At 64.6% G+C, this 90,013-nt stretch carries 109 protein-coding genes and 5 tRNA genes; 82 read left to right on the top strand and 32 right to left on the bottom strand.

Annotated features, from left to right (window positions below):
- Positions 1-153 precede the first annotated feature (153 nt).
- From ACXIQ9_RS11020 to ACXIQ9_RS11010, 3 genes are read left to right on the top strand one after another with little or no spacing between them, the layout of a single operon-like run.
- Positions 154-1,005, top strand: coding sequence for a HEAT repeat domain-containing protein (locus ACXIQ9_RS11020; RefSeq protein ID WP_247476216.1), 852 nt, complete (start codon positions 154-156; stop codon positions 1,003-1,005).
- A gap of 7 nt (positions 1,006-1,012) precedes the next feature.
- Positions 1,013-1,684: a HEAT repeat domain-containing protein gene (locus ACXIQ9_RS11015; protein WP_424163578.1), complete on the top strand. Its 672-nt coding sequence runs from the start codon at positions 1,013-1,015 to the stop codon at positions 1,682-1,684.
- Positions 1,677-2,159 (top strand): low molecular weight protein-tyrosine-phosphatase, encoded by a 483-nt coding sequence (locus ACXIQ9_RS11010; protein WP_459016674.1) that lies wholly within the window; start codon positions 1,677-1,679, stop codon positions 2,157-2,159. Before ACXIQ9_RS11015 ends, ACXIQ9_RS11010 begins: the two co-directional genes overlap by 8 nt.
- Here ACXIQ9_RS11010 and ACXIQ9_RS11005 read toward each other — a convergent pair.
- Together ACXIQ9_RS11005 and ACXIQ9_RS11000 are read right to left on the bottom strand one after the other, a co-directional pair.
- Entirely contained in the window at positions 2,156-3,712 is a 1,557-nt protein-coding gene (locus ACXIQ9_RS11005) for a bifunctional pantoate--beta-alanine ligase/(d)CMP kinase (protein ID WP_459016673.1), read from the bottom strand. The two genes, ACXIQ9_RS11010 and ACXIQ9_RS11005, sit on opposite strands and share 4 nt — an antisense overlap.
- Positions 3,713-3,729: 17 nt before the next feature.
- Positions 3,730-4,230 carry a septal ring lytic transglycosylase RlpA family protein gene (locus tag ACXIQ9_RS11000; RefSeq protein WP_296416088.1) on the bottom strand — a complete coding sequence of 167 codons (501 nt, stop codon included), beginning with the start codon at positions 4,228-4,230 and terminating at the stop codon, positions 3,730-3,732.
- 386 nt (positions 4,231-4,616) lie between these two features.
- Between ACXIQ9_RS11000 and purM the strand changes: the two genes are divergently transcribed.
- Positions 4,617-5,651, top strand: a complete 1,035-nt coding sequence (gene purM / locus ACXIQ9_RS10995; protein WP_459016672.1) for a phosphoribosylformylglycinamidine cyclo-ligase — start codon at positions 4,617-4,619, stop codon at positions 5,649-5,651.
- Between the two features lie 176 nt (positions 5,652-5,827).
- Complete coding sequence (locus tag ACXIQ9_RS10990) at positions 5,828-6,520, top strand: 2-hydroxyacyl-CoA dehydratase (RefSeq protein WP_050778426.1); 693 nt, start codon at positions 5,828-5,830, stop codon at positions 6,518-6,520.
- A 3-nt stretch (positions 6,521-6,523) separates the two neighbouring features.
- Here the strand turns inward: ACXIQ9_RS10990 and ACXIQ9_RS10985 are convergent, their stop codons facing one another.
- Positions 6,524-7,492 (bottom strand): aldo/keto reductase, encoded by a 969-nt coding sequence (locus ACXIQ9_RS10985; protein ID WP_424163575.1) that lies wholly within the window; start codon positions 7,490-7,492, stop codon positions 6,524-6,526.
- Positions 7,493-7,517: 25 nt separating this feature from the next.
- Here ACXIQ9_RS10985 and ACXIQ9_RS10980 point away from each other — a divergent pair, with 25 nt between their 5' ends.
- Both ACXIQ9_RS10980 and ACXIQ9_RS10975 read left to right on the top strand, forming a co-directional pair.
- Complete coding sequence (locus ACXIQ9_RS10980) at positions 7,518-7,691, top strand: hypothetical protein (protein WP_247479684.1); 174 nt, start codon at positions 7,518-7,520, stop codon at positions 7,689-7,691.
- Positions 7,692-7,693: 2 nt separating this feature from the next.
- Complete coding sequence (locus tag ACXIQ9_RS10975; protein ID WP_424174631.1) at positions 7,694-8,182, top strand: hypothetical protein; 489 nt, start codon at positions 7,694-7,696, stop codon at positions 8,180-8,182.
- Positions 8,183-8,200: 18 nt separating this feature from the next.
- Here ACXIQ9_RS10975 and ACXIQ9_RS10970 read toward each other — a convergent pair.
- Positions 8,201-8,271, bottom strand: a tRNA-Cys gene (locus ACXIQ9_RS10970).
- A 43-nt stretch (positions 8,272-8,314) separates the two neighbouring features.
- On the opposite strand from ACXIQ9_RS10970, the gene ACXIQ9_RS10965 reads away from it, so the two are divergent.
- Both ACXIQ9_RS10965 and ACXIQ9_RS10960 read left to right on the top strand, forming a co-directional pair.
- Complete coding sequence (locus ACXIQ9_RS10965; protein ID WP_459016671.1) at positions 8,315-9,565, top strand: lipid-A-disaccharide synthase-related protein; 1,251 nt, start codon at positions 8,315-8,317, stop codon at positions 9,563-9,565.
- A gap of 36 nt (positions 9,566-9,601) precedes the next feature.
- Positions 9,602-9,859, top strand: coding sequence for a hypothetical protein (locus ACXIQ9_RS10960; protein ID WP_010314843.1), 258 nt, complete (start codon positions 9,602-9,604; stop codon positions 9,857-9,859).
- 9 nt (positions 9,860-9,868) lie between these two features.
- On the opposite strand, the gene ACXIQ9_RS10955 is transcribed toward ACXIQ9_RS10960, so the two are convergent.
- Positions 9,869-10,546: a ribonuclease D gene (locus ACXIQ9_RS10955; protein ID WP_459016670.1), complete on the bottom strand. Its 678-nt coding sequence runs from the start codon at positions 10,544-10,546 to the stop codon at positions 9,869-9,871.
- 140 nt (positions 10,547-10,686) lie between these two features.
- Between ACXIQ9_RS10955 and ACXIQ9_RS10950 the strand changes: the two genes are divergently transcribed.
- The 3 genes from ACXIQ9_RS10950 to ACXIQ9_RS10940 are packed head-to-tail and all read left to right on the top strand — an operon-like array spanning position 10,687 to position 12,453.
- Positions 10,687-11,145, top strand: a complete 459-nt coding sequence (locus tag ACXIQ9_RS10950; protein WP_363155080.1) for a Pex protein — start codon at positions 10,687-10,689, stop codon at positions 11,143-11,145.
- Positions 11,063-11,617 carry a cofactor assembly of complex C subunit B gene (locus ACXIQ9_RS10945; protein ID WP_010314849.1) on the top strand — a complete coding sequence of 185 codons (555 nt, stop codon included), beginning with the start codon at positions 11,063-11,065 and terminating at the stop codon, positions 11,615-11,617. The genes ACXIQ9_RS10950 and ACXIQ9_RS10945 overlap by 83 nt, the downstream gene beginning before the upstream one ends.
- 14 nt (positions 11,618-11,631) lie before the next feature.
- A complete protein-coding gene (locus ACXIQ9_RS10940) occupies positions 11,632-12,453 on the top strand; it encodes a dehydrogenase (protein ID WP_459016669.1) in 822 nt (273 codons plus the stop codon).
- Here ACXIQ9_RS10940 and hemF read toward each other — a convergent pair.
- Positions 12,412-13,389, bottom strand: coding sequence for an oxygen-dependent coproporphyrinogen oxidase (gene hemF / locus ACXIQ9_RS10935; RefSeq protein ID WP_247479779.1), 978 nt, complete (start codon positions 13,387-13,389; stop codon positions 12,412-12,414). The two genes, ACXIQ9_RS10940 and hemF, sit on opposite strands and share 42 nt — an antisense overlap.
- A 284-nt stretch (positions 13,390-13,673) precedes the next feature.
- Between hemF and ACXIQ9_RS10930 the strand changes: the two genes are divergently transcribed.
- The 8 genes from ACXIQ9_RS10930 (at position 13,674) to ACXIQ9_RS10895 (ending at position 24,232) form a co-directional block, all read left to right on the top strand.
- Positions 13,674-14,774, top strand: coding sequence for an Mrp/NBP35 family ATP-binding protein (locus tag ACXIQ9_RS10930; protein WP_459016668.1), 1,101 nt, complete (start codon positions 13,674-13,676; stop codon positions 14,772-14,774).
- The gene (gene rodA, locus ACXIQ9_RS10925; RefSeq protein ID WP_459016667.1) at positions 14,774-16,060 is read left to right on the top strand and encodes a rod shape-determining protein RodA; all 1,287 of its coding nucleotides are present in this window, start codon (positions 14,774-14,776) and stop codon (positions 16,058-16,060) included. The genes ACXIQ9_RS10930 and rodA overlap by 1 nt, the downstream gene beginning before the upstream one ends.
- Positions 16,060-17,412, top strand: a complete 1,353-nt coding sequence (locus ACXIQ9_RS10920) for a histidine kinase (RefSeq protein WP_459016666.1) — start codon at positions 16,060-16,062, stop codon at positions 17,410-17,412. The genes rodA and ACXIQ9_RS10920 overlap by 1 nt, the downstream gene beginning before the upstream one ends.
- 121 nt (positions 17,413-17,533) lie before the next feature.
- Complete coding sequence (gene psaD, locus ACXIQ9_RS10915) at positions 17,534-17,956, top strand: photosystem I reaction center subunit II PsaD (protein WP_185186211.1); 423 nt, start codon at positions 17,534-17,536, stop codon at positions 17,954-17,956.
- Positions 17,957-18,054: 98 nt separating this feature from the next.
- Positions 18,055-19,575, top strand: a complete 1,521-nt coding sequence (locus tag ACXIQ9_RS10910; RefSeq protein ID WP_459016665.1) for an anthranilate synthase component I family protein — start codon at positions 18,055-18,057, stop codon at positions 19,573-19,575.
- Entirely contained in the window at positions 19,572-20,729 is a 1,158-nt protein-coding gene (gene gshA / locus ACXIQ9_RS10905; RefSeq protein ID WP_296416096.1) for a glutamate--cysteine ligase, read from the top strand. Before ACXIQ9_RS10910 ends, gshA begins: the two co-directional genes overlap by 4 nt.
- A complete protein-coding gene (ppc, locus tag ACXIQ9_RS10900) occupies positions 20,726-23,752 on the top strand; it encodes a phosphoenolpyruvate carboxylase (RefSeq protein WP_459016664.1) in 3,027 nt (1,008 codons plus the stop codon). The genes gshA and ppc overlap by 4 nt, the downstream gene beginning before the upstream one ends.
- A gap of 12 nt (positions 23,753-23,764) precedes the next feature.
- Positions 23,765-24,232 carry an N-acetyltransferase gene (locus tag ACXIQ9_RS10895; protein ID WP_459016663.1) on the top strand — a complete coding sequence of 156 codons (468 nt, stop codon included), beginning with the start codon at positions 23,765-23,767 and terminating at the stop codon, positions 24,230-24,232.
- A gap of 59 nt (positions 24,233-24,291) precedes the next feature.
- Here the strand turns inward: ACXIQ9_RS10895 and ACXIQ9_RS10890 are convergent.
- A tRNA-Arg gene (locus ACXIQ9_RS10890) sits at positions 24,292-24,365 on the bottom strand.
- Positions 24,366-24,394: 29 nt separating this feature from the next.
- On the opposite strand from ACXIQ9_RS10890, the gene recF reads away from it, so the two are divergent.
- From recF to ACXIQ9_RS10875, 3 genes are all read left to right on the top strand, one after another.
- Complete coding sequence (gene recF, locus ACXIQ9_RS10885) at positions 24,395-25,573, top strand: DNA replication/repair protein RecF (RefSeq protein WP_459016662.1); 1,179 nt, start codon at positions 24,395-24,397, stop codon at positions 25,571-25,573.
- Between the two features lie 26 nt (positions 25,574-25,599).
- The gene (speD, locus tag ACXIQ9_RS10880) at positions 25,600-26,076 is read left to right on the top strand and encodes an adenosylmethionine decarboxylase (protein ID WP_010314867.1); all 477 of its coding nucleotides are present in this window, start codon (positions 25,600-25,602) and stop codon (positions 26,074-26,076) included.
- Positions 26,077-26,189: 113 nt separating this feature from the next.
- Positions 26,190-26,459, top strand: a complete 270-nt coding sequence (locus tag ACXIQ9_RS10875) for a Rho termination factor N-terminal domain-containing protein (RefSeq protein WP_010314868.1) — start codon at positions 26,190-26,192, stop codon at positions 26,457-26,459.
- Here the strand turns inward: ACXIQ9_RS10875 and larE are convergent.
- Positions 26,449-27,306 (bottom strand): ATP-dependent sacrificial sulfur transferase LarE, encoded by an 858-nt coding sequence (gene larE / locus ACXIQ9_RS10870; RefSeq protein WP_459016676.1) that lies wholly within the window; start codon positions 27,304-27,306, stop codon positions 26,449-26,451. The two genes, ACXIQ9_RS10875 and larE, sit on opposite strands and share 11 nt — an antisense overlap.
- Before the next feature lie 38 nt (positions 27,307-27,344).
- Here larE and ACXIQ9_RS10865 point away from each other — a divergent pair, with 38 nt between their 5' ends.
- Entirely contained in the window at positions 27,345-28,544 is a 1,200-nt protein-coding gene (locus ACXIQ9_RS10865) for a cob(I)yrinic acid a,c-diamide adenosyltransferase (protein WP_459016661.1), read from the top strand.
- A gap of 50 nt (positions 28,545-28,594) precedes the next feature.
- Here the strand turns inward: ACXIQ9_RS10865 and moeB are convergent, their stop codons facing one another.
- Complete coding sequence (moeB, locus tag ACXIQ9_RS10860) at positions 28,595-29,767, bottom strand: molybdopterin-synthase adenylyltransferase MoeB (protein ID WP_010314875.1); 1,173 nt, start codon at positions 29,765-29,767, stop codon at positions 28,595-28,597.
- 25 nt (positions 29,768-29,792) lie between these two features.
- Positions 29,793-30,269 carry a M67 family metallopeptidase gene (locus ACXIQ9_RS10855; RefSeq protein ID WP_296416097.1) on the bottom strand — a complete coding sequence of 159 codons (477 nt, stop codon included), beginning with the start codon at positions 30,267-30,269 and terminating at the stop codon, positions 29,793-29,795.
- Between the two features lie 42 nt (positions 30,270-30,311).
- Between ACXIQ9_RS10855 and ACXIQ9_RS10850 the strand changes: the two genes are divergently transcribed.
- Positions 30,312-30,677: a CAAD domain-containing protein gene (locus tag ACXIQ9_RS10850; RefSeq protein ID WP_010314878.1), complete on the top strand. Its 366-nt coding sequence runs from the start codon at positions 30,312-30,314 to the stop codon at positions 30,675-30,677.
- 9 nt (positions 30,678-30,686) lie between these two features.
- Here the strand turns inward: ACXIQ9_RS10850 and ACXIQ9_RS10845 are convergent, their stop codons facing one another.
- Positions 30,687-31,637, bottom strand: coding sequence for a fructosamine kinase family protein (locus ACXIQ9_RS10845; RefSeq protein WP_459016660.1), 951 nt, complete (start codon positions 31,635-31,637; stop codon positions 30,687-30,689).
- Between ACXIQ9_RS10845 and crtD the strand changes: the two genes are divergently transcribed.
- Entirely contained in the window at positions 31,630-33,132 is a 1,503-nt protein-coding gene (gene crtD, locus ACXIQ9_RS10840; RefSeq protein ID WP_459016659.1) for a C-3',4' desaturase CrtD, read from the top strand. The genes ACXIQ9_RS10845 and crtD overlap by 8 nt on opposite strands.
- On the opposite strand, the gene ACXIQ9_RS10835 is transcribed toward crtD, so the two are convergent.
- Complete coding sequence (locus ACXIQ9_RS10835) at positions 33,129-33,983, bottom strand: prephenate/arogenate dehydrogenase (RefSeq protein ID WP_459016658.1); 855 nt, start codon at positions 33,981-33,983, stop codon at positions 33,129-33,131. The two genes, crtD and ACXIQ9_RS10835, sit on opposite strands and share 4 nt — an antisense overlap.
- 41 nt (positions 33,984-34,024) lie before the next feature.
- Here ACXIQ9_RS10835 and ACXIQ9_RS10830 point away from each other — a divergent pair, with 41 nt between their 5' ends.
- The 3 genes from ACXIQ9_RS10830 (at position 34,025) to ACXIQ9_RS10820 (ending at position 36,171) form a co-directional block, all read left to right on the top strand.
- Entirely contained in the window at positions 34,025-35,461 is a 1,437-nt protein-coding gene (locus tag ACXIQ9_RS10830; RefSeq protein WP_296416101.1) for a helicase, read from the top strand.
- A 46-nt stretch (positions 35,462-35,507) separates the two neighbouring features.
- A complete protein-coding gene (locus ACXIQ9_RS10825; protein ID WP_459016657.1) occupies positions 35,508-35,750 on the top strand; it encodes a DUF2839 domain-containing protein in 243 nt (80 codons plus the stop codon).
- Between the two features lie 79 nt (positions 35,751-35,829).
- On the top strand, positions 35,830-36,171 hold the full coding sequence (locus tag ACXIQ9_RS10820; RefSeq protein WP_247479636.1) for a DUF1815 family protein: 342 nt from the start codon (positions 35,830-35,832) through the stop codon (positions 36,169-36,171).
- Between the two features lie 65 nt (positions 36,172-36,236).
- On the opposite strand, the gene recA is transcribed toward ACXIQ9_RS10820, so the two are convergent.
- The 6 genes from recA to ACXIQ9_RS10790 all read right to left on the bottom strand — a co-directional run bounded on the left by recA (position 36,237) and on the right by ACXIQ9_RS10790 (position 41,639).
- On the bottom strand, positions 36,237-37,349 hold the full coding sequence (gene recA / locus ACXIQ9_RS10815; RefSeq protein WP_459016656.1) for a recombinase RecA: 1,113 nt from the start codon (positions 37,347-37,349) through the stop codon (positions 36,237-36,239).
- 151 nt (positions 37,350-37,500) lie between these two features.
- A complete protein-coding gene (locus tag ACXIQ9_RS10810) occupies positions 37,501-38,250 on the bottom strand; it encodes an HAD family hydrolase (RefSeq protein WP_459016655.1) in 750 nt (249 codons plus the stop codon).
- Between the two features lie 40 nt (positions 38,251-38,290).
- Positions 38,291-38,362, bottom strand: a tRNA-Gln gene (locus ACXIQ9_RS10805).
- Positions 38,363-38,471: 109 nt separating this feature from the next.
- A complete protein-coding gene (locus ACXIQ9_RS10800; protein ID WP_459016654.1) occupies positions 38,472-40,142 on the bottom strand; it encodes an AAA family ATPase in 1,671 nt (556 codons plus the stop codon).
- 16 nt (positions 40,143-40,158) lie between these two features.
- Positions 40,159-41,211, bottom strand: coding sequence for a Light dependent period protein LdpA domain-containing protein (locus ACXIQ9_RS10795; RefSeq protein WP_459016653.1), 1,053 nt, complete (start codon positions 41,209-41,211; stop codon positions 40,159-40,161).
- The gene (locus tag ACXIQ9_RS10790) at positions 41,172-41,639 is read right to left on the bottom strand and encodes an NAD(P)H-quinone oxidoreductase subunit N (RefSeq protein WP_296420540.1); all 468 of its coding nucleotides are present in this window, start codon (positions 41,637-41,639) and stop codon (positions 41,172-41,174) included. Before ACXIQ9_RS10790 ends, ACXIQ9_RS10795 begins: the two co-directional genes overlap by 40 nt.
- Positions 41,640-42,031: 392 nt before the next feature.
- On the opposite strand from ACXIQ9_RS10790, the gene rplC reads away from it, so the two are divergent.
- The 30 genes from rplC (at position 42,032) to prfA (ending at position 58,792) form a co-directional block, all read left to right on the top strand.
- Positions 42,032-42,679, top strand: coding sequence for a 50S ribosomal protein L3 (gene rplC / locus ACXIQ9_RS10785; RefSeq protein ID WP_010314932.1), 648 nt, complete (start codon positions 42,032-42,034; stop codon positions 42,677-42,679).
- Between the two features lie 11 nt (positions 42,680-42,690).
- Complete coding sequence (rplD, locus tag ACXIQ9_RS10780; RefSeq protein ID WP_010314934.1) at positions 42,691-43,326, top strand: 50S ribosomal protein L4; 636 nt, start codon at positions 42,691-42,693, stop codon at positions 43,324-43,326.
- Positions 43,319-43,621 (top strand): 50S ribosomal protein L23, encoded by a 303-nt coding sequence (locus ACXIQ9_RS10775; protein ID WP_010314935.1) that lies wholly within the window; start codon positions 43,319-43,321, stop codon positions 43,619-43,621. Before rplD ends, ACXIQ9_RS10775 begins: the two co-directional genes overlap by 8 nt.
- Positions 43,622-43,636: 15 nt before the next feature.
- Complete coding sequence (gene rplB, locus ACXIQ9_RS10770; protein WP_010314938.1) at positions 43,637-44,500, top strand: 50S ribosomal protein L2; 864 nt, start codon at positions 43,637-43,639, stop codon at positions 44,498-44,500.
- 35 nt (positions 44,501-44,535) lie between these two features.
- Positions 44,536-44,811 carry a 30S ribosomal protein S19 gene (gene rpsS, locus ACXIQ9_RS10765; RefSeq protein ID WP_010311665.1) on the top strand — a complete coding sequence of 92 codons (276 nt, stop codon included), beginning with the start codon at positions 44,536-44,538 and terminating at the stop codon, positions 44,809-44,811.
- A gap of 4 nt (positions 44,812-44,815) precedes the next feature.
- Positions 44,816-45,169: a 50S ribosomal protein L22 gene (rplV, locus tag ACXIQ9_RS10760; protein WP_029626117.1), complete on the top strand. Its 354-nt coding sequence runs from the start codon at positions 44,816-44,818 to the stop codon at positions 45,167-45,169.
- Positions 45,170-45,188: 19 nt separating this feature from the next.
- Positions 45,189-45,917, top strand: coding sequence for a 30S ribosomal protein S3 (gene rpsC, locus ACXIQ9_RS10755; RefSeq protein ID WP_010314943.1), 729 nt, complete (start codon positions 45,189-45,191; stop codon positions 45,915-45,917).
- Positions 45,918-45,933: 16 nt separating this feature from the next.
- Positions 45,934-46,398: a 50S ribosomal protein L16 gene (gene rplP / locus ACXIQ9_RS10750; protein ID WP_424175058.1), complete on the top strand. Its 465-nt coding sequence runs from the start codon at positions 45,934-45,936 to the stop codon at positions 46,396-46,398.
- A 2-nt stretch (positions 46,399-46,400) separates the two neighbouring features.
- Positions 46,401-46,610 (top strand): 50S ribosomal protein L29, encoded by a 210-nt coding sequence (gene rpmC, locus ACXIQ9_RS10745; RefSeq protein WP_010314946.1) that lies wholly within the window; start codon positions 46,401-46,403, stop codon positions 46,608-46,610.
- 17 nt (positions 46,611-46,627) lie between these two features.
- Complete coding sequence (gene rpsQ / locus ACXIQ9_RS10740) at positions 46,628-46,879, top strand: 30S ribosomal protein S17 (RefSeq protein WP_185186182.1); 252 nt, start codon at positions 46,628-46,630, stop codon at positions 46,877-46,879.
- Positions 46,880-46,891: 12 nt separating this feature from the next.
- On the top strand, positions 46,892-47,257 hold the full coding sequence (rplN, locus tag ACXIQ9_RS10735; RefSeq protein WP_010314948.1) for a 50S ribosomal protein L14: 366 nt from the start codon (positions 46,892-46,894) through the stop codon (positions 47,255-47,257).
- 1 nt (position 47,258) lies between these two features.
- A complete protein-coding gene (gene rplX, locus ACXIQ9_RS10730) occupies positions 47,259-47,615 on the top strand; it encodes a 50S ribosomal protein L24 (RefSeq protein WP_010314950.1) in 357 nt (118 codons plus the stop codon).
- 64 nt (positions 47,616-47,679) lie between these two features.
- Positions 47,680-48,219, top strand: a complete 540-nt coding sequence (gene rplE, locus ACXIQ9_RS10725; RefSeq protein ID WP_010314952.1) for a 50S ribosomal protein L5 — start codon at positions 47,680-47,682, stop codon at positions 48,217-48,219.
- A gap of 20 nt (positions 48,220-48,239) precedes the next feature.
- A complete protein-coding gene (gene rpsH / locus ACXIQ9_RS10720) occupies positions 48,240-48,641 on the top strand; it encodes a 30S ribosomal protein S8 (RefSeq protein WP_010314954.1) in 402 nt (133 codons plus the stop codon).
- A gap of 16 nt (positions 48,642-48,657) precedes the next feature.
- On the top strand, positions 48,658-49,197 hold the full coding sequence (gene rplF, locus ACXIQ9_RS10715; RefSeq protein ID WP_010314956.1) for a 50S ribosomal protein L6: 540 nt from the start codon (positions 48,658-48,660) through the stop codon (positions 49,195-49,197).
- Positions 49,198-49,229: 32 nt separating this feature from the next.
- Entirely contained in the window at positions 49,230-49,595 is a 366-nt protein-coding gene (gene rplR / locus ACXIQ9_RS10710) for a 50S ribosomal protein L18 (protein ID WP_010314960.1), read from the top strand.
- A gap of 14 nt (positions 49,596-49,609) precedes the next feature.
- Positions 49,610-50,254 (top strand): 30S ribosomal protein S5, encoded by a 645-nt coding sequence (gene rpsE, locus ACXIQ9_RS10705; protein WP_459016652.1) that lies wholly within the window; start codon positions 49,610-49,612, stop codon positions 50,252-50,254.
- An 8-nt stretch (positions 50,255-50,262) separates the two neighbouring features.
- Positions 50,263-50,715 carry a 50S ribosomal protein L15 gene (rplO, locus tag ACXIQ9_RS10700; protein ID WP_459016651.1) on the top strand — a complete coding sequence of 151 codons (453 nt, stop codon included), beginning with the start codon at positions 50,263-50,265 and terminating at the stop codon, positions 50,713-50,715.
- Between the two features lie 90 nt (positions 50,716-50,805).
- Complete coding sequence (secY, locus tag ACXIQ9_RS10695) at positions 50,806-52,122, top strand: preprotein translocase subunit SecY (RefSeq protein ID WP_010314968.1); 1,317 nt, start codon at positions 50,806-50,808, stop codon at positions 52,120-52,122.
- A gap of 37 nt (positions 52,123-52,159) precedes the next feature.
- Positions 52,160-52,708, top strand: coding sequence for an adenylate kinase (locus ACXIQ9_RS10690; protein WP_296416107.1), 549 nt, complete (start codon positions 52,160-52,162; stop codon positions 52,706-52,708).
- 46 nt (positions 52,709-52,754) lie between these two features.
- On the top strand, positions 52,755-52,868 hold the full coding sequence (rpmJ, locus tag ACXIQ9_RS10685; RefSeq protein ID WP_006173336.1) for a 50S ribosomal protein L36: 114 nt from the start codon (positions 52,755-52,757) through the stop codon (positions 52,866-52,868).
- A 119-nt stretch (positions 52,869-52,987) separates the two neighbouring features.
- Positions 52,988-53,353 carry a 30S ribosomal protein S13 gene (rpsM, locus tag ACXIQ9_RS10680; protein ID WP_010314989.1) on the top strand — a complete coding sequence of 122 codons (366 nt, stop codon included), beginning with the start codon at positions 52,988-52,990 and terminating at the stop codon, positions 53,351-53,353.
- 123 nt (positions 53,354-53,476) lie between these two features.
- Positions 53,477-53,869: a 30S ribosomal protein S11 gene (gene rpsK / locus ACXIQ9_RS10675; RefSeq protein WP_010314991.1), complete on the top strand. Its 393-nt coding sequence runs from the start codon at positions 53,477-53,479 to the stop codon at positions 53,867-53,869.
- 56 nt (positions 53,870-53,925) lie between these two features.
- On the top strand, positions 53,926-54,864 hold the full coding sequence (locus tag ACXIQ9_RS10670) for a DNA-directed RNA polymerase subunit alpha (RefSeq protein WP_247479625.1): 939 nt from the start codon (positions 53,926-53,928) through the stop codon (positions 54,862-54,864).
- Positions 54,865-54,904: 40 nt separating this feature from the next.
- Positions 54,905-55,255: a 50S ribosomal protein L17 gene (gene rplQ, locus ACXIQ9_RS10665; RefSeq protein WP_010314995.1), complete on the top strand. Its 351-nt coding sequence runs from the start codon at positions 54,905-54,907 to the stop codon at positions 55,253-55,255.
- Positions 55,256-55,347: 92 nt separating this feature from the next.
- Positions 55,348-56,217: a tRNA pseudouridine(38-40) synthase TruA gene (truA, locus tag ACXIQ9_RS10660; RefSeq protein ID WP_459016650.1), complete on the top strand. Its 870-nt coding sequence runs from the start codon at positions 55,348-55,350 to the stop codon at positions 56,215-56,217.
- 239 nt (positions 56,218-56,456) lie between these two features.
- Positions 56,457-56,909, top strand: a complete 453-nt coding sequence (gene rplM, locus ACXIQ9_RS10655; RefSeq protein WP_010314998.1) for a 50S ribosomal protein L13 — start codon at positions 56,457-56,459, stop codon at positions 56,907-56,909.
- On the top strand, positions 56,906-57,307 hold the full coding sequence (gene rpsI, locus ACXIQ9_RS10650) for a 30S ribosomal protein S9 (protein WP_010314999.1): 402 nt from the start codon (positions 56,906-56,908) through the stop codon (positions 57,305-57,307). The genes rplM and rpsI overlap by 4 nt, the downstream gene beginning before the upstream one ends.
- Positions 57,308-57,339: 32 nt before the next feature.
- The gene (rpmE, locus tag ACXIQ9_RS10645; RefSeq protein ID WP_010315003.1) at positions 57,340-57,603 is read left to right on the top strand and encodes a 50S ribosomal protein L31; all 264 of its coding nucleotides are present in this window, start codon (positions 57,340-57,342) and stop codon (positions 57,601-57,603) included.
- An 85-nt stretch (positions 57,604-57,688) separates the two neighbouring features.
- On the top strand, positions 57,689-58,792 hold the full coding sequence (gene prfA, locus ACXIQ9_RS10640) for a peptide chain release factor 1 (RefSeq protein WP_247479622.1): 1,104 nt from the start codon (positions 57,689-57,691) through the stop codon (positions 58,790-58,792).
- On the opposite strand, the gene ACXIQ9_RS10635 is transcribed toward prfA, so the two are convergent.
- Complete coding sequence (locus ACXIQ9_RS10635) at positions 58,785-59,303, bottom strand: HNH endonuclease (protein WP_010315006.1); 519 nt, start codon at positions 59,301-59,303, stop codon at positions 58,785-58,787. The genes prfA and ACXIQ9_RS10635 overlap by 8 nt on opposite strands.
- Positions 59,304-59,377: 74 nt before the next feature.
- Between ACXIQ9_RS10635 and alr the strand changes: the two genes are divergently transcribed.
- The gene (gene alr, locus ACXIQ9_RS10630; RefSeq protein ID WP_459016649.1) at positions 59,378-60,595 is read left to right on the top strand and encodes an alanine racemase; all 1,218 of its coding nucleotides are present in this window, start codon (positions 59,378-59,380) and stop codon (positions 60,593-60,595) included.
- A gap of 18 nt (positions 60,596-60,613) precedes the next feature.
- Positions 60,614-60,702 (top strand) — tRNA-Ser (locus tag ACXIQ9_RS10625).
- Between the two features lie 60 nt (positions 60,703-60,762).
- Here ACXIQ9_RS10625 and ACXIQ9_RS10620 read toward each other — a convergent pair.
- Positions 60,763-61,656: a serine hydrolase gene (locus ACXIQ9_RS10620; protein ID WP_459016648.1), complete on the bottom strand. Its 894-nt coding sequence runs from the start codon at positions 61,654-61,656 to the stop codon at positions 60,763-60,765.
- Between the two features lie 17 nt (positions 61,657-61,673).
- Here ACXIQ9_RS10620 and ACXIQ9_RS10615 point away from each other — a divergent pair, with 17 nt between their 5' ends.
- Genes ACXIQ9_RS10615 through ACXIQ9_RS10605 form a run of 3 tightly spaced genes read left to right on the top strand, consistent with a single transcriptional unit; the run spans position 61,674 to position 64,522 of the window.
- Positions 61,674-62,426, top strand: coding sequence for a C40 family peptidase (locus ACXIQ9_RS10615; RefSeq protein ID WP_459016647.1), 753 nt, complete (start codon positions 61,674-61,676; stop codon positions 62,424-62,426).
- Positions 62,426-63,502: a DUF819 family protein gene (locus ACXIQ9_RS10610; protein ID WP_459016646.1), complete on the top strand. Its 1,077-nt coding sequence runs from the start codon at positions 62,426-62,428 to the stop codon at positions 63,500-63,502. The genes ACXIQ9_RS10615 and ACXIQ9_RS10610 overlap by 1 nt, the downstream gene beginning before the upstream one ends.
- A gap of 51 nt (positions 63,503-63,553) precedes the next feature.
- Positions 63,554-64,522, top strand: coding sequence for a glycosyltransferase family 2 protein (locus ACXIQ9_RS10605; protein ID WP_459016645.1), 969 nt, complete (start codon positions 63,554-63,556; stop codon positions 64,520-64,522).
- On the opposite strand, the gene ACXIQ9_RS10600 is transcribed toward ACXIQ9_RS10605, so the two are convergent.
- Positions 64,480-64,956: a HEAT repeat domain-containing protein gene (locus ACXIQ9_RS10600; RefSeq protein ID WP_459016644.1), complete on the bottom strand. Its 477-nt coding sequence runs from the start codon at positions 64,954-64,956 to the stop codon at positions 64,480-64,482. The two genes, ACXIQ9_RS10605 and ACXIQ9_RS10600, sit on opposite strands and share 43 nt — an antisense overlap.
- A gap of 107 nt (positions 64,957-65,063) precedes the next feature.
- Between ACXIQ9_RS10600 and ACXIQ9_RS10595 the strand changes: the two genes are divergently transcribed.
- From ACXIQ9_RS10595 to ACXIQ9_RS10545, 11 genes are all read left to right on the top strand, one after another.
- Entirely contained in the window at positions 65,064-65,180 is a 117-nt protein-coding gene (locus ACXIQ9_RS10595; RefSeq protein ID WP_010315023.1) for a photosystem I reaction center subunit VIII, read from the top strand.
- Between the two features lie 43 nt (positions 65,181-65,223).
- Entirely contained in the window at positions 65,224-65,715 is a 492-nt protein-coding gene (locus ACXIQ9_RS10590) for a photosystem I reaction center subunit XI (RefSeq protein ID WP_010315026.1), read from the top strand.
- A gap of 125 nt (positions 65,716-65,840) precedes the next feature.
- Entirely contained in the window at positions 65,841-66,062 is a 222-nt protein-coding gene (locus ACXIQ9_RS10585; protein WP_459016643.1) for a hypothetical protein, read from the top strand.
- A 108-nt stretch (positions 66,063-66,170) separates the two neighbouring features.
- A complete protein-coding gene (locus ACXIQ9_RS10580) occupies positions 66,171-66,338 on the top strand; it encodes a DUF4278 domain-containing protein (protein WP_459016642.1) in 168 nt (55 codons plus the stop codon).
- Positions 66,339-66,492: 154 nt separating this feature from the next.
- Positions 66,493-66,759 carry a hypothetical protein gene (locus ACXIQ9_RS10575; protein WP_459016640.1) on the top strand — a complete coding sequence of 89 codons (267 nt, stop codon included), beginning with the start codon at positions 66,493-66,495 and terminating at the stop codon, positions 66,757-66,759.
- Entirely contained in the window at positions 66,756-67,274 is a 519-nt protein-coding gene (locus tag ACXIQ9_RS10570; RefSeq protein ID WP_459016639.1) for a hypothetical protein, read from the top strand. The genes ACXIQ9_RS10575 and ACXIQ9_RS10570 overlap by 4 nt, the downstream gene beginning before the upstream one ends.
- On the top strand, positions 67,271-68,368 hold the full coding sequence (locus tag ACXIQ9_RS10565) for a Rieske 2Fe-2S domain-containing protein (RefSeq protein ID WP_459016638.1): 1,098 nt from the start codon (positions 67,271-67,273) through the stop codon (positions 68,366-68,368). The genes ACXIQ9_RS10570 and ACXIQ9_RS10565 overlap by 4 nt, the downstream gene beginning before the upstream one ends.
- A 3-nt stretch (positions 68,369-68,371) precedes the next feature.
- Positions 68,372-69,118, top strand: coding sequence for a hypothetical protein (locus ACXIQ9_RS10560; protein ID WP_296416115.1), 747 nt, complete (start codon positions 68,372-68,374; stop codon positions 69,116-69,118).
- A complete protein-coding gene (locus ACXIQ9_RS10555; protein ID WP_459016637.1) occupies positions 69,118-70,107 on the top strand; it encodes a DMT family transporter in 990 nt (329 codons plus the stop codon). The genes ACXIQ9_RS10560 and ACXIQ9_RS10555 overlap by 1 nt, the downstream gene beginning before the upstream one ends.
- Positions 70,104-71,624 (top strand): GNAT family N-acetyltransferase, encoded by a 1,521-nt coding sequence (locus ACXIQ9_RS10550; RefSeq protein ID WP_459016636.1) that lies wholly within the window; start codon positions 70,104-70,106, stop codon positions 71,622-71,624. Before ACXIQ9_RS10555 ends, ACXIQ9_RS10550 begins: the two co-directional genes overlap by 4 nt.
- Before the next feature lie 25 nt (positions 71,625-71,649).
- A complete protein-coding gene (locus ACXIQ9_RS10545) occupies positions 71,650-72,288 on the top strand; it encodes a cysteine dioxygenase (protein ID WP_459016635.1) in 639 nt (212 codons plus the stop codon).
- A 13-nt stretch (positions 72,289-72,301) separates the two neighbouring features.
- On the opposite strand, the gene ACXIQ9_RS10540 is transcribed toward ACXIQ9_RS10545, so the two are convergent.
- Positions 72,302-73,318, bottom strand: a complete 1,017-nt coding sequence (locus tag ACXIQ9_RS10540) for a phosphoribosyltransferase-like protein (protein ID WP_459016634.1) — start codon at positions 73,316-73,318, stop codon at positions 72,302-72,304.
- Positions 73,299-74,153, bottom strand: coding sequence for a hypothetical protein (locus ACXIQ9_RS10535; RefSeq protein WP_459016633.1), 855 nt, complete (start codon positions 74,151-74,153; stop codon positions 73,299-73,301). The genes ACXIQ9_RS10540 and ACXIQ9_RS10535 overlap by 20 nt, the downstream gene beginning before the upstream one ends.
- A gap of 118 nt (positions 74,154-74,271) precedes the next feature.
- Here ACXIQ9_RS10535 and ACXIQ9_RS10530 point away from each other — a divergent pair, with 118 nt between their 5' ends.
- Both ACXIQ9_RS10530 and ACXIQ9_RS10525 read left to right on the top strand, forming a co-directional pair.
- Entirely contained in the window at positions 74,272-75,537 is a 1,266-nt protein-coding gene (locus ACXIQ9_RS10530) for a beta-ketoacyl synthase N-terminal-like domain-containing protein (protein WP_459016632.1), read from the top strand.
- A gap of 2 nt (positions 75,538-75,539) precedes the next feature.
- Positions 75,540-77,636, top strand: coding sequence for an AMP-binding protein (locus ACXIQ9_RS10525; protein WP_459016675.1), 2,097 nt, complete (start codon positions 75,540-75,542; stop codon positions 77,634-77,636).
- Here the strand turns inward: ACXIQ9_RS10525 and katG are convergent.
- From katG to minD, 5 genes are all read right to left on the bottom strand, one after another.
- Positions 77,628-79,829: a catalase/peroxidase HPI gene (katG, locus tag ACXIQ9_RS10520; protein ID WP_459016631.1), complete on the bottom strand. Its 2,202-nt coding sequence runs from the start codon at positions 79,827-79,829 to the stop codon at positions 77,628-77,630. The two genes, ACXIQ9_RS10525 and katG, sit on opposite strands and share 9 nt — an antisense overlap.
- 126 nt (positions 79,830-79,955) lie before the next feature.
- A tRNA-Thr gene (locus ACXIQ9_RS10515) sits at positions 79,956-80,027 on the bottom strand.
- 26 nt (positions 80,028-80,053) lie between these two features.
- A complete protein-coding gene (locus tag ACXIQ9_RS10510) occupies positions 80,054-80,257 on the bottom strand; it encodes a response regulator transcription factor (RefSeq protein WP_459016630.1) in 204 nt (67 codons plus the stop codon).
- A 34-nt stretch (positions 80,258-80,291) separates the two neighbouring features.
- Positions 80,292-80,675 (bottom strand): cell division topological specificity factor MinE, encoded by a 384-nt coding sequence (minE, locus tag ACXIQ9_RS10505; RefSeq protein ID WP_010315047.1) that lies wholly within the window; start codon positions 80,673-80,675, stop codon positions 80,292-80,294.
- Positions 80,676-80,679: 4 nt separating this feature from the next.
- On the bottom strand, positions 80,680-81,495 hold the full coding sequence (gene minD / locus ACXIQ9_RS10500; RefSeq protein WP_010315049.1) for a septum site-determining protein MinD: 816 nt from the start codon (positions 81,493-81,495) through the stop codon (positions 80,680-80,682).
- Positions 81,496-81,574: 79 nt separating this feature from the next.
- Here minD and ACXIQ9_RS10495 point away from each other — a divergent pair, with 79 nt between their 5' ends.
- From ACXIQ9_RS10495 to ACXIQ9_RS10485, 3 genes are read left to right on the top strand one after another with little or no spacing between them, the layout of a single operon-like run.
- Positions 81,575-82,561, top strand: coding sequence for a phospholipase D-like domain-containing protein (locus ACXIQ9_RS10495; RefSeq protein ID WP_459016629.1), 987 nt, complete (start codon positions 81,575-81,577; stop codon positions 82,559-82,561).
- On the top strand, positions 82,561-83,094 hold the full coding sequence (locus ACXIQ9_RS10490) for a chromate transporter (protein ID WP_424174704.1): 534 nt from the start codon (positions 82,561-82,563) through the stop codon (positions 83,092-83,094). The genes ACXIQ9_RS10495 and ACXIQ9_RS10490 overlap by 1 nt, the downstream gene beginning before the upstream one ends.
- The gene (locus ACXIQ9_RS10485) at positions 83,091-83,687 is read left to right on the top strand and encodes a chromate transporter (protein ID WP_296416656.1); all 597 of its coding nucleotides are present in this window, start codon (positions 83,091-83,093) and stop codon (positions 83,685-83,687) included. Before ACXIQ9_RS10490 ends, ACXIQ9_RS10485 begins: the two co-directional genes overlap by 4 nt.
- Here ACXIQ9_RS10485 and ACXIQ9_RS10480 read toward each other — a convergent pair.
- From ACXIQ9_RS10480 to ctpZ, 3 genes are read right to left on the bottom strand one after another with little or no spacing between them, the layout of a single operon-like run.
- On the bottom strand, positions 83,684-84,337 hold the full coding sequence (locus tag ACXIQ9_RS10480; protein ID WP_459016628.1) for a septum site-determining protein MinC: 654 nt from the start codon (positions 84,335-84,337) through the stop codon (positions 83,684-83,686). The two genes, ACXIQ9_RS10485 and ACXIQ9_RS10480, sit on opposite strands and share 4 nt — an antisense overlap.
- Before the next feature lie 10 nt (positions 84,338-84,347).
- Positions 84,348-85,610 carry an HD domain-containing protein gene (locus ACXIQ9_RS10475; RefSeq protein ID WP_459016627.1) on the bottom strand — a complete coding sequence of 421 codons (1,263 nt, stop codon included), beginning with the start codon at positions 85,608-85,610 and terminating at the stop codon, positions 84,348-84,350.
- Positions 85,607-86,911: a carboxyl-terminal processing protease CtpZ gene (ctpZ, locus tag ACXIQ9_RS10470; RefSeq protein WP_459016626.1), complete on the bottom strand. Its 1,305-nt coding sequence runs from the start codon at positions 86,909-86,911 to the stop codon at positions 85,607-85,609. Before ctpZ ends, ACXIQ9_RS10475 begins: the two co-directional genes overlap by 4 nt.
- A gap of 17 nt (positions 86,912-86,928) precedes the next feature.
- On the opposite strand from ctpZ, the gene petB reads away from it, so the two are divergent.
- Positions 86,929-87,609 (top strand): cytochrome b6, encoded by a 681-nt coding sequence (gene petB, locus ACXIQ9_RS10465; protein WP_010315065.1) that lies wholly within the window; start codon positions 86,929-86,931, stop codon positions 87,607-87,609.
- Between the two features lie 125 nt (positions 87,610-87,734).
- Positions 87,735-88,217: a cytochrome b6-f complex subunit IV gene (petD, locus tag ACXIQ9_RS10460; protein ID WP_010315067.1), complete on the top strand. Its 483-nt coding sequence runs from the start codon at positions 87,735-87,737 to the stop codon at positions 88,215-88,217.
- Between the two features lie 64 nt (positions 88,218-88,281).
- Here petD and ACXIQ9_RS10455 read toward each other — a convergent pair whose 3' ends face one another.
- Positions 88,282-89,733: a glycoside hydrolase 100 family protein gene (locus tag ACXIQ9_RS10455; protein WP_247479771.1), complete on the bottom strand. Its 1,452-nt coding sequence runs from the start codon at positions 89,731-89,733 to the stop codon at positions 88,282-88,284.
- Positions 89,734-90,013: the final 280 nt, after the last annotated feature.

Below are 90,013 nucleotides of genomic sequence, written 5' to 3'. Positions count from 1 at the left end.
CGCTGCTCTGGTCTGATTTTCAGCCCCAAAGCAGAGACGGCAAAGTCTCGACGCGAGCCCCCCGAAAGGGGGGCTTTTTTGTTGCTGTTCGCTGCCCGGAAGCCCTGCGAAGGTCCCTGGCGGTGGCAGCATCGCCGCAACCTGTGGAAACCGATGGTTGCCGGCCCCGCCGACCCGCCGATCTCCGGGAACGGCGATCCGATCTCTGAGGAGGAGGCCCTGCGTCGTCTGCGCCTGAGCGATGACCCCTCCGCCCAGTACTACGCCGCCTGGTGGTTGGGCCGCAATCGCAGCAGCCATCCCGATGCGGTTCCGCTGCTGCAGGAGGCCCTGCGCCAACGCCGTCCCCGCGATGCCGGCGCCGGTGTGGAGGAGAACGCCGTGGCCCGAAATGCCGCCCGGGCCCTGGGGAAGCTGGGGGGGGCGGCCGAGGCCGCCATTGACGATCTGCTGGCGACCCTGGAGGACGAGGACGATGGTCTGCGGGAAGCCGCGGCCCGCTCCCTGGGCGAACTCAAAGCCCGGCGTGCTGTCCCTGCTTTGCAGCGGCGTCTGGCCAGTGGTCCTGCGGTCGCTGGCGCGCAGCGCAGCGGCACCCCCCGCTTGCAGGAACCCTGCGAAGCGCTCCTGGAGGCCCTCGGTGAGATCGGTGAGGGATCCGCTGAGGTGGTGGCCGTGATTGAACCCTTCGTGCAGCACGAGCGTCCCCTGATCCGCAGCGCCGCCTGCCGCGCCCTACTCCAACTCACCCAGGAGCCCCGCTGGGGAGAGCAGCTCCTGGCGCTGCTTCAACACCAGCAACTGCAGGTGCGCCGCGCGGCCCTGATGGATCTGGGGGGCGCGGGCTGGCGGCCAGCCCTGCCGGCCATTGCGGCGACCCTGGCGGAGAACAGCCTCAAGTTGATTGCCCTGCGCGGTTTAGTGGAAAACCAGGACGCTGGGGCTCCCTCCCAGTTGGATGCCTCCACGGTGGCGGTGTTGGAGGCCATGGATGACCTGCTCTGATCCCGCCATGACGTCGATGTCAATGAGCCCCTCCCAGGTGGCTGAGTTGGTGGAGGCCGTGCGCCGCGCGGACAGTGCCTTGGGTCTGCTTCAGGCCACCCAGGCCCTGGCCGCCAGCGCCCATCCCGATGGCGCGGCCTGTCTGGTGGAAATCCTTGGTTTCAATAACCCTGGAGCGGCAGTGGCCGCCGTCGATGGCCTGGTGGCCATCGGTACCCCGGCGGTCGAGACGATCCTCTCCAACATTGACGGCTACAACTACGGCGCCCGGGCCTGGGCCGTCCGCGCCCTTGCGGGCATCGGTGATGTCCGCGGCCTTGAGGTGCTTGAGGATGCCCTGGGCAAGGACATCGGTCCGAGCGTCCGTCGTGCCGCGGCCCGCGGGCTTGGGCAGTTGCGCTTGGAGGCCCTGAGCGCTGAAGAGCGCAGCGCCAGCCTGAGCCGCTGTTTGGCCGTTCTTCTCGATGGCTGCCGAGACGGTGAATGGGTGGTGCGCTACGCCGTCATCGTCGGTTTAGAGCATCTGGCCAAGACCTGGTTCACGGCCCTTCAGGCCTCTGATCAGTCGGCCCTGCGCCAGGCGCTGCGGCAGCTCCAGGACAACCCTGAGGAGGAAGCGGCGGTGGTGCAGCTGCGCGCTGCGCTCGCCCTGCAGCGGCTGGAGGAAGCCCATGGCTGAACAACGATTGCTCTTTGTCTGCCTCGGCAACATCTGCCGCTCGCCTGCCGCCGAGGGGGTCTTTTTGCACCTGATCGCCCAAGCGGGTCTGGAGGACCGCTTCGTGGTCGACAGTGCCGGCACCGGCGGCTGGCACGTCGGTCACCCAGCGGACCGGCGGATGCGCGCCGCCGCCGAGCACCGCGGCATTCACCTCCCCAGCCGCGCCCGCCAGATCGAGTTGGCCGACTTCAGCAGTTTTGATCGCATCCTGACGATGGATGACGACAACCTGCGGGCCGTTCGCGCCCTCGCGGCGGAGCTGGGCTCCCGCCCCGGTTTGGCCCTGGTGGAACCGATGACCAGCCATTGCCGCCGCTTTGGCGACCAGGAAGTCCCTGATCCCTATTACGGCGGTGAGCAGGGCTTTGAGCACGTCCTTGATCTGCTCGAGGACGCCTGTTCAGGCTTGCTGGAGACCCTGACGCGGGACTAGTTGGGGTCTGGCCAGGCGTCGTGGGGAACGCGCTCGCGGAACAGATCCACGAGCCGCTGAATCACCGCGTCGATGGCCATGCCATCGGTGATCAGCTCAAGGGCATCCTCCGCTTGGGTGAGGGGGGCCACGGCCCGGGTGGAGTCCAGGTGATCGCGCTCGGCAATCTGCGCTTCCAGATCCGCCCGTTCCGGCACCTCAAAACCACGCTGTTCCAGATCGAGGGCCCGGCGCCGAGCCCGCTCGCTCACGGTGGCGGTCAGAAAGACCTTGAGTTCGGCATCTGGGAACACGGCCGTACCGATGTCGCGGCCTTCCGCCACCAGGCCGCCGCGCGCGCCCATCGCCTGTTGCTGCTGGGTCAGGGCCTCGCGCACGCAGCCGTGGGCTGCAACGACAGAGACCTGGGCCGTCACCTCCGGGGAGCGGATCGCATCGGTGACATCCACGCCATTGACGCTCACCCGCTGACCACTGGATGTGCTGCTGAGCTGCAGATCGAGATCGGCCAGGAGAGGAGCGACCTCCTCAGCCTTGCTGGGGTCGACAGCGCGGTCCCGCACCAACCAGGTCACGGCGCGATACATCGCCCCGGTGTCCAGATAGATCAGCCCCAGCCGTTCGGCAAAGGCTCGGGTCACGGTGCTTTTGCCGGCGCCGGCAGGGCCATCGATGGCAACGATTGGGGCTCGGCTCATGAGAAAGACGTGGTCAATCAGTCGGCTGGGGCCGCAGTGGGCAGCTGCCGCCAGAAGGGTCAGTCCCCCCAGACGGGGTTGGGCTTGGAGGCTCTGGGGCTTCAGCGCCTCCACATAGTCCACCACCATGCCGGCCTCCTCCAGGGCCCGTTGGACCTCCGCTTGCACTGGCGCGAGCTCGAGCTCCGGCTGCCCGAGGCAGCGCTGGGCGGCTTTCTGCAGCGCCTGGGGCAGGGCGGAGGCGCGCTGGCGCTCGTCGCTGGAGAGGTAGCGATTGCGGGAGCTCATGGCCAAGCCATCGGCCTCACGCAAGGTGGGGCAACCCCAGACCTGAACCGGCAAGCCCAAATCCTGGACGACGCTCTTGAGGATCTGCAGTTGCTGCCAGTCCTTCTCGCCCAGCAGCAGAACCTGGGGGCGGATCAGGGCCAGCAGGCGCACGACGACCGTGGCCACCCCATCGAAATGTCCGGCCCGGTGTCTGCCGCAGAGTCCCGCTTGCAGCGAAGGCCGCGGTTGTACGCGGGTGAGTTCACACTCCCCCTGGGGATAGACCTCTTCCACGCTTGGTGCGAAAAGGGCGTCGGCTCCGGCTTGCTGGGCGATCTTCAGATCAGCTTCTAGGCAGCGCGGGTAGCGGGCGAAGTCCTCGTTGGGGCCGAACTGCAGCGGGTTCACGAACACGCTGGTCAGCACCAGTGGGTTGCAATCCACTGGGGTTGGCTGCTTGGCCCGGCGGATCAGGCTGGCGTGGCCCCCATGCAAGGCCCCCATCGTGGGGACGCAGTGCAAGATGCGATCAGCGCAGGCCCGGCGCCAGGCCTCGAGTTCGGCGCGGGTTCGCAGCAGCTGCACAGCGAAGGGGTGAATCCCTACTGAGCTTGCAGCACCTCAAGCTTCACCTGGGCGATACCGCTGGAGATCAGACCCAGCTGACTGGCGGCACCGTGGGCGAGATCGATGACCCGGCGGCCATGGAAGGGGCCTCGGTCGTTGATGCGAACGATGGCGCTGCGGCCGTTCCACAGGTTGGTCACGCGGACCTTGGTGCCGAAGGGCAGGGTCCGGTGCGCCGCGGTCAAGGTGCCGGGGCGGAAGAGTTCGCCGTTGGCGGTGCGATTGCCGTAGAAACCGGGGCCGTACCAACTGGCCTCACCGGTGCTGACGGAGCGAACCGCGATCGGAAGAGCCGGTGCGGCGGGCTTCTTCAAGGTTTCGGACTCAGCTCCTGGGGTCTCGACGTTCCGCAGGGCAACCGACTTGGCCGCTGGGATCTCAGGGATCGCAGGGCTCTTGGTGGCCAAGACCGGATTGGCGTTGCTGCTGCCCGAGAGCAGGAGTGCGAAGCCGCCGAGGAGAGAAAGACGACGCATAACAACCGGAACACCTAGTCGCGAAGAGGCGACTGGTTGGATTGCAACTCGTTGGAATCAGCATCAAAAACACGAGGTTTCTGTAGCTGATGCGCTGAGGTGTTCCTTGGAACTGAGAAGGTCGGGCAAAAGTTAGTCGGACTTGCATCAACGTTCCCTGATATTTCGGCGTGGGCGTATTCATCAGGATTGGCAATCTCACTGGGAAACACTCTTCCCGCCTGGGTTGAGCGATAACGCGCTGCGACTCTTTAATCAGCAGGAGTCATGGCTTTCATCAGTGCGACTGATTGAAATGTGGTGCAATTTTGGAATTGTCCACTTGTTTTCGGGTCTTGGGGGTGGCTGACGGGGCAGGATCAGAGAAGTGATCGGCCGTCTAGGGCATGGACTACCGCACCGCTGGCGTTGATGTGGTGGCTGGGCGCGCCTTTGTGGAGCGCATCCGCTCGAGTGTTGAGTCCACCCGCCGACCTGAGGTGGTCGGCGGCCTGGGCGGGTTTGGCGGGCTCTGCCGAATTCCTGAAGGGATCAAAAAGCCCCTGTTGGTCTCCGGGACCGACGGCGTCGGCACCAAGTTGGAGTTGGCCCAGGCCCACGGCCGTCACCACGGCGTCGGCATCGATCTGGTCGCCATGTGCGTCAACGATGTGGTGACCAGCGGCGCCCAGCCCCTGTTTTTCCTGGACTACATCGCCACCGGAAAGCTCACGCCTGAAGCCATGGCGGAAGTGGTGGAGGGCATTGCCGATGGCTGTCGCCAGAGCGGCTGTGCCCTGTTGGGCGGTGAGACCGCAGAGATGCCTGGCTTTTACGGCCCTGGTCGCTACGACCTCGCCGGTTTTTGTGTGGCTGTGGTCGATGAGGATGACCTGATTGATGGCAGCCGCGTCCAGGCCGGTGATCGCATCGTTGCTGTGGCCAGCAGCGGTGTGCACAGCAACGGTTTCAGCTTGGTGCGCCGCATCCTCGAGGCCCATGGCGTGACCGCTGCCACCCCGCTGGAGGGGGCTGGTCTGCCGGTTCTCGATGCCCTGCTGGAGCCGACAGTGCTCTACCCGGCACTAGTGCAGCGGCTCCTCCAGGACGGGTTGGCGCTCCACGGCATGGCACACATCACGGGGGGCGGGCTTCCGGAGAACCTCCCGCGGACCCTGCCTGCCGGTGTCCATGGCCGCATTGATCCGGGGAGCTGGGAGCGCCCCGCGCTCTTCCGCTGGCTGCAGGAGAAGGGCGAGGTCCCAGAGCGGGATCTTTGGAACACCTTCAACTTGGGGGTGGGGCTGGCGCTTGTGCTGCCCGAGGCTCAGGTGGAGCGGGCGATCGCGGTCTGCCAGGAGGCGGGGCACCGCGCCTGGCTGCTGGGCAGTGTTGAGGCCGGCGAGGCTGGGGCAGAGCCCTTGGCGGGTTTGCCGTATTGAACCGGCGGCCTGGACCTGCCAAATTGCTTCAGTCATGCACGAACAAGGCACCTTCTCCTGAGTTGTTGCCTAGGTTCCGCGCAAGCTGTTTTGTGGTTGTTCCGTAATTCAGTTCTATTGGCCGTTGTTCAGATTTCTTTCTGTTCAAGGTTCTGTTGTTTATAGGGTTGTTTGAGATGTCTTTCAACGCGCAATCTTCTGCTGCATTTGTAGGTAACTCCGGGCGAATCACCCGCCGCCGCAGCTCCGCTGGACCGGTCGCCCCCAATCGTCCCCTGCGCCGCGAGCCCTATTCCGGTCGCAGCAATGTCCGGCCCACCTTCTTGACGTTGAGGGACCACGGCAAGGTTTTCGTTGCTGACCTCCCTCGCCTCTCCGATGGCCAGCTCGCCCATGTGGGCAAGGAAGCCAAGGAGGTGATGGAGAGCCTCTGCCGGCGCCTTGAGGAACTCGATCAACAGCTCAGCCTCAACCCCCAGGAGCAGGAGACGCGCATTCGTGCGGCCACCAAGCGGGATGTCACGGATCGCTTCATCCGTGCCGTTGAGGAGGAGCAGGAGCAGCGTCGGACCAACCCGGCCCTGAAGGCTGCGGCTGGCGAATCCTTGGCCCGCGCCTTCCTGGAGATCGCCCGGCACCGTCTGCCTGGTGCCACCTTTGATTCGCTGCTGCAGGAGGCGCTCTCCGCCTGTGACGAGGGTGCGTCTGAGCCTGAGGAGGTCACGCCGCCTGAACCGGTCGCGCCTGAGCCCCCCCGGGCTCGTGTCGTGCCGATGGTCCGTCGGATCGAAACCCCCCAGGCACCGGAGCGTGAGCAGATGACCGTTGTGCTCACCCCCGATCCCTCCCCTGAAATGGGTGGTGACTAGGCCTCAGGCGCTCTGAAAGGGATTGGCAGGCATGCGCGCGGCCGCGAGGGCATCGAGGCTGCGCCGTTCGTCGCTGCTCAAGCTCCAGCTCCGGGCCGCCGCGGCTTGCTCAACTTGATCGCTGCTTCTGAGCCCGGGGATCGGCATGGCCCCATGGGCTCTGCACCAGTTCAAGGCCACAGCCCCTAAGCCCCCCGGCCTGCCGTTGGCGATCTCCTCCATGGTTTGGCGCAAGGGGGCCAGGGAGCTCTCGAGGCGGCGGAAGAGGCTGCCGCGCGTTCCTTGGGGCAGCGGTCTGGGGTCCCCAGCGCTGCGGCCCAACAGGCCGAGGGCCAGGGGGCTGTAGGCAATGAGCTCAATTCCCAGCTCCTGGCAGGTGTCCAGGATCCCCCCGTCAGCAAGGGGTTGTGGGGCCAGCAGCGAGAACTGCACCTGCAGGCTGCTGATGGGAATTCCTCGCTCTTGGAGTGTCCGGTGGATGGTTCGCAGCCGCTTGGGCCCCACGTTCGAGAGCCCCAGGCTGGGGACCGCTCCGCTCTCCACCAGGTCCGCCAGGCCATCGATCAGCGCCGGTTCCTGCCAAGGGGCGTAGCGGGCGGTGCTCCAGTGCAGCTGCACCCGTTTCATTTGGCCCTGCAGGCGCCGCTGGGAGGCGGCAAAGGCCCGGTCGTAGCCCCGCCGGCCCAGGCGCCAGGGGAAGGGGGCCAACTTGGTGGCAATGCAGAGCTGCTGGCGCTCGTCGGGGGTGGCGCGCATGGCGAATTGCCCCAGCAGCGTCTCGCTGCGGCCATTCAGTCGGCCGGTCCCGTAGGAGTCCGCCGTGTCAAAGAAGCGAAAGCCCAGTGCCAGGCAACGCTGAAAGGTTTGCTCCAGCCGAGCGTCGTCCCGCTGCGGGTCATAGCCCCAGAGGAACTGGTTGCCCCAGGCCCAGGTGCCAACGCCGATGCCCGGTTGGTCCGCCTCACTTGTCATGATCGAGCCATCGCGGACTTGCACTGTGCTGAATTCTCTGCCCAGCCCGGCTGCCCAGACCAGCGATCCGCCGCCCCAGGCTGAGGAGTCCGCGCCCGCGCGCCAGGAGCAGGATCCCGTGCTCTGCGGTCACTGCGGCCGCACGGCCAGCAATGGCTTGGTCTGTATCGGGATGTGCGTGGCGGATTCCGGCTATTGAGCGTGGCGCGTCTGCTGCTGGTGGCCCTCTGCCTCGGCGCCGCTGCTCCCGTGCTGGCGGCTGAAGAGAAGCAACAGGGTTTTGGACGTTGGCAGGTGGAGCCCAGGCGTTGTGAATTGACCCTGTTTGGCCAGGCTCCAGGGCCCTGCAGCAGCGTGCGCCTGGATCAGCGCAACCCATCGGTGCTGCGCTTCAGTTGGATGGCCCCTGTGCCCCAGCAGGACCTGCTCCAGGAGGTGAGTTTTGTGGGGGAGCGGGCGAGCTCTGGGCAGCCCCTGCGCTGCAGCGATGGTGTCTGCAAGCTCGATGGCTCCGTGCTGCTGCGCGTGCGCTTGTTGCGTCTCGCCCAGTTCAACCCCCGTGGTCTGGTGGTGGGCTTCCCGAAAACCTTCCCGGTGGCTGGCACCTGTGACATCGATGGCCCCCAGGCCCGTTGCGATGCGCAGACGCGATTCGGCGAACGCTGGTCAGCGGAAGCCGATCTGCCCTGACCCGCGAGCGCGATTCAAAGGCGGCACCCAGATTCGAACTGGGGGTAAAGGATTTGCAATCCTCTGCCTTACCACTTGGCCATGCCGCCGCTTGGGAGCAAACTCCCAGGGACGGATCGTATCAGTCACGGGATGCCTGGCCGCCTGCTGGTCCTGAGCAACGGCCATGGGGAAGACCTGATCGCCCTGCGGGTCATCCAGGCCTTGAAGCAGAGGCGCCCCGAGATCGAGGTGGCGGTGCTGCCGATGGTCGGAGAGGGTGCCGCCTACCGGGGGGCTGAGGAGCAGGGGCTGCTTCGCCGGGTGGGGCCGCGCCGTCAACTGCCCAGCGGTGGCTTCAGCAATCAGAGCCTGAGGGGGCTCCTGGCGGATCTTGGCGCTGGGGTTCTGGGCTTGACCCTGCGGCAGTGGCGCTTTGTGCGCCGTTGGGGCAGGGCGGGCGATCCCGTTTTGGCGGTGGGGGATCTGCTGCCCTTGTTGCTGGCCTGGTCTGGCGGCGGGCCCTATGGCTTCATCGGCACCCCCAAGAGCGACTACACCTGGGCCGGCGCGCCGGGGATCGCGGCCCTGTATCACCGCCTCAAAGGCAGTGAGTGGGACCCCTGGGAATGGGCCCTGATGGCTGGCCCCCGCTGCCGTCTGGCGGCGATGCGGGATCGCCTGACGGCGCGGGGGCTGCGGCGCCATGGGGTGGCGGCCATTGCCCCGGGCAATCCAATGATGGACGGCCTGGATCTGGGGACCCTGCCGCTGGCCCTGCGGGATTGGCGGCGTGTCTTGCTGCTGGGCGGCAGTCGCATGCCCGAGGCGGCGGGCAACCTCAAGCGCCTGCTGGAGTCCCTCGCCTTGGTGCCCAGCGGGGCTCCCCTGCTGGTGTTGGCGCCGACCGGCTCACGCCCGGCTCCCCATGAGTGGGAACCGCTGCTGCTGGACCTGGGCTACGAGCCCATCGAGCCTCCAGAGGCCCTGGCGGAGCTGGGGGCCGCCGCGGCCTGGGCCTGCGGCCGCCGCTTGCTGTTGATTGGCCCCGGTTGTTTTTCGCGCTGGGCCTGTTGGGCGGAATTGGGCCTGGCCTCTGCGGGAACGGCCACCGAGCAGCTGGTGGGACTGGGGATCCCGGCGCTGTCTTTGCCTGGCCCCGGGCCCCAATTCAAGCGGGGGTTTGCGGAGCGCCAGAGCCGTTTGCTCGGCGGTGCCGTGGCGGTCTGCCGCTCTTCTGTCGTCCTGGCGGAGCGGGCCGAGTTGCTCCTGGGTGACCCGGGTCTCGCCCGGCAGCTGGGGGCCATCGGGACCCAGCGGATGGGGATGGCGGGCGGCAGCGTTGCCCTCTCGCGGGCGATCGAGGAGTGCCTATTGGGGAGCGCGGACGGCGCAACGGGATGATGGGGGCTTGATCAACCGCCGCGTTGCTTCGCCCCTATGGCAGCTCCCCAGGACAAGGACTACGCAAAAGCCTGCGGACAGCTCGCCAGTGCCTTGAGCATCAGCCTGGCTTCAGCCCGCCGCAAGGTGGATCTGGTGGCGGCCAAGGAGGGAGTGCGCGACAACGAGGGGCGTCTGCTGATCGCCCAGCGCCTGCTGCTGGAGGCCCAGGGCGTGGGCCAGGAATCCCGTCAGCTCCTGGATGTGCTGCTCGAGGCGGTGAAGGAGGAGGAGATGTATCTCGGGGATGACTGAGCCCCTTCCTTAAGAGCGGTGCTCAAAGATCGCGCCGAAGCGGCCGCGATCCAGATCCGAGATCACGGGGATGCAGGCAAAGCAGCGCTGGGCCAGATCCAGCCGCTCTTCGCGCACCAGCATCTCGGTCAACCGGGCCCGAGCGGCCAGGAGATAGCGCACGTCATTGGCGGCATAGGCCAGCTGGGACTCGCTCAGTTCCTCAACCCGTCCCCAGTCACTGCTCTGGGCCCCTTTGTCGAGTTCGACGTGGCAGAGCTCGTTGACCAGGTCCTTGAGGCCGTGGCGGTTGGTGTAGGTCCGGGCCAGGCGGCTGCCGATCTTGGTGCAAAAGATGGGGCTGACGTGGATGTCCAGGCCTTCAGCGAGGGCGGCGACGTCGAAGCGGGCGAAGTGAAAGACCTTCTCGATGCCGGCTGCTTCCATCAGCTCTTTGAGCAGGGGTGCCTCGGTTTGGCCGCGGTGGATGCGAATGCAGCAGACGTTGTCGTGGTCGTCGCTGATTTGCACCAGGCAGAGGCGATCGCGGCCGTGGATCAGGCCCATGGCTTCGGTGTCCACCGCCAGTGCGCTGGAGGCCCCGAGTAGGGCGCGCCACTCAGGGTTCAGATCGTGATCCAGGACGGCAAAGCGAGCAGGGCTCGATCCCGCGGCAGGGGCGGAGACGGCGGAGGCGGCGCTGCTCAAGGGGGGAGGGTTCAACTGCGATCCATCGTCGCGGACCGACGGCAAATCTCAAGATCATCTGTCGCTTTTGCGTATCAAAGTGAGATCGCGCTAGCAGTTGGTCAGCGCGTGGCCCCTCTCCTTCAATGCGTTCTCGTCCCTTGCCCCCACGGCCTGGTCTGGAGTCCATTCGGGCCTTTTTTGAGCGTCCGCCTGTTCAGCACTTGAGTTTGGAGTTGGCCGTCTGCTGGATTTTGGAGCGGCTGCTCGAGGCCGACACCTACCCGACGGCCCTGATGCAGGACCTCTCGGCCTCCCATCCCAAGTTGCGACTGTCGGAGACCGTGTTGCAGCAGGCCTTGGGCTTTTTGGACCAGGACGGCACGATCGCCAGTTACGCCCAGCGTTGCCCTAGCCGCGGGCGGCCGCGGCGGATGTTGCATCTTCTCGAGACCCGGCGCGGCGACGCTGAGCAGTTGATGCCGCCATGGCGCCACTGGCTCGAGGAGAATGAGCGAAATCTTCACGCCAGCAGTCATGCCCCAGGCCCTGGGCTCCACCCTGCCCCTCACCCTGCTGCTGGTTGTCGGTCTGGTGTTCTTTCTGCGGGCCGCCAGTAAGGACCGCACGACCGTTGTTGAAATCCGCTCCTCAAAGCCTCCGCTCGAGGTGCTTCCGGCCCTGGCAGAGTGGCTGAAGGGGCGCGGCTGGGTGGCCGAGGAGGCCAACCCGGAGCGCCGTTTGCTGAAGTTCTCCGGTCAGGTGGAGGCCAGTGGCGCCTTGGCGCTGTTGCTCTCTGTGCTGGGAGGGGTCGGTGCGGCCTGCCTGGGCCTGGTGCTCTGTCAGCTGTTGCCCGCCCTGGCCTGGTGGCCCCTGCTCTTGACCCTGCTGGGTCCCTTGGCTGGGGTGGTCTATCGCCGCCGCGCGGCGCGGGCTGAAACCGTGGAATTGCGCCTGATCAGCCACGACGAGGCCACCGGCAGTGCGCTGCAGATGCGGGCCCATCGCGATGAGTTGATCGCCCTGGAGCAGGAGATGGGGCCCCAGTTGGGGCTCTTTGGTGTGGGCGATCTGTTGCATTCGCCGATCTGAGCCAGGATGGGCCGATGAGGTTTCCCCGGCGCCGCACGTTGCTGTTGGCCAGCCTGGCTGCCGCCAGCTTGGCCCTGGCCGCTGACGCTCAGGCTCCGGCCCCAGCTCCCGGTGCCGCCGATGCCTTGACCGGGCCGCGCGGACGCTTGGGACGGGACTGGATTGGGGTCCGGCAAGTCGCCAGCACCACCCCGATCCTGGTCATGGCTGGCCACGCTGACTCCCAGGCCATTCCGGGATCCGGAACCTCCGGCTACTCGGTCGATATCCGTGGTGCCAAGCCCATGCAGCAGGGCATCCGCGACGAGCTCTATTGGAATCTGGAGGTCGCACGCCGTGTCGTCCAGCTGGGCCGTCAGCGGGGGTTGAACATCCGCTTCTATGACCCTCCGGCGCGCACGATCGTCGATGGCGATGATCCGCGCACGAATTGGAGCGTGGGCAAGGCCCATGCCGCCGCCGGTGGCTACGCGATGGAAATCCATTTCGATGCCTATGGCCCCGATGGCATCGGCTCTGGGGTCATCCCGGCCCTGCATCGCCCCTTGAGCTCCCTGGATGAGAGCCTCGCGGTCGCCTTTGGCGGCTATCCCCTGCGCTTCCGTGGTGGATTGGGTGGTCCCAAACGGGGCATCACCCTGCTGGAGATCGGCAAGCTCGAGGCTCCCCTGGAGCCTGCCCTGCGCAATCCCCGCAGCCGCGATCAGGCCTTGGCGGTGATCAGTGAACGGGTTGTGGCTGCCTTGGAGGCCGGCTTAGGACGCCACCGCTTGGTGGCGACTCCACCCCCCGTCTCAGCTCACAGCGCCGTGGGGCTGGCAGCGACCAACCAGTGAGTCATCACCCAGCCAGTTCTGGGGCTTGGTGAACAGATCGGTCAGCAGGGCCTCGCGGCTGCCTTCCTCGGCTTTGTAGCCGTACTCCCAGCGCACCAAGGGGGGCAGGGACATCAGGATCGACTCGGTGCGGCCGTTGGTTTGCAGGCCAAAGATCGTGCCCCGGTCAAACACCAGGTTGAATTCCACGTAGCGGCCGCGGCGATAGAGCTGGAACTGACGTTCCCGCTCGCCGTAGGGGGTGTGCTGCCGTTTCTCAGCGATCGGCAGATAGCTCGGAAGGAAGGCGTTGCCGCAGGCGCTGGCCAGGTTGAAGAGCTGCTCCCAGCTCTGCTGGATGGGGCCCACCCCTTGTCCTGCGGCGGCAGCGGGCCCCTCGGGGGCTTGGCCCTTGTAGAGCACCCCGCGTGGATCCTGGTAGTCGTAAAAGATCCCGCCCACACCCCGGGTCTCATCGCGGTGCTTCAAATAGAAGTACTCGTCGCACCAGGGCTTGAACACCTGGTAGTAGGCCGGATTAACGCTGTCGCAGGCGTTCTTCAGGGTTTGGTGGAAGTGCTTGGCGTCCTCCAGGAAGGGGTAGTAGGGGGTCAGGTCAGCACCGCCGCCAAACCACCAGACGGGACCGGCCTCGAAGTAGCGGTAGTTGAGGTGAACGGTGGGGATGAAGGGGTTGCGGGGGTGCAGCACCATCGAGGTGCCGGTGGCATACCAGCGGTGGCCCTTGGCTTCGGGCCGTTGATTGAGGATCGAGGGGGGGAGCTCGGTGCCCTCCACCTCGGAGAAGTTCACGCCGCCCTGCTCAAACACCCGGCCGCCTTTGATCACGCGGGAGCGGCCACCACCGCCCTCGGGGCGAACCCAGCTTTCCTCTTCAAAGCGTCCGCCGCCGTCGAATTGCTCTAGGCCAGCGCAGATGGAATCCTGCAGCCCCATCACCAGGGCGCGCGCCCGCTCGCGGGAGTTGGCGGGGGGAGCCTCGAGGGCGACGGCGCCGGAGGTTGCCGAGGTCTCACTCGCCAGCTTGGCCTTGGCACGGGACAGCAGACCCTTCAACATCGATGCTCGCGCCGTGGGGCAGGGGGAATCCGACCACCTTTTCAGTCCGACCCACCGCTGCACAAGTTTTCGAGAGGGTTCGTGATCCCGCCGGACCCTGGCGTTGGGGATGCCTCTCTGGGCCAACGCTTTTAGGATCCGGAGCACCGTGTAATCGCCCGATGGCCAGCGCAGACCAGGCCCTGAAAGAGGCCCTCGCCGCCCTCGAGCCCCTGAAAGATGCCGGCACCGGCCGCAGCCTTCTGGATCTGCAGTGGATCCAAGAGGTTCGGGTCCAGAACAACCGCGTCGTGTTCCAGCTGGCGTTGCCCGGATACGCCAGCTCCCAGCGGGACCGGATCGCCGCCGATGCCCGTGGTGCCCTGCTCCAGCTCGGCGGGATTGATGACGTTCAAATCGAGTTGACCCAGGCGACCCCGCAGGCCCCCGCCCAGGGGGGCGCTCCCATCGGCGCGGCTGGTCATGGCGGCGGTGGTCCTGAGCGCCAGGCCATTCCTGGCGTCAAGCAGGTGATCGCCGTCAGCAGTGGCAAAGGGGGCGTGGGCAAAAGCACCGTGGCTGTGAACCTGGCCTGTGCCTTGGCCCAGCGCGGACTCAAGGTCGGTCTGCTCGATGCCGACATCTATGGCCCGAATGCCCCGACGATGCTGGGCGTGGCCGATCAAACCCCGCAGGTGCGGGGCAGCGGCAACGACCAGGTCTTAACCCCCATTGAGAGTTGCGGCATCGCGATGGTCTCGATGGGCCTGCTGATTGATGCCCATCAGCCCGTGATCTGGCGCGGCCCGATGCTCAACGGCATCATTCGCCAGTTCCTCTACCAAGTCGAGTGGGGTGAGCGGGATGTGCTCGTGGTTGACCTGCCTCCGGGGACGGGTGACGCCCAGCTCAGCCTGGCCCAGGCCGTTCCGATGGCTGGCGTGATCATTGTCACGACACCCCAAATGGTCTCCCTGCAGGACGCTCGCCGTGGCTTGGCGATGTTCCAGCAGCTGGGGGTTCCGGTTTTGGGTGTGGTGGAGAACATGACGGCCTTCATCCCGCCGGATGCCCCCGAGAAGCGCTACGAGCTCTTTGGCTCCGGTGGCGGCCAGTGCCTGGCCGATGAGAGCGGTGTGCCGCTCTTGGCCCAGTTGCCGATGGAATTGGCGGTGGTTCAAGGCGGTGACGGCGGCCGGCCCGTGACCGTCAGTGCACCGGAGTCGGCGACGGCCTCCGCCTTTGCCGCGCTGGCGGGCCGCCTCCCGGTGGCCACGCGCTGATGACGCTCTCGGGCTTCTGGGATCGCCGCCGCGGGGGCCTGCTGTTCAAACGGGATGGACGCCGGCGCCGCTGGTTCGCCGGCGTCGACAAGATCCTGTGGTGGATCCCCCTGGCGATGATCTTCGTCGCCGGCTTCCTGATCGCCAGCACCCAGCGCCAGGCCGGTTACGCCGATTGGTACCAGCACTGGGTGACGGCGGCTGTGGGTTTGGTCATTGCCCTGCTGCTGGCCAAGGTTCCAGTGGAGCGCATCTCCCGCTGGACCTGGCCGATCTATGGCGCCATGGTCGCCAGCTTGATCGCGGTGCGCCTGATCGGGGTGAGTGCCTTGGGGGCTCAGAGCTGGATCAACATCGCTGGCTTCAATGTCCAGCCCTCTGAGTTCGCCAAGATCGCGGCCATTCTTCTATTAGCGCAGGTCCTGTCGCGCCATCCCGTTGAGCGGCCCGTGGACCTGGTGCGGCCGGTGGCGACCATCAGCGTCCCTTGGCTGCTGGTCTTGATCCAGCCCGACCTGGGCACCTCCTTGGTGTTTGGCGCGGTGCTGCTGGTGATGATGTTCTGGTCCGGGATGCCGGGGGCCTGGGTCGTGCTCCTGATCTCGCCGGTGGTCACCTCAGTGCTCGCCGGGGTCGTCCCGTGGCTGTTGGTGCTCTGGATTCCGGCCATGGCTGTTGTGGCCGTCCGTTCGCTGCCTTGGAAACGCCTGGCACCGATGGCCGTATTGGCCATTCAGGGGTTGTTCGCTGTGGGGACCCCCTGGTTGTGGAACAACTTTCTGCAGCCCCACCAGCGGGATCGCCTGACCCTCTTTCTGGATCCCAACAAGGATCCCTTGGGTGGCGGCTACCACCTGTTGCAGAGCACTGTGGGCATTGGCTCGGGCGGCTGGTTCGGCACCGGTCTGCTCCAGGGCCATCTGACCCTGCTGCGCTTCATCCCAGAGCAGCACACCGATTTCATCTTCAGCGCCCTGGGCGAAGAAACGGGATTTCTGGGTTCGGCGTTGGTGGTTCTGGGCTTTGTCGCCTGGATCTGGCGGCTGCTCAAGATCGCCGGTCAGGCCCGCACGGATGTGGAGTCCCTAGTGGTGATTGGCGTGGGGGCGATGGTGATGTTCCAGGTGGTCGTGAACATCAACATGACCATCGGTCTGGGGCCGATCACCGGGATCCCCTTGCCCTGGTTGAGTTACGGCCGCTCCGCGATGTTGGTGAACTTCATCGGCCTGGGGTTATGCGCCTCGGTGGCCCGGGGCATTAAGCAACCGGCCAAACGCCGCTGATGGGAGTCCTGGGCTGCAGTTTTGAGGCGCTCCGGCGTCAACTGGCCCAGCAGATGCCCGCCGGTCGCTGCGATGAGGACAGCGTGCGCCGGCAGTGGTGGGCCGCCCTGGCCACCCTCCAGGAGGATTTTTTGCTGCCCCTGGGGGCTCAGCCCGGGGTCTGGCTGGCCTCCCCCCTGCCCGCCCTCTACGAACCCTCGCTGTTGCAGCAGTTCCAGGGCTGGGTCTGGGCGCCTTCTGAACTCAAGGACCTGCTGCAGAGCAACGCCCCCTTGCTGCCGGCCGCGGCGGCCAGCCCGTCGGTCAGTGGTGGATTTCAGCGGTTGGCTCTGGAGGAGGCCGATGGAACGGATCCACTGCTGGTGCTGATTACGCCGAAGTTGCAGATGGCGATGGCCCTGGTGGGCCCGGCCCAGGAGCGCCAACTGGTGGTTCGGTTTGACCCGCCCACCCTCTCTGCCGCGCTGTCGCTGTTCGATGAACGCCTGCAGCAGAGCGATCCCCAGCAGGGTCAGGCCCTGCGCCAGTCCATCCAGGCCCTGGGTGGACTGCACAACGACGAGCAGCTGGCGCAGCTGTTTTGGCCCCGCCTGGCTGAGCGGCTGGCGGCGATGGCCCCCAGCCTGACCCTGCAGCCCTTGGTGCACCGCAGCAGTGGCTCAGACAGCAGCTCCAGCCCCAGCAGTGAGTTGGCCCTGCTCGAGGCCCTCACCCATGAGGTGCGCACGCCGTTGGCCACGATTCGCACCTTGATTCGTTCGTTGCTGCGGCGCGGCGATCTGACGGAGTTGGTGCGCAAACGCCTGCATCAAATCGATGGGGAATGCAGCGAGCAGATTGATCGCTTCGGCTTGATTTTTCTGGCGGCTGAGTTGCAGCGTCAGCCGGTGCTCGATGAGCCGGCCCAGGCCCTGGCCCGCACCGATCTCGCCCAGCTCTTGGGTCAGCTTGAGGCCGGCTGGCAGCAGCAGCTGGAGCGCCGTGGCTTGAACCTGGAGCTGTTGCTCACACCGGAGTTGCCGTTCGTCCTCTCCGACCCAGCGCGGTTGGAAACCGTCTTGGGCGGACTGATGGATCGCTTCAGTCGCGGCTTGCCCGCCGGCGCGGTGGTGCAGCTGAGCCTTCAGCCCGCGGGGGCCCGGTTGAAGTTGCGCCTCAGTGCTGCGGCCTTGCCCGCGGGTGAGGGTGAGCAGGACCTGCAAGAGCGGGTCGGCCCAGTCTTGAGTTGGAACCCCGGCACCGGCAGCCTGCAGCTGAGCCGTCAGGCCACCCAGCGCCTGTTTCACAGCCTGGGGGGACGGCTCGCGGAGCGCTCTGGAAATGACCTCACGGTCTTTTTCCCGGTGGCCTAAAAACGGCATCAATGTTGACGGGTGTGAAGAGAGCAGCGGCACCCCCAGTTCACCCCAAAACACGGTGCTAGCTTCCGCTTGAAACGGTCTGCGGTCTGCCGACACCCCCTCCGGAACAGCCATGACATTGAGCGGTCAACTCCCGAAGTACATCGGCAGCACCGGCGGTCTGCTCAACGCCGCTGAGACCGAAGAGAAGTACGCCATCACTTGGACTAGCGCCAAAGAGCAAGTCTTTGAACTCCCCACCGGCGGTGCTGCTCACATGAATGAGGGCGAGAACCTCATGTATTTCGCCCGCAAGGAGCAGTGCCTGGCCCTCGGCACCCAGCTGCGCACCAAGTTCAAGCCCCGGATCGAGGACTACAAGATCTACCGGATCTTCCCCGGCGGTGACACCGAGTTCCTGCACCCCAAGGATGGTGTGTTCCCCGAGAAGGTGAACGAGGGTCGTCAGATGGTCGGCCACAACGCCCGCCGCATTGGCCAGAACGGCAACCCCGCCAGCATCAAGTTCACCGGCAAGAACACCTTCGATTCCTGATTCAGGACCTGCACTGCTTCGAGCAACGGGCGGTGCTTCAACCTCTATAAAGGCGGGGCTAAGCGCCCCGTTTTTTTTGCCTGCCCGTCGTCGTAGTGATGCCCTCCCCTGACCGCGCGACAGTTCTGGCCCAGGCCAAGGCGGGCAGCAATTACATCCCGATCTGGCGCACCTGGCCGGCGGACCTGGAGACGCCCCTGACCACCTGGCTGAAGGTGGGTGCCGGCAGTGACCACGGTGTCTTGCTGGAGTCCGTCGAAGGCGGTGAGCGGATCGGCCGCTGGAGCTTTGTGGTCAGCGATCCGCTCTGGACCCTCAGTGTGCGCGGTGAGTCGGCGGAACAGTGCTGGCGCGATGGGCGCAGCAGCGCCCTCAGCGGGAACCCCTTTGATCTGTTGCGGGACACCCTGGCGGCCTACGACGCCCCAGCCGTTCCTGGTCTGCCTCCCCTGGGCCAACTGTTTGGTTTTTGGGGCTACGAACTGATTCGTTGGATTGAGCCCAGCGTTCCGATTCACCCCACCGATCCGGAGGGGCCGCCCGATGGCTGCTGGATGCTCGCTGACAGCCTGCTGGCCTTCGATCAGGTCAAGCGTCAGCTCACGGCCGTGGCCTACGTCAATCTCCACGACGAACCCGACGCGACCGCTGCCTACGACGCCGCGGTCGCGCGGTTGGACGCCCTGGAGCAGCGCATGCACCAGCCCCTGCCCTCCGGGGTGACACCCCTGGATTGGCGGGATGCCGATGCGGTGGATCTGCCGACCAGCAGCAACCGCAGTCGCGATGAGTTTGAAGCGGCTGTTCTGACGGCCAAAGAGCACATCGCCGCTGGGGATGTGTTCCAGCTGGTGATCAGTCAGCGCCTGGAAACGCCGGTTGAGCGGGAGCCGTTTGAGCTCTACCGCAGCCTGCGGATGGTGAATCCGTCTCCCTACATGGCCTTCTTCAACTTTGGAGGCTGGTACCTGATTGGCTCCAGCCCTGAGGTGATGGTGAAGGCCGAGCCCATGGCCGATGGCAGTGGCCGGGTGAAGGCCTCCCTGCGGCCCATTGCGGGCACCCGCCCCCGGGGACGGAGTGAAGCTGAGGACCTGGCGCTCGAGAAGGATCTCTTGGCCGATCCCAAGGAGCGCGCCGAGCACGTGATGCTCGTGGACCTCGGCCGCAATGACCTGGGCCGGGTCTGTGTGCCGGGCAGCGTCAGCGTCAGCGAGTTGATGGTGATTGAGCGCTACTCCCACGTGATGCACATCGTCAGTGAGGTGGAGGGATTGCTCGATCCGGAGCGGGATGTCTGGGATCTGTTGATGGCTTCCTTCCCGGCTGGCACCGTCAGCGGTGCGCCGAAGATCCGGGCGATGCAGTTGATCCATGCCTTGGAACCCGATGCCCGGGGTCCCTACTCCGGGGTCTATGGCGCCATGGATCTCAGCGGGGCGCTGAACACGGCGATCACGATTCGAACCATGGTCGTCCTGCCCGATGGGGACGGTCGCTGGCGGGTTCAGGTCCAGGCCGGTGCTGGCTTAGTGGCTGATTCGGTGCCTGCGTCGGAATTCCAAGAGACCCTCAACAAAGCCCGGGGCATGCTGAAGGCTCTGGCTTGCCTGGCATGAGCAGCCCTCTGTTGCTCAAGGGTTTTGAGGTCGAGCTCTACACCGGCCGTCCCGACGGGACGGTGGTGGGATGTTCGGCTGAAGTCGCGGCGGCGCTCGAGGGGTTTGTCACCGAGCCCGATTGCCGCAATCTCGAATACATCACCCCCCCTGCGGCCAGCTACGCCACCCAGCTGGCCCTGCTGCTGGAGCCCCGGCGGCGGCTGCGCCCTTGGCTGGCCCAACGGGGACTGACCCTGCTGCCTGGCAGCACCTTGAGCACCGGGGATAGCCAGCGTTTTGAGCGCTCAGACCCGAAGAACCCTTATCACGCCTACATCGAGGCCACCTACGGCACCCGGGTCGTGACCGCCAGTGTCCACATCAACCTGGGGCTCACCGATCCGGATCAGCTGTTTGCGGCCTGCCGCCTGGTGCGTTGTGAGGCGGCCTTGCTGTTGGCCTTGAGTGCCTGCTCGCCCTTCGTCGATGGGCAGGTCACGGGCGCCCATTCCCAGCGTTGGCTCCAGTTCCCGCTAACTCCTGAGCAGGTGCCCCTGTTCTTGAACCACGGGCACTACATCGACTGGGTGGAGCAGCAGCTGCAGTTAGGCACGATGCAAAACGTGCGCCATCTCTGGACCTCCGTACGCCCCAACGGTGAGCGGCGCCCCTACGACCTCAATCGCCTGGAGATTCGCATCTGTGACCTGGTGGCGGATCCCCAGTTGCTGTTGGCCCTGACGGCGTTTGTGGAGCTGCGCATTCACCAACTCCTCCGAGATCCTGCGGCCTGCGACCCGCTGCAGGCCAGTGACTTGGATCCCCAAGCCCTGGCAGCCCTTGCCGATGCCAATGATCAGGCGGCGGCGCGCAGCAGCCTGGACGCTGAACTCCGCCACTGGCGTGATGGTGCACCGATCACGGCCCGCGCATGGATTGCCGCTGAGCTCGCCGGTCTGCAGTCCCTGGCCGGGGAGCTGGGCCTGGCTGAGCTGCTGCTTCCCCTTCAGCAAGTGTTGAGCCAGGGCAACCAGGCGATGCAATGGCTGGAGGCCCATGCCCAGGGCGCGTCTGTGGCAGAGCTGATTGCCTCGGCCGCAGCGGATCTCGAGCAGTTGGAAACCCGTCTTGGTGCGCAAAGCACCATCAACGAGGCAGGCACTTTGGGATGATCATGCAGCGCACCCCTGCCGAAACCGCCTCTATGGGGCCCACCCTCGCCGCAACTGAAGCCTCTGCTCCTGCGGCTGAGCCTCGGGTCACCCGACTCCTTGGCGATCGGTTGGAGCTGGTGGAGGACCTCTGGCAGACGGTGCTGCGCAGTGAATGTCCTGCCCCCCAGGCGGAACGGTTGCTGCGGATGAAAGCGTTGAGCAACCGCATCGACGGCGGCGCTCCCGACCAGGCATCCGAGGCGGCGACCGAGGAGATCGTGCAGCTGATCCGCGACATGGATCTGGCTGAAGCCATTGCTGCCGCTCGCTCCTTTTCCCTCTATTTCCAGCTGGTCAACATCCTTGAGCAGCACATCGAGGAGGACAGCTATCTCGCCAGCCTTCGGCCCCACCACGCTGAAGAGCTGAGCGATCCCTTTGTTCCGCCCCTGGCGAGCCAGAGTTCGCCCGCGACCTTCCGGGAGCTCTTCACCCGGCTGCGGGGCCTTGGCGTTCCTCCGGCCCAGATCGAGCAGCTGCTGCAGGAGCTCGATATCCGGCTGGTGTTCACCGCCCACCCCACGGAGATCGTTCGTCACACCGTGCGCCACAAGCAGCGCCGGGTGGCCTCCCTGATCCAACAGCTCCAGAAGAGTCAGCTGCTGCATCCCGAGGAACGGGACAACCTCCGTCAGCAGTTGGAGGAGGAAATCCGCCTCTGGTGGCGTACCGACGAGCTGCACCAGTTCAAGCCCTCCGTCCTCGATGAGGTCGATTACGCCCTGCACTACTTCCAGCAGGTGCTGTTTGAGGCGATGCCCCAGCTGCGCCAGCGGATTCGCACGGCCCTGGGTGCCAACTACCCCGATGTTCTGCCCCCGAGCGACGCCTTCTGTACCTTTGGCTCTTGGGTTGGATCCGACCGCGACGGCAACCCCTCGGTCACCCCGGACATCACCTGGCGGACGGCGTCTTATCAGCGTCAGCTGATGCTCGATCGCTACTTGGCTGCGGTGGAGGACCTCCGCGATCAGCTGAGTATTTCGATGCAGTGGAGCCAGGTCAGCGCTCCCCTGCTCGAGTCCCTCGAGATGGACCGCCTTCGCTTCCCGGAGGTCTACGAAGAGCGGGCGGCCCGCTACCGGCTGGAGCCCTATCGCCTCAAAATCAGCTACGTCATTGAGCGGCTGCGGCTGACCTTGGCCCGCAACCAGCAGCAGGCGGCTGCCGGCTGGGATGCGCCCCACGAACCGCGGCCGGCCCAGCCCGACTTTGGCAATCAGGGCGCCATGCCCGCTCCCCCCGCACCGGAGCTGCACTACGGAACGGTCGATGAGTTCCGCACCGATCTGGAGCTGATCAACGGAAGCTTGCAGGGCAGCGGCTTGAGCTGTGAGCCCCTGGACAACCTGATCGCCCAGGTCCACACCTTCGCGTTCTGCCTGGCCAGCCTCGATATCCGCCAGGAGAGCACCCGCCACAGCGATGCCCTCGATGAGCTGACCCGCTACCTGCAGATGCCCACTCCCTATGGGGAGATGGACGAGGAGCAGCGGATCAGCTGGTTGATGTCTGAGCTACAGACTCGCCGTCCGCTCATTCCTGCGGCCGTCAAGTGGAGCCCCCTGACGGCTGAAACCTTTGATGTTCTGCGCGTCGTCAAACGGCTGCAGCAGGAGTTCGGCTCCCGCATCTGCCGCACCTACGTGATCTCGATGAGTCACACGGTGTCGGATCTGCTTGAGGTGTTGTTGCTGGCCAAGGAGGCCGGCCTGGTAGATCCGACCGCCCAGCGCTCCGACCTCTTGGTGATCCCCCTGTTTGAAACGGTGGAGGATCTCAAGGCTGCTCCTGGCGTGATGGAGCGGCTGTTCAGCGAGGACTTTTATCGCCAGCTAATCGCGAGCTCCAGCCCCAACGGACGGCCGCTACAGGAGCTGATGCTCGGCTACTCCGACAGCAACAAAGACTCCGGCTTCCTCTCTAGTAACTGGGAGATCCACCAGGCCCAAATCGCTCTGCAGCAGTTGGCAAGACGCCATGACGTCTGCCTGCGCCTCTTCCACGGCCGCGGCGGCTCCGTGGGACGGGGCGGTGGTCCGGCATACCAGGCGATCCTGGCGCAACCCAGCGGCACCCTGAATGGCCGCATCAAGATCACCGAGCAAGGGGAGGTCTTGGCCTCCAAGTACTCCTTGCCGGAGCTAGCGCTCTACAACCTGGAGACGGTTACCACCGCGGTGATTCAGAACAGCCTGGTCACCAGCCACGTGGATGACACGCCGGACTGGAATGAACTGATGGTTCGGTTGGCGGCGCGCTCCCGCAGCCACTACCGCTCCCTCGTCCACGACAACCCTGATCTGGTCGGCTTCTTCCAGCAGTGCACCCCGATCGAAGAGATCAGCAAATTGCAGATCTCCAGCCGTCCTGCCCGGCGCAAGAGCGGTGCCAAGGATCTCTCGAGCCTGCGCGCCATCCCCTGGGTGTTTGGTTGGACCCAAAGCCGCTTCCTGCTGCCCAGCTGGTTCGGCGTGGGCACGGCCCTGCAGGAGGAACTCAGCGGGGACCCCGGTCAGATGGAGTTGTTCCAGCAGCTCTATCAGCGCTGGCCCTTCTTCCGCATGCTGATCTCGAAGGTGGAGATGACCCTCTCCAAGGTCGACCTGGATCTGGCCCACCACTACGTCCAGTCCCTGGGACGCCCGGAGTCCCGCGAGGCCTTTGAGGAGATCTTCGCGGTGATTGCCCGCGAGTTTGTGCTCACCCGGGATCTGGTCCTGGCCATCACCGGCCATGAGCGTCTGCTCGATGGGGATCCGGCCCTGCAGCTCTCGGTTGAGCTGCGCAACCGCACGATCATCCCGCTGGGATTCCTGCAGGTGGCCCTGTTGCGGCGGCTGCGGGATCAGAACCGCCAGCCGCCCATGAGCGAAGAGGCGGCCCGCGACGACGGCCGGACCTACAGCCGCAGTGAGCTGCTGCGCGGTGCGTTGCTGACGATCAATGGCATTGCCGCGGGCATGCGCAATACCGGTTGAGGCGCGGCGGCCTTGCTTGATTCGCTTCTGATCCCCTTCCGCTCGCAGCCCCAGCCGCCGGCGTTGCCCCTGGGCTACAGCCTTGAGGGTCAGCAGTCCCCCAGTGGGGTAGAACTCAACAGACTGCTCGTGCAGTGCGGGGATCCCCAGCGGCTGGAGGAGCGGCTCGAGCAGGCCCTTTCTCGCAGCGCCTGGCAGTTCAGCGTGCGCAATGCCACTGGTGTCTTGGTCGGTTTTGTGCGAGCAACCAGCGACCTGGCCCTCAATGCCAATCTTTGGGATCTCTCAGCGGATCCACAAGACCCTGAGCAGGCCCAGGTGCTTCGAGTGATCGTCCATGCCGCCATGGCGCGGCTACGGCGCGAATTGCCCGGATGCAGCATTTCGGTGGCGGCCCCCAGCGTGGCCCTCGAGGCGCTCAAGCAAAACGGATTTGTCGTGGACCCCGGCGGTATTCGGGCCATGGGTCTGCGCCTCTAGGCCACAAAAAAACCCCGCCGCAGCGGGGTGATGTCGGTGACGGGTCTAGGACCTGATCACGAGCATGGAGGGACTCGAACCCCCGACCCTCAGAACCGGAATCTGATGCTCTATCCAACTGAGCTACATGCCCATGCGGCCTGAGCAAGATCTGTTGCTCAGATGGGTCGTGTGCAGGCAGCAGACCACCGTCACCGCCTTACCTTACTGGTCAGACGGCCCCAGAGACCCATTCGGCTGCACCGCCTGGAGCTGCGTCAGTTCCGTAATTACGGAGCGCTGAGCCTCACCCTCGAGGCCCCGAGATTGCTGGTGATTGGCCGCAATGGGGAGGGCAAATCCAACCTGCTGGAGGCAGTCGAGCTGCTCGGCAGTCTTCGTTCCCACCGCTGCAGCAGCGACCGGGATTTGATTCAGCAGGGGGAGCGGCAGGGGTTGATCGCCGCCGACTGTGACGGCGGCGATCGCCTGGAGTTGGAATTGCGCCGGCAGGGGGGGCGGCAGGCCCGCCGGAACGGCAAGGTGCTGGAGCGTCAGCACGAGTTGATTGGTCCCCTGCGCTGCGTCGGTTTCAGCGCCCTGGACCTGGAGCTCGTGCGCGGTGAGCCTGCCCTGCGCCGGCAGTGGCTGGATCGGGTGGTGCTGCAGCTTGAGCCGGTCTACGCCGAGTTGCTCAGTCGCTACGGCCGCCTGCTGCGTCAGCGCTCCCAGCTGCTGCGGCGGGGATTCCCCCAGTCCCAGCTTGAGGGGCTGCTGGATGCCTTTGATCAGCAGATGGCCTTGATCGGAACCCGGCTACACCGCCGGCGCCTGCGGGCGCTGCGGCGGTTGGAACCCCTGGCCCAGGCTTGGCAGCACCGCCTCAGCGATGGCCGTGAACTCTTGGGTCTGCGCTACTGCCCCGGCAGTCAGCTGGAGGGTGAGGAGGCGGAAGCCCCCTGGCGGGATGCCCTGGCGGAGCAGTTGCTGCTGCAGCGCCCCCAGGAGTTGCGACTGGGTCAGTGCAGCGTCGGCCCCCATCGCGATGAGGTGGCGATGGAGCTGGGCGGCCAGCCGGCCCGTCGCTATGGATCAGCGGGACAGCAGCGCACCCTGGTCCTGGCCTTGAAGATGGCGGAGCTCGAGCTGGTGCATCAACTCTGGGGCGAGCCACCACTGCTGCTGCTGGATGACGTCTTGGCGGAGCTCGACCCCGGGCGGCAAGAGCTGTTGCTGGAGGCCGTGGGCCAGGGGCATCAGTGCCTGGTGAGCGCGACCCACCTGGGGGCCTTTAACGGCGGTTGGCATCAGGGTTCTCAGGTGGTCACCGTTGAGGCAGGAATGGTGCTCCCTGGCCAGTAAAGTCTTGAACTCTTTGCCTCACGTTGATGAGCCAAGCAGCCTGTCTCCACCCCAACCCGGGATGGACTGGAGCTGAGACATTCTCCGCTAGCCCCCAAGCACCCAGTGCCACCGACATGGTGGGTAAACACTGCATCCTCGAGCTGTACAACTGCGACGCTGACAAGCTCGACGACGAAGCTTTCATCAGGAACGCCCTCACCACCGCTGCGAAGCGTGCTGGCGCGACCCTGCTCAATCTGATCACCCACCACTTCCAACCCCAGGGTGTGACGGGGCTGGCCCTTCTGGCCGAATCCCATATCTCCATCCACACGTGGCCCGAGTCGGGCTATGCCGCTGTGGACGTGTTCACCTGCGGTGACCACACCATGCCCGAGCGGGCCTGCATCGTGCTGAGCGAAGAGCTCAACGCAGGTAACTACAAGCTCAAGAGCTTCCGCCGCGAGACCCCTGAGGCTGTGGCCGACGCCGAGCGTGAGCCCGATCTGATCGCAGCCTGATTGCGATCGAACACCGAGCCTCCCGCCAGCTGGGGGGCTTTTTTGTGCCCGTGCACCAGTGGCGTCTCTTGGAAGGATTGGCTGTAATGCCGCCAATCTCGATCTCTCCCCCCATGCAGGAGATCACCTTTGCCATCGAGGCGGCGCTGATCACCGGCGGCAGCTTGGCGCTGTTGACCCTGGCCTCCCGGGTCCCCGCCGCCGCCGATCAGGCGCTCGCCGCTCCCCCCGCGCCACCGAAGCTTGACCACCGTCCCTCCCCGCGCACCCAGTTGGAGGGCCAGACGGTGGTGCAACTGCAGCAGCTGGCCCGTGCCCGGGGGCTCTCCGGAGTGAGCCGCCTGCGCAAGGCAGATCTGATTGAGGAGTTGCTCAGCGCTTGAGGGCCCGGTTGAGCTTTCCGCTCACCAAGCCCTCAAGATCCAGGCTGACGGCGCTGAAGCCCAGGCCCAGCAGGGCCTCCACAACGGCAGTGCGGGTGGGCTCCTCCACCAGGCGTTGCAGGGCTGAGGGGGGCACCTCGATGCGGGCCGTTTCCCCCTGGCTGCGCACCCGCAGTTCCTGAAATCCCCTCTGCCGCAGCCAGGCTTCGGCGGCCCCCACCCGCTGCAGTCGCTCAGCGTTGATGCCTTCGCCGTAGGGAAAACGTGAGGCCAGGCAGGGTTGAGCGGGCTTGTCCCACCAGGGGAATCCCAGGGCCCGCGAGAGGGCACGCACCCCGGCTTTGTCGATCTGCAGTTCCGCCAGGGGCGAAGAGACCCCCCGCTCCCGCGCCGCTTCGATGCCGGGGCGATGGTCGCCGAGGTCGTCGCGGTTCACGCCATCGAGAACGCTGGCACCGCGCCATTGCTCGTCGAGTTGGCCGACCAGTTCAGCGATCACGCTGTGGAGTTCCCGCTTGCAGGCGTAGCAGCGGTTCTCTGGGTTGCTGCTGTAGGCCGGATCGTTCAGCTCGGCCGTGGGCAGTTCCTGCTGCTGGATGCCCATCCAGGTCGCCTGCTGATGCGCTTCTGCTCGGAGGTGGGGCGCCAAGGCCGGTGAGATGCCGGTGACCGCCAGGGCGCGATCGCCCAGCTGTTCAGCTGCGATGGCGGCCACCAAGGCACTGTCGACTCCGCCGGAGTAGGCGACGATGGCCGCCGGAAGCGACGCAATGCGCTGCCGCAGGGCCCCGAGGGCCTCCACCAAGGGAGGCTCCAGTTGTTCAACGATGGGGTGCCCTGGCTTCAAAACACTCTCGTTAGGATCCAACGGTAAGAGGCTCGTCGATGGCTCCGCAGGCAACCTCTGCCAGCACTAGTCGCAGCACCGGACGCGGCATTGGGATCCGAACCGCCGCCGATGGCAGCGAGCGCAGTCGCGGCCAGGTTCACGTCTACGACGGCGAAGGCAAAGGCAAAAGTCAGGCGGCCCTCGGGGTCGTCCTGCGGACCATTGGCTTGGGCATCTGCGAGCAGAAGCAGACCCGAGTGCTCTTGCTGCGTTTTCTGAAGGGGCCCGGTCGCTCCTACGACGAAGACGCGGCGATCGAAGCCCTGCAGCAGGGTTTCCCCCATCTGATCGACCAGGTCCGCACCGGCCGCGGCGAATTTTTTGGCGCCGATGAGGTCACCCGCGTGGACGTGCAAGAGGCCCAGCGGGGTTGGACCATCGCCAAGGGGGCCATCGCCAGCGAGCTCTATTCGGTGGTGGTGCTCGATGAGCTCAACCCCGTGCTGGATCTTGGCTTGTTGGATGCCGAGGAGGTGGTGCGCACCCTCTCGGCCAAACCCGCCGGCATGGAGGTGATCGTCACCGGTCGGGGCGCTCCTCGCTCCTTGGTGCAGATTGCAGACCTCCACTCGGAGATGCGCGCCCACCGGCGCCCCGATACCCCGGCCTTCGAGGAGCAAGCCGGTGAGCCGGTCTTGGCGGGCCTCGAGGGGGTTGAGGTCTACACCGGCGAGGGCAAGGGCAAGTCCACCAGTGCCCTGGGCAAGGCCCTGCAGGCCATTGGCCGCGGCATCTCCCAGGACAAAAGCCACAGGGTGTTGATCCTGCAGTGGCTCAAGGGGGGCAACGGCTACACCGAGGACGCGGCGATTGCGGCCCTACGGGAGAGCTACCCCCATTTGGTGGATCACCTGCGCTCGGGCCGGGACGCCATCGTCTGGCGCGGTCAGCAGCAGCCGATTGATTACGTCGAGGCCGAGCGCGCTTGGGAGATCGCCCGTGCGGCGATCTCCAGTGGTCTCTACAAGACGGTGATCCTCGATGAGATCAACCCCACCGTTGATCTCGAGTTGATTCCGGTCGAGCCGATCGTGCAAACCCTGCTGCGCAAGCCGGCTGAGACTGAAGTGATCCTGACCGGACGCTGCAAGCACCCCCCGGCCTACTTCGATTTGGCCAGCGTCCACTCCGAGATGGTCTGCCACAAGCACTACGCCGAACGTGGGGTGGACCTCAAGCGCGGCGTGGATTACTGAGCGCTGACCATGAAAAAAGCCCGGGGAGTCCCCGGGCTGAGGGCTTGCAATCAGTAGCGGGGGACTGAGCTGTCCACCTCTTGGCTCCAGGCATCGATGCCGCCGGCCACGTTGATGCCTTCAACGCCGTGGCGCTTCAGGGCAATCAGGGCCTTGGCGCTGCGGCCCCCGAGCTTGCAGTGGACGTAGAGCTGCTTGCCGTCGGCCAGCTGCTTGATCCGCTCCACGGCGGTTCCGTTCTCGATGTGGTCGAGGGGAATCAGCTCGGCTCCTGGGATGACCGCAATCTCCGCTTCGGGCGGGTTGCGCACGTCGATCAGCACCATGCCGGAGGTGTCCCCATCCAGCAGGGTCTTCAGTTCGCTGACGCTGATGCTTTCGACGGAGCCGGCTTCCTCTTGGCCGGGTGCGGTGCCGCCGACCCCGCAGAACTCCTGGTAGTCGATCAGCTTGTCGATCACCGGACGCTCCGGGTTGGGGCGCAGCTTCAGCTCCCGGAACTTCATGCCCAGGGCATCAAACAACAGCAGGCGCCCGCTGAGGGTGGTGCCGATGCCAGTGATGATCTTCACCGCCTCGGTGGCCTGGATCACGCCGATGATTCCAGGCAGAACGCCCACCACGCCGCCCTCGGCGCAGGAGGGAACCATGCCCGGCGGCGGGGGCTCAGGGAAGAGGTCGCGGTAGTTGGGGCTTTCGGCATCCAGGTTGAACACCGTGGCCTGGCCTTCAAAGCGGAAGATCGAGCCGTAGACGTTGGGCTTGCCCAGCAGCACGCAGGCGTCGTTCACCAGGTAGCGGGTGGGGAAGTTGTCGGTCCCGTCGCAGACGATGTCGTAGGGGCGAACGATGTCGAGGGCGTTCTCGCTGCTGAGGGCCGTCTCGTAGAGATCGACTTGGCAGTGGGGGTTGATCTCGAGGATTCGCGCCTTGGCCGATTCGATCTTGGGTTTGCCGACCCAGCTGGTGCCGTGGATCACCTGACGCTGCAGGTTGGAGTGATCCACCACGTCGAAGTCGACGATGCCGATGCGGCCGACGCCAGCCGCAGCCAAATAAAGGAGCAGAGGGGAGCCCAGTCCGCCGGTGCCCACGCAGAGGACAGAAGAGGCTTTGAGCCGCTTTTGACCCTCCATGCCCACTTCCGGCAGGATCAGGTGGCGCGCAAAACGGGCCACCTCATCGGGGCTCAGCTCGATGCCGGTGGTGTCAAGGGGAAGCATGGAGTGCCGATCGCTTTCCAGCTCCCTACTTTCCCAAACGCTGGTCCCCTGCGGCCAGCCCCTGTCGCAAAGGCAATTCACGGGGCTCGCAGGCGTCGTCATCTCCGGACAGCCACCAGGCCCGCCAGCGCTCGTTGCCCAGGCCTGAGGCGATCACCATCAAGGTGGGCCCAAAGCAGAGCTCCCGGTCGGTTTGGGACGGGATGGCGGCGCTGGTGGGATGGCTGTGGGCTGAACCGATCACCTGGAGCCCATGCTCCCGGGCCCAGCGTTGCGCGAGCAGCTGCTCGCGGGGATCGAGCAGGAAGCGGTGGTCCCGTTCCCGGGCCGGTTCCCAGCGGTTGCAGCAGGGCCAAACCCGATGCAGCTCCAGGCTTTTGCCCTTGGTTTTACCCAGCAGGAGAGCACAACCCTCTTCCGGCAGGGCGGCGTTGAGGGTTCGCTCCAAAACCATCAGCCAATGACCATCAACGCGCAACTGGTCTGGCGCTTGGGCAGTCACCCGGATACCTTGTGTCGAGGTTTTTAATCCAAGCCCATCCTGATGACCGACGACAGCAACGATCTGAAGGAATCGGCAACTCCAGCTGCAGAAGAGGCCGGCGCGAATTTCACCGAGCGCTACACCGAGGTGCTCTCCAAGGTCAACGAGACCCTGGACAAGGTGGACTGGAACCAGATGGGCCGCATCGGTAAGGGTGTGGGCGTTCTGGTGATCGTGATCGTCGCCCAGGTCCTGATCAAGGGCGTGCTGGACACCATCAACCTGCTGCCTGTGGTTCCTGGTCTGCTGGAGCTGCTGGGCCTGGTGGTCGTGGGTCAGTGGAGCTGGAAAAACCTCACCACCAGCGACAAGCGCACCGCCGTGATCAACAAGGTCCAGGGTCTGCGCAAGGAATACCTGGGCTGATTCAGTTTCTTATTGCCACTCGCGAAGGAGCGCGGTGATGCTGGCGGCACTTTGCTGCCAGTAGCCACCGCCAAAGAGATTGGCGTGGTTGAGCAGGTGATACAGGTTGTAGAGCTCGACCCGCCGCTGGTGGCCCGCTTCCAGGGGCCATTCCCGTTCGTAGCCGTTGAAGAAGCTGCGGGGGAAACCGCCGAAGAGCTGGGCCATGGCTAGATCTACCTCCCGGTCCCCGCGGTAGACGGCCGGATCAAAGATGGCGCCGCCGCCGCCCTGAAGCAGTGCAGCGTTCCCGCTCCAGAGGTCGCCGTGCACCAGTGCAGGCTCCACCGGGTGCTCCGCGAGCCAGAGCGGTACTTGCTCGACCAGGGCCTCGGCTCCAGGAAGCGCGTGTCCTGAGTCGGCCGCCCAGCTGAGCTGGGGCCTGAGCCGCTGCTCGGCAAAAAACGCGCCCCAGGTCTTTCCCCAGCGGTTGGCTTGGGGGCCAGAGCCAATGAAGTTGTCGCGCTCCCAGCCGAAGCGTCCGTCATGGCCAATGAGGCTGCCCCGGTGCAGCTGGGCCAGTCCGGCCCCTAGGGCCTCCCAGGCCTGGGCTGGATCCGTTGGCGTGCCGAGCTCCAGCCAGTTCAGCAGCAACACGGCTTCGCCGCCGGCGAGGCCCAGGCCGCAGGGCCGCGGAACGCGCAGGCTCGATTGCCCCTGCTCGATGGCCCTGGCCAGGGCCTCCAGCCCCTGGGCTTCAGCCTCGAGCACCGGCAGCAGTTCGGCGCGGTTGGTTTTGGCGAAGAGCTCCTGCCCATCGGCCAGGGTCAGCCGCCAGGCGCTGTGGATGCAGCCTCCACCCACCGGTGAGCGCTTCAGCAGCCGGGCCCCGCTGGTGGCCTCGATCCAGTCTGAGAACGCCTGCGGGATGGCCACGACGCGGTGGAGGGAGGGGCGCTGCCAGCATGCCGCGATGGGCAAATCCTGTGATGTTGCAGTCGTTGGAGGGGGCATTGCCGGCCTGACCGCAGCCGCACTGCTGGCCGCAGAAGGCCTGCAGGTGGAGTTGCTGGAGGCCCACAGCCAGACCGGTGGCTGCGCTGGAACCTTTCGCCGTGGTCCCTACGTCTTTGATGTTGGGGCGACCCAGGTGGCGGGGTTTGAGCCGGGGGGGATCCATCAGCGGCTGATGGCCCATTTCGGCGTCCCTCTACCCGAGGCCACTCCCTTGAATCCCGGCTGCAGCGTGCAGCTCAACACCGCTGAGGAACCGGTGCACCTCTGGCGGGATCCCGAGCGTTGGCGCCAGGAGCGCGAGCGCCAGTTCCCAGGAAGTGAACGGTTTTGGGCCCTCTGTGCCCTGTTGCACAGCAGCAATTGGGCCTTCGCCGCCCGTGATCCGGTGCTTCCGCCACGCACGCTCTGGGATCTGCGCCAACTGCTGGGGGCGATTGGGGCCGGCACCTTGGCCAGTGGCCTGTTCACGACCGCCACGGTTGCCGATTTGCTGGTGCTCAGCGGCTGCGCGGGGGATGCGCGCCTGCGGCGCTTCTTGGATCTTCAGCTGCGCCTTTATTCCCAGGAGCCGGCCGACCAGACGGCGGCCCTGTACGGGGCCACGGTGTTGGCGATGGCCCAGGAGCCGCTCGGGCTTTGGCACCTCCACGGCTCGATGCAGCAGCTCTGCCAGGCCCTCGAGCAGGTTCTGGAGGCCAGGGGGGGGAGCCTGCGCTTGCGCCATCGGCTGAGCCAGATGCGCCCTGGCGGAAGTGGTTGGCAGCTGAGCGGTGAGGGGCCAGGCCAGAAGCCCTTTGCGCTGGAGGCGGCCGATGTGGTCTGTGCGCTGCCGCCTCAGACCTTGCCGGCTCTGCTCGGAGAGTCCCTGCCAGCGGCCTATGGCCGTCGCATCGCCGGCTTCCCGGATCCGTCGGGCGCTTTGGTGCTTTATGCCGCGGTGGATCGCGATCGCCTGCCCAAGGGACTGGGGCTGCATGCCCAGCTGGATTGGCAGGACCCCGGCAGTGTCTTTCTCTCCTTCAGCGCCGAGGGCGATGGACGGGCCCCGGCGGGGCAGGCGACCTTGATTGCGAGTGTCTTCACCCCGGCCAAGCCTTGGTTTGATCTGCCTGAGCCTGAGTACCAGCGCAAAAAACAGCAGGCGATGGCGGGGATCCAGGCGGCGCTGGAGGCCTTCTTGGGTCTGAGGCTGGAGGACTACCGCCATGCTGAGCTGGCTACCCCGCGGGGGTTTGCGGGCTGGACGGGCCGACCCTTCGGCTTTGTCGGTGGCCTGGGCCAGCACCCGAGCCGCTTTGGTCCCTTTGGCTTGGCCAGCCGGACTCCCCTGGCAGGGCTTTGGCTCTGTGGCGACGCGATCTATCCCGGTGAGGGCACCGCTGGGGTGAGCCTCTCGGCCTTGATGGCCTGCCGCCAGTTACTGCAGAGCAAGGGGCGCTCCCTGGTGCTCAGCAGCTAGAGGAATTCAGGTCGCAGGGCATGGCAGTGCACCAGCTCCTGCTGCAGGGCCTCCCACTGCTCTCCCTCCACCAAGCTCTGCAGCTGTTGCAGTTGCCATTGGTACTGCTCCAAGGCGCTCAGAACGGCGGCGCGGTTCGTGCGCGCCATCAAGGTGCCCAGTTCGGGATTGCCGCCGCCGATGCGGCTGGTGTCGGCGAAGCCGCTGGAGGCCAGGGCCCGCACGAGGGCTGGGGCCGCGGTTCCGCCGCTGTCGGCGCTCTGCAGCAGCGCGGCACTGACGAGGACCGGCATGTGGGAGATCAGGGCCACGGCCTGGTCATGAGCCGCGGCGGAGCACTCCAGCCAGTGGGCGCCGATGCTCTCCGCCAGGCCGCGCACCGCCGTCAGAGCGTCTGGATCGGTCTCTGCTGTGGGGGTGGCAACCCAGGGACGCCCTTGAAAGAGGCCGGCAAGGCCCGCCTCCACCCCGGCTTGGGCCGTCCCCGCCATCGGATGGCTCGGCACGAAGCGCCGGTGCAGCGATGCCCAGCGCTCCTGGATCGGTTGCTTGACCGATCCCACATCCGTTATCACGGCGTCGGCCGGCAGGGCCGCCACCAGGCTGGGGTCTGGTTCCAGCAGGCGATCCAAGGGCAAGGCCAGGATCACCAAACCGCAGTCCTGCAACACCGCCGGATCGGTGTCGATCCTCTGGGCCAGCCCCCGCTCCTGGGCCCGCTCGGCGGTGCTGTGGCGATGGACCAAGGCTCGGACCTCGAGTCCCTGGGCTTGCAGATCCAGGCCCAGGGATCCGCCGATCAACCCCAGGCCCACGATCCCGATGGGTCGCTCTCGCCAGTGGGTTGTCATCGCTGAACAGTTGTCTCGTCCCAGCTTCCTACGATTCCCCGATGTTGGAAGCCAAGGCCCACCAACAGCTCAAGGCGCTCCTCCGCCTGGAGGGGGAAACCCGCTGGCCCCACCACCTCACCTTGAGCCGGTTGGTGGCCCGCAGCCTGCGGCGCTCGGATCAGACCTTGGTGCGTCTGGCCCCCGGCAGTGATCCCAGCTGGCTGCTGGGTCTATTGGTGCCCTTGGCTCTCAACAACAGCCCCGTGGCGTTGGTGGTCAGCCCGGCCCTGCGCCAGCGTCTGTTGACGGTGGAGTTGCCCCGGCTCCAGGCCGTTGGCTTGAACCTGCCCTGCTGGGAGGGCACCACGGCACCGGAGTCGGCACCGCTCTGGCTGCTGCAGCACGACGCCTTGGTGGCGGCCTGGCGTAGCGGTCAACTGGCGGACCGACAGCTGGTGGTTCCGGAGGGGGAGCTGCTGCAGCCGCTGCTGCGGCAGGCCCTGGAGGTGGTGATTGAAACGGAGCACTGGGAGCAGTTGCGCCGCAGCCTTCCCGCCGCTGCCCCCAGCCTGCTGCAGCTGCATGAACGCTTGAGTCGCCGGCTGTTGGCCCGGCCCTGCGGGCCCCATCAGCGGGTTCCCATCACTCCAGATGATGAGGCCCCCTTGCGGCAGTTGCTGGGGGTCCTGTCTCCCCTGCCGGAGCCCTGGCCCCAGTGGCTTGCGGTGGCGGGCGAGGACTGGACCAGTTGGGCCTCGGTCAATCCAACCCTGCTGCAGTGGACCCTGCATCGCCAGCCCCTGGATCCCTGCACCGTGATGCCCGGGCTCCTCAGCGGCCGTGGCTTGGTGGTGGTTGGCCCCTGGCCGCAACCGGCCCCTTCAGGACTCGGGATTGAGCCCCAGGTGGAGGTGAGCCTCGCGGATCCGCCCCTGCTGGATCCCTTGCCCCTGTTTGCTCCCCAGGGGCAGGCCCTGCCGAATGCTCCCCACTACCCCAGCCATCTGCTGGATCAGTGCCGCCGCTTGGTCTTGGGGCAGGCCGGCCTGACGGTGGTTGTGCTTGATGACGAGGGGTTGAGGCTGGGACTGACCAGTGCCTTGGCCGCGGAATTCGGCAGTCGAGTGGGCCATGAGCTCACTGCCCCTGAGGCCAATGGCGTCCTCTGCTGCAGCTGGAGTTGGTGGCTTGAACATCAACAGCGATTGCCGTTGCCCTGTCAGCTGATCGCGGCCACCCTGCCCATCTCGAGCCTGGAGGACCCGCTCACGGCGGCTCGGGTGGCGGCTCTGCGGTTGCAGGGTCGTGATTGGTTCCGGGAGCTGCTGCTGCCTGAAGCCCTGGGCCGACTGCAGCGCTCGATTGCTGGTTTACGGCGCAACGGCGGTCGTCTGGCCGTCCTTGACGGCCGCTTGAGGCGCCGGGGTTGGGGCCGCCAGGTGCTCGAGGCCCTGGAGCCCTGGGTGGCCCTGCATCGACTGCTCCCCAACCCGTAAGTGGCCTAGTCCCCGTAGCCTGACCGCGCCGCGCAGCACAGCAGCAATGGGAGAGGCCAAGCGTCGCTCGGAACAGGGTCTGCCCCCCCGCGAGAAGAAGAGCGAGAAGGCCAAAGACACCTCACCGCGTCTGGCTCCTTGGCTGCCCTTGACCCAGCGCCAGGGTGAGCAGTTCGTCTCCATCACCACCCGTGGCGCCTGGATCGGCATTGGTGCACTGGTGCTCTTCTGGCTGACGGTGCGCTTCCTCGGCCCCGCCTTGGGCTGGTGGACCCTGGCCGACGGTTAATCGTCAGGGGGCGAACATCCTTGCTCGCGCAAATCTGAAGAAAAGATTAGGATCGATCTATTCTTGAGTTGCGGCGGTCATGTTCGCGCGCCTAGCTGAGCAGTACCGCTCCGTTGTTGAGGACTTGGTGATGAGCCTGCGTGCTCTTGCTGAAGGTCTGCAGCGTCAGGGAATTGCCGCAACTTGCTATGTCTGCGGCGATGGTCAGGACGGCCACGGCGCATCCTTCGTCGCCAGCTTGGGCGATGAGCACATGGTGCGCTTTTTGGTTTCGGATTTCGGCATCAGCTGGGTGGAGTCCCGCAACGGCCATGAGCTGGTGAAGCTTGAGGGTGCTGAGGCCATTCAGGAGCTGGAGCGCTTGAGCGCCAACCTCCGCGCCCTCGCTCAGCCTGCGGTGGCCGCGGCGCCGGTTTCTTAGGCCCGAGCCAACCAGCAAAAAGCCCCCGGGTGAATCACCCGGGGGCTTTGTTGTGCCTGGAGGCCTTAGCTGGCGGCGGGTAGGGCCTGGTCCTTGTCGGCGCTGGTGCTTCCAGCGGCGGCCAACTTGGCAGCGGCGGTGGCGACGGGCTTCAGCGAGTCGGTGGTTTCGCTGAGTTTTTGACGCACCTTCACTTCAATGGCCTCTTTCTCGGTGCTGTTCTGCTCGAGCCAGGTGATGGTGTTATCGCGCCCTTGGCCGATGTTGTCGCCTTCGTAGCTGTACCAAGCGCCTTTGCGAACAACGACACCGTGCTCTTCGGCGAGATCGAGCAGGCAGCCCACGGTGCTGATTCCACGGCCGAAGAGGATGTCGAATTCCGCGATCCGGAAGGGCGGGGCCACTTTGTTTTTGGCCACTTTCACCTTGGCGCGGATCCCGAATTCTTCGGTGCCCCGCTTGAGGGTCTGGATGCGGCGGATGTCGAGGCGGACTGAGGCGTAGAACTTCAGGGCGTTACCGCCGGTGGTGGTCTCAGGGTTGCCGTAGGTCACGCCAATCTTTTGGCGGAGCTGGTTCAGGAAGATCACGGTGCAACCGGACTTGCCGATGTTGCCGGTGATTTTGCGCATCGCCTGGCTCATCAGGCGGGCCTGGCTGCCGACGGCGAGGTCCCCCATCTCGCCCTCGATTTCCGAGCGGGGCGTCAGCGCTGCCACTGAGTCCACCACGACGATGTCGACGGCTGCGGAGCGCACCAGTTGATCAACGATCTCCAGGGCCATCTCGCCGGTGTCCGGCTGGGAGACCAGCAGGTTCTCGATGTCGACGCCAAGGGCCGCGGCATAGACGGGGTCCAGGGCGTGCTCGGCGTCGACGAAGGCGGCTACGCCTCCGCGGCGCTGCACTTCAGCGATGGCGTGCAGGGTGAGGGTCGTCTTACCAGAGCTCTCCGGGCCATAGACCTCAACAACCCGTCCCTTCGGGTAGCCACCGCCGAGGGCGAGGTCGAGGGTCAGGGCGCCGGTGGGGGTGGTCTCGATCCGCATGCGGGAGGCATCCCCCAGGCGCATGATCGAGCCCTTGCCGAAGTTGCGCTCGATTTGGTTCAGAACGAGGCCAAGGGCCTTGTCCCGCTCAGGACTTTTGGCGCTGGTGCTCTTGTCGTCAGCAGGCATATCGCGAAAGGGTTGAAGGAGCGGCCGCGCAGCGGGTAGGCCAGTTCGGTGGTGCCATCCTGGGCGACCTCTGTGAAAGAAGTGCCACCCCAGGCGCCAGGTGTTTCACCGGAGCGAACCCTGGCCTGTAGTACAGGCGTACCCTAGCGGCTTAGGGCCAGCTCGCCAAGGGTCCGGCAAAGCGCTGGGGCTCCAGCAGTTGGATGCCCTCGGGCAGTTGTTCGCGGTCGTGGGGGCCCAGGTAGCCCCAGGAGACCAGAAAGCAGCGCACCGCCTCCAGCCCCGGTGTGCGGCGCACGGTTTCCAGGGTGACCCGCCGGTCCTCAACAAACCAGAGGGGGCGTCCCTGCTTCCTGAGTCCCAGCAGAACCTCTGGCTTGCTCCCTTGTTCGTGGCCGTAGACCGCCTGGGGGTGCAGGCCGTAGCCCGTGAGCAGCTCCCGAGCAAAGTTCCCACCTTTGGTGGTCAGCACCAGCCAGGGGCTGCCTTCGCTCTCCAGGGCCCGCAGTCGCTCGGGGATGCCTGGATAGGGGCTGTGCAATGCCCTCCAGCCGCTGGGGTCCTGCTGGATCGCTTCGCCGCGGAGGTCCTCCAGGGCGCTTTGGAGCTGCTCCGCTGAAAAACCCCAGCGCGCCAGGGCCGTTTGCGTGTGCTCCTCGTAGGCGCTGACGTAGTGGCCGACGTCGAGATCGCTGCGGGAGAGCTCCAGGGCCACGAGGACCATCTCCCAGCCCTTGTGGATCAGTGGTCTGAGGGCGCCGAAGGCCTCCGGAGCCACTTCCGGCAGGTGGCACTCGGGCGCCAGAAATTGGGCGGCCCTGCGGGCGCTCCACCAGTACTCGCGCATCCCGTCGACCAGGACGCCGTCAAAGTCAAAGACCAGCAGTGGTTGGAGGCTCATGAGGCTCCAAAGCCCTTGCGGTGGCTTGGATCTTGTGAAACTGGGCCGCTAGGATTCGAACCTAGGAATGGCGGGACCAAAACCCGCTGCCTTACCACTTGGCGACGGCCCAACGCGCTGCTTGCAAACCCCCAGGAACTGGCGGTGTCATCAGCACTCAGATAGTTACCCACAACGGGTCGACCTTCGTCAATCTCACTGGGCCATCTCGGCCGAGTGACTCAGCGGGGGAAGAGCCGTAGGCGCAGCTGGCTGCCACTGCCGAACTCGGCGGAAGTCAGTTGGTAGCGGGCCGCCAGTTCCGCTTGCATCCGCCGGATGGCCTCGGTGCGGGGTAGTAACTCCACCGGCTGCCCCTGGGGCAGGACGACCTGCTCGACGGCCAGGCGGCATTCCTCGAGGGCTTCGAGCGCATCGTCTCTGGAGCTGGCGGCTGCGGGGCGTGCCGCGGCGTTGGTGGCCTCTGGGCGATCCTCTCGGCGCTGCAGCAGCCTCTCCAGGCCCCGTTGAATCTGGGGCAGGGTGTCGGCCTTGATCACAAGGATCGGCAGGCCTGCATCCTGGGCTCGCCGGCGCAGCTCAGGGCGCTGGCCCAGTTGTTGCCGCGCCGCCAGAACGACGTCGGCCTCCTCCACCGCTTCGACCAATTGCACGGGGAGACGCCGGCTGCGGATGGCCTGGTCAATCAGGGGTTCGCTCAGCCCTGCATTGAACAGATGCAGGGGTGCGCTTGGCGTCTCGGTTGGCGGGCTCGCTTCCGGATCCGGGAGGGGACGCAGGGCGAGGTTGGGCTGCGCTGAGACTCCAGCTGGTTCCTGGATGCGCCGAACCGGTGCGGCGGCGGGGGACTGCCGGGGGCTGGCCTTGGGCGCCAGCGGCTCACTCAGCTGCAAGCGCCCCTGGTCATCGAGCTGCCGGACCTGGGGACGCGGCAGCTGACCGCGCAGCAGGAGGTCCACCGTGCGGGCGACGTCGCGATGCACGAGCCAGCGGTCGCGGCTGTGCATTTCCACCGCCATGGGGAAGGTGGGTTCGGCGGCGCGCTCGAGGACGGTCTTTTGCGTCCGTCGCCGCCGGGCCTCCTCGTCGCCGAGGGTGACGGATTCGATGCCCCCCACCAGGTCGCTGAGGGTGGGGTTTTTGACCAGATTGGCGAGCTCGTTGCCGTGGGCCGTGGCCACCAGCATCACGCCCCTCTCCGCGATGGTGCGCGCCGCCTGGGCCTCCAGCTCCGTCCCGATCTCATCGATCACGATGACCTCGGGCATGTGGTTCTCCACCGCCTCGATCATCACCTGGTGCTGCAGCTCCGGCCGGGTGACTTGCATGCGCCGGGCCCGGCCGATGGCGGGGTGAGGGATGTCCCCGTCGCCTGCAATTTCGTTGCTGGTGTCGATCACGACCACCCGCTTGTCCAGCTCATCGGCCAGAACTCGCGCAATCTCTCGAAGGGCGGTTGTTTTGCCGACGCCTGGGCGCCCCATCAGCAGGAGCGACTGACCGGAATCCATCAGGTCCCGGACCATGGCCACGGTGCCGAAGACCGCTCGGCCGACCCGGCAGGTCAGGCCGACGACGTCGCCGCTGCGGTTGCGAATGGCGCTGATGCGGTGCAGGGTCCGCTCGATGCCCGCTCGGTTGTCGCCTCCAAAGGTTCCGAGTTGTTCGACCACCGCCGCCAGATCGCTGCGCTCAATCGGGTTCGCCCCAAGGGGGACGGCACGTCCCGGGTAACGGGCCTCAGGGATCCGGCCGAGATCGAGGACGACCTCAAGCAATTGCTCACGGGCTTCAGCTGAGCCCAGGGCACTGCGCACGGCCTCGGGCAAGACCTCGAGCAGGCGATCGAGGTCATCCGTGATGCGTTGCGGGCTGATCGGTGCTGAAGCCATGGGGGCGTTCTAGCGATTAGCGCTCCAGCCAGGGTTGGATGAGGGCCATCACGCTGGTGCTGGCGATCGCTTCGAGCTCGGGAATGTCCCTCAGGGGCTGCCCGCGCTCATCGGCTTCCTGCAGCCAGGGTTGCAGCAGGCTGCGGGCCATCCCGCCAAAGGCAACACCGGCTGCCCGGTGGCTGGGGCCCAGGAGCTCAATTGTTTTGCCGTTGGTTCCCCCGGCCAGTTGCAGCGGGCCTGGCGGTGCCCAGGGGGCGATCGCCTCCAGCAATTTCACGGCGGAGCGGGCGGTCCCAACTCCGACATCCCCGCTCATGGGACGACCATCGAGCTGCCAGAGCGGCCGGTAGCCCGCCTGGCGCAGGGCGCCAAAGCGCTGCCAGAGCTCCCTGGCGAGCTCTCGGCTACTCAGGGGTGTGGTCTCCTGGCTGCCGGCGCCCCGCTCGAGTCCGCAGCTGATCGCCAGGCGCTGAAGGGGAACACCGCTGGCCTTGAGCTGGCTCAGGCGGGCTTCGAAGGCGCTCTGCCGTCCCGCCTGGGTGTGCAGTTCAACCGCATCCGGGTTGATGCTCCGGAGGAGTTCGGGGACCGCTTCGGCGCTGAGCCACTGCTGCTGTTCATCGATCAGGCCCAGGGGGCAGGCGGGCAGGCAGCGCCCACAGCCGTAGCAGCGCTCCGCCTGGACGCCGCCGTGATCGCCAATGGCCAAGGCCGGGCAGACCTTTTGGCAGGGCCTGGGACAGTCGCTGGGACAGCGGCTGGGCTCAAAGCTGGCCTTGCGGAAGTGGGGGTCGGCGCCGTCGCTGAGGCTGACCATCAGCCAGGGGCGCTGGGCACCCCGGGTCACAGCCCAGTCCATGCCGCGCCTGGCGGCCTCCGCAACGCCCGTATCGGCGGCAATGTCGATGCAGTGGATGCCCGCTGCGGTGTAGAGCGCGCAGAGGTCTTCGATGGCCGCCAGGTCTTGATTCCCGGCGCCGCAGATCAATTTGACCCAGCGGCCGTTTTGAAGGGCCGCCTCTGGGGTCAAACGGCTGCGGTCAAAACGGAGCTCAGGGGCTGCCATCGCAGGGCACGGGCGCCGCCCATCTCCACGACGATCTTCAGGCGGGGCTCCCGTTGGGTCAGGTTGATCAGCGACTCGAGCTCAGCGGTGGAGAGGACCTGCCCCTCCAGCAGCCAAAGCAGCACAGGGGCGTCGCCCTCAAAGAGGTGTCCCAGTTGTGGGGTGGCCATTTGCACCTCGCCAACGGCCGCGCCGCGGCCAACGCTTTGGTGGCCGAGGTGGGGAGGACGCACGCCGTGGGACTGCAGAAGGAAGGCTTCTGGATCCCCCAGGCCGCGTGCGGAGGTGAGCTGGGCCCGGTAGCCAGCGGCGCGCATCCGGCGCAGCAGCCTGGTCTCGGCGCCACCTTCTAATGGTGCGTAGAGGGCCAAGGCGCCCGCCCGCTCCAGCTCCTGGCGGAAACCGCGGCCGGTGAGCAGCAGGGGCATGGGGGCGGATCAGCGCTTGCGGAAGTCTGGCAGCTGATCGCAGGGGAAGGGTGTTATGCGCTGAGGTATGGTGTTCGCTTGTGCAATTGCAACTGTGCCCGTCCGCTAGCCGGGCCTCCAGGGCAATGCACAAGGTCGCCAGTGGTGGCGGCCTTCCCGGGCCCGTGTGGCTCTTCTGAGTCGCCGGGATACTGCTCAACCTTGAAGACGCCTTTGGCTTCTTCTTCTGAGCAAGTCCCAGCCCCCACTGATTCGAGTCGCTAGCTCCGCCGCATTGGTCCACTGCAGTTCCGGGTTAACCGGAAATTTCAGCTCCATCGGTTTCTTGCGCCACTCGATTCAGTCACGCCACTCCCTGTGAGTGGTGGTCCAGCTGGCGTATCTCCCTCCTTATGTCCATCGGCATTCTTGGGAAGAAACTGGGCATGTCCCAGTTCTTCGACGACGAAGGCAGGGCCATCCCGGTCACCGTGATCGAGGCAGGTCCTTGCCGCATTACCCAACTCAAAACCGACAGCACCGACGGCTACACCGCCGTTCAGCTGGGCTTCGGTGATATCCGCGAAAAGCTCGTCAGCAAGCCCGCTAAGGGCCACCTGGCTAAGTCGGGCGACGAGCTGCTGCGCCACCTGAAGGAATACCGCGTTGACTCCGTCGACGGTCTGGAACTCGGTGGTGACGTCACCGTGGCCGCCTTTGAGGCGGGCCAGAAGGTCGATGTGAGCGGCGACACCATCGGTCGTGGTTTCGCTGGTTACCAGAAGCGCCACGGCTTCAGCCGCGGTCCCATGACCCACGGTTCGAAGAACCACCGCGAGCCTGGCTCCACCGGTGCGGGTACGACCCCCGGCCGCGTGTACCCCGGCAAGCGCATGGCTGGTCGCTACGGCGGCAAGCAAATCACCACCCGCGGCCTCACCATCCTCAAGGTGGATGCTGAGCGCAACCTGCTCGTGGTGAAAGGCTCGGTTCCCGGTAAGCCCGGAGCCCTGCTGAACATCCTCCCCGCTAAGCGGGTGGGCGCCAAAGCCGCGAACTGAGGAGGACAGAGATGGCTAACTGTGTTGTTCGCGACTGGCAAGGCAAAGAGGCCGGCAAGGCCAGCCTTGACCTGAAAGTCGCTAAGGAAAGCTCCGCTAACGATCTGGTGCACCGCGCTGTGGTGCGTCAGCTCGCCCATGCCCGTCAGGGCACGGCCAGCACCCTCACCCGCGCTGAGGTGGCCGGCGGTGGCCGCAAGCCCTACAAGCAGAAGGGCACCGGTCGCGCCCGTCAGGGTTCGATCCGGACCCCCCTGCGTCCTGGCGGTGGTGTGGTGTTCGGGCCGAAGCCCCGCACCTACAACCTTGCGATGAACCGCAAGGAGCGTCGCCTGGCTCTGCGCACTGCGCTGATGAGCCGCGCCGCTGACATCACTGTGGTGAAGGGCTTTGCTTCGGGTCTTGAAACCCCGAAGACCAAAGAAATCACCGCTGCCCTGAGCCGCTTCGGCATCGCCGCTGGCTCCAAGGTGCTGGTGGTGCTGGATGCCCCCAGCGAGGTGGTGCGCCGCTCGGTGCGCAACCTCGAAAAGGTGAAGCTGATCGCCGCAGATCAGCTCAACGTGTTCGACCTGCTCCACGCCAATTCCTTGGTGGTGAGCGAGGAAGCACTCGCGAAGATTCAGGAGGTCTACGGCGATGACTGAACGCTTTCAAGGTCGCCTGGCGGATGTGATCCGTCGGCCCCTGATTACTGAGAAGGCCACCCGCGCCATCGAGCTCAATCAGTACACCTTTGAGGTGGACCATCGGGCTGCCAAGCCCGACATCAAGGCTGCCGTTGAACAACTGTTCGACGTCAAAGTCGTTGGTGTGAGCACCATGAACCCCCCTCGCCGCTCCCGCCGCGTGGGCCGATTCGCCGGCAAGCGTGCCCAGGTGAAGAAGGCTGTGGTTCGCCTTGCCGATGGCAATGCCATCCAGCTGTTCCCTGAAGCCTGAGGGGTCTGAAGAACTATGGGAATCCGTAAGTACCGCCCCATCACCCCCGGCACCCGTACCCGTGTCGCCAGCGATTTCGCTGAAGTCACCGGTCGTGGTCGCGAACGGGGCCTGGTGGTGGCCAAGCACCAACGCAAAGGTCGCAACAACCGCGGTGTGATCACCTGCCGCCATCGCGGTGGTGGCCACAAGCGCCTCTATCGCCTGGTCGACTTCCGCCGCAATAAGCACGGTGTGGTCGCCAAGGTGGCAGCGATCCACTACGACCCCCACCGCAACGCCCGCCTGGCTTTGCTCTTCTACGCCGATGGCGAGAAGCGCTACATCCTGGCTCCGGCTGGCGTGACCGTGGGCTCCACCGTGGTCTCCGGCCCCGATGCTCCGATCGAGACCGGCAATGCCCTGCCCCTCTCGGCGATCCCCCTGGGCTCCAGCGTTCACTGCGTTGAGCTCTACGCCGGTCGCGGTGGCCAGATGGTTCGTACCGCTGGTGCCAGCGCTCAAGTGATGGCCAAGGAAGGTGACTACGTCGCCCTCAAGCTGCCCTCCACCGAGGTGCGCCTGGTCCGCCGTGAGTGCTACGCCACCCTCGGCGAAGTGGGTAACGCTGAGGTTCGGAACACCAGCCTGGGCAAGGCCGGCCGTCGCCGCTGGTTGGGTCGTCGCCCCCAGGTCCGAGGCAGCGTGATGAACCCCTGCGATCACCCCCACGGTGGTGGCGAGGGCCGCGCTCCGATCGGCCGTTCTGGCCCTGTCACTCCTTGGGGTAAGCCTGCACTGGGCCTCAAGACCCGCAAGCGGAACAAACCCAGCAATCGGTTTGTGCTCCGGAAACGTCGCCGCACCTCCAAGCGGAGCCGTGGCGGACGCGATTCCTGATCAACCTCACCGCTTTGCTGTTCGTTTAAACCGCTATGGGACGTTCACTCAAAAAAGGTCCGTTCATTGCCGACAGCCTTCTGCGGAAGGTTGAAAAGCAGAACGCCGCCGATGACAAGTCCGTGATCAAGACCTGGTCACGTGCTTCCACGATCCTGCCGATGATGATCGGCCACACCATTGCCGTGCACAACGGCAAGGCCCATGTGCCCGTCTACGTGACGGAGCAGATGGTGGGCCACAAGCTGGGGGAATTTGCGCCAACGCGCAACTTCCGCGGCCACATCAAGGACAAGAAAGGAGGCCGCTGAGGACATGGCAAACACCTCATCCACGACTGCCCAGGCACACGGCCGCTATATCCGCGGTTCCGTGTCCAAGGTTCGCCGGGTTCTCGACCAGATCCGCGGTCGCAGCTATCGCGACGCGCTGATCATGCTCGAGTTCATGCCCTACCGCTCCACCGGACCGATCACCAAGGTCCTGCGCAGCGCTGTGGCCAACGCCGAGCACAACCTGGGTCTCGATCCCGCCTCTCTCGTGATCTCTGTCGCTACGGCTGACATGGGTCCGGTGATGAAGCGTTATCGCCCCCGTGCCCAGGGTCGCGCCTACGCGATCCAGAAAAAGACTTGCCACATCAGCATTGCTGTGGCTCCTGCCGCCTGACCCCCGAGGACACCGATCGATGGGACACAAGATCCATCCAACCGGCTTGCGCCTGGGGATCACCCAGGAACACCGGTCCCGCTGGTACGCCCCCAGCAAGACCTATCCGTCTCTCCTGAAGGAAGACGATCAGATCCGTAAGTTCATCCACAAGAAGTACGGCGCCGCTGGCATCAGCGACGTTGTGATCGCCCGCAAGGCCGATCAGCTTGAGGTTGAGCTCAAAACTGCCCGCCCCGGCGTTCTCGTCGGCCGCCAGGGCAGCGGCATTGAAGAGCTGCGCAGCGGCATCCAAAAAACCATTGGTGACTCCGCCCGTCAGGTGCGGATCAACGTGGTGGAAGTGGAGCGCGTTGACGCTGACGCCTTCCTGCTGGCTGAGTACATCGCTCAACAGCTCGAGAAGCGTGTTGCCTTCCGTCGCGTCATGCGTATGGCCATCCAGCGTGCTCAGCGCGCTGGTGTCCTGGGCATGAAGCTTCAGGTCAGCGGCCGCCTCAACGGTGCAGAAATTGCCCGTACCGAGTGGAGCCGTGAAGGTCGGGTGCCCCTGCACACCCTCCGCGCCGACATCGACTACGCAACCAAAGTGGCCACCACCACCTACGGGGTGCTGGGCATCAAGGTTTGGGTCTTCAAAGGGGAAGTGCTTCCCGGCACTCAGGACAAGGTGCCCGTGGGTGCTGCGCCCAAGCGCCGCGCTAGCCGCCGGCCCCAACAGTTCGAAGACCGTTCGAACGAAGAGTGATCAGGAGGCCTGAACCATGCTGAGTCCAAGACGCGTCAAATTCCGTAAGCAGCAGCGCGGCCGCATGCGCGGTGTCGCCACCCGTGGCAACACCATCGCCTTCGGTCAGTTCGCTCTGCAGGCCCAAGAGTGCGGGTGGATCACCTCCCGCCAGATTGAGGCCAGCCGCCGTGCCATGACCCGCTACGTCAAGCGGGGCGGAAAGATCTGGATCCGGATCTTCCCCGACAAGCCGGTGACCATGCGCCCCGCCGAGACCCGGATGGGTTCCGGTAAGGGCAACCCGGAGTTCTGGGTGGCTGTGATCAAGCCCGGCCGCATTCTCTTCGAGATGGGCGGTGCCGATATCACCCCCGAGATCGCCAAAGAGGCCATGCGCCTGGCGCAGTACAAGCTGCCCGTGAAGACCAAGTTCCTGACCCTGGCGGATCAGGAAGCTGACCAGGCTGCCGCCGCGGCCGCCACCACCGTGGAGTCCTGACCATGGCCCGTCCCGACATCGCCGAGGTGCGCAAGCTTTCCGACGGCGACATCACCACGCAGATCGACGACACCCGTCGCGAACTGTTCACCCTTCGTTTCGAGCAGGCCACCCGCCGTCTCGAGAACCCGCACCGCTTCAAGGCCGCCCGCATCAAGCTGGCCCAGCTGCTGACGGTGCAAACGGAGCGCAAGAGCTCCGCCGCTTCCTGATCCCCTAAGTAACCGTTATGGCAACCAAGGAAAGGGTCGGCACCGTCGTCAGCGACAAGATGGATAAAACCGTGGTGGTGGCGGTGGAAAACCGCTTCCCCCACCCCATCTATCAAAAGACGGTGAGCCGCACCAAGCGCTACAAGGCGCACGATGAGGCCAACACCTGCAAGGTGGGTGACCGCGTCCGCATCACCGAAACCCGTCCCCTCAGCCGCACCAAGCGTTGGTCCGTGGCCGAGGTGCTGAACAACAGCAGCGCCAGCTGAGGAGACCTCCCGATGATTCAACAGGAAACGTTCCTCAACGTCGCTGACAACAGCGGCGCCAAGCGCATCCAGTGCATCCGCGTGCTGGGCACCAACCGTCGCTACGCCCACGTGGGCGATGTGATCGTGGCCGCCGTCAAGGACGCCATGCCCAACATGGGCGTGAAAAAGTCCGACGTGGTCAAGGCTGTGGTGGTTCGCACCAAAGCCACCATGCGTCGCGTCAACGGCAATTCAATCCGTTTTGACGACAACGCTGCCGTGATCCTCGGCACTGACAACAACCCCAAGGGCACCCGCGTCTTCGGTCCTGTGGCTCGCGAACTGCGTGACCGCAACTTCACCAAGATCGTGTCCCTCGCTCCGGAGGTGATCTGAGATGGCGACTGCCACCCCTAAAGCCAAAGTTCAGGTGCGCGCCAAAATGCGCATCAAGAAGGGCGACACCGTCCAGGTGATCAGCGGTAAGGACAAGGGCAAGACCGGTGAGGTCCTGCGCACCCTTCCCTATGAGAACCGCGTGGTTGTGCAGGGCATCAACCTGCGCACCCGTCACATGAAGCCCACCCAGGAAGGCGAAACCGGTCGCATCGTGACCGAAGAGGCCTCCCTGCACGCTTCCAACGTGATGCTGTATTCCACCGATAAGAAGGTGGCCAGCCGCGTGGAAATCGTGGTGGAGAAGGACGGCACCAAGAAGCGCCGCCTCAAGAAAACCGGCGAGATCCTCGACTGATCTCTCTTACATCGACCTTGTCCGCCTTCTGACCAAGCCCAGAAGCGCATCTCCTTTCCCCGTCATGTCCCTTAAACAGAACTATCGGGAGAAGATCCAGCCCAAGTTGCTTAAGGATCTCAGTCTCTCGAACATTCACGAAGTCCCCAAGGTGGTGAAAGTCACCGTCAACCGGGGTCTCGGCGAAGCCGCAGCCAACGCCAAGGCCCTTGAGGCCTCGATCGAGGAGCTGGCCACCATCACCGGTCAAAAGGTGGTTGTGACCCGCGCCAAGAAGGCCATCGCTGGCTTCAAAATCCGTCAGGGCATGCCGATTGGCGTGGCCGTCACCCTCCGCGGTGACCGCATGTATGCGTTCCTCGAGCGTCTCATCAACCTGGCTCTCCCCCGCATCCGCGACTTCCGCGGTGTGAGCGAGAAGAGCTTCGACGGTCGTGGCAACTACACCCTCGGGGTGAAGGAGCAGATCATTTTTCCCGAGATCTCTTTCGACAAGATCGATGCCATCCGGGGCATGGACATCACCATCGTGACCACTGCCCGTAACGACGAAGAGGGCCGGGCCCTCCTCCGCGAGATGGGAATGCCGTTCCGCAGCAACTGAGCCCTCTTCGGACCCGACCTATGGCTAATCACGACCCGATTTCCGACATGCTCACCCGCATTCGCAATGCGAGTGAGAAACGTCATCAATCCACCAAGGTGCCTGCCTCGCGCATGGCCCAGAGCATCGCCAAGGTGCTGCAACAGGAAGGTTTCATCGCCGAGATCACCGAAGAAGGTGAAGGCGTGATGAAGCACCTGGTGCTGGAACTCAAGTACAGCGGCAAGCATCGCCAGCCGATCATCCGCACCGTGCAGCGAGTCAGCAAGCCTGGCCTGCGCGTCTACAAGAACACTCGTCAGCTCCCCAAAGTGCTGGGCGGTCTCGGCGTGGCCATCATCTCCACCTCCAAGGGTGTGATGAGCGACCGCGACGCCCGCAAGCAGGGCGTCGGTGGCGAAGTGCTCGCTTACGTCTACTGATTAGGGGGATTGATTCATGTCTCGTATTGGTAAATCGCCGATTCCCGTTCCGGGCGGCGTCACCGTCAGCCTCAACGGCCTTGACGTCAAAGTCAAAGGCCCTAAGGGCGAACTGAGCCGCACCCTGCCTGAGGGCGTGGCCATTGCTCAGGACGGCAGCACCCTTGTGGTCTCCCCCTCCAGCACCAGCCGTCGCTCCCGTGAGCGCCACGGTCTGTGCCGGACCCTCGTGGCCAACATGGTCGAGGGTGTCAGCCAGGGCTTCACCCGCAAGCTCGAGATCGTCGGTGTGGGTTACCGCGCCGCCGTTCAGGGCAAGAAGCTCGTCGTCAGCGCTGGTTACAGCCACCAGGTTGAAATGATCGCCCCCGAGGGCGTGACCTTCGCCGTCGACGGCAACACCACCGTGATTGTCTCCGGCCCCGACAAGGAGCTGGTGGGCAACGAAGCGGCCAAAGTTCGCGCCATCCGTCCCCCCGAGCCTTACAAGGGCAAGGGCATCAAGTACGCGGGCGAACGCATCCTCCGCAAGGCCGGTAAGACCGGTAAGAAGTGAGGTCTGCTTAAGCGTTTTTACCCAGTACTTCCATGTCCACCCTTTCCCGCAAGCAGCAGACACAAAAGCGTCACCGCCGTCTGCGCCGCAATCTCTCCGGCACCGCCGCGCGTCCCCGCCTGGCTGTGTTCCGCTCCAACAACCACATCTACGCACAAGTCATCGACGACGTTGCGCAGAGCACCCTCTGCTCTGCCTCAACCGTCGATAAAGAGCTCCGCAGCAACGTCACCATCGGCGCCACCTGCGATGCTTCTGTCGCAGTCGGTCAGCTGGTCGCCAAGCGTGCCCTCGCCAAGGGCATTCAATCGGTGGTCTTCGATCGTGGCGGCAACCTCTACCACGGCCGTGTCAAGGCCCTGGCTGACGCCGCCCGGGAAGCGGGCCTTCAGTTCTGATCCCTGCTCTCACCATGACCGAAACCAACAACACCCAGTCCAACGCCGTGCCAGCGGCAGCTGACGTGCCCGCAGCGGCCGAAGGTCAGCAGCAGGACCAGCGCCGTGGTGGTCGCGGCGAAGGCCGTGGCGACCGTCGCGGTGGCGACCGCCGTGGCCGTCGTGGCCAGGAGCGTGACTCCGAATGGCAGGAGCGCGTGGTGCAAATCCGCCGCGTCTCCAAGACCGTCAAGGGCGGTAAGAAGATGAGCTTCCGGGCCATCGTTGTCGTCGGCAACGAGAAGGGCCAGGTCGGCGTCGGCGTCGGCAAGGCTGGCGACGTGATCGGTGCTGTCCGCAAGGGCGTCGCCGATGGCAAGAAGCACCTGGTCAAGGTGCCTCTGACCCGTGCCTCCTCGATCCCCACCTTGAGCAACGGCCGTGATGGCGCTGCCAGCGTCCTGATCCGTCCCGCTGCCCCTGGTACCGGTGTGATCGCGGGTGGTTCCATCCGTACGGTGCTTGAGCTTGCCGGCATTAAGAACGTGCTCGCCAAGCGCCTAGGCTCCAAGACCCCCCTGAACAACGCCCGCGCCGCCATGGATGCCCTGGCCGGCCTGCGTACCCACAAGGAGACCGCCAAGGAGCGTGGCATCTCCCTCGAGCAGATCTACTCCTGAGGACCGCCATGACGTCGCTCAATCTCCAGTCCCTCGCCCCCCAGAAGGGGGCCCGTCGCCGCAAGCTGCGTAAGGGACGCGGCATCGCCGCCGGCCAAGGCGCCAGCTGCGGTTTCGGCATGCGCGGTCAGAAGTCCCGTTCGGGTCGTCCGACCCGTCCTGGCTTCGAGGGTGGCCAGATGCCTCTGTACCGCCGGGTGCCGAAGCTGAAGCACTTCACCGTGATCAACCCCAAGAACTACACGGTGATCAACGTTGCCAAGCTGTCTGAGATCAAGGCCGGCAGCACCGTCAACATCGATACCCTGGTGAAGGACGGTTTGGTGACCAACCCCAAGGCCCCCCTGAAGGTCCTGGGTAATGGCGAACTGAGCGTGAAGCTGACCGTCCAGGCGGCCGCTTTCACCGCCTCGGCCCGCCAGAAGATCGAAGCCGCTGGTGGCACCTGCGAAGAGATCTGATCTCCGCTTGTCCACGGCCCATTAAGGTCAATGCCGTCTGGTGATCCGATCGATCGCTAGGCGGTTTTTTCTCGTTCGTCTGCACCTGCCATGGTCGTCAGCCGGGGGCGTAACCCCAGTGCCGGTGAAATCCTCACGCAGCTGGTCCAAGCCAAGGATCTGCGCGACAGGGTTCTCATCACCTTGGGGCTGCTGCTCCTGGTGCGCCTGGGCATCTATATCCCTGTTCCCGGGATCGACCGCCAGGCCTTCCAGGCCTTCGCTGCCCAGGGGGGCTCCCTGCTGGGCTTCCTGGACATCTTCACCGGTGGTGGCATCTCCGCGTTGGGCGTTTTCGCCCTGGGGATCCTTCCCTTCATCAACGCCTCGATCATCATTCAGCTGCTGACATCAGCCCTGCCGCAGCTGGAGGATCTGCAGAAGAACGAAGGTGAGGCGGGACGCCGCAAGATCGCCCAGTACACCCGCTATGTCGCCCTGGGCTGGGGACTGTTCCAAAGCATTGTCTTTGCCCTGATCCTCCGGCCCTACGCCCTTCCCGGCACACCGGATCTGGTCTTCGTGGTGCAGACGGCGATCGCCCTGGTGACCGGTTCGATGGTGGTGATGTGGCTCAGTGAGGTGATCACCGAGCGGGGCATTGGCCAGGGCGCGTCTCTGGTCATCTACCTGAACATCGTGGCCACCCTCCCCAGGGCCTTGGGCTCGACCATCGAGTTGGCCCAAACCGGTGGTCGTGAGGCCGTTGGCGGCATCGTCGTCCTGGTGGCGGTCTTCCTGATCACCATCGTTGGCATCGTCTGCGTTGAGGAGGGCAGCCGCCGCATCCCGATCGTCAGCGCCAAGCGCCAGGTGGGCGGGGCCGGGATCTCCGCCCGCCAGAGCTACCTGCCTCTGAAGCTCAATGCCGGTGGCGTGATGCCGATCATCTTTGCCTCGGCCGTGGTCTTCCTGCCGCTGCAGATCGCCAACTTCAGCAAGAACCCCACGCTGATTCAGGTCGCCAGTTTCCTGAGCCCCAACAGCAGCACCCCCTGGGTCTATGCGCTGCTTTTCTTCGGGCTGATCATTGGCTTCTCCTTCTTCTACGCCACCCTCACGGTGCGTCCGGTGGACGTGGCCTCCAACCTCAAGCGCGGTGGTGTCGCCATCCCTGGGGTTCGCCCTGGCTCAGCGACCACGGCTTACCTGACGGGTATCCAAAACCGTCTGACCTTGCTGGGTGCCCTTTTCCTGGGGGCTGTGGCGATCGTGCCCTCGGCCGTGGAGTCGGCCACGCGCGTGCAGACCTTCCAAGGCTTGGGTGCCACGAGCCTGTTGATCTTGGTTGGCGTCGCGATTCAGACCGCCAAGCAACTGCAAACCGCCGTGATCTCCCAGCGGTACGAAGGCATGGTTCGCCAGTAACTCCCCCCTTCCTTGCTCCTTCTCTTCCTTCCTTGCCATGAAGCAACGTCTGCTGTTCCTCGGTCCCCCCGGCGCCGGTAAGGGCACCCAAGCCCAGAAGCTTGCCGAGAGCCAAGGCCTGCTCCACCTCTCCACCGGTGATCTGCTGCGGGCTGAAGTCGCCGCCGGCAGCGACCTGGGCAAAGAGGCGGAGGCCGTGATGGCCCGCGGTGAGCTGGTGAGCGATGCCCTGGTGCTGGCGATCGTCCGCAGCCGCCTGCAAAACCACAGTGGTGGCTGGTTGCTGGATGGCTTCCCCCGCAACGTCGCCCAGGCCGATGCCCTGGCCAGCCTGCTCGAGGAGCTGGGCCAGCAGATCGAGCTCGTCGTTCTGATGGAACTCGATGACGGTGTTCTGGTGCAGCGATTGCTCTCCCGCGGCCGGGCCGACGACAACGAGGAGGTCATCCGCCACCGCCTGGAGGTCTACCGCGAGCAAACCGAGCCCCTGATTGCCTATTACCGCGAACGTGGGCTGATTGCCCCGGTCGAAGCGGCTGGCACAGTCGACGCCATTGCCGATCGGATCGCAGCCCTGTTGGGTTGACCCCTGTGGTAAGGTCGCTGTTTGGAAATTTGGAGAGACCGCTCCCATGAAGGTGCGTGCCTCGGTCAAGAAAATGTGCGACAAGTGCCGCGTGATTCGCCGGCACGGTCGGGTGATGGTCATCTGCACCAACCCGAAGCACAAGCAGCGCCAGGGTTGATCCTGCGCTGACCTTGCCCCCGGTCCCTTGGGACCAAAACAACTGGCTTGAGTGTCTCTCGGTTCGTTCTGAGGGCAACCGCTCAAGTCCTTCCCCTGCTCACCCCCAACGTTTTTTCAGTGGCTCGTATCGCCGGCGTTGATATTCCTCGCGACAAGAGGATCGAAATCGCCCTGACCTACGTCTACGGAATCGGCCTGACCACGGCCCAAAAGATTCTGGCCAAGACCGGTGTCAACCCCGACACCCGCGTCAAGGACCTGGATGATTCCGACGTCCAAAAGCTGCGCGGTGCAACCGAGAGCTACACCCTCGAAGGCGATCTTCGCCGTCAGGAGGGCATGGCCATGAAGCGCCTGCAGGACATCGGCTGCGTCCGTGGCCGTCGTCACCGCGTCGGTCTGCCCGTTCGCGGTCAGCGCACCCGCACCAATGCCCGGACCCGCCGCGGTAGCCGCAAGACCGTGGCCGGTAAGAAGAAGTAAGCCGCGGCTTGCTCTAGCCCTTTGGCCCCCTAGCACCTGCCGTTCGGCCGATTGCGTGCCGTCGTCACCAGGTTGCCCCCCTAAGACCCCCGATCACCTCCCTGCGACCGCAGGGCTTTATCCATGGCCAAGCCCGCCAAGAAATCTGGTTCCAAGAAGACGAAGCGCAACGTCCCTAATGGCGTTGCCCACATCCAGAGCACGTTCAACAACACCATCGTCTCCATCACTGACACCGCTGGTGAAGTGATCTCCTGGAGCTCCGCTGGTGCCAGCGGTTTCAAGGGCGCCCGTAAAGGCACCCCCTTCGCCGCCCAGACCGCCGCAGAAGCAGCAGCCCGTCGCGCCCTTGAGCAGGGGATGCGCCAAATCGAGGTGCTGGTTCGCGGTCCTGGTTCCGGTCGTGAAACCGCCATCCGTGCCCTGCAGGTTGCCGGTCTGGAGATCACCCTGATCCGTGACGTCACCCCGCTGCCCCACAACGGTTGCCGCCGTTCCAAGCGTCGCCGGGTCTGATTCGACGCATCGACTAGCCCCAGAGGGGGTCCATCCACCTATCTGAGCTTCAGACCGTGTTGCAGTACCAGATCGATCGGGTTGAACACCAGATCGCTGACGATCGTTCCCAAACCGGCGTCTTCGTCATTGGCCCCCTTGAGCGTGGCCAGGCGACGACCCTCGGTAATTCCCTGCGCCGCATGCTGATGGGTGCCCTGGAGGGCAGCGCCATCACCGCCGTGCGCATCGCTGGCGTGAACCACGAGTACGCCACCGTTCCTGGCGTCCGCGAAGACGTCCTCGACATCCTTCTCAACTGCAAGGACGTTGCCGTCAACAGCCGCAGCCGCGAGCTGGAGATCGGCCGTCTGGTCGTGAATGGTCCTGCGACCGTCACCGCCGGTGACCTGCAGTTCTCCTCACAGGTGTCGGTGATCGACCCCGCCCGCCCGATTGCCACCGTCGCCGAAGGCCACAGCCTGGAGCTCGAGGTGCACGTCGAGCGTGGTGTTGGCTATCGCCCCGTTGACCGCCGCGTTGAGGACACCAGCGCTGTCGATCTTCTCCAGATCGATGCCGTCTTCATGCCTGTCCAGCGGGCGAATTACACCATCGACGAGACCGCTGTCGGTGAAGGCGGATCGGCCCGTGAGCGCCTGCGTCTGGAGATTCAGACCGACGGTTCCCTGACGCCTGACGACGCGATGGCCCAGGCCGCCAACCAGCTGATCACCTTGATCCAGCCCATGGCGACCCTGACCATGGAAGAGGAGCAAGGCCAGGAGCCCGAGCCCTCCGCCGAAGCTCAGATTCCCCTGGAAGAGCTGAACCTCTCGGTTCGCGCCTACAACTGCCTGAAGCGCGCCCAAGTCAACTCCGTGTCTGACCTGATGGGCTTCAGCTACGAAGATCTGCTCGAAATCAAGAACTTCGGTTCCAAGTCGGCTGACGAGGTGATCGAGGCCCTCGAGCGCATCGGTATCTCCCTGCCCCAGAGCCGCACCAGCGCCTGATCGCGCAGCACCCTGTCTCCCGCGTTAACCCGATTTAGTCATGCGTCACCAGTGCCGAGTCCCCAAGTTGGGGCGTCCCGCCGACCAGCGCAAAGCCATGCTTCGCGCTCTGACCACTCAGCTGATCCGTGAGGGTCGTCTGACCACCACCAAGGCCCGTGCCAAGGCGCTTCGCGATGAAGCTGAGCGCATGATCACCCTGGCCAAGGACGGCAGCCTTGCCGCCCGCCGTCGTGCCATCGGCTACATCTACGACAAGCAACTGGTCCACGCCCTGTTCGACAAGGCCCAGGAGCGTTACGGCGACCGCAATGGCGGTTACACCCGCATCATTCGCACCGTTCCCCGCCGTGGCGACAACGCCGAAATGGCGATCATCGAGCTGGTCTGAGTCCGTGGGTCCGAGCGGACCTGCTGTCGATCATCCGCACCGCGTGGGGGGCTCTCCTCCGCGCGGTTTTTTATGGCTTTGGTGCAGCAGCTTTGACTGACGCGACGCCAGCAGGGGGGCTTAGGCGCATCGCCCTCTGCCTGCAGTACGACGGCTCGGCCTACTGCGGCTGGCAGCGCCAGCCCCGGGAACCCAGCGTCCAGGAAGCGCTGGAGCGGGCCTTGGCTCAGTTGGATCCAGATGGCCCCGCCACCGTTGTGGCGGCTGGTCGAACCGACAGCGGCGTTCACGCCGCTGGCCAGGTGGTGCATTTCGACTGCGCCGGCCCGATCCCTCCGCACCGCTGGCCCGCGGCCCTCAACGGCCGCCTGCCGGCCAGCATCCGCGTGCGTTCAGCAGCTTCCGTTCCCGCGGACTGGCATGCCTGCTTTAGCGCCACCTACAGGCGCTACCGCTACACCATCTACAACGCCCGCATCCCCAATCTGTTTCTGGCTCCCTGGAGCTGGCACCGCTATCAGTTCAGGCTCGATGAGGCCCGGATGCGCGAGGCCCTCGAGGGCATGCTCGGGGAGCACGATTTTGCGGCGTTTGAGAGGGCGGGTAGCGCCCGCTCACACTCCCGTACGACCCTCCAGGAGGTCTCGGTGCAGCGCCGCGGTGACCTGCTGGAGGTGGAGCTTCAGGCCAGCGGCTTTCTCTACGGGATGGTGCGCCTTGTGATGGGGCAGCTGGTGGCCGTCGGGGAGGGACGCCTCAGCCTGGAGGCCTTCAGTCGCCGCTGGCGAAACCAGGCCCGTGACGAGGTCAAAGAAGCCGCTCCCCCGCAGGGGTTATGCCTGCTGAGGGTGGGCTACCCGAGTGAAGTCTTCCCCCAGGCTGCCTGGTACGATTGTCAACCGCGGTATTTGCTGGAGGGCTCTGATGCACCGCCAGCAGCACCGGGTCAGTCCTTGCACTGACTGGGTCTGCCGGTCTCAGAGTTGACCTGCCGATGTCCATCGGCGGCCAGCCCCTGCCTGTCAACCCTGTCCCCCGAAGTGGGGATCGGCGAAGCGGTAGGTTCACTCAACGAGCGATTGACACCCGAGTGATCGGGTGGCTGCCGTCATTAGTCGAGACCCACAGTCCAGACACCCTGTCCAACCCCACCCGCCTAAGCGTGGTGATGGGGTCCTATCCGAACCGGCCCGCCGGCGCGATGAACAAGACTCTCGTCCCCCCCCAGGATTCCTCAGCACGCCAGTGGTATCTGGTGGACGCTGAGAACCAGACCCTCGGCCGGCTTGCCACCGAGGTCGCTTCGGTTCTGCGGGGTAAGAACAACCCCAACTTCGCCCCTCACATCGACGCCGGCGACTTCGTCGTCGTGATCAATGCTGAGAAGGTGCGTGTGAGCGGCAACAAGGCTTCCGACAAGGTCTACCGCCGTCACTCCGGTCGCCCCGGTGGCATGAAGACCGAAACCTTCGCTGCGCTGCAGGCACGGATCCCCGAGCGGATCATCGAGAAGGCCGTTAAGGGCATGCTTCCCCACAACGCTCTCGGTCGTCAGCTCTTCCGCAAGCTGAAGGTCTACAAGGGTGCTGAGCACCCCCACGCCGCCCAACAGCCCAAGGCCCTGGCCCTTGATCCCGCCGCTTCCGCCAAATGAGCACCACCAAAGTCGTCTACTGGGGAACCGGCCGTCGTAAGACCGCCGTGGCACGCGTCCGCGTCGTTCCTGGCAATGGCACCGTGACCATCAACGGTCGTCCCGGTGACAACTACCTGAATTACAACCCCGCCTACCTGGCGGCAGTCAAGGCTCCCCTTCAGACCCTTGGTCTGGGTGGTGAGTACGACCTGCTGGTCAACGTCCGCGGTGGTGGTCTGACGGGTCAGGCGGATGCCATCAAGCAAGGCGCCGCCCGTGCCCTGTGCGAGCTGTCCCCTGACAACCGCAAGCCCCTCAAGACTGAAGGGCACCTCAGCCGTGACCCGCGCGCCAAGGAGCGTCGTAAGTACGGCCTGAAGAAAGCCCGTAAGGCTCCTCAGTTCTCCAAGCGCTGATTGCGCTTTCGCCCCTCAGCCCCGTACCCGTCATGCCGAAGGCCGACATTCACCCCACCTGGTATCCCGATGCCAAGGTGATCTGCAACGGAGAAGTGGTGATGACCACTGGCTCCACCTCCCCCGAGATCCACGTCGACGTCTGGAGCGGCAACCACCCCTTCTATACCGGGACCCAAAAGATCCTGGACACCGAGGGTCGTGTGGATCGCTTCATGCGCAAGTACGGCATGGGCAGCGCTGCTGGCGCCGATGCCAAAGCCGAGCCCAAGGCCGAAGCAGCCGAGAAGGCCTGATCGGTCACTCACGTCTGACGTGACATTCATTCCCCAAGCCGGATGCTCTAGGGCGTCCGGCTTTTTGCTGGCTTGAGCCGCTTCCATGGATGCTTCTTTCCTGCGTGAACGTCTGGAGACGGCACGTACCACCTTTGACACCCTGGAGCGGCAGCTGGCAGACCCGGATGTGGCCGCCAACCCAGCGCAGCTGGAGCCCATTGCGCGGGAGCGGGCCCGGCTGGAGCCCCTGGTGCTGGGCTACGACCAGCTTTGCCAGTGGCGCAAACAGGAACAGGAGGCCAGGCAACTCCTGAAGGAGTCCCGCGGCGACCAGGAGATGGAGGCCCTGGCCCAAGAGGAGCTCAGCGGTCTGGCGACACAGATTGCCGCCATGGAGGAGCAGCTGACTTTGGCGCTTCTGCCCCGTGATCCCCGGGACGAACGCAGCGTGATGCTCGAGATTCGCGCCGGTGCGGGTGGCGATGAGGCGGCGATCTGGGCGGGGGATCTGGCTCGGATGTACGAGCGCTATGCCCAGAGCGTCGGTTGGAAAGTGCAGCCCGTCAGTGCCTCGGAGGCGGAACTGGGGGGCTACAAGGAACTGATCCTGGCGATCCAGGGCGACAGCGTCTTCAGTCAGCTCAAGTACGAAGCCGGTGTGCACCGGGTGCAGCGGGTGCCCGCCACCGAGTCCCAGGGCCGGGTCCACACCTCGACGGCCACGGTGGCGGTCATGCCCGAGGCCGACCCGGTGGAGGTTCAGATCGACCCCACGGACCTGGAGATCAGCACCGCCCGCTCGGGCGGCGCCGGCGGCCAGAACGTCAACAAGGTGGAGACGGCCGTGGACCTGCTGCACAAACCCACCGGCATCCGTGTGTTCTGCACCCAAGAGCGCTCCCAGCTGCAGAACCGTGAACGGGCGCTGGAGATCCTGCGGGCCAAGCTCTATGAGCGCGAGCTGGCTGAGGCCAACGCCAAGGAGCGCTCGGCCCGTCTGGCCCAGGTGGGCAGTGGGGATCGCAGCGAGAAGATCCGCACCTACAACTACAAGGACAACCGCACGACCGATCACCGCCTCGGCCGCAACTTCTCACTGGAGCCGGTGCTCCAGGGCCAACTGGCTGAGTTGATCGGTGCCTGCGTCTCCGCTGACCAACGGCGGCAGTTGGAGGAACTGGCCGATCAGGCCAGCGGGGTCAACTAGCGAGCGGGTTCTCCCAGCCGTCCACGTACTTGGCCCATTCCAGGTGGCCGCCCTTGGCCATCTGCCGTTGGGCCTCAAAGACCGCACCGCTGAGCGGCCGCCGGGGCGCCGATTGCAGGGGCATGCTCGCTTCCTTGGGCGTGCGATTGCCCTTGTGCACGTTGCAGCGCAGGCAGGCCGTGGTGACGTTGTCCCAGCTGTGGCTGCCGCCGCGGCTGCGGGGCAGGACGTGATCGATCGAGAGCCGTTCGCTGCTGCTGCCGCAGTACTGGCAGCGCTGACCATCGCGGTGGAAGACGTTCCGGCGGGTTAGGGGCAGTGGCCGGAAGGGCACGCGGACGAATTGCCGTAGACGAATCACCGTTGGCAGTCCCAGGCCTGGCCGCAGTTGCCGCCCGGGGGAGTGCTCCAGCCCCTCGGCTTTTCCCTTAAGCACCATCACAGTTGCCCTGCGCCAGGTGGTGACGTTCAGGGGCTCGTAGGAGGCGTTCAGAACCAGAACCGAGCCCATGGGAGCGCTGCCTGGGGAGCTGCGCTGGGCAACCCCGTAATTTCTATGCATGCTAGGTGCACTGCCAAGGGCGGATGGTTGACGCATCGCCTGCTGCTGCCTTCGAGGACCCGGCGGCCGCTGCCTTGGCGCCGCAGCCCCATCCCCGTCAGCGCGCCTGGGTGGAAATCGATGAGGCGGCGATCCAGGCCAACGCCGAGGCCCTGAGGCGCTCGCTGCAGCCGGGCTCTGCGCTGATGGCGGTGGTCAAGGCCGATGGCTATGGCCACGGCGCGGTCCCGGTCGCCCGTTCTGCCGCCGCCGGTGGGGCCAGCTGCTTTGGGGTGGCCACGCTTCAGGAGGGGGTGGAGTTGCGCCAGGCGGGCCTGGATCAGCCCGTCCTGGTGCTGGGCAACCTCAGCCATCCGGATGAGTTGCGCGCCTGCCTGCATTGGCAGTTGATGCCCACCCTCAGCGGCATGCGTGAGGCGTTGCTCTGCCAGAACCTGGCCAGCGGTAGCGGTCGTCAGTTGGCGGTCCACCTCAAATTGGACACCGGCATGAGCCGGCTCGGCGCGCCCTGGGAGGAGGGGCCGCGGTTGGTTCAGGCCATCGCCGGCCTGGAATCGCTGCAGCTGGCGGGGGTCTATTCCCACCTGGCCGGAGCCGATGCCCCGGGAGATGGACTGGATGCCCTGACGGCAACCCAGCAGCAGCGCTTCGACTCTGTCCTGACGGGACTGCAGCAGCAGCAGTTGCCTTCGGGTTGCCGCCACCTGGCCAATTCCGCTGGGACCCTGCGCAGCCGTCAGTTGCACTACGACCTGGTGCGGGTGGGGCTGGCCCTCTACGGCCAGCGCCCCTCGGATCACCTCGGTTCCGGTCTGGACCTGCAGCCGGCGATGCACGTCCGTGCCCGGGTCAGCTTGATTCGGGAGGTCCCTGCCGGAGTTGGCGTGAGCTACGGCCATCGCTTCATCACCCAACGGCCCAGCCGGCTGGCGGTGGTGGGGATTGGCTATGCCGATGGCGTCCCGCGGCTGCTCTCCAACCAGCTCGAGGTGCTCTTCGCCGGTCAGAGGGTGCCCCAGGTGGGGGCGATCACCATGGATCAGCTGGTGCTGGATGCCACGGATGTACCGGAGCTGGAGGCCGGCAGCGTCGTCACGCTGCTCGGGGAGGAGGCCGGTGAGCGGATCGATCCCACGGCCTGGAGCGACCCGATCGGCACCATCCCCTGGGAGATCCTCTGCGGTTTCAAACACCGCTTGCCGCGCCTGCCCCAACGGGACGTTCGCGGTGCCAGCGCCTGATAGTCTTTGCGGGCCACTGGAGAGGTGGCTGAGTGGTTGAAAGCGGCTCCCTGCTAAGGAGTTACAGGAGGCAACTTCTGTCGAGGGTTCGAATCCCTCCCTCTCCGTTCCCGACCGGGACACCCCGATCAAACCCCAGTCCGACCACGGGCTGGGGTTTTGTTCGTTTAGAGCGCCAGCAAGCGCCGGCAGAGCTCCGGTAGGAGCGCCTCGTCCTGGGCGCGCTCGGGGCCCTCGCTGAGCACCACGATCAGGGCCGGAGCCTTGCCTTCCACTTCGATGTAGGCCGCGTCGTGGCGGGCCTGGCTCATCCAGCCGGCCTTGCTCCAGAGCTGGGCCCCCTCAGGAAGGCCACCACCCAGGAATCCATCCACTTGGTTCTCGGGGTCAGCGGCGCGGGCCGCGGGGTCCAGGCTGCGGGAGAGCAGCTCTTGCATCCGGCTGCAGGCGCTGGGGGAGAGCAACTCCCGGGCCATGACCGCCTGCAGCACCCGGGCCGTCAGGTTGCTGCTCAGGCGATTGCGGTTCTCCAGTTCAGGGCCGTAGGACTGACGCTCGCGGCCATAGGGGCCGTCTCCCCAGGTCTTCTGGCAGGCGTTATTGCCCGGCCATTCCGGCCAGCCCAGCTCGCCATACCAGCGGTTGATCAGTTGGCGCTGCTGGCTCCACTGCTGCAGGGCCGCCGCCGGCAGCTCCGGTCCGCTGCAGGTTCCCGTCAAGAGATCCACCACGAGCCCCGTGGCGTCGTTGCTGGAATCCCGGATCATGTCGGCCAGGGCCCGCCGCAGCTCCGGGGTGTCGTCGATGAGCTCGCGCTGCAGCCAGGCTTCCGCGGCAAGGAGATAGAGGAGCTTCACCACGCTCGCGGGATAGCGGGCTTGGTTTCCGCGCCAGTGGGTCCCCTGCCCTTCCCCAGCTGTGCCGCCGCGCAGGGACTGCCCGTAGCGGATCCAGGTGACCGACAGCTGCTCGCTCAGCCCCGGCCGGCCCTCCTGCTCCAGGCTGCTGATCGCCGCAACCAGTGCTTGCTCCATCTCCCCATCAGGGCAGTAGAACGCCATCGCAGCCAATCGGGGTCATGGCGAGGTTAAGCAGGTTGTCCGTGGGAACACCCGTGGCCTTGGAGCTGCTGCACCCGGGCAGTTCTTGGCGCATCGATGCGCCGCTCAATCTCTACAGCCATTGGTCGGGGCCAGGCCTCGCCACCCAGGCCTGGGCCGGCCGAGCCCTGCAGGTTCTGGGTCAAGCGGCGCCGACCGGGAATCGCCTGCGGGTGCGGCTGCTGGAGGACGGCTACCCCGGCTGGATTGATCCGCGGGACCTGCTGGGCCATGCCCGTTCTATCGCGGGCCAACGGGTGCAGCTCTGGTCCGAGTCGTCCATTGCTGAGCGCCTGCCGGCCGTCTTGGCCTTTGCCGAGGCCGCGCGCCAGCGGGCCAACCACTACCTCTGGGGCGGGAGCCTGGGGCCCGACTTTGACTGCTCAGGCTTCATCCAGGCGGCCTATGCCGCCGCGGGTGTCTGGATCCCGCGGGATGCCTACCAGCAGGAGCGCTTCTGCCAGCCCGTGGCGGTGGCGCCCGGTTGCTATGGCCTGCTGCGTCCCGGCGATTTGATCTTTTTTGGTCGCCCCCAGCGCTGCACCCATGTGGGGCTCTATCTCGGGCAGGGCCGCTACCTGCATAGTTCTGGCCGGGAGCACGGCCGCGATGGCCTGGGTGTCGATGGTCTGGATCCCCAGCTGATCGATCCGGTCAGCGTTCACTACCGAACGGAACTGCGCGGCGCCGGCCGTGTGGTGCGCTGCCACGACGGCTCCACCCTGCCTTGATGTCCATGGTTTGGTCTTTGCTTCTCGTTCTCTCACTCACGGCCCTCGGCTGGCTGCTGGCCTGCACCGCTTGGGGCCGGCAGCTGGGCATGACGATGGTGGTGCTGCTGCTCGGCCTGCTGGTGAGCAACCTGGCCGGGGTGCAGCTGCAGGCTGAGGCCGCCTCTTGGGTCAATGGTCCCTTGACCTCGCTGGCGATCGGCCTGCTCTTGCTCGCGGTCGATCTCCGGCGCCTCTGGCCCCAGGCCCGGCAACTACTCGGACCGTTTCTGGTGGCGGCCCTCAGCACGGTCTTGGGGGTGCTGCTGGGGGGCTGGTTGCTGCATCCCCTGCTCGGGGAGGACTGGGACGTGCTGGCGGGGATGTACACCGCCACCTTCACCGGGGGCAGCCTGAATTTCGTCTCGGTGGCCCGGACGCTGAATCCCCCAGAGACCTTGCTGACCCTGGCGACCGCCGCCGATTACGTGGTCTTCGCGGTCTGGTTCGCCATCAGCACCTGGCTTGGACTGAGGGCGGATGCCGCCCCGGAAGCGACCTGGGCGAATGAGGCCCCAAGCGATCAGCCGGAGCGCTCCTGGTGGCTGGCCGGTCTTTGGGGCTTGGCCGTGTTGGCACTGAGCCAGGGGCTGACGGGTGTGCTGCAGGGCGTCCCCTCGATCCTGGTGCTCACAACGGTCGCGCTGCTGGTCGCCCAGTTGCCGGCGCCCGCCAGCCGTCGCGGTTGCTATGGCCTGGGCTTGCTCTTGATTCAGCCCTTCTTCACGGTGATGGGCCTGAGCTCCCCGGTGGCGGGCCTGCTGGGGGAGGGCTTGCCGGTGTTGCTCTATGCGGCTGTGGTGGTTCTGGTGCAGGCCGCGTTGCTGCTTTTGATCTTCCGCCGCTGGCTGCGCTGGCCCATGGCTGAGACCCTAGTGGCCTCCCAGGCCTCCATCGGCGGCCCCAGCACGGCCCTGGCCCTGGCGACCGCCATTGGCCGCGCTGAATTGGCCGTGCCTTCGGTGGCGATTGGTTTGCTCGGCTATCTGCTCGGGACCTACTTGGGCCTGGGGGTGGCTTGGCTGCTGCCGGGCTGAGCCTCTTTTGAGCGCTTTCCTCTAGGTTCCAGCCAACTTGAGCCGTCCCTCTTGAGCAGCGCCAGCGTTCCAGACCTCTCGATCGTGGTGCCTCTGTTCAACGAAGAGGAGAGCCTGCCGCTGCTCGTCGAGAAGCTGCTGCTGGCCTTGCGTCCCCTGAGCCGCTCCTTTGAGCTGGTGTTGGTGGATGACGGCTCATCCGATCGCACGGCCGAGGTCTTGCGCCAGCAGGCCGCCGGGGCCCCAGAGCTGGTGGCGGTTCTGCTGCGCCGCAATTACGGCCAGACCGCTGCGATGGCGGCTGGCTTTGACGCCAGCCGCGGGCGCTTGATCGTCACCCTGGATGGGGACCTGCAGAACGATCCGGCCGATATCCCGATGCTGCTGGAGCGCCTGGAGCAGGGGTATGACCTGGTGAGCGGCTGGCGGCACCAGCGCCAGGACCATGCCGTCAGCCGGCTGCTCCCCAGCAAGATCGCTAATGCCCTCATCGCTCGGGTGACGGGGGTGCGGTTGCACGACTACGGCTGCTCCCTCAAGGCTTACCGCCGCGAGCTGGTGGAGGACATGAACCTCTACGGGGAGCTGCATCGCTTCCTGCCGGCCTTGGCCTTCATCGAAGGGGCCCGCATCGCCGAGGTGAAGGTGAACCACAACGCCCGTCAGTTCGGCCAGAGCAAGTACGGGATCGATCGCACCTTCCGGGTGCTGATGGATCTGTTCACGGTCTGGTTCATGAAGCGCTTCTTGACCCGTCCGATGTACGTCTTCGGTTTCGGGGGGCTGAGCGCCATGGCCATCGGGGCGCTGCTGAGCGCCTATCTGCTGATGGTCAAGTTGGGGGGCGCGGAGATCGGCAACCGGCCCCTATTGCTGGTGGCGGTCCTGGCCCTGATCACGGGCGTGCAGCTCTTTTGTTTTGGTCTGCTCTCGGAGGTGCAGATGCGCACCTATCACGAGAGTCAGGGCCGTCCGATTTACCGCATTCGCGAGACGTTGCGCGGCAGCTTGAGCGGCTGAGGCGAGGCAACAGGCAGGCTGCTGCGGCCACGGAAGTGGGTCATGGCTTCAGCGGCGAGCTGGGCGACCACCTGGTCGGCATCGCGCAGGCCGCGGCGAATCAGGGGCAGGGCCTCGCGGTGGCACCAGAGCTGGCAGATGGCCATGGCCGTGCGGCGCTGCTCACCCCCCGCGCGGAACTGTTGCTCTAGCTGTTGCAGCAGTTGGTGGCGGCCGCGCCGGTCGCTGGCGGCGGGGAGGACGACCGTGTCCTGGCTGCCCTGATTGCTGGAGTTGCTCCCGTCAGAGGGGATGACCAGCTCCATCTGCCCGCGGTTCAGGGCTGCGATGCCGGACGCATCGGTGGAGCGCAGGATGTTGCGCTTGGGCCGGCCAAGGACCCAGCAGGCCGTCAGGACGCCTGCGATGACGATGCCGGTGAGTGCCTGGGTCATGGGCTGGGGGTGTGGTCTGAACTTTTATGTCGCCCCTTGAGGCCCCGAAGAGCAGCTCCGGCAGGGCTCCTTACAGTGCCGAACGGTAGCTGTATTGGCCCACGCTGATGACCGGAGATTTCGTCGCCGCCTGGATGCCCTCGGTGTTCGTGCCACTTGTCGGGATCCTGGCCCCTGCTGTGGCCATGGCCCTGCTGTTCAACGTGATCGAAGCCCGCGACTGAGCTGTCGCCGCTTCATTCCGCGCCACCTGACGTTCTTCCCCCGATGACCGTGACCCCCGTGGCCGACCCCTGTGTCGGCAATCTGGCCACTCCCGTCAACAGCAGCTACTTCAGCCGCGCTTTCCTGAGTGCGCTGCCTGCTTATCGCCCCGCCCTCTCTCCCAACCGTCGCGGTCTGGAAGTGGGCATGGCCCATGGCTTCTTCCTCTACGGCCCCTTCGCCATTTGTGGCCCCCTGCGCGCCACCGAGTACGCCAGCACCGCTGGTCTTCTGGCTGCTGTGGGTCTGGTCTCGATCCTGACGGTTTGCCTCTCGATCTACGGCACCGCTGGCCGTGGCCCCAACGTGCAGCCGGCTGACGCCACCATCGACAACCCCCCTGCTGACCTGTTCACCAAGGCGGGTTGGGCCGAGTTCGCCAGCGGCTTCTGGCTCGGCGGTTGCGGCGGTGCCGCCTTCGCCTGGTTCCTCGCCGGCACGACCATCGTGGCTCCCCTGGTGAAGATCGCCGGTGGTGTTTGGAGCGTCGGCTGAGTCCAGCCTGCTCATCCTTGATTCACCCTTTGCCCGTCAGATCCTTTGGGGGTCTGGCGGGTTTTTTGATGCCTTGCCGTTGGCTTGGGCCATGGCTATGGAGTCAGTAGAGCTGTGGTGCAGTGATGACGCGTTGGCCTGCTGTTGTTCTTGCGGCGACCCTCTCGGCCTTGCCTGGGGTGGCTCTGGCTGAGCCCCTGCCGCCGCCGATTGGTCCGCTCCCCTCTTCGGCGCAGGCTGATGCGGGTTACCCGGGGGATGTGGAGAACGCCCTAAGCGACTTCACGCGTTTTCAGTGCGATTTGCTGTTCTTTTTGACCCCACGGCAGAACTGCCCAAGCGATTAATCGGCAAAATCGGAGTTTTGTAATCGCCTGAACGACACGGCTGGATTCCAGGCGGCTAAAACTGTGCTGTAGCAACCGCTACAAAGCGTTCACCTCGGCACCTTTTGGTTGTCTGAGGCGCAGTTCGATCCAGGCCATGGAACGGGGACCTGGGCTGACTCCGAGGAACTATCCATGACCCTCACCTATCGCGGCCAGAAGTACCAGCAGAACAAAGAGGCTGTCTCCCAGAAGCACCCTCAGCTGAACTACCGAGGTCTCAAGTACGTCAAGTGATTCCTGCTTGATTGATTTGCCTTTATGCCCCGCTCTTGCGGGGCTTTTTTTTGTTTCGTGCCCTGCTCTTGCTCTGGTGTTTCAGCGTGTGGTCAATGCAGTGGTGCCTTCGTTTGAGCATCTCTAGTCTTCGCGAACAAGACTGATCTGCCAGGTGATTGAGGGTTCCCTGCCGCTTGTTCATGCCGGCGTCGATGGCCTGAGGGCCTATGCCTCCGCGAGCGTGGTCATCGCGATCCTGATCAGCATCTTTGGCGTTCAACGCATCGATTTCTCCGCGAAGGGATGGAGAAACATTGGCTTCCGGCTCCTGATCATTCCCGGACTGGCCTTGTTATGGCCTTGGCTGATCAAACGGCTCTGGCTTGGTGCTCAGCCAGCCGTTGAACGCAATGCCCACCGGCTGGCGGCACGGCCATGATCAGCAGTCGACGGCAGACCCATCGCTGGCTGATGACAGCGCTTGGGGTTCTCCTGCCTTGGCTGGCGGTGAGTGCACTTGTTCAGCGCCCTGAGATCCCGCCGGTCACAGCAACGGCGGACCCCCTGTTCGCTCGGGCCGATCTGGGTGGAGCGACAGCCGAGGGAGCTCTCCTCCTTGCCTTCGATTGGCCGGTCCAAGACACACAGCTCAAGGGCCAGCTGGTGTTGGACCCGACGCTTCAGTTGCGCTTGATCGCAGAGGAACCCCTCAACTTGGCGGATCCACTGCTCTATTGGTCGTCGACCGACAGGAGCCCTGAGTCGTTGGCGCAGGCTCAGCTGTTGGGTTCCCTCGCCGGAGCCGGGACCCACCGCTACCGCTTACCGGTGGTTGTCGGGCGTGCGCTGCGGTCCCCTCAGCCAGGTCTGTTGTTGCTGGTGAGTCCGCTGGATCAGCGCATCGTTGCCTCGTGGGCGTTGCCGTCCTTGTCTGCTGGAGGTGAGCGGCCATGAGCCATGGCTACGTCGCGGTGCAATGGACGCGCCGAAAGCTCATCTATGACGGCGTCCTTTTAGCTGGTGTGAGTGCCTATCTCCTGCTCTTCATGGGGATCAGCCACTGGTGGGCGGCGGCCGCCAATGTTCCCCTCGAGACCGACGGGGCGGCAATTCGGGCCTACGGCAGTGCGGCCTACATCCTGTTGCACCTGACCCTCTCGATCGGGCCCTTGGCACGGTTGAATCCGCTGTTTCACACCCTGTTGTTCAACCGCCGTCACATGGGTGTGATGGTGTTCCTATTGGGGTTCTTGCATGTCAACGGGTGGCATCTGCCCAAGGAGCCTTGGAGTTGGCTCGGCCAGAAGGCGCCGCAGTTCCCATGGAGCTTCCATGGGGCTCTGAATTGGTACAACGACTTCGGCAACCGTGAGCCGCTGGTGAGTTTGTTCACCAGCAATGGCCATTTCAATGACTTTGCCCTGTTCCCCTTTGAGCTGCTCGGGGTAATCGGCCTGGCCGTTCTGTTTGTGATGGCCGCCACCAGCCATGACTTTTGGCTGACGAATCTGACGGCCCCGGTTTGGAAGGCGATTCACATGGCGGTCTATGTCGGCTATGCGGCATTGGTGGGCCATGTCTTCTTGGGTGCCCTGCAAACCAACCAATCCCCCTGGTTGGCAGGCCTGGTTTTGGCTGGTCTGGTCTGGCTGCTCGCCATTCACCTGATCAGTGGTTGGCGGGAATGGGTGATTGATGGGCGCCCCCTGCAGCCTGATCCCACGGGCTGGGTTGATCTCGGGCCCATCGATGCGATCCCAGATGGCCGGGCCAAGGTGTTTGCTTTGGCGGGAGAGCGGGTGGCCGTGTTCCGCCAGGGCAGCGAGCTCTTTGCCCTCTCCAACGTTTGTCAGCACCAAAACGGCCCCCTCGGAGAAGGTCGGGTCGTGAATGGCTGTGTCGTCTGCCCTTGGCATGGCTACGAGTACCGCTTAGAGACCGGAGCCTCACCTCCTCCGTTTACCGAATGCGTTCCAACGTTCCCGGTTGAGTGTCGTCAGGGGCGTGTGCGCATCGGACTGCCTCCCCGCCCTCCCCAGCAGGCCTGAGCGATGGACTTTTTCATTCACTACAGACCTCTCCCCAAGGCTCATCGCCGTTTTCTGGGCTGGTTCCTGCCACTGATGCTTGGCGTGATGGTTGTGCTGGGGCTCTGGGTTCCCGGTCTTCAGAACCAGTACGGCGCGGGTAGCCGTCAACCGATCAAACAGCTCTCTGGCTTGTTGTTGGATGGCCCAGGCGGAGCGCAGGTGCTGGTGCCCCGCCCAGGACAAACGCCAGGTGAGGCGCACTACTCCCGCATCCTTTTGGCCGGACCGGGAAAAACCAGGCCCCCGGAGGCTGTGATGCAGCACCAGGGGCAGTGGGTGCAGTTGAAGGGTTCGCTCTTCAGCCATGGGCCTTTGAGCGTGATGAACACACGCCGTGCGCAGCCCATCCCGCAGCCCGCTGATCTGCCCGCGCCCAATCTGAAGGGAACCTCCCTCGGCCCCTTTGCCCTGGTGGGCGAAATCATTGACAGCAAGTGTTTTTCAGGGGTGATGAAGCCCGGCGCTGGGAAAACCCATATGGGCTGTGCCATTCGCTGCATCAGTGGTGGCGTCCCTGCTGTTTTTCATGTCCACAACCCCGAGGGAGAGGTGCTCGATCTGGTCTTGATCGATCAAGAGGGCCGCACTGTGAATGATCGCGTCCTTGATCTTGTGGCTCAGGCCGTCGCCATCGAGGGCGAAGTCATTCAGTACGACGACCTCATGGCGCTAAAGGCTGATCCGCTGACCTACCGGCGCCTGGGCTGATGCAGTTCGATCCCCGCCATGAGTTATTGCTCTCCAGGGTTTTGGCGTCCCTGCGCCCGGTTCTGATTGCCTTTTTGGTGATGCATGGGGCCGCCCTCAGTCAGGGTGCCGAAACCCCGATCTCCTTTTGCAATGTCCTCTTCGTCGGCAACCTATGCGCGGCGTTGGTGGTCCTGATCTGGTTTAAACCAGCCCCCATTTGGAGTGACCTCAAGCGACTGCCCAAGCGGGTGCGTTGGGGCTTGGTCCTGGATGGTGGTCTCGCCGCCTTGAACTCGGCACTGATTTACACCGGACTGGAGTACACCTCATCGACCAACGCGATCTTGCTTGGGAGATTGGCTCCAGTGCTCTACGCCCTGTCTGGGGCCATTGTGTTTGGACGGCTGATCGCGAAGCGGGAGTGGCTGGGCTTCAGCTTCATTATTGCCGGCATCTTGATGGTGGCCCTTGTTGGTGCCAATTGGATGGTCAATAAGGGGGATGCGCTGATCCTTCTCTCGACCGTGGTCTTTGCCGCTTCCGCGAACTTGGGGAAAGCGGTCCTGGATCAGGACGTCTCCTTGCGGGCCTTGGTGTTTGTGCGCAATGCCTCCTCCAGCGTGATCTTCTTTTTCATCGCCAACATTGTCTTCGGCCCGCATCACTTCGCCGATGCTTTTGCCGGTCAGCTCTGGATCGTGATGGCGATCTACGCCTTGCTGATCATCGTGATATCCCAGTTCCTTTGGTTCGATGCTTCAAGCAAGCTGGATTCCATAAGTGTTGGACGCTGGTCGACCCCAGCTCCTGCGATTGGTGTCCTGGCCGCAGCCCTGTTGAACCGGCAGTGGCCGGCCAGCAATCAAGTGGTGGGATTGCTCGTGATCATGGTTGGTGTTGTGATCACGGCCTTTGCCAAGACGAAGCCAGCCAAGCTCAAGGAGGAGCGCGAGCAAATGGCTGAATTGGCAGCCAGTGGTGCCGATGCCATATCGCCTGTGACATGAGCGCCAGGCTCCTGTTGATCGCTGACCCAGGGCGTTACCCCGACGCTGATGGCGACGTCCCTTGCTTTTACAGAGCAGCAGCCAGGCACTCCGATTTGGAGCCCCTGCATCTGGCGACTGATCAGATCAACCGCTGTTTGGCGTCCCAATGGCAGCTGACGCCACTGCCGGCCGAACTTGATCACCCTTCGTTTTTAGCCCTGGGGAATTCTCCCTCGTTGCCCTTTGTTGCCGGTGAGATCGATGTTGTCTTCTGCCGCAGCCTGAAGCCCTTCCCCCCGGGTTACCTCCAGGTTTTGGAGGGCCTCGAGCAGCGGTTGCGTTTTCTCAATCGTCCCTCGAGCAAGATTCAGCAGCTCAAGCCGCAGTTCCTCTCGGAGGTGGCGGAGGCCTTCCTCCCCGCGCACTTGGTGAGCAGCGACCCCGCTGAGATCGCAGCCTTTCTGGAGAGCCATGGACAAGTGGTTGCCAAACAGGGCAACAGCACCCAAGCCCAGGGGGTGTTTCGACTCCACAGGAGTCAAGGTGTTTATGTCGTTGAACATGCCCATGGTCAGCGGGCAGAACAGCGCTCACTGAGCGCCGTGCTGGAGCAGCTCCAGCGGGGAACGGATGAGCCTCTGCAGTTCATGCGTTTTCTCCAGCGCACCAGTGAGGGCGACAAGCGAGTTGTTGTTCTGGATGGCCAGATCCTGGGTGCCTATGTGCGGCGCTCCGCCACAGGGCATTGGGTGAACAATGTGGCGGCTGGTGGCCGCTGCGCCCTGGCTGCGATTACGGATGCAGAGCGTCAGGCGATCGAAGCCACCTGGCCCGCCTATGCCTCCTTGGGGCTCAGGGTCCTTGGCTATGACTTCCTCCAGGACGACTGCGGTACCTGGCGGGTCAGCGAGATCAACGTTGGCAACGTCGGCGGTTTTGCGCGGTTACAGCAGTTGGGTGGCCCCCCTGCCCTGGATCATTTGCTCGCTTGGATCGCGGACTTCGCAGGGGCTGATGCAGCGCTGCAGATTCGTCTCGCCCAGCCCAGGGACGATGCCGCCATCGCCGCGATTTATCAGCGGGCGATTGATCAAGGCGGGATCACGATGGATGAGCGGCGCTTTGCTCCCCAGGCCGTCGCTGAGAAACGCGAGGAGCTGCGCGATCGAGGTTGTCTCTTGGTGGCGACCCGATTGGGTGAGGTCTTGGGTTGGGCAGAGCTCAAGACCTACTCGCCCCGTGCTGGCTATAGCCGCTGCGCAGAAACGTCGGTTTACGTTCACCCTTGCGCTCAGGGCGAGGGGGTCGGTGCTCAACTGCTGCAACAGTTGATCGCCAAGGCACAGGACCTTGGCTACGTTCATTTGGTAGCCAAGGTGGTGGCTGGAAATGACCACAGCATTCGCTTCCATCAGCGGTTTGGCTACGAGTGCGTTGGCATTCAGCGCCGTATCGGCTATCTCCGAGGCCGTTGGTACGACGTGATGATTCTTCAGCGTCTGCTGCAGGCTGAGCCAGAGCTGATCAATGGATAGAGAGCATCCCATTGTCAGCTCGGGGTTGAAGCGTCTGATCGCAGGGCTAAGCGTCCTGCGTTCTCCTGAGCCTGAGCAGTTGCTCTCGCTGATGGCCACCGCAGGGGTGTGCGCCGAGGAACTCGAGCCCTGGGCGGATTACGGCCATTCACCCCGCGAAAGCTATGGCCGCCAGTTGGTTTGGCATGGCGGCCATGTGGAAGTCATGGTGATGACCTGGCTCCCTGGCGACTTCAGCGCGATCCATGACCACGGCTTGGCACAGTGGGGAGCGGTCCAATGCTTTGGTCAGGCTGAGCATTACAGCTATCGCCTGCGTCGGTTGCACCTCTGCGATGAGCAGGCGCTTCCCTACGGCCCCGGCCAGGTGCGCGCGGTCTCTCCGGCGTTGATCCATCAGATGGGCAATGCCGGTGAACAGAGTTTCTTGAGCCTGCACGTCTATGGCTGTCGGGAACCGCGCACTGCAGTTACGGCTTCAGCTCGGGTGTTTGATCCGGATGAAGGGTGTATTCAGTTCACCAGTGGCGGCGTCTTTTTTGCTTTGCCTGAATCAGATATTGAGAGGCGCCAGTATGGCTTGACGGCGGACCTAGCGATTCGAAAGCGTCAAGCGCAGCTCAAGGCTTGGAGACTTCGGCAGATGCTCGCGTTGGCCGCCTAGTCGTGCCCAGTGTCTAATCCCGGCGCCCAAAGGGTGTGACGGATTCGGGGTTATCGATGTCGTAATCAAGGATGTCTGCGGGCAATCCCACTTGGGATTCTTTGGGATAGACGGTGAAGTCCTCAATGCGCTTGAACAGAGGTAGCAGCACCCGCGCCAGGGCATTGGGTGCTCCATAGAAAAACGTGTGGTGCCCCAGTAGAAATTCGGTCGTTCCTGCCTCTTCCGACTGTTGCAGTTTCAACAGGAACTGACTCAGTTGATGGCGCTGTTCGGGCCGCAAACTGGGATGGGCTGTGACAGGGAAATCCCGCTGAGCGGCGACCAGCCCGGCTCGCTTCCAATCCAGCTCGGAGAGGGCCTGGGTGAGTTCTCCCCGGTCTCGGCTGAAATCCATGGAGGTCAGCTGCGCTTCTTCGATCTCCATCACCCGTTGAAACTGCTGATGTTGCAGCAACTTCCACTTCTCTCTCGCGTTGTCGTGCACCACAACGGCGGCGAGTCGAAGCCGCCGGTAGCGCTGGAGCAGTTTGCGGTTGCTATTGGAGCGGGCCACGAATTGGAAGAGGAACTGTGAGCCCGTGCCGATGTAGTCATCGAAGATCACCAGTGCCCGTCGTTCGGCCTCGGTCCTGAAGGTGGAGTGGAGTGCCTCGATATTTTTGAAGCAACTGACTGGAATGCGGTTGGCCTTTCGGTAGACGTAGGCAATTAGGTCACCGCTTTTGCAGACAAAGGCTCGGGTGAAGTCGATATCCGAGAAGTGCTCGATGTCGAAACCGTCCTCGCCTAGGTCACTGCAGAGTCGTTCGTGCAGAAGCCTGCACTCTCTGATCAGGCGGGCCCAGCTATGCATCTCCATGCAGTCCAGTAACTGCAGGGCAATGGCATGGTCACTGGCCTCAAACTGCTCGAGCCAGTGAATGATTGAACCGCTTGAAATTTCAGGCTCATTCCAGCGCGCGCTCAGCTTCTCAATCGCCTGTGTTGTTGTTGGCTCAACCATGCGCTCAGCGCGTTGCAATGACATGATTCAACCGGCGGATATTAACCTGCTTGCGCCCCTTGCTGTCACTACTCACCAGGTCGCCAAAGCGATGGCCCAGTAGGACATCACGGTTGCAATAGAGGTGGGTTTGCAGCAGTCCCGCCCCGGTGCTTTCATCGATTCCCTCCACCAAGGGCATCAGGACAGCGTTTCGGCGTAGTAATTCCTCCCAGCCGAGGCGGTGGATTGGGCTGTCCTTATCAATGCGATGGGTCAATGTGGCCGTTTGGCTCAGTTGTGGGGTTCCCGCATTGAGCAGATCCAGCGAACAGATCCGCCTTTGCCAAACCCCCGGCTCGGCTTCGTCGTCATAGATCAGTGAGAGTGAGTAGCTGACATTGAGCCATTGGCTGCGATCACTGGTGACAAAACGGCAGTACAGGCAGCCGTCCTTGAGGTCACTGATGCAGAGATGGCGGCTGAACAGCAAGGGCATTTCATTGCTGCTCAGCCTGGAGAAGACCACGGCCGTGAGTGTCGAGAGGGTGATCAGCCCCGCCACCATGTCGATGATCCCGACGATGTAGGTAAAGCCCGAGTCGGTTTCGATGCCGTTGAAGCCATTGGCAAAAAAGGCTTCAGCAGAAAAGACAAAGGCTTTGGAGAGCCCCATGGGCGGCTCGCCAATCAGGTGTTGCTCGTCAAAACGAAGAATCAACCCGAAGAACAGCACCTGGGCGAAGTAGATCAGTGCCATCGCCAGGAAGAACAGAGGCCATGGCATTCGGGTGAGCGCCGCCAGAGGCTGGCGCCAGAGTTGATACCAGGGCGTGGCCTGATGGTCCTGATGAATGCTGCGACTGGAGAAATTCAGCATGGCCGGATGCCCTTGTCCCCAGATGCTGTGGTGCTTTAGGGAGCATATGGATGTCGCCTGAGCGTGGAAACCACCCTGCAACCTTTGTTGCAGGGGTGCTGCTTTTCAACAGGAGTGGGTGCTGATCGGTGCCATTCGTGGCACGGTGACGGCTGGTTTTTCAAGCCCAGAGGGAACGACTCAGGTGCGCGTTGCCATCACTGCAGCATCCGCTCTGGTGGGAGAGGTGTTCGGTGTCTCTGCTTTATGGCGCAGGGTTCTCAAGGCTGAATCCATCGGCGGTGAATCCCTGCCCGCTGCTGTGCTCGCTGCTGAGGCCCAACTGTCCTCCGCTGATCAACGTTGGTTGAGCCGGCAGCAACTTTTGGGTTTGGCCGTTGCTGAGACCGCTTGGGTTCAATCCGGAATTGGGGGTGATCGCCAGTCCCTGCGTGGCGAGTCGACAGAACGCCTCAGGGATCCCTCGCGGATGCAGATCGGTGTGGTTGGTGCGAGTGCACTTGGAAGTGCATCGGCGTTGGTCGATGACCTCTACAACCAGAACAAGCGACCTGGTCCAACCAGCCTCGGACGCTGGCGGGGAAACAGTTTGGGAGCAGTCACGGCGTTGCGTTTTGGTCTGCAGGGAGATCAGTTCAACCTGAACGCTGCCAGCAGCACAGGCGCCCAGGCCTTGGCCCTGGCTGGCCGCTGTATTCGTAGTGGTGATCTGGATGCTGTGTTGGTGGTTGGTGCTGAGCCCACTCTCCAGGGCCCATTGCGTGAAGCCAACCGGCGTTCTGGAGCAATGGCGGAAGACGATGCATCAGTTCCCTTGACTTCATCCCGGACGGGAATGCGTCCGGTGGAGGCAGCGGGGTGCCTTCTGTTGGAATCTGAACAGCGTGCAAAGCAACGGGGCGCTGAGGTGCTGGCTTGGCTTCGCGGTAGCAGTTCAGGTTGTGAAGCCCATCACCTTGTTGCGCCACAACCGGGGCAACAACTCAGCCGTGCTGTTTTTGATCGTTTGAAGCATCAGGGGATCCTTCAAGACGGCGACACCATTGATTGGTTGGCTTTACACGCAACGGGCACACCTCGGTTTGACCGTGAGGAAGCCGCTTTTGTGGCGTCCGCGTTTCAACCGCTGCCATGGCTAACCGCGTTTAAGCAGGTCTTGGGCCACGGACTGGGGGCGGCAGGGGTCGTGGAAGCAGCGCTGTTGGTCGAGGGATTGTGTCGTGGAACGGTCCCCCCTTGGCCAATGGCGATCGATCCTTCCTTGGGTTTGCCCGTTGACCCGCCCAGTTCCGCCCCGGTGCCTCAGTTGGCGTTACAACTCAGTGCCGGCATGGGAGGGGTCGTTGCGATGAATCTGCTGGAGCGCAGTTCGGCTGGATGTTGAACGTGTGGCGCCAGGCCTGGGTCGCGGCGGCTGAGCGCTATGGGGCCTTGCCGGCTTTGCAGGAGGAAGGCCGGCAGCTCAGTTATGCGCGCCTGGCGCTAGAGGCCGACAGCTTTCGTCAGCACTACGAGGGCCAGCCCGATTGGTTGATTGGCCGGTGTGTCTGTATCCCTTGGGTGAGTGCTCGTTCCTCATTGCCCGAGTTGATCGGCCTATGGCTAGCGGGCGGTGTCTGGATTGCTTGTGAGCCATCCGCTGCCGCTCATCCCACAGTGGCGTCGATCACTCAGCGTGTTCAAGGCTCGCCGGAGGGCCGCGCTGGCTGGCAGTCGCTGCTGCGAAGTTCAGGGTCGATGGGGCAGCCGAAATGGATTGTTCGGGGTTGGCGTCAGGCCCTGAATGAAGCGTCGCTGTATCGCCAGCGCTTGGACCTACCGGCCGGATCCACCAGCACGATGTTGGTTAACCCGTGGTTTGGGGCGTCGACGAAGCATCTTTTGGCGGGACTGTTGGGGGGGTGGCTGCAACGCTTTGGCAGTGCTGAGGCTCTCGAGGGCGGAAACCTTCTCTATGGCACTCCCAGTCAGCTCTTGGCCCTTGGAGAGGAGACCTTGAGCGCTGGCTACCACTGGATATCGCTCACCGGTGAGCCCTGTCGAGCGTCGGTATGGCCTCAGCTCCAGCGCTGGGGTGCTCTTGATGCCCGCTGCCTGAATGCTTTCGGTGCGAGCGAAACGGGAGTCATCGCCGATCAGGTGCTCCCTCTCCATGCCGATTGGTGTGGTTTTGAAGGGACTCCCTGCTTGGGCAAGCAGGTTGAGGTTGTCGGAGATGACGGCCGACCAATGACAAGTCCTGAGGACATTGGTCGCATTCAGGTGCGAGGGGATGCCTTGGCCGAGGGGGTCCTGATGCAGGTAGGGGATGGCTGGTCCCTGGACTCGTTTCTGCAGCCGGACGGAACGATGCGGGTTTTGACCGCGGATCTTGGGCTCTGGAGTGAACGCCATGGCTTGCAGTTGCTTGGCCGTAGCAATGAGCTCTTGAAGCGCCATGGTGAATGGATTGATCTCTCCTCCTTGCGACGTCTTTTGGAGGCTCAACCGGAGATCCGGCGCGTGCAGTTAATGGACGGCGAGCAGGGCTTGGTCGCTTGGCTGGAAAGAGACGTCGAGGCAGGCCGGACTCTGGAGCTGGAGGCTCTAGAGGTACGACTGCGGGAGTCCCTTGGCGATCCGCGGTTGCTTCCGCAATGTCTCCTCGCGCTGGATCAATTTCCAATGAACGCCAACGGCAAGGTCGATCTGGGCCTGCTGCGCGGGAGTGTGGAACAGCCAGAGCGTTTGGGGGCTAATCGATGGCCGCCTTTACCAGCGATCCCCGTACTCCACCCCCTGCTGGATTCCCTCGATCACGCTCAATTGCTAGCCGCTTGGCGTCCATGCAACCTGCTCTGGTGTGGGGGTGGGTTGAGGGAACTGCAGAGCAGCCGTCCACCGGAGCTTGGACTGGTGCAACAGATTTTCCCTGGTTGTCCATCGACCTGGCGGGGCCCGAACGGTGCCTCCTTGGAGGCACTGGCCCGTGAGCAGGTCGACACGCTGCTTCGCAGTACGGAGTCCCATTTGGGCCAGAGGTTTTGGCTCGGCGGCTACTCCGTGGCGGCTTGGCTGAGCTATGCGATGGCTGCAGAGCTCCTTGAGCGCGGCCATGGCGTGGCTGGCGTCATCCTGTTGGACCCTGTGAACCCCTGGTCACCCACCTATCAGTGGGCGTGGCGCCGGCGCGTTGCCCGGCTCTGGCGCAGTGGTGCTGGACGTCGCTGGTATCCAGGCCTGTCAGCCCAGCAGCTTCACCAGAAAGCTTGGTTGCAGGAGCTGCTCGGCCAGTGGCAGATCCCAGCGCTGAATTGTCCGCTGATCTTGATTAGCGGGTCATGGCCGGCGGCTTTGCCCCCTGGGCAGTTGTCCCGTCTCACGCCGCATTCGAACCATTGGCCAGTGTCGGCCGCGGAGCATCACGAGGTGCTGAGCGACCCGGTGCTGGTGGATCAGTGGACGGGTTGGATTTGGAACCACTTGCGGAGAGCCTCAGGCTGATCCCTTCAGGTCAAACCGATCCAGCTCCATCACCTTGGTCCAGGCCCGGACGAAATCCCGTGCGAAGCGTTCGGCTCCATCGGCCTGGGCATAGACCTCGGCGATGGCACGGAGTTGGGCGTTGGAGCCGAAGACCAGGTCGGCGCGGCTGGCGCTCCATCGCAGTTCTCCGCTCGTGCGGTCGCGCCCCTCGTAATGGGTTTGGCTCGGATCGGTAGGTGTCCAGGCGGTACCCATGTCGAGCAGGTTGACGAAGAAATCAGTGCTCAGCACGCCGGGCCTGTGGGTGAACACTCCATGGGTCGAGCCACCACTGTTGGCCCCGAGAACCCGCAGGCCACCGACTAAGACGGTCATCTCCGGGGCGCTCAGGCTCAGTTGCTGAGCCCGATCGAGCAGGAGCTCTTCGGCGCGCAGGGGTAGGCCGCTGCGCTGGTAATTGCGGAACCCATCGGCCAGCGGTTTCAGCACACCGAAGGCGGCCAGGTCGGTCTGCGCTTGGCTGGCGTCGCTGCGGCCTGGATGGAAGGGCACCTCGACCTGGAGCCCAGCGGCCCGTGCGGCCTGCTCGATTCCGACGCCGCCGGCCAGGACAATCAGGTCGGCGATGGAGAGCTGCTTGCCGCCGCTCAAACGCTGGTTCCACTGCTGCTGCAGGGTCTCTAAGGCTTGGAGCACCGGCTCCATTTGGTCGGGGTCGTTGGCCGGCCAGCTCCGCTGGGGTTGCAGACGCAGGCGTCCGCCGTTGGCACCGCCTCGGCGATCGGAGTCGCGGTAGGTGGAGGCGGCAGCCCAGGCGGTGCTGACCAGTTGGGCGACCGACAGACCCGTTGCGGCAATGTCAGCCTTAATGGCGACTAGGTCTGCAGCATCGACGAGCGGATGACTCCGAACGGGGATGGGGTCCTGCCAGATCAGCTCTTCGCTGGGGACTTCCGGGCCGAGATAGAGGCTGCGTGGCCCCAGGTCACGGTGGGTCAACTTGAACCAGGCCCGCGCGAAGGTGTCGGCGAAGGCCTGCTGGTCCTGGTGGAAGCGCCGGGCGATCGGCGCCATCACCGGGTCATGGCGCAGCGAGAGATCAGCCGTGGTCATGATCGGCGCGGCGCTCCGCCCGGGGACGTGGGCATCGGGAATCAAGTGTTCAGGCCGTACGTCCTTGGCCACCCACTGCCAGGCTCCGGCAGGACTTTTGGTCAGCTCCCACTCATAGGTGAACATCATTTCGAAATAGCCCCGATCCCAGCGGGTGGGGTTGGGTTTCCAGGCCCCTTCGATGCCGCTGGTGATCGTGTGCTCGGCGCAGCCACTGCCAAAGCGGTTCTGCCAACCCAGGCCCTGGTGCTCGAGGCCTGCACCTTCCGGCTCAGCCTCCAGGTGCTCAGCCGGCGCTGCGCCGTGGCATTTGCCAAAGGTGTGCCCACCGGCCACAAGGGCCACGGTTTCTTCGACCGTCATGCCCATGCGGGCAAAGGTGTCGCGCACATCCTTGCCTGAAGCCACCGGATCGGGATGGCCCTCAGGCCCTTCCGGATTCACATAGATCAGCCCCATCTCAACGGCGGCGAGGGGCTGATCGAGCGTGCCGCCCTCCTGGTGGCGCTGATCGCTTAACCACTGGGTCTCGCGGCCCCAGAAGACATCGGCCTCTGGGGCCCAATGGTCAACGCGGCCGCCCGCAAAACCAAAGGTGGGAAAGCCCATCGACTCCAGGGCCACATTCCCCGTGAGGATGATCAGATCGGCCCAGGAGATGCGGTTGCCGTATTTCTGCTTGATCGGCCAGAGCAGGCGCCGGGCTTTGTCGAGATTGGTGTTGTCCGGCCAGCTGTTCAACGGGGAGAAGCGCTGGTTGCCGTGTCCCGCGCCACCGCGACCATCGATGAGGCGATAGGTGCCGGCGCTATGCCAGGCCATGCGGATAAAGAGTGCGCCGTAATGCCCCCAGTCCGCAGGCCACCAGGGCTGCGAGTCGGTCATCAACGCCAGCAGATCTCCCTTGAGAGCGGCGTAGTCGAGTTTCTGGAATTCAGCGGAGTAGTCAAAGTCGGGCCCCAAGGGGTTGCTCGCGACTCCGTGTTGATGCAGCAGCGTCAGGTCGAGTTGGTTGGGCCACCATTGCCCTTGCTCCGCTTGGCTCGCGGCGGTGACGGCGCCAACATGTCCACTGAAGGGGCACTTCAGTTCACTCATGACGTTCAGCCGAGTGGCTCAATCTCCTTGGCTTAAAAATTAGTTGGCACGCCAAAAAGTTCTTGATTTACGGCGATCTATGACGGCGGGTTCTATTCCGTGACGTCTTTCAGACATTCCTTGGCAAGCCGGCTAACGGATTTGAACCGATGGCCTTCGCTTTACAAAAGCGCTGCTCTACCACTGAGCTAAGCCGGCAACGGGGCCTGGCCCCTGATCAGAGCTTATCGCTTGGCCATGGACCAGAGCAGCAGCTGGGTGCGGTTGCGGCAACCGGTTTTGGCCAGCAGCCGCGACAGGTGGGATTCGACCGTGCGTCGGCTGAGGCTGAGGCTCGCCGCGATTGAGCCGTTGCTTTTGCCGTCTCGCAACTCGGAGAGGACCCGCCGCTCGGCTGGTGTGGGCTGAAGGCCTGAAGGGGCAGCCATGGAGAGAGGCAACTGCCCCAAGGATTCCCCTGGATCAGCCCTGGCTGACGATGGGCTCGGGTTCGCCTTCCTCCGTGGCTGTTTCGCTGGCCGCAGGCGCGTCTTCGCTTGCGGGCTCCTCGGCCTCCTCCTCGCTCGCGGCCTCGGGAGTTGGTTTGAAGATGGCCCGTCGAATCGGCAGGTTGGCCACCAGGGCGGTCACGCGATCCTCCGTTTCCAGGCTGACATCGCCTTCGCTGAGATCGATCTCGACGTAGCGGCTGACCACCTCAAGGATCTCGCGCCGCATCTGCTCCAGCAGTTCCGGATTGAGATCGCTGCGGTCATGGGCCAGCACCAGCTGCAGGCGCTCCTTGGCCGTGGTGGCGCTGGCGGGCTGACGCCCAAGCAACTTGTCGATGAATTCGCGCAGGCTCATCAGTTCAGAAAATCTTGGTTTGCATCAGGCGGCTGAGCTTGGCGCGCAAGCCTTGCTTGACCTTGGAGGGATCAATCAGCGGAACGTCTTCACCGCAGATGCGCCGAGCGATGTTGCTGTAGGCGGTGGCGGCAGGGGAGTTGGATCCGCTCAAGGTGAGGGGTTCACCGCGGTTGGTGCTCACGATCACCTGCTCGTCTTCCAGCACCAGACCAAGCAGCGGCAGGGCCAGGATGTCGGTGACGTCATCCACGGCCAACATCTCCTGGTTGGCCATCATCTTGGGGCGCACCCGGTTGAGCACCATCTGAATCGGCTGGATGCCACGGGTGTTGAGCAGGCCGATCACCCGGTCGGCGTCCCGCACGGCGGACACCTCAGGGGTGGTGATCACGATGGCTTCCTTGGCGGCTGCGGCCGCATTCTTAAAGCCGTCCTCGATGCCAGCCGGGCAGTCGATCAGCACGATGTCGTGGCTCTCGCCGAGCATCTCGGCGATGGTTTGCATGTCCTCGGGCTTCAGCCACTCCAGCATCCGTGGATTGCCCGCCGGCAGCAGGGCCAGGTTGGGCTCCTGCTTGTGCTTCACCAGTGCCTGCTCGAGGCGGCAGGTTTCCGAGAGAACGTCCTGGGCGGTGTAGACGATGCGGTTCTCGAGGCCCAGCAGCAGATCCAGGTTGCGCAGGCCAAAATCGGCGTCCAGCACGGCGGTCCGCATGCCCTGCCTGGCCAGAGCAATGCCCAGGTTTGCGGTGAGGGTGGTTTTGCCCACACCCCCCTTGCCTGAGCAGATCAGGATGAAGCGACTACTGGAGGCCACAGCGCACCGAAACGTGCGTGAAGGTTAAGGCCAATTCAGCCGTTTCTCCCTAGACATCAGACGTCAGCTCTGGGCCGTCATGGCAGCCAGTCAACGTCTCCTTGTGATGCCCGATGACGGGGCTCAGGCGGTCGTGGATTGGATCGACCAGGCCCAGTCCCAGCTGCTGCTCAAGCAGTTCAAGCTGCAGAGCGAGGCCATCGAGCAGGCCCTGCTGCGCGCCCAGCAACGGGGGGTGCGGATTCGGGTGATGCTCAATCCCCATACCTCCGGTGGTGACCGCTGGAATGACGAGGCCTTTGCCTTGCTTCAGGGCTGGGGAGTGGAGGTGGCCTGGACCAGCGAGCGCTTCCCGGTCACCCACGAGAAATCGATGGTGATCGATGGTCAGGCGGCCCTGATCGCCACCTTCAACCTCTCAGAGAAGTACTTCACCGAGACCCGTGATTACGGCGTCGTGAGCCATGACCCGCGGGTGATCGAGCAGGTGATTGCCGGCTTTGACGCGGACTGGGAGCGCCGCGCGTTTGAGCCCCGCCTCGATGTCGGCCTGGTCTGGAGCAGCGTCCACAGCCGCGGGCAGATGGCCCGGGTGATCGATAGCGCCCAGGAGTCGCTGCGCATTCAGCACCCCAAGTTCGTGGACGCCGTGATCCTCGAGCGGCTGGTGGCCGCTAAGCAGCGGGGGGTGAAGGTGCGGGTGCTTTGCGGCGGCAAGCACGGCCTGAGCGATTGGGATGTCTACGACACCTTCAGTTCCCTGCGCTTGCTGGAGCACGCCGGGGTCAAGATCCGGCGCCAAAAGCAGTTGAAGCTGCACGCCAAGTTGATCCTGGTGGACGAGCGCGCCGCCATGACCGGTTCGATGAATATCGACCGCAGCGCCTTTGATCTCCGCCGTGAACTGGGCATTGAGGTGGATGCCCCAGACGTGATCGCTCGCCTGTCGGAGACGTTCAACGCCGACTGGGAGTCCGCCAAGAAGTACAGCGCCCCGGATCCCCTGGATCCGGCGTATCACGAGGAGGGCGAGCTGCCGCCGGACCCCCACTTCGTGCACGACTGATGCCTCCCACCCACCGGCAGTTGTTCTGGGGCATGCAGCAGGTGGCCCTTTCCTCCTTTGGAGGAGGGCTCTCGGCCTGGAGCGAGCGGATCGTCGTCGAAGACAAGGAGTGGATGACCAAGCAGGAGTTCATCACTGGCCTGACGGTGGCCCGCCTGTTCCCTGGCCCCAACCAGATCAACATGGCGATCTATATCGGCAGTCATTTCCGTGGCCTGACCGGCGCCTTGGCGGCCCTGGCGGGAATCCTGCTGCTGCCCTTCAGCGTCTTGATGGCACTTGGGCTTGCCTACTACTACTTGCACACGTCGGTGGGAGTGGATCGTCTCCTGGCGGGAGTGATCACGGCCTCAGCGGGCATGGCCCTGTCTATGGGCTTCAAGATTGCCGCCGCCTACCTGAAGGATCGCGTCGCGCTGCTGCTGGCGGCCATCAGCTTTGTGGCGATGACGGTCTTCCATGTGCGCCTAGTGCCCTTGGTGCTGGTGGCGGGCCCCTTGGCGATGGCCTGGTACTGGCCGAGAAAGCCATGACGAGCCTGCTCGCTGCGGTCTGTCAACCGGCCCATCTGGGGGATTGGCGCAATTTGATCGCCGTGATCTGGGACTTCCTCAGCCTGTCGCTGTTTTCCTTGGGCGGCGGGAACACGCTGCTGGCGGAGTACCACTACATGGCGGTCGACAAGTACTGCTGGCTGAGCTCCCAACAGTTCGCCGAGATCTACGCCATTGCCGAAGGGGCACCGGGTCCCAGCTCGATGATTGTCGGTTTGCTTGGCATGGGGGCGGCCTTTCAGGAGGGTCCCCTCTGGGGGCTGCTCAGTGGGGTGATGGCGGAGGTGGCGATCCTGTTGCCCTCCACCCTGCTGATGGTGATTGCGGCTTTGAGTTGGAATCGCTTCAAGACCTCTCCCTTTCGGCTGGCCTTCGAGCGCGCGATGGGACCGATCACCCTCGGGGTGCTGTTTGCCGTTGGCCTGAAGATCCTGCGGATCTCCGATCACGACACCCCCGCCTATGCGGTCTCGGCGGTCGTCTGTTTTTTGATGCTTCGCACCAAGATCTCTCCCCTGTGGTTCATGGCCGTGGCCGCTGGCCTGGGGGCGTTTGGTTTGGTGAACCGTTAAGCCTCCTGGGGCCAGAGCGGTTCAGCCGGTCGGATGGCAATGGCTCCATCCAGCAGCAGTGCCTCCTCGCTGAATCCCGGAGGGGGTAGATCCTCAGGCCCCCGAGCCACGGCGTCGGCAATGCGCAACTGCAGCGGGCGCAGTTGCAGCGCCACGACCCGGGCCGCGGTGTTGCCCGCTTGGCCGGCATGGGCAATGCCGCGTAGCCGTCCCCAGACCCGAACGTCTCCGTTGGCACTGACCCGGGCCCCTGGATTGACGTCTCCGAGCACCAGCACGGAGCCATCGACCTGCAGGTGATCGCCCGAGCGCAGGGTGCCCCGGTGGATGGTGAGATCGCTGGCCTCCGCTGAAGGGCGGCTTAGCTCGGGGAGTGCCTTTGTGATCAGGGCGGTTTCGAGCCCAAGCGCCGCTGCGGGAACCAGGCTGAGGGCCTCCCGGGCTTCGACGCGAACCAAGGGTTGTTGGGCTTGCTGGAGCAGCTCGGCGATGGCGCGCAGGTCCGGCAGGCTCAGCAGCCGGTCGTCGCAGACCAGCACGGCAGCTCCAGGGCCATCTGTCGCCCCCAGTTGGGAGCGGACTTCATCGAGTGCCGAGGCCTCAGCCTTGCGAAGCGGCTTGAGCTGGAAGCGACGGGGAGCGGCCTGCATGGCGTGCAACTTAGGGATCTCCCGCTGCAACTTCCAGGGCCAGGGCTTCGCGGATCGCCGGGGTGATCTCCGGTGGATGAATCAGCCAGGCGGTTTGGGTTGGTTGGATCAGGCTGCGAATCAGCGGTGAGCGCTGCTCAATGGCCCCGAGCTGATGCCCATCCCAGAGACGAAGCCCACCTTTATAGGGGTGATAGCCGTGGTTGCTCTGCTGGTGCAGGCCGCAGCAGAGGTCAGGGCGCAGTCCGGCCGCCTCACTCAGGGTCTGTGCCCGAGCCAGTAGCGCCAGACGCCTCTCCTGGGGGAGCTGGCTGAGATCGGAGGCCCGCAGCAGTTCTCGGTTGAGGACCCGTCTGCAGAGTTGCTGGAGCGGGGCCGGTCCCTCCTCCAGCCAGCGCTGCAGGTGATAGCCCGTTCTCACGTCGTCATTACCCAGGAAGGCCTCGAGATCAAGGCTCTTGGGTTCCCAGAGCCAGCGCTGCATCACGGCATCGGCCCAGACCTGATCGGGTCCCAGTTCCCGGGCCAGCGCAATAGTCCGGTTGAGCAGCCAGTTGCAGACCACATTGAGGCGGTGGTTGTAGACGCTGCGGTACATCAGATTGCGCACCACCAGGTAGTGCTCGACAGCCATCAGCCCCTTGGGCTGCAGGGCGAGTTGGCCATCGGGGGCCAGGGTCAGGCTGGCCAGGATGCGCTCGAGGTCGAGCACCCCGTAGCTGGCGCCTGTGTTGTAGCTGTCCCGCAGCAGGTAATCGAGGCGATCGCAATCGAGCTGGCTGCTGACCAGCGCCTTGATGGCTGGATTGCGAAAGCGGCCGTGCTCCAGCAGGTCGGCGACCTGATCGGCCGTGCCCGCGGCAAAGGCTTCAAGCGGCTCCCTGAGCGAGGGGTGCTCACGGATCAGGCGACTGGACCAGCTCTCGTGGTGCAGTCCATACATCTCCTCGCCGGAGTGGCTGAGGGGGCCATGGCCGACGTCGTGCAGCAGGGCCGCGGCGTAGAGCACCCCCCGGTGCTCGCTGAGTTTGGGATGGCTGCGGCCCAGGTTTCCCAGGGCTTGGCGCGCCAGATGCAGGACCCCCAGAGAGTGGGTGAAGCGGCTGGACTCGGCCCCGTGGAAGGTCAGGTAGGCCGGCCCCAGTTGCCGGATCCGCCTGAGCCGCTGGAAGACCGGCGTGTCGATCAGATCGATCGCTAGGGCTTCGGCGGGTTCGCGCCGGGACAGTCGGATCGCCCCGTGCAGTGGATCGTGATAGGTGCGGGCGCTCATCCGGCTTCGATCTGCTCAGCGAGTTGGTTCAGGGCGATCTCCAGCCAGGTGTCCCCGTCGCCGCCGGGATTGAGCGGTTCGGGATCCGCCAGGCGTTGGTCGGGTTCGATCCCCAGGTTTTGGATATCCCGTCCACTGGGGGTGAGGTAGCGGGCCACGGTGACGGCCAGGCCACTGCCATCACCCCCCAGGCCGATCAGGGTCTGGATCAAGCCCTTGCCAAAGGTCCGGCTGCCCAGAAGCGGTGAGCGCTCGTCGTCCTGCAGGGCCCCAGCAAGGATTTCACTGGCGCTGGCGGTGCCTTCGTTCACCAGGGTGAGCATCGGGCCGTCATAGAGCTGGCCGCGGCTGGCCTGCTGGGCATCGCTGAAGCCGTCGCGGTTTTGGGTCTCGACGATTGGGCCCCCATCCAAAAAGACGTTGGCGACGGCCAGGCCGGCGCTGACGAGGCCGCCGGAGTTGTTCCTGAGATCCAGGATCAGGCCATCGATGTCCTGTGCTTGCAGCTTTTGCAGTGCCTTGGCCAGCTCCTGGGGAACGGGTTCGGCGAACTGAGTGATGCGGATGTAGCCCAGGCGATGCCCAGCGGTTTGGATCAGGCGGCTGCGGACGGGCTGCAGGTCCACCTGCCGGCGCCTGAGTTCCAGCTCTTGGGATTTGCCGCTCGGGGTGATCAGCTCCAGCAGAACGGAGGTGCCTTCTTTGCCCCGCAGACGGGCCGCGGTGGCCTCCAGGCCCAAATCCGCTGTGCTCAAACCATCGACACTCTTGAGAACGCTGGCGCTGCTGATGCCGGCTTCGGCCGCCGGGGAGCCCTCGAGCGGGGCAATGACCACGATGGCGGTGTCGTCCTGGCGAATCCCGAGCTGCAGGCCGACTCCACTGACGCTTCCTTCTGTATTGGCCTTCAGCGTGCGGAAGTCAGCGGGCCTCAGCAGGCGGGTGTAGGGATCTCCAATCGGGGCCAGCATCGCCTCGATGGCGTCGTAGGCATCGGCACTGCTCTGGATGGAGCGCTCCAGTGCTTTCTGCCGCAGCCGTTTCCAATGAATGGTGTCGAAGCGATCGGGATCGACATAGCTCTGGTTCACCAGGCGCCAGCTCTCCACCACGAGCTGTTGGCCATCGTTGAGGGCCAGGGCCGGTGCGGCGGTCAGCCAGAGGCTTAATAACCAGGAGAGCGAAAGCGCTGCAATGGATTTCAGCTCCCTTGAGCGCCGCGGAGTCGGGTTTTGTGGCGGTGATGTCACAAGCGGCGCCGCGCTCACGAGCGGCAGGAGGTGATCGGTAGACTCTGCCAACCAAACCCAATCGCTGCATGGCGAACTCCTCACCCGCCGCCGGCGGAAAGTCATCGCCCGTCTACGACTGGTTCAACGAGCGCCTGGACATTCAGGACATCGTTGACGATGTCGCGTCGAAGTACGTGCCGCCCCACGTCAACATCTTCTATTGCTTGGGCGGCATCACCCTGGTCTGCTTCCTGGTGCAGTTCGCGACCGGCTTCGCGATGACCTTCTATTACAAGCCGACCGTGGCTGAGGCCTACGCCTCGGTCCAGTACCTGATGACCGATGTCAGCTTCGGCTGGCTGATCCGCTCCGTGCACCGCTGGAGCGCTTCGATGATGGTGCTGATGCTGATCCTGCACGTCTTCCGCGTGTACTTGACCGGCGGCTTCAAGCGCCCCCGTGAGCTCACCTGGATCACCGGCGTGACCATGGCTGTGATCACCGTGTCCTTCGGTGTGACCGGTTACTCCCTCCCTTGGGATCAGGTCGGCTACTGGGCCGTGAAGATCGTCTCGGGCGTTCCCGCTGCTGTCCCCGTCGTCGGCGACTTCATGGTTGAGCTGCTCCGCGGCGGCGAGAGCGTTGGCCAGGCCACCCTCACCCGCTTCTACAGCCTGCACACCTTCGTGATGCCCTGGCTGCTGGCCGTGTTCATGCTCATGCACTTCCTGATGATCCGGAAGCAGGGCATCTCCGGTCCCTTGTGATTTTTGCCTGGGGATCGCTTTGTTGCGATCCCTGACGGCTTCTCTTTTGACGGCTCCGCCAATCCCAGGGCGGTTTCTAGCCTTCCTTCACTGGGAAACAAACGACTCCAACGGCGGTCACCCTCATGCACATCCTTAAGAAGCCAGATCTCAGCGATCCCAAGCTGCGGGCCAAGCTCGCCAAGGGCATGGGCCACAACTATTACGGCGAGCCCGCCTGGCCGAACGATCTGCTCTACATCTTCCCGGTGGTGATCCTGGGAACCCTGGCCTGCCTGGTGGGCCTGGCTGTTCTCGACCCCGCGATGCTGGGCGACAAGGCTGATCCCTTTGCCACTCCTCTGGAGATCCTTCCTGAGTGGTACCTGTATCCGGTCTTCCAGATCCTGCGCGTGGTGCCCAACAAGCTGCTGGGTATCGCTCTGCAGACCATGATCCCTCTGGGTCTGATGTTGGTGCCCTTCATTGAGAGCTTCAACAAGTTCCAGAACCCCTTCCGCCGTCCCGTGGCCATGGGTGCCTTCCTGTTCGGCACGGTCTTCACCATCTATCTGGGCATCGGTGCGGCTCTGCCGATCGACAAGTCCCTGACCCTGGGTCTGTTCTGATCCAAAGCCCTGCGCTTGTGTTCTTCAGCCCTGGCCTCGTGCCGGGGCTTTTTTGTGCGCGCCCTTAGGGCGCGTTGATGTCGAGCATGTCCACGTCGTCGGTCTTGACCCGCAGGATGTGATGCAGCAGAAGGAAACCGACAATGGTCCACGTCTGATAGGTCCGCGCCTGCTGTCCCACCCAGGTGCCGGTTGGTCCATCGAAGTACTCGGCCCACTGCTGCCTTGGCAGTTGGTTGAGCTGCATCCAGTAGCACTCTTCGAGCATGGCCTGCATCTGTCCCATCAGCAGGACATCGGCCGTGGGATAGAGCCTTTGATGCAGCAGAACGGCGCCGCCGAGGTACCAGAGCAGGCTCGGCCAGTGGCCTCCGTTGTGATAGCTCCAGGGCCAGTTCTTCGGGTCTGATCCGGTTTTCTCACTCCACTTGTCCCCTTCGAGCGGTGGATGGCAGATGCGCATGGGCATCTGGGCCATGAGCTCATCACGGTTGTGGAGTACCAGGCGGAAGAGAGCCCGCTGCTGGGGTGCGGTGATCAGACCAAAGAGGCAGCCCAGACAATTTCCCAGGCTGTAGAAGCGGAAGTCCGGCCGGCCGGTCCGCATGTTGCCGATCAGATAGCCGCCGCGATCCTCGAGCCAGTCCTGCAGCCAGGGCGGAATGACCTGGGGCTGGACGTTGAATTCGTTGAGGGATTGCTGCTCGCCGTATTGCTCGGTGGGGCGCCGGCGCAGAACCTGCATGGTTTTGCTGGTCACCCAGTAGTGCTTGAGCAGGTAGCGGCGTAGGTCGTATTTCCACTGCTTGGTTAGGACCAGTCGCTGCTCCAGCAATCGACTGTTGTGGCTTTTCTGTGCCAGCTCCATCAGCTGGCAGCAGCAACCCAGGCAGCCGAAGAGCAGGGCCTCGACCTCCAGTGGAGCGCCCCAGACATCCATGGGGCGATCAATCATGAACGAGCAGTCCGGCACGAAGAGCACGGGCGTGCCTTCGAAGGTGGGGTGCAGGACCAGATCGAGCAGCAGTTGGATTCCCCGCTGGACCTTCTGGCTGGCGCCGAACTCGTAGTCCTTGCTGCGTTTGACGTAGAGCCAGGCGAGGACAGGCCACCAGAGGCTGGCATCGACACTGGTGATCCGGCCGATGGAGCGCTGTCCGTAGTCAGCGAGGAGCTCGTCGCCGTCCTCGACAAAGCTGGTGGGGAAGACGCCGCGGGTTTGGTAGGTGCTGCTCTGCAGCTCCAGGGAGATATCGAGGAAGTTGCGGACGATTTGGTAGCGGCCCTTGAGCAGCAGGTAGAGCATCACCGGGACGTTGTCCCGCAGGAAGACCTCGCCGTAGTTCAGGGCTTCATCCCCACCGCCGGGATGGGAGAGGGCCGCTACGGATCCAACGAGTTCACCGCGGATGCGAACCAGGGTCTTCTCAAAGTGCTCCTCTGCGGCCGCAACGACCGCCTCTTCGCGCGAGCTGGGTCTGACGCGAAGGCGCTCTTGGCTGAATTGCTTGGCCAGGACTGGCCTCCCGCTCGTCGCCTGTCTTGCCAAACCCTAGAAATGGTCTGGGGTTTCGTCAGCCCCATGGATTGGGTTTGACGGAATGGGGGTTGATGGTGTTATGGTTATGAGCTGCGAGCAAACCGAAAGGTGAGCGAGCAGCGAACTGAAAGCTGGGGAAACCTGGTGATGTAGGTTCGATCAGCGGCTGAGACGCCGCTGTGAACCGAAAGCCGAGGGAACTCGGTGATGTAGGTTCAACAAGCGGTCGCGAGACCGCGGACCGAGAGCCCGAAAG

The organism is Synechococcus sp. LTW-G (assembly GCF_054459035.1).
Note: the sequence above shows the minus strand (reverse complement) of the source record. Positions and strands in the feature narration are given on the sequence as shown.

Coding starts and splice junctions, on each gene's coding strand:
- recF (WP_459016662.1), top strand. CDS start 24,395: ATGGGTCGTGTGCAGGCAGCAGACCACCGTCACCGCCTTACCTTACTG.
- katG (WP_459016631.1), bottom strand. CDS start 79,829: ATGAGTGAACTGAAGTGCCCCTTCAGTGGACATGTTGGCGCCGTCACC.
- gshA (WP_296416096.1), top strand. CDS start 19,572: ATGAGCAGCCCTCTGTTGCTCAAGGGTTTTGAGGTCGAGCTCTACACC.
- ACXIQ9_RS10555 (WP_459016637.1), top strand. CDS start 69,118: ATGCAGTTCGATCCCCGCCATGAGTTATTGCTCTCCAGGGTTTTGGCG.
- minE (WP_010315047.1), bottom strand. CDS start 80,675: ATGAGCCTGCGCGAATTCATCGACAAGTTGCTTGGGCGTCAGCCCGCC.
- ACXIQ9_RS10565 (WP_459016638.1), top strand. CDS start 67,271: ATGAGCCATGGCTACGTCGCGGTGCAATGGACGCGCCGAAAGCTCATC.
- rplF (WP_010314956.1), top strand. CDS start 48,658: ATGTCTCGTATTGGTAAATCGCCGATTCCCGTTCCGGGCGGCGTCACC.
- ACXIQ9_RS10810 (WP_459016655.1), bottom strand. CDS start 38,250: ATGAGCCTCCAACCACTGCTGGTCTTTGACTTTGACGGCGTCCTGGTC.
- ACXIQ9_RS10620 (WP_459016648.1), bottom strand. CDS start 61,656: ATGGCGTTCTACTGCCCTGATGGGGAGATGGAGCAAGCACTGGTTGCG.
- ACXIQ9_RS10690 (WP_296416107.1), top strand. CDS start 52,160: ATGAAGCAACGTCTGCTGTTCCTCGGTCCCCCCGGCGCCGGTAAGGGC.
- ACXIQ9_RS10485 (WP_296416656.1), top strand. CDS start 83,091: ATGACGAGCCTGCTCGCTGCGGTCTGTCAACCGGCCCATCTGGGGGAT.
- rpsK (WP_010314991.1), top strand. CDS start 53,477: ATGGCCAAGCCCGCCAAGAAATCTGGTTCCAAGAAGACGAAGCGCAAC.
- ACXIQ9_RS10510 (WP_459016630.1), bottom strand. CDS start 80,257: ATGGCTGCCCCTTCAGGCCTTCAGCCCACACCAGCCGAGCGGCGGGTC.
- crtD (WP_459016659.1), top strand. CDS start 31,630: ATGGGCAAATCCTGTGATGTTGCAGTCGTTGGAGGGGGCATTGCCGGC.
- ACXIQ9_RS10490 (WP_424174704.1), top strand. CDS start 82,561: ATGCCTCCCACCCACCGGCAGTTGTTCTGGGGCATGCAGCAGGTGGCC.
- ACXIQ9_RS10990 (WP_050778426.1), top strand. CDS start 5,828: ATGTCTTTCAACGCGCAATCTTCTGCTGCATTTGTAGGTAACTCCGGG.
- rpsQ (WP_185186182.1), top strand. CDS start 46,628: ATGGCAACCAAGGAAAGGGTCGGCACCGTCGTCAGCGACAAGATGGAT.
- rplQ (WP_010314995.1), top strand. CDS start 54,905: ATGCGTCACCAGTGCCGAGTCCCCAAGTTGGGGCGTCCCGCCGACCAG.
- rpmE (WP_010315003.1), top strand. CDS start 57,340: ATGCCGAAGGCCGACATTCACCCCACCTGGTATCCCGATGCCAAGGTG.
- rpsI (WP_010314999.1), top strand. CDS start 56,906: ATGAGCACCACCAAAGTCGTCTACTGGGGAACCGGCCGTCGTAAGACC.
- ACXIQ9_RS11010 (WP_459016674.1), top strand. CDS start 1,677: ATGGCTGAACAACGATTGCTCTTTGTCTGCCTCGGCAACATCTGCCGC.
- rplV (WP_029626117.1), top strand. CDS start 44,816: ATGGCAAACACCTCATCCACGACTGCCCAGGCACACGGCCGCTATATC.
- rplN (WP_010314948.1), top strand. CDS start 46,892: ATGATTCAACAGGAAACGTTCCTCAACGTCGCTGACAACAGCGGCGCC.
- ACXIQ9_RS11015 (WP_424163578.1), top strand. CDS start 1,013: ATGACGTCGATGTCAATGAGCCCCTCCCAGGTGGCTGAGTTGGTGGAG.
- rpsC (WP_010314943.1), top strand. CDS start 45,189: ATGGGACACAAGATCCATCCAACCGGCTTGCGCCTGGGGATCACCCAG.
- ACXIQ9_RS11000 (WP_296416088.1), bottom strand. CDS start 4,230: ATGCGTCGTCTTTCTCTCCTCGGCGGCTTCGCACTCCTGCTCTCGGGC.
- ACXIQ9_RS10535 (WP_459016633.1), bottom strand. CDS start 74,153: ATGCTGAATTTCTCCAGTCGCAGCATTCATCAGGACCATCAGGCCACG.
- ACXIQ9_RS10965 (WP_459016671.1), top strand. CDS start 8,315: ATGCCTGGCCGCCTGCTGGTCCTGAGCAACGGCCATGGGGAAGACCTG.
- ACXIQ9_RS10825 (WP_459016657.1), top strand. CDS start 35,508: ATGGGAGAGGCCAAGCGTCGCTCGGAACAGGGTCTGCCCCCCCGCGAG.
- ppc (WP_459016664.1), top strand. CDS start 20,726: ATGATCATGCAGCGCACCCCTGCCGAAACCGCCTCTATGGGGCCCACC.
- rpsH (WP_010314954.1), top strand. CDS start 48,240: ATGGCTAATCACGACCCGATTTCCGACATGCTCACCCGCATTCGCAAT.
- rplR (WP_010314960.1), top strand. CDS start 49,230: ATGTCCACCCTTTCCCGCAAGCAGCAGACACAAAAGCGTCACCGCCGT.
- rodA (WP_459016667.1), top strand. CDS start 14,774: ATGACGCTCTCGGGCTTCTGGGATCGCCGCCGCGGGGGCCTGCTGTTC.
- ACXIQ9_RS10480 (WP_459016628.1), bottom strand. CDS start 84,337: ATGCAGGCCGCTCCCCGTCGCTTCCAGCTCAAGCCGCTTCGCAAGGCT.
- ACXIQ9_RS10585 (WP_459016643.1), top strand. CDS start 65,841: ATGACGCGTTGGCCTGCTGTTGTTCTTGCGGCGACCCTCTCGGCCTTG.
- ACXIQ9_RS10920 (WP_459016666.1), top strand. CDS start 16,060: ATGGGAGTCCTGGGCTGCAGTTTTGAGGCGCTCCGGCGTCAACTGGCC.
- alr (WP_459016649.1), top strand. CDS start 59,378: ATGGTTGACGCATCGCCTGCTGCTGCCTTCGAGGACCCGGCGGCCGCT.
- ACXIQ9_RS10910 (WP_459016665.1), top strand. CDS start 18,055: ATGCCCTCCCCTGACCGCGCGACAGTTCTGGCCCAGGCCAAGGCGGGC.
- rpsE (WP_459016652.1), top strand. CDS start 49,610: ATGACCGAAACCAACAACACCCAGTCCAACGCCGTGCCAGCGGCAGCT.
- rpmC (WP_010314946.1), top strand. CDS start 46,401: ATGGCCCGTCCCGACATCGCCGAGGTGCGCAAGCTTTCCGACGGCGAC.
- hemF (WP_247479779.1), bottom strand. CDS start 13,389: ATGGGGCTGCAGGATTCCATCTGCGCTGGCCTAGAGCAATTCGACGGC.
- ACXIQ9_RS10875 (WP_010314868.1), top strand. CDS start 26,190: ATGCAGGAGATCACCTTTGCCATCGAGGCGGCGCTGATCACCGGCGGC.
- rplC (WP_010314932.1), top strand. CDS start 42,032: ATGTCCATCGGCATTCTTGGGAAGAAACTGGGCATGTCCCAGTTCTTC.
- ACXIQ9_RS10635 (WP_010315006.1), bottom strand. CDS start 59,303: ATGGGCTCGGTTCTGGTTCTGAACGCCTCCTACGAGCCCCTGAACGTC.
- ACXIQ9_RS10595 (WP_010315023.1), top strand. CDS start 65,064: ATGACCGGAGATTTCGTCGCCGCCTGGATGCCCTCGGTGTTCGTGCCA.
- ACXIQ9_RS10615 (WP_459016647.1), top strand. CDS start 61,674: ATGGCGAGGTTAAGCAGGTTGTCCGTGGGAACACCCGTGGCCTTGGAG.
- ACXIQ9_RS10540 (WP_459016634.1), bottom strand. CDS start 73,318: ATGTCATTGCAACGCGCTGAGCGCATGGTTGAGCCAACAACAACACAG.
- ACXIQ9_RS10960 (WP_010314843.1), top strand. CDS start 9,602: ATGGCAGCTCCCCAGGACAAGGACTACGCAAAAGCCTGCGGACAGCTC.
- ACXIQ9_RS10560 (WP_296416115.1), top strand. CDS start 68,372: ATGGACTTTTTCATTCACTACAGACCTCTCCCCAAGGCTCATCGCCGT.
- speD (WP_010314867.1), top strand. CDS start 25,600: ATGAGCCAAGCAGCCTGTCTCCACCCCAACCCGGGATGGACTGGAGCT.
- ACXIQ9_RS10800 (WP_459016654.1), bottom strand. CDS start 40,142: ATGGCTTCAGCACCGATCAGCCCGCAACGCATCACGGATGACCTCGAT.
- recA (WP_459016656.1), bottom strand. CDS start 37,349: ATGCCTGCTGACGACAAGAGCACCAGCGCCAAAAGTCCTGAGCGGGAC.
- ACXIQ9_RS10495 (WP_459016629.1), top strand. CDS start 81,575: ATGGCAGCCAGTCAACGTCTCCTTGTGATGCCCGATGACGGGGCTCAG.
- ACXIQ9_RS10865 (WP_459016661.1), top strand. CDS start 27,345: ATGGCTCCGCAGGCAACCTCTGCCAGCACTAGTCGCAGCACCGGACGC.
- ACXIQ9_RS10820 (WP_247479636.1), top strand. CDS start 35,830: ATGTTCGCGCGCCTAGCTGAGCAGTACCGCTCCGTTGTTGAGGACTTG.
- ACXIQ9_RS10945 (WP_010314849.1), top strand. CDS start 11,063: ATGCCCCAGGCCCTGGGCTCCACCCTGCCCCTCACCCTGCTGCTGGTT.
- ACXIQ9_RS10795 (WP_459016653.1), bottom strand. CDS start 41,211: ATGGCAGCCCCTGAGCTCCGTTTTGACCGCAGCCGTTTGACCCCAGAG.
- rpsS (WP_010311665.1), top strand. CDS start 44,536: ATGGGACGTTCACTCAAAAAAGGTCCGTTCATTGCCGACAGCCTTCTG.
- ACXIQ9_RS10830 (WP_296416101.1), top strand. CDS start 34,025: ATGTTGGAAGCCAAGGCCCACCAACAGCTCAAGGCGCTCCTCCGCCTG.
- moeB (WP_010314875.1), bottom strand. CDS start 29,767: ATGCTTCCCCTTGACACCACCGGCATCGAGCTGAGCCCCGATGAGGTG.
- ACXIQ9_RS11020 (WP_247476216.1), top strand. CDS start 154: ATGGTTGCCGGCCCCGCCGACCCGCCGATCTCCGGGAACGGCGATCCG.
- ACXIQ9_RS10850 (WP_010314878.1), top strand. CDS start 30,312: ATGACCGACGACAGCAACGATCTGAAGGAATCGGCAACTCCAGCTGCA.
- ACXIQ9_RS10475 (WP_459016627.1), bottom strand. CDS start 85,610: ATGAGCGCCCGCACCTATCACGATCCACTGCACGGGGCGATCCGACTG.
- rplB (WP_010314938.1), top strand. CDS start 43,637: ATGGGAATCCGTAAGTACCGCCCCATCACCCCCGGCACCCGTACCCGT.
- petB (WP_010315065.1), top strand. CDS start 86,929: ATGGCGAACTCCTCACCCGCCGCCGGCGGAAAGTCATCGCCCGTCTAC.
- ACXIQ9_RS10985 (WP_424163575.1), bottom strand. CDS start 7,492: ATGACAAGTGAGGCGGACCAACCGGGCATCGGCGTTGGCACCTGGGCC.
- ACXIQ9_RS10590 (WP_010315026.1), top strand. CDS start 65,224: ATGACCGTGACCCCCGTGGCCGACCCCTGTGTCGGCAATCTGGCCACT.
- ACXIQ9_RS10570 (WP_459016639.1), top strand. CDS start 66,756: ATGATCAGCAGTCGACGGCAGACCCATCGCTGGCTGATGACAGCGCTT.
- ACXIQ9_RS10790 (WP_296420540.1), bottom strand. CDS start 41,639: ATGCCCCTGCTGCTCACCGGCCGCGGTTTCCGCCAGGAGCTGGAGCGG.
- rplD (WP_010314934.1), top strand. CDS start 42,691: ATGGCTAACTGTGTTGTTCGCGACTGGCAAGGCAAAGAGGCCGGCAAG.
- rplE (WP_010314952.1), top strand. CDS start 47,680: ATGTCCCTTAAACAGAACTATCGGGAGAAGATCCAGCCCAAGTTGCTT.
- rplM (WP_010314998.1), top strand. CDS start 56,457: ATGAACAAGACTCTCGTCCCCCCCCAGGATTCCTCAGCACGCCAGTGG.
- rplO (WP_459016651.1), top strand. CDS start 50,263: ATGACGTCGCTCAATCTCCAGTCCCTCGCCCCCCAGAAGGGGGCCCGT.
- ACXIQ9_RS10940 (WP_459016669.1), top strand. CDS start 11,632: ATGAGGTTTCCCCGGCGCCGCACGTTGCTGTTGGCCAGCCTGGCTGCC.
- ACXIQ9_RS10775 (WP_010314935.1), top strand. CDS start 43,319: ATGACTGAACGCTTTCAAGGTCGCCTGGCGGATGTGATCCGTCGGCCC.
- rplP (WP_424175058.1), top strand. CDS start 45,934: ATGCTGAGTCCAAGACGCGTCAAATTCCGTAAGCAGCAGCGCGGCCGC.
- petD (WP_010315067.1), top strand. CDS start 87,735: ATGCACATCCTTAAGAAGCCAGATCTCAGCGATCCCAAGCTGCGGGCC.
- ACXIQ9_RS10930 (WP_459016668.1), top strand. CDS start 13,674: ATGGCCAGCGCAGACCAGGCCCTGAAAGAGGCCCTCGCCGCCCTCGAG.
- purM (WP_459016672.1), top strand. CDS start 4,617: ATGGACTACCGCACCGCTGGCGTTGATGTGGTGGCTGGGCGCGCCTTT.
- ACXIQ9_RS10835 (WP_459016658.1), bottom strand. CDS start 33,983: ATGACAACCCACTGGCGAGAGCGACCCATCGGGATCGTGGGCCTGGGG.
- rplX (WP_010314950.1), top strand. CDS start 47,259: ATGGCGACTGCCACCCCTAAAGCCAAAGTTCAGGTGCGCGCCAAAATG.
- prfA (WP_247479622.1), top strand. CDS start 57,689: ATGGATGCTTCTTTCCTGCGTGAACGTCTGGAGACGGCACGTACCACC.
- ACXIQ9_RS10550 (WP_459016636.1), top strand. CDS start 70,104: ATGAGCGCCAGGCTCCTGTTGATCGCTGACCCAGGGCGTTACCCCGAC.
- secY (WP_010314968.1), top strand. CDS start 50,806: ATGGTCGTCAGCCGGGGGCGTAACCCCAGTGCCGGTGAAATCCTCACG.
- ACXIQ9_RS10610 (WP_459016646.1), top strand. CDS start 62,426: ATGTCCATGGTTTGGTCTTTGCTTCTCGTTCTCTCACTCACGGCCCTC.
- psaD (WP_185186211.1), top strand. CDS start 17,534: ATGACATTGAGCGGTCAACTCCCGAAGTACATCGGCAGCACCGGCGGT.
- rpmJ (WP_006173336.1), top strand. CDS start 52,755: ATGAAGGTGCGTGCCTCGGTCAAGAAAATGTGCGACAAGTGCCGCGTG.
- ACXIQ9_RS10600 (WP_459016644.1), bottom strand. CDS start 64,956: ATGACCCAGGCACTCACCGGCATCGTCATCGCAGGCGTCCTGACGGCC.